This window comes from Herbaspirillum sp. YR522 (genome assembly GCF_000282575.1).
In the GTDB taxonomy this organism is placed as follows: Bacteria; Pseudomonadota; Gammaproteobacteria; order Burkholderiales; family Burkholderiaceae_D; genus Herbaspirillum.
Window position 1 is genome coordinate 1 of sequence record NZ_AKJA01000015.1, and the last position, 113,756, is coordinate 113,756.

The window sequence follows — 113,756 nt, forward strand, 5'->3', positions numbered from 1 at the left end:
GGCTGCCGCCGGCCGCGCCCGATACCTTCTATGGCGCGGCCGGTCGCGACTTCGTGCGCGACACGACCCTCAACCTGCGCTCGACCTTTGCGCACCGGCTCGATGCGCATTGGCAGGTGCGCCATACGATGAGCCTGCTCGATCTCGACAGCAGCTTCGACAACACCTTTGTCACCCAGCCCTTCTTGTCGACCCCGCGCGACTTCAATCGCGTCCAGCGCGCCCGTTTCGTGCAGGACATGCAGCAGCGCAACCTGCAGACCAACCTCGAACTGCTGGGCCAGCTCAGTAGTGGCGCGGTCGGCCACGACCTGTTGCTGGGAGCGGAATACAGCTGGCAGAAGCGCCAACCCAGGTTGTGGTCGGGGGTGGCCGCGCCGGTGGCCTTCCATGGTCCCGATACCCGCGCCGGCACCGGGGTGGCCAACACGCCCTTTGCCCACAACAGCCACCGCGCCAGCGGCCAGGCGTTGTATGTGCAGGACCAGCTGAGCCTGGGCCAGCAATGGAAGCTGCTGGCGGGCCTGCGCTGGGACCGGTTCGAGATCGATTCGACCAACCGGCTGCGCGGCCTGCGCTCGCAACGTTCATCCTCGGCCCTCAGTCCGCGCGTCGGCGTGGTGTGGGAAGCGCTTGCCGGGCACAGCCTGTACGCGTCCTACAGCAAGAATTTCGCGCCGGTCGGCGGCGACACCATCGGTATCACGCCGGACGCCCGGGGCAACGCCAACGATCTCGGACCGCAATATTCGCGGCAGCTGGAAACCGGGATCAAGAGCGATTGGCTGGCAGGCCGCCTGAGTTCGACCCTGTCGTTGTTCCAGCTGGACCTGTACAACCGGGCGGTGGCCGATCCGGTGGTGCCGGCCATGTTCTACCTGACCGGCCTGGAACGCAATCGCGGGGTGGAACTGAGTGTGAAGGGCGAATTGGCGCGCCACTGGTTCATCCGTGGTGGGGTCACACGCCAGAACGCGCGCGTGGTCGACGCCGAGCCGCGCTTTGCCGGCAAGCGCTCGGCCGGGGTATCGGGCAGCGGCGGCAGCCTGTTCATCGCCTATGCGCCGCCCTTGGGGCTGTTCGCCGAGAGCGGGCTGGTGCACGAAGGGGCGCGCTATGCCGACCGCGACAACATGCTGGAGCTGCCAGGCTATGTGCGCTGGGATGGCAAGATCGGTTATCGCCTGCGCCAGGCCGAGATCACGCTGGCCGCGCTCAACCTTGCCAACCGGGGCTACCATGCCAGCGCCACCGGACTGGGGCAGGTGATGCCGGGCACGCCGCGCAGCTTCACGCTGACGGTGGCCTACCGGTTCTAGGGCTCAATAGAGGGTTTGCGACGACTCGTGCACCAGTTGCGCATACAACTGGTGTCGCATGGGCGCGATCTCGCCCGTCCTGACCGCCGCCAGCACCGCGCAATCGGGTTCGGTGAGGTGGTGGCAGTTATAGAAGCGGCAATGGCCCAGATGTGGGCGAAAGTCGCGGAAGGCGCGCTCCAGCATGCCTTCGCTCAACTGGTACAGGCCGAACTCCTGGAAGCCGGGCGAATCGATGATGCTGGCGCCTTGCTCCATCTGGTACAGCCGGGTGAAGGTGGTGGTGTGCTTGCCGGTGTCGAGGGCGGCCGAGATCTCGCGCACGGCGATGTCGGCATCGGGGATGATCAAGTTGATGATCGACGACTTGCCCATGCCGGATTGACCGATCAGGATGGTGCTCTGGCCGGCCAGCAAGGGCATGAACAAGGCCCGCGTGTCCTGCGGCGCGGCGGTGGCCGAGACCTCGTGTACCGGGTAGCCCAGCCGCGAATACACCTGCAGCCGCTCGCGGGTGCGCGGCAGGGCTTCGGTGATGTCGGTCTTGTTGAGGATCAGGTGGGCGTCCACCCCGGCCGATTCGGCCGCCACCAGCGACCTTGACACCAGGTCGTCGGTGAAGCTGGGTTCGGTCGCCACCACGATGAACAATTGCGTCACGTTGGCCGCCAGCAGCTTGGACTTGTATTGGTCCGAGCGGTACAGCAAGGTGCTGCGTTCGTCGATCGACTCGACCACGCCCTGGTTGGGCGAGGTGCGGGCAAAGCGGATACGGTCGCCGACCGACACGTCGCTCCTCTTGCCGCGCGTGACGCATTGCAGTTTCTGGTCGCCGGCCTGCACCAGGTAATGCCGTCCGTGGGCGGCGATGACCACGCCTGCCTCGAGTTCGGCCGCCTGGCGTGCCGCTTGGGGTCGTCTGGAAGCCATCAGTGGGCGCGCTGGGCGAACAGGGCGTCGATCTTGGCGGCGCAGATGAAGTCGTTGATCGACAGGCCGCCGCGCCCCTGGTTGACACTGTGGGTGTCGAACTTCACGCTGCAGCGGTTATAGCTCACTACCAGCTCCGGATGATGGTCTTCGGCGTGGATCACCCAGGCGATGGCGTTGACGAAGGCCAGCGTCTGGTAATAATCCTTGAAGTCGAAACGGCGCGCCAGCTTGCCATCGTCAAGTTGCCATCCGGCCAGCAGCGCCAGGTGCGACGCGATGTCGGCATCGCTCATGGCGTCGGTCTGGTGGCTGCAGTGGGCAGCGGCGAGTTCGGAAATAGAGAGGCTCATGGTGTTGTTCATTGGGCCGCGGGGCGCGGCGCCTGGTTCAAATGGGTGATGCGCAACGAGGCCGGCGGATGCGAATCGTAGAAAGCCGAATGCAGCGGATCCGGGGTGAGGGTAGAGGCGTTGTCTTCGTACAGCTTGACCAGCGCCGACACCAGGTCCTGCGCATCGGTGTGGCGGGCGGCGAAGGCGTCGGCCTCGAATTCGTGCTTGCGCGAACTGAGCGACGACAGCGGCGAGAGCAGGAAGGTGAAGATCGGCAGCACCAGCATGAACAGGATCAGCGCCATGGCGTCGTTGCTGCCGAACAGCAGCGGGTTCACGCCCAGGCCGGTATAGAACCATACCTGGCCCTTCAGGTAGCCCAGCAGTGCCAGAAATCCCAGCGAAACGGCAAACATGACCACGATGCGCTTGGTGATGTGCTTGAGCTTGAAGTGGCCCAGTTCGTGCGCCAGCACCGCTTCGATCTCGTGTGGTGCCAGGCGCGCCAGCAGGGTGTCGAAGAAGACGATGCGCTTGCCGGCGCCGAAGCCCGAGAAATACGCATTGCCATGCGCGCTGCGCTTGGAGCCATCCATCACGAACAAGCCCTTGGACGCGAAACCGACACGTTGCATCAACGACTCGATACGCTGGCGCAGTCCGTCATCGTCGAGTGCGGTGAACTTGTTGAACAGTGGCGCGATCACGCTCGGGTACAGCACCAGCATCAACAACTGGAAGGCGCACAGCACCAGCCAGGTATAGAACCACCACAGCGCGCCGGCCCGTTCCATCAGGGCCAGCACCACCCACAGCAGCGGCAGGCCCAGCGCCATGCCCAGCACGGTCTGCTTGGCCAGGTCACCGAAGAACAGGGCGCGCGTCATCTTGTTGAAGCCGAAGCGGGTCTCGAGCTTGAACTGGCGGTAGTAATCGAAGGGCAGGTCGACCAGCCCCGAGATGCATCCGAACACCGCCACCAGCCCCACCTGGTACCACATGTCCGGGCCGCCGGTCCAACCCAGCAGCAGGCTCGACAGCCATTGCAGGCCACCCAGCAGCGTAAAGGCGATCAATACCGCGGCATTGACCAGCAAGGTCACCAGGCCGAACTTGGTGCGCGCGACCGTGTAGTCGGCCGCCTTCTGGTGGGCCGCCAGCGGAATCTTTTCGGAAAATTCGGCAGGAACTGCAGCACGGTGGGCCAGCACATGGCGGATGTGGCGCGACGCCAGCCAGAAACGCACCACCAGGCTCAGGCCTAGAAACGCGACGAACAAAACCGAAAACGTAAGTGAAGACATGCTTTCCCTGTGCGAAAATGGCGGAAGTTCGGTGCCCTTGCGGATACCTGGATGCGCGCCACGAACAACCGAATAACCTGGAACAACCTGAAAGTGGCGACATCTGCCGCTTTCATCGATAAGGAAGAATTATGTCACAAGCCGACAACGCAACCGGCGCGCCCGTCAACGCCGTGCCGGCCCGTCCGAACGAGCTGAACCTTGTCTGGGTCGACATGGAAATGACCGGGCTCGACCCCGATCATGATCGCATCATCGAAGTGGCGGTGGTGGTCACCGACTCCCAGCTCAACGTGATCGGCCAGGGGCCGGTGATCGTGGTGCACCAGAGCGACGAGTTGCTCGACGGCATGGATGCCTGGAACAAGGGCACTCACGGCCGCTCCGGCCTGATCGACCGGGTCAAGGCGTCGACCGTGACCGAAGCCGAGGCCGAAGCGGTGCTGGTCGAGTTCCTGCGCAAGTACGTGCCGGCCGGCAAGTCGCCGATGTGCGGCAATTCGATCTGCCAGGACCGTCGCTTCATGGTGCGCGGCATGCCCAAGCTGGAAGAGTTCTTCCACTACCGCAACCTCGACGTGTCCACCCTCAAGGAGCTGTGCAAGCGCTGGAAGCCGGAACTGGCCAGCGGTTTCAAGAAGCGCCAGATGCATACCGCGCTGGCCGACATCCTGGAATCGATCGAAGAGCTGAAGTACTACCGCGAGCACTTCATCAAGGAGTGACCGCGGCTGCGGGCCGCAACTGCCATACCCGGGACGCGCCGCTTGGCGCGTTTTGCTTTTGCAGGCCCCGCTAGCCCAGTCGCGCCTGGCTTGGCGGGTGGCCGATGATGCGCTTGAAGGCGCGGCTGAACGAGGCTTCCGAATCGTAGCCCAGGCGGTTGGCCACCACTGCCACCCGCAGGCCTTCGCGGGCAATCCACTGGCGTGCCTGGAACATCTTGACCCGTGCCACGTATCGGGCCGGTGTCTCACCCACCGCGGCGGTGAATTTTTCGATGAAGCGCGAGCGCGACGCGCCCATCACCTCGGCCAGCTCGGCCACGTTCCAGTCGCGCTCGGGCTGGCGGTGTACCGCCGCCAGCACGCGTCCGATCTGGGGGCAGCGCACGGCGGCGATCCAGCCGCTGGCATCGCTGCAGGCGCACTCGACCCAGGCCCGGATGATGGTCGCGGCGAGCACGTCGGCCAGGCGCGCCATGATGCCGCAGGCGCCGATGCGGTCCATCGTCACCTCGCGTTCCATGGCCTCGATCAGGGTCGGCACGGCCGGGTCGCGTTGCGCCAGGTCGCAGGCGCGCATGACGTCGGGCATCATCATCAACAGCGGATGCAGCGGGTCCAGGTTGAAGCGCATGCTGCCGCAGAACATCACATGCGAGGGCGCGGCCAGGGCGCCATCGTGGGCGCTGGCGGCATCGCCATCGTCCTTGACCAGGTACAGGTTGTCCGCCAGCCGCCGCCGTGCCAGGGCGTCGATCTCGACCGCCGGCACCTCGGGCGAACTGGCCAGTTCATGGTAGGTGCCGCGCGGCATGAGCAGTGCATCGCCGGCATTGAGCCGTTCCCAGTCGGTGTCGTCGGTACGCATCCAGCAGGTGCCCTGGGCGATAAAGTGAAACCGCGCCTCGTGACTGGGACCGAACGCCAGCGCCCACGGCTCATGCATCTCGCAACGGCCGTATTCGACGCCGTCCAGGCGCAACCCGAGCAGGATCTCGGTCAAGGTATCTGGAGTGTCCACTGCAGCGCGGACTTGCGGGCAGGCATCGAGCGACATGGCTGTTCCTTGAACTTGGGACGAAAAGGCATGAATTAAGATTTTACCGGCATTGAAAGTCCGATCCCGCAATCATACACTGCCGGCTTGACTTCCGTTCCAAGGGTTTGCATGCACAACGCTCCTTCTGTTGAAAGCCACGGCTTTCCGTCCCCCGACCGCGCCAACTGGCTCGGCATTGCCAGCCTGGCGCTGGGGGTGTTCGGCCTGGTGACGGCCGAATTCCTGCCAGCCAGCCTGTTGACCGCCATGGCCATCGACCTCGGCGTCTCCGACGGCGCCGCCGGCCAGGCAGTAACCGCCACGGCCATCGTCGGCGCCATTGCCGCGCCTACCATCCCCGTGCTCACCCGCAACTTCGACCGCAAGCAGGTCATCCTGGCCCTGACCCTGCTGCTGGTGTTGTCCAACGTATTGGCCGTGAGCGCGGCCAACCTGCCGGTGCTGCTGGTGTCGCGCGTGATGCTGGGCGTGGCGCTGGGTGGCTTCTGGTCGATGGCTGCGGCCCTGGCCATGCGCCTGGTGCCCGAAAAGCTGTTTGCGCGTGCCATGTCGGCGATCCTGACCGGGGTCTCGGTGGCCACCGTATGCGCTGCGCCCATCGGCGCCTACATGGGCAACCTGTGGGGCTGGCGCAGCGCCTTCATCGCCGCCGGCGTGCTGAGCGTGGTGACGCTGGCGGTGCAGGTGCTGGCCATTCCCAGGTTGCCGCCGCGCGACCATCCCAACCTCAAGGTGCTGTTCGAACTGCTGGGCCGGGGTGACGTGCGGGTGGCGTTGCTGGCGGTGCTGCTGGTGATTTCGGGCCACTTCGCCGGCTTCACCTATATCCGTCCCCTGATGGAAAACATCACCCATCTGTCGGTCAATACCATCTCGGCGATCCTGCTGGGGTATGGCGTCGGTGGTTTCCTCGGTAATTTCGCCGGCGGGTTCATCGCCGAACGCAGCGAGCGCTATGCCGTCGTGTGCGGTGGCGCGATGATCGCCGTGCTCGCGGCTGCGCTGTGGGTGGCGGGCAGCTCGGCGGTGGTGGCGGCCGTGGCCATTACCCTGTGGGGCTTTGCCTTCGGCGCGTTTCCGGTCGGTTTCCAGACCTGGATCGTGCGTGCCGCGCCGGACCATGCAGAGGGCGCAGGTGGCCTGATGGTGGCGGCGTTCCAGGTCGCCATCGCCAGTGGTGCCATCGGCGGCGGCGTGATGGTGGACCATGTCGGCGCCCTCGGTGGACCGATCTTCGCGACCATTGCCTTGACGCTGGGCACCTTGCTGACCTTGCGCTACGGGCCACGCGCGGTGCGCGGCCAAGCGCGCTGACAGGCACCAGGAAAACGGCCCTGAAGATCGCTTCAGGGCCGTTTTTTCATGTCTACCGGTGCCGCTGCCTTATTCTTCGCCGTCGGCGCCGCAGCACTTCTTGTATTTCTTGCCGCTGCCGCACGGGCAGGGATCGTTGCGGCCGGTCTTGGGCGCGTCGCGCTGCACCTGTTGCACCGCCGACTTGCGCTTGGGTGCCCAGTAGCGCTGGATGTGCGGGATCGCCGATTCGATCTCGATGGCCAGCTTGTGGGTCTTGAGCGGATCATCGATGAGCCGGGTCTCTTCTTCTTCGAGTTCGTCCGACCCCAGCAGGTAGATCGGGCGCATCAGCTCGGCCAGGTCCGAATGGAAGATCTCGTCCCACTGGGCCGCACGCAGTTGGATACCTTCCCAGAAGCCCCAGGCCCAGGCCTCGGCGTCGAGCAGCGGCTTGCCTTCGTGCTCGCGCTCGCAGAACAGCGGTTCGTATTCCTTGGGGGCGACCTCGAAGGTGATGGCGATCTCGTTCATGCTGCGTGCGATGAGGCTGGTGATGCGCTCGGCTTCCTTGCCCGACTTGAACTTGGGCGTGTCCTCGGCACGGCTGCCCCATACGCGCGGTAGCCATTCAGCCATCAGGACCTCCTGCGGGCCGATCACCAGTGCGGTCAGGTAACCGTTGAGGGTGTCCATGGTCATGACGTCGTCGGCACAACGGTCGGACAGCAGGAAATCGTCGAGTTCTTCGAATTCCTGCTCGGAAAGGGGCTGGTCGAGTTGCATGGCGGTGTTCTTTGCAAAAGCTGTCAATTGGAGGCCAAGTTTACTCCATTCGGCGGCAGCGCTAGCGTGTTTCACCTGCACTGGCAGCACGCTAGGCCAGTACAATAGCGGCCATGGATCAAACTGCAGCTGCCGGCGCCGAGGCCGGACTTACTTCCTTTGCAACCCTGTCGCCGGACCTGGTGCTGGATGCCCTCGACAGCGTCGAGCTGCGCGGCGACGGCCGGCTGCTGGCGCTCAACAGCTACGAAAACCGGGTCTACCAGGTGGGCATGGAAGAAGGTCCGCCGGTGGTGGTCAAGTTCTACCGGCCGCTGCGCTGGACCGACGCGCAGATCCTGGAGGAACACCTGTTCGCGCAACAGTTGGCCGATGCCGAGATCCCGGTGGTGCCGGCGCTGGCGCTGGCCGATGGCAGGACCTTGCAACACCACGCCGGGTTTCGCTTTGCCGTGTTTCGCCGCCATGGCGGACGGGCGCCCGAGCTGGATGACCCCGATACGCTGGAATGGATGGGGCGCTTCATCGGCCGCATCCATGCCATCGGCGCGCAACAGCCGTACCACCTGCGCCCGGCGCTCGACCTGGCCAGCTTCGGCCAGGAGCCGCGCGACTGGTTGCTGGCCCACGAATTCATCCCGCCGGACCTGCAGGCATCCTGGAGCACCACCGTGCAGCACGCGCTCGATGGCGTGCGGCGCAGCTTCGACCGCGCCGGTGAGCTGTGCCAGTTGCGCCTGCACGGCGATTGCCATGTCGGCAATGTACTGTGGACCGACGCCGGGCCGCACTTCGTCGACTTCGACGACAGCCGCAGCGGTCCCGCCGTGCAAGACCTGTGGATGCTGCTGTCGGGCGAGCGCGGCGACATGGTGCGGCAATTGTCGGACCTGCTGGCCGGCTACGAAAGCTTTTGCGATTTCGAGCCGCGCCAGTTATACCTGATCGAGGCGCTGCGTACGCTGCGCCTGATCCATTATTCCGCCTGGCTGGCCCGGCGCTGGGACGACCCCGCGTTTCCGGTGGCCTTCCCCTGGTTCAACACCCAGCGCTACTGGCAGGATCGCATCCTCGAGCTGCGCGAGCAGATCGCGCTGATGGACGAGCCGCCGCTGTGGCCGGCGTGACACTAGTGACAAGGAACAATATGACGACACGCTGCGGTTGGGTCAACCTCAACAATGCGCTGTATGTGCAGTACCACGACGACGAATGGGGCGTACCATGCCACGACGAGACGCGCCTGTTCGAAATGCTCAACCTGGAAGGCGCACAGGCCGGGCTGTCATGGGAAACCGTGCTCAACAAGCGCGAGAACTATCGCGCCGCCTTCGATAACTGGGACCCCGAGAAGATCGCCCAGTACGACGAGCGCAAGGTGGCCAGGCTGCTGGCCGACCCGGGCATCGTGCGCAATCGTCTCAAGGTGGCCGCCACCATAGGCAACGCCCGTGCCTACCTGAAGCTGCGCGAGGAAGTGGGCGGGCTCGACCCCTACCTGTGGGGTTTCGTCGACGGCGAGCCGATCCGCAATCGATGGCAGGCGCTGATCGATTGTCCGGCCAAGACCCCGTTGTCGGACGCCATCTCCAAGGACCTGTCCCGGCGCGGATTCAAGTTCGTCGGTTCCACCATCATCTATGCCTACCTGCAGGGCATCGGCGTGATCGACGACCATGTGCTCGACTGCCACCGCCATGGTCGGCAGCACATCGGTGGCTGAATCGTGAGGGACGCTTCAATGAACGGTGCAACAGCATGATTTTCATCAAATGGTTTGGCTGGTCGGTGTTGTGGATACTGCCGCTGCTGCTGCGCGTGGCAGTGTCGCTGCTGACGCGCAGGCCGATCCTCGGTGGCCGCGGCGCGATCCGTGTCTGGCTCGGTACCCTGATGCTGCTGCTGGGCAGCTGCGCCATCGAGTCGCTGCTGCGGGCCCAGTTCGGCACCGGCGACGATGGCCAACGCGGCGACCTGCTGGGGTTTGCGCTGATGGAAGGCCTGACCGGCAAGATCAACAAGGGCGTGGCCGTGATCCTGCTGCTGGTGCTGGCCGGCTTTGGCCTGAAATGGCTATTGGGCGCCATGCTGGGCGCCTCGCGCGACGGCGGCCTGGAGCACTCGCCCGAACTGGAGCCGACCTCGATGCTGCCGCGGCGCGGCAGCATCGAAAGCGAACGCAATCGTCTGGCCCAGCAACGCAATGCCGCCAGCGCCGTCGGGCCCGAACGGGCCGAGCGGCGCATGCCGCGCCCGGCCGCAACCCCCGCTGCCGGCGCCCAGCGCCCGGTGGCGCGCACTACCGACGCGCCCCCGCGTGAAGACTGGCAAGTACGGCTGTCGTCGCTGCAGCGCGGCAGTGCGCGTCACGCCGCCCCCGCAGAGGGGCCCGCGCGGGTCAGCAAATGGCCGGCCATCAAGCCATCGGCCGAAGCGGTCAAGGCCCGTCCGGAGTCGGAATGGGCGGCTTTCGAATCGTTGCGTCCGACCGATGCCATGCTGGCGCGCGCCACCGCCAGCAGCGCCATCAGCGCCGCCAGTGCCGCCGCCAACGCCAGCCTGTCGCGAGCGGCGCCGCCGGCGGCGCCACAGCAGCATATTCCACCCTCGATCGCACGCGGCATGCGCATCAGCAGCGTAGGCCGCAATCCTCGCCAGGCCTCGCCGCCTGTCGACGGGGCCCGCGCCGAAGTGGTGCCGACCCGCCTGATGCGCTCGCTGCAGGAAGCGATGCGCGCGCCAGGCGCCGACCCGCAAGTCACGCCGGAAGTCGCCGTGCCAGCGTCGCCGCCGACAGCGCAGCCACGCATCGAGCCGATCGATACGTCGCATATCGAGCCCCTCATCGAGCCCATCATCGAGCCGACCATCGAACCCGCACCGGTGGTCGTGCCGCCATTCCGGCCGGTGGCCGTGTCGCCCTGGGACGATATCCCGGCGCCTGTCCCGCAGCCGCCCGCTGCAGCCGCGCACGAAGAGCACGCACCCTACGCGCCGTTCGAGCCCGATGGCGCCTTGCACCAGGACCTCGAGCCGCTGACGCCGTTCGAATTGTTCCCGCCACCGCCGTCGGTGCCACCGGCAAGCGTGCCGCCGGCCGCTTTTGCGGTCCAGGCCGCCACGCCTGCGGCGCCGACCCGGATGATCGTCGACGATATCGACGACGGCCCGCGGGTCGACATTCCGTTGCCGGCGCTGGAGTTGCTCGACGTGCGCCAGGACGCCGCCATCGAAGTCGATGCCGAGCAACTGGCCGAGACGGGCCGCCTGATCGAACAGCGGCTCAAGGAATTCAAGGTGCCCGTGACGGTGCTGGGAGCAGAAGCCGGCCCGGTGATCACCCGCTTCGAGGTCGAACCGGCGCAGGGCGTGCGCGGCGCCCAGGTGGTCAACCTGGTCAAGGATCTTTCACGCGCGCTGGGGCTGACATCGATCCGGGTGGTCGAGACCATCCCCGGCAAGACCTGCATGGGGCTGGAGTTGCCCAATGCCAAGCGGCAGATGATCAAGCTCTCCGAGATCGTGCGCTCCGAACCCTACCGCAAGTCGTCGTCGCTGTTGACCTTGGCCATGGGCAAGGACATCACCGGCATCCCGGTGGTGACCGACCTGGCGCGCGCGCCGCACATGCTGGTGGCCGGCACCACCGGCTCGGGCAAGTCGGTGGCGATCAACGCCATGATCCTGTCCTTGCTCTACAAGGCCACGCCCGACGAAGTGCGGCTGATCATGATCGATCCCAAGATGCTGGAACTGTCGATCTACGAAGGTATCCCGCATCTGCTGGCGCCGGTGGTGACCGACATGCGCGAGGCCGCGCATGCGCTGAACTGGGCGGTCGAGGAAATGGAACGGCGCTACAAGAAGATGTCGCGCCTGGGCGTGCGCAACCTGGCCGGCTACAACCAGAAGATCGAGGACGCCGCCGCCCGTGGCGAGAAGATCGCCAATCCCTTCAGCCTCACGCCGGACGCGCCCGAGCCGCTCGACAAGCTGCCCACCATCGTCATCGTCATCGACGAGCTGGCCGACCTGATGATGGTGGTCGGCAAGAAGGTCGAAGAGCTGATCGCCCGCCTGGCACAGAAGGCGCGGGCCGCCGGCGTGCACCTGATCCTGGCCACCCAGCGGCCGTCGGTGGATGTGATCACCGGACTGATCAAGGCCAACATCCCGACCCGGGTGGCGTTCCAGGTGTCCTCCAAGATCGATTCGCGCACGGTGCTCGACCAGATGGGGGCCGAGTCCCTGCTGGGGCACGGCGACATGCTGTTCCTGCCGCCGGGTTCGGGTTACCCGCAACGCGTGCACGGCGCATTCGTCTCGGACGAAGAGGTGCATCGGGTGGTCGAATACCTCAAGTCGTTCGGCCCGCCGCAATACATCGAAGAAATCCTGGCGCCGCCTATCCCCGAGGACGCCAGCCAGGGTGACATGTTCGGCGGCGAGTCGGCCGATCCCGAAGCCGATCCGCTGTACGACGAAGCGGTGGCGTTCGTGCTCAAGTCGCGCCGTGCCTCGATCTCATCGGTGCAGCGGCAATTGCGCATCGGCTATAACCGCGCCGCGCGGCTGGTGGAGCAGATGGAAACGGCAGGCGTGTTGTCGGCCATGTCGCGCAATGGCAGCCGGGACATCCTGGTGCCGCCGTCGGGGGACGACTAGGCGCGCCGTAGCGGTAGCCGGTCGCGCGTCGAACGCCGCACCGTCGCCACAGGCATGAAAAAAAACGGCGAACCGATGACCGGTTCGCCGTTTTTCATTCGATCACCCAGGCGTTCACACGTCCAGCTGCGACACGAACTTGGTGTTGACGTAGGCTTCGATCGCCTCGGTGCCGCCTTCCGAACCGTAGCCCGAATCCTTGATGCCGCCGAACGGCACTTCCGGAATCGCCAGGCCCAGGTGGTTGATGGTCAGCATGCCGCTTTCCACGCGCGAGGCCAGCGCATGCTTGACCTGGGACGACTTGGCAAAGGCATATGCGGCCAGGCCGAACGGCAGGCGGTTGGCTTCGGTGATGGCTTCTTCCAGCGTGTCGAAGGAGTTGATCAGCGCCAGCGGGCCGAACGGTTCCTCGTTCATGGCACGCGCCGTCAGCGGCAGGTTGGTCAGTACCGTAGGCTGGAAGAAGTAACCCTTGTCACCGATGCGCTTGCCACCGGTGCGCAGCTGCGCACCTTGCGCCACGGCGTCCTCGATCAGTGCCTCCAGCGCCGGGATGCGGCGCTTGTTGGCCACCGGGCCCATGGTGGTGCCGGCGTCGATGCCGTTGCCGACCTTCAGTTGCTCGGCATAGGTGACGAACTTGTCGACGAAGGCATTGAACACGTTCTTCTGCACCAGGAAGCGGGTCGGCGCCACGCACACCTGGCCGGCATTGCGGAACTTGGCGCCGGCCAGGTTCTTGACGGCAGCGTCGATGTCGGCGTCGTCGAACACGATGGCCGGGGCGTGACCGCCCAGTTCCATGGTGGCGCGTTTCATGTGCTGGCCGGCCAGCGCCGCCAGTTGCTTGCCGATCGGCGTGGAGCCGGTAAAGGAGATCTTCTTGATCACCGGGTGCGGGATCAGGTATTCGGAAATCTCGGCCGGCACGCCATAGACCAGGTTGATCACGCCTGCGGGCACACCGGCGTCGGCGTAGGCACGAATCAATTCGGCCGGTGAGGCAGGGGTCTCTTCGGGCGCCTTGACGATGATCGAACAGCCCGCGGCCAGGGCGGCCGACAGCTTGCGCACGACCTGGTTGATCGGGAAGTTCCAGGGGGTGAAGGCGGCCACCGGGCCGACCGGTTCCTTGATCACCATCTGGTAGGCGCCCGGCACGCGCGAGGGCACCAGGCGGCCGTAGGTACGGCGTGCTTCCTCGGCGAACCAGTCGATGGTGTCGGCCGAACCCAGGGTTTCCATCTTGGCCTCGGCCAATGGCTTGCCCTGTTCGATGGTCATCAGGCGGGCGATCTCGTCGGCGCGCTCGCGCAGCAGGTTGGCGGCGCGGCGCATGATCTTGGAGCGTTCGAAGGCCGAGGTATTGCGCCAGACCTCGAAGCCCTTCTGGGCGGCGTCCAGCGCACGGTCCAGGTCTTCGCGGCCGGCGTGGGCGATCTTGCCGACCACTTCCTCGGTGGCGGGGTTGATCACGTCGATGGTGCGGCCCGAAACGCTGGCGGTCCATTCACCGTTGATGAAAAGCTGTACGTCCTTATACATGTGCGGTCCTTGTAGGAGGGGTGTCGAAAAGCTGCCGGGCCACTTGCGCGGCGACAGCCACTGTGGGGGTCGAAGAACTGGGGCGTGCGTCTCGCGATCGGTTGATCTGGTTGTTGGCGTGCTGGCAACGACCATGCCGATGGCCAGGCGTGCAGCGGACGATATTTATACCATGCATCGCAACATCGCGCCCGCGGCGGCAATGCTGACAGGGTAGCTGCGTGCTGCGCTGTCAGCGGCCACGGAAGTGGCGGCATTAGTGCACGCATGTGCCAGGGCCGCCGGAACAATCCCCGTGGCGCTGGGTCACAAAGTGAGCTTCCATTGGCGGAGGCATTGCGCGAGATCGATGATGAGCAGCCAACCCTATGATTTTCTGCACGGCCGGCGTGAAGCCGCGCCCGATGCCCAAGCGCTCCCGGCCAAGCCCGATGCGCCGCACGACAACCCGAGCGTCGGCGGCTTGGTGGCCGGTTCGGTGCTGAGTGCCGGGCTGGGTATCTGGCTGGCGCGCCGACGCCATCGCGCGGTCCCCGGCAAGCCGGTCCGGGCGGCCAAGCCCGTCGAGGTCACGCCGCCGGCGTCGGGCGTCAAGCCGGTGCGCTACAGCCGGCTGCAGGATGACGGCAAGCCACACGGCATCGAACGTGCCATTCGCCTGGCCACCTTGTTGCTGCCGCTGGTGGCGGCCTATCGCAAGAGCAATACGCCCCGCGCCCAGCTCGACGATGAGGTCCAGCAAGCCAGGCGCGTGCATGCCGCCAGTACGCGCATGGGCATCATCAAGGCCGACATCGAACCGTCGCCCGCCGACTACCTCGACCCTGCGGCCGAGGTCAAGATGCTCAAGGGCGGCACCCGCCTGCAGCAGGGCTGGCAAATGACGGTCGCCGCCGTCAATGCCTGGCTCGATGATTTCGCCCCCAGCATGGGCGCGGCGATCGCCTACTACACCATCTTCTCGATTGCGCCGATGCTGGTGATCGCCATTGCCGTGGCCGGCATGGTATTCGGCCACGACGCCGCGCAAGGGGCGATCGTCAACCAGATCCGCGACATCGTCGGCACCGAAGGCGCGATCGCCATTCAGGGGCTGGTCAAGTCGGCCAGCGAGCCGCGCGAAGGCATGATTGCGGCAGCCATCAGCCTGGTCACGCTGGCGGTGGGTGCGACGGCGGTGTTTTCCGAACTGCAAAGCGCGCTCGACCGCATCTGGCGCATCCCGGCGGTCGCCCGCAAGAGCGGTATATGGCAATTGCTGCGTACGCGCCTGCTATCGTTCGGCTTGATCCTGGGACTGGGTTTCATGCTGATCATTTCGCTGGTCGTCAGCGCCGGGTTGGCGGCGCTCGGGCGCTGGTGGGGCGGCTGGTTCGAGGGGTGGCAACTGGTATTGCAGGCGCTCAACTTCGCGTTGTCGTTCGTGGTGTTCTCGACGCTGTTCTCGGTGATCTACAAGTTCATGCCGCGCGTGACGCTGTCATGGCGCGATGTCTGGATCGGCGCGGTGGCGACCACCATCCTGTTCATCATCGGCAAGTACCTGATCGGCCTGTATCTCGGCAGCACCGGCATGACCTCGGGCTTCGGCGCGGCCGGGTCGTTCGCGCTGCTGCTGGTGTGGATCTATTATTCGGCGCAGATCTTCCTGCTGGGCGCCGAATTCACCTGGATCTACGCCAACAACTTCGGTTCGCGCGCCGTGCGCCAGAAACTGGTCAGTGCGCTGCACGACAACCAGGGCAACCTGGCGCAGGCGCAGGACGCGGTGCAGCAGGTGCAGGGCAGCGGCCACTGATTCATCAACCTAGGAAGGGAAACATCATGAAGCTCAAGGCAATCCAGATGCTGGGTCTGACACTGGGCGTACTGGCCGCCTGGAAAGTACGCAAGACCCTGCGTGCAGGTGGCACGCCGACCTTAGGCGATCTCGGCAACTCGCTGGTCAAGGGCTGGTCGCCGAAGCTGCATTCGGCCACCGGCGTGCCGACATATGAAAGTCCCGAAGCCGATCCGCCGAAGAACCGCATGCCGTCGGTGGGTGATCTGCCGCCATGATCGAGGCGATGCAGAAGTAACGAAGATATGGAGATATGAAGAAATGAACGCCGCTATGCGGCGTTCATTGTCTTGGGGCAGCCGTTTGTCCATTTCCATCTCCCGGCCGGGGTGAGTAGCTGCCCGGGCGGCGTATCGGAGGCGCTGGTGCCGGTGTGGTGGCGGTCGTCGATAGCCCTGCGGAACTGCCCGGTCCGAACGGGTTTTCAATGACCGATCAGGCTATCAGGCCCAGGCGCGCAGGGTATCGCCGAAACCGCCCGGTGCCTTGCTTGCCATGCGCGCACTGGTGGTCACGCGCGGCTGGGCGCTCCAGGCGATCTGCAGCCCCGACGCCATCAGCGCCTCGACCATCGCCACGTCCTCGTGACAAGCGAGCGGACTGAAACCGCCCACCTGCTCGTAGGCCTTGGCAGAAATGCCGAAGTTGGCGCCGTGGATATGCCGGTGGCCATCGCGATCCTGATAGGTCTGGGCAAAGTGTGCCGCTACCTTCGGTGTATGCGCGCCCCAGTCGTGTACCGCCACGGTGCCGCAGACGGCGTCGGCACCCAGCATCAGTTGCGCCGCCAGCCAGTCCGGCCATACGGTGCTGTCGGCGTCGGTAAAGGCCAGCCAGCGCGCACCTTCGTTAAGCAGCATGCGTGCCCCATGCGCACGCGCCATGCCGACATTGCGCGCCTGCAGGTGGGTGACGGCCGCGCCGTGGTGCTGCGCTACGCGGCCCGATGCATCGGTGCAGGCATCCAGTGCCACCACGATGCGCACCGGTTCGGCGTCCAGTCGTGGATGCGACGCGGCCACCCGTGCTGCGCACAGGCAGGCGGCCAGGTACTGTTCTTCGTTATGTGCGGGAATCACGATGCCGATCATGGCGGGTCTCCTTGCCGTTCTTAGTGTTTTTCCCACAGGTCGAGCAGGAAATCGTCGTCTTCGTAGCAGGCCTTGTGGCGCAGCCGGCCATTGCGGTCCAACAGCCGATGCATCGAGCGCGTCGGCTGCAGGCGGTCATCGAATTCCTTTTTCCAGTGGCAAGCCAGCAGGTGGCCGCCTGGCGCCAGGCTGGCCACGGCCAGCGCCGATATCTCCACCAGTTGCATGGCATCGAAGTAATAGCAAAGCTCCGATAGTAGTACCAGGTCGAACGCCGGCGAAGTCGACGACAACGCCGGCCATTGCTCTGGCAAGCTCTCGCGCCGTACGCTGACGTGTGGCAGATCACGCGTGCGCTCGCGTGCGATATCGACTGCCTGCTGGCAGAAATCCGATGCCATCAAGCGGTCGCAGCGGGGCGCCAGGGCCAATGTCAGTTCGCCGTTGCCGCAGCCGGGTTCGTAGACCGCCTTGAAGCGCGGGTTTGGCAGGATCCCCAACAAGATGGCGCGCTTACGCTGCTCGTACCAGCTGTCGCCGTAGTGCCAGGGATCATTGCTGGCGGCATACAACTGGTCGAAATGGCTGGCCGGGCCGGCCACGCCAGCGACCTGCAGCGACAGCGGCGGATCTTCGGCGTTCATACGAACAACACCTCATAGGGACGCACGAAGTGCGCCAGTACGGCAGCCGGCAGGACCTCGGCGCGCTCGCCGTCGGGTGCGACCTGGCTGCGGTAGCAGCGCAGCGCACGTCGCTTCTTCCATTCGCTGGCAGGATCGAGGGCCAGCTTGCGGGCGCGCCCCCAGGGGATGGAGCGTCCCTGCGGATCGGCCCAATGCCAACCCCAGATCGGTACTTCGATCAGCTTGCAACCCAGTTCATGCTCCAGTTCGGCGGCGACGTTGCCCACCGCTTCATGGTCGGGATGGCCATCCAGGCGCCATGGGGCGAACACGATATCGGTGGGCAGCAGGCGCGCCTTGAGCCAGGCCTTGAACTGTTCGCGATCGCGTTGCACGCGGCCATCGGCGATGCCGGCGCGCAGCACTTCGGCCTGTCCCGCTCCCAGGCAGCGCAGCGCATCCTGGCGTTCTGCCGCGCGCAGCCGTGGCAGTTGGGGCGCCAGCGGGGAGGAGGTCGGGTGACTGCCTTCGCCGTCGCTCACGGCAATGACGGTAATGTTGCGCATCATCGTGGCCAGTCGGGCCATCAGCCCGCCGCAGCCCAGCGTCTCGTCGTCCGGGTGCGGTGCCAGTATCACGGCGCGCGAACGGGGTGGTACCAGGTGGCACAGCTCCAGCTCGGGCAGCGCCTGCAGCGCGGGGCAGGCTTGCCATTCGTGTTCGGCGGTGCCGCCGACGATATCGATGAAACGTGCTGCGGTCGGTAGATTCAGAGTTGCCATGGGGTTTGCTCCGTGTCGAGACAGGTCGTACCAAGCTGGGCCAGGTCACGCCCGGCGTGACTCTGGCGCAGGAACACCGGCAGGTCGGCCAGCAGCCGGGCGCTGCGACGCTCGGCGCAATACGGACGCGGACCCAATGCCGCGCCGATGTCGTCGATGGTCTGCCGGGCGGCGGCTTCCACCGTCAGGCGTGCACGCAGCGTCATGCGCATGGCGTCGGCGGTGGGGTTGCTGTCGATCCAGCGCGCGGCCGTGCGCAGGCATTGCGCCGCAGCGTGCAAGGTGCATTCGGTGTTACCCAGGCGCGCCAGCGCATGCTCGTCATGGCGCTGGACAAGCTGGCCGCGCAGATGGTCGGCCAGCGCTGCGGCGGCACCGAACCAACAGGCGGCAATGCCGGCACCGCCTTGCCAGAAGCCGGGGCGCCGCAGGTAGAAATCGGGTGTGCCCACCGGGCGCGCGGATGCATTCTTCAGGCGCAGGCGGGCCGTGCGGGTGGCCGCCATGCCCACGGCCAGCCAGTCGTCATCGATGATCTCCACCCCAGCCTGGTCCAGGTCCAGCGCGGCCAGGCACGAGCGTCCCTGTTCATCGCGATAGCTGAGCAGGCCATGGCTGACGACGTGGGCACCGGAGCACCAGTGCTTTTCGCCATTGAGCAGCAATCGGTTTTCATTGGGCAGGGCCTGCACCTTGAGCATGGCCTGGGGCGATTCCGCGCACCATACCCCCCATACCGCCAGATGCGGCAGGTCGTCTTCACCTGCCTGGGCGAGGATGGACAGGGCATCGGTATGGGCTTCGAACAACTTGGCCAGCGACAGGTCCAGCCCGGACACCGCCGCCAGCACCCGCCAGCGGTGCAGGGTGTCGCCTTCGCCGGGTAGCGGCAAGGCATCCAGGCCGTCGTCGACCAGCTGGCACAGCAGTTCGCCCACCAGGTCGGGCAAATCGGATTGGCTGCACTGCGCCAGCGGCGCCGTGACGCGCTGCGCGATGCTGGCGGGCAGGCCCAGGTGGTGGTGATTGGCGTGGCTGTTCATGCTGCTCCCGGCGAATGGGGTTGTTGTTGGTTTGGTCGCGATGTCGCCAGGGGCGGATCGCCGGACATGGGCAGTATGCGGGCCCGCCCGGCGGTTGGATGTCGGCGCGGCCCGGCGTTTGACGTAGGACTTTGACGCGCCGCACGAGTGGCCAAGCTCATCAAGAAAGTGGCGCCCGAAGGTGGGAAAGCACCGACAGCCGGCTGAGGTCGAGGCTGATCGCATGCCTGGCCGGCGCCGCCTATGATCGGGCATGCCCATCCGTGATGTCGCATTCCATTGTCGTGTCCATTTTCCAGAATAGAGGCAGCCATGCAATCGTCCGATCGCCACCTTGATGCTCCCGTCGTCTATGACCCCGCCTTCGAAACCATGGAGCCCGATGAACCGCAGACCGAAGCCGGCCTGATCGATGCCCTGACCAAGATTTCCGAGACGGTCTTCCGTCATTCCGAACATGCACAGCGCGCGGTCCACGCCAAGAGCCATGGCTTGCTGCGCGGCGAGATCGAAGTGCTGCCCGGCTTGCCGACGGCGCTGGCGCAGGGTGTCTTCGCCCGGCCCGCGCGTTATCCGGTATTGATGCGGCTGTCGACTTCGCCCGGCGATGTGCTGGACGACAAGGTGTCGACGCCGCGCGGCATGGCCATCAAGATCGTCGGCGTCGAGGGTGCCCGCCTGCCCGGCAGCGAAGGCGCCGTCACGCAGGACCTGGTGCTGATCAACGGCCCTTCGTTCTCGGTGTCGGGGGCGAAGAAGTTCCTGGGCAACCTGAAGCTGCTGGCCGCCACCACCGACAAGGCGCCGGAACTCAAGAAGGTCCTGTCGGCCGTGCTGCGGGGTGCCGAGAGCATGCTGGAGTCGGCCGGTATCGAGAGCAGCAAGTTGATCGCGCTGGGCGGGCACCCGATCACCCACCCGCTGGGCGAGACCTACTACAGCCAGGTGCCGGTGCTGTTCGGACCCTACATGGCCAAGATCTCGGTGGCACCGGTGTCGCCAGAGCTGCAGGCGCTCGACGGCAGCCCGGTCGATCTCAAGGACAACCCGGATGGCTTGCGCGATGCCGTCATCGGGTTCTTTGGCGCGTGCGAGGCGCAATGGGAGGTACGGGTGCAACTGTGCACCGATCTGCAGAAGATGCCGATCGAGGATGCCGCCGTCGTCTGGCCCGAGGACGTCAGTCCCTTCCTGCCGGTGGCACGCATTACCGTGCCACGCCAGGTGGCCTGGAGCGGTCCGCGCTCGTACGCGGTCGACGACGGCATGTCGTTCAGCCCCTGGCACGGCATTGCCGAACATCGTCCATTGGGTTCCGTGATGCGGGTACGGCGGGCCGCCTACGAGGTGTCCAAGCGCTTGCGCGCGGCCCATAACGGCCGCAGCATCGACGAGCCCGCCAGCCTGGACGACTTGCCCGATTGAACCGCTACACCTTCAGACCAACCGAGCAGGAACATCGCAAATGAAAACCAAGGACATCCCGGAAGAAGCCACCTTCCACAGCTATAACAATTCGGCCGGTGGCTGGGGCTCGGTCAAGGCGCTGGCGTCGAGCCTGATGCACGAACATGTGGTGGGCAGCGGCACGCGGGTGTTGATGAAGCAGAACAAGCCCGATGGCTTCGCCTGCGTCAGTTGCTCCTGGGCCAAGCCGTCCGATCCGCACCTGTTCGAATTCTGCGAGAACGGCGCCCGGGCCACCGCCTGGGAAATCACCGATCGCCGCGCCACGCCCGAGCTGTTCGCCCAGCACACCGTATCGGACATGCTGTCCTGGAACGACCTCGAACTGGAGGCCACGGGACGTCTCACGCATCCGATGCGCTACGACGCCGGTAGCGACCGCTACGTACCGGTGTCGTGGCAGGAAGCCTTCGACGATATCGGCGCCAGGTTGCGCGACATGGACCCCAAGCGGGTGGTGTTCTATGCCTCGGGCCGGGCGTCGCTGGAGACGTCCTACATGTACCAGTTGATGGCGCGCATGTTCGGCACCAACAACTTGCCTGACAGTTCCAACATGTGCCACGAGTCGACCTCGGTGGCCTTGCCCAAGAGCATCGGCGTACCGGTCGGCACGGTCGGGCTGGAAGACTTCGAGAAGACCGACTGTATCCTCTTCTTCGGTCACAACACCGGCACCAATGCGCCGCGCATGTTGCATCCGCTGGAAGAGGTACGCAAGCGCGGGGTGCCGGTGATCACCTTCAATCCACTGCGCGAGCGCGGCCTGGTCAGTTTCGTCAATCCGCAGTCGGCGCTGGAGATGCTGACCCCGGCGCGCACCGCGATCAGCTCGCAATACGTACAGATCAAGATCGGCGGCGACACCGCCGCGGTCATCGGCATGGCCAAGCACCTGCTGGCGCTGGACGATGCGGCGCAGGCTGCGCGGCGCCCGCGCATCCTCGACGTCGATTTCATCAAGCAGCACACCGCCGGCTTTCCCCAGTTCGAAGCGGTCGTGCGCAGCACCGGATGGGACGACATCGAATTGCACAGCGGCGTCACCCGCGCCGAGCTCGAAGCGGCAGCCGCTACCTATGCCGGCGCCAACGCCGCCATGCTGATGTACGGCATGGGCGTGACACAGCATCGCGAGGCGGTGCGCACCATCGGCATGTTGGCCAACCTGCTGCTCATGCGCGGCAATATCGGCAAGCCCGGTGCCGGCATCTGCCCCATTCGCGGCCACTCCAACGTGCAGGGCCAGCGCACCGTGGGCATTACCGAAAAGCCTGAATTGGTGCCCAATGACCGGCTGCGCGAGCTCTACCATTTCGAGCCGCCGATGGACAAGGGGCTCAATACCGTGGAGGTCTGCGAGCAGGTCCAGCAGGGCAACATCTCGGCCTTCTTCATGCTGGGTGGTAACTTCGTACGCGCCATTCCCGACCATGACCAGGTCGAGCCGGCCTGGCGCGAGATACCGTTGACAGTGCAGGTGGTGACCAAGCTCAACCGCAGCGTGATCGTGCACGGAAAATGCTCCTACCTGTTGCCTTGCCTGGGGCGCATCGAGATCGACCGGCAAGCCAGCGGAGCGCAGGCGGTATCGATCGAGGACAGCACCGGCTGCATGCACGGTTCGCGCGGCATGGTCGATCCGGCTTCGGAGCACCTGTTGTCGGAGGCGGCCATCGTGGCCGAGGTAGCCAAGCGCATCCTGCCACCCAATCCCCAGGTCGACTGGGACGCCTGGGTGGCCGACTATGGGCGCGTGCGCGACGCCATCGAGGCCACCTGGCCGGACATCTTTCGTGACTTCAACCGACGCATGTGGAAACCGGGCGGCTTTTCGCGGCCGCTGGCCGCGCGTGAACGCAAGTGGAAGACGCCCAACCAGCTGGCCAACTTCATCGTGCCCGCAGGGCTCGATCCCGATCCCGACATGCCGGCCGATGCGCCAGGCGTGCTGCGCCTGATGACGGTGCGCGGGGACAGCCAGTTCAACACCACCGTCTACGGTCTCGACGACCGCTTCCGCGGCGTGTTCGGTACCCGTCGCGTGTTGCTGATGAACCGTGCCGACATGGACACGCTGGGATTGGTCCCGGGCACCATGGCGGCCGCCGAGACGGTGTCCGACGATGGCGTGCAGCGGCGAGTGGCGCGCCTGCGGCTGGAACCGTTCGATATCCCGGTCGGCTGCGTGATGGGGTACTTTCCCGAGCTCAATCCGCTGGTGCCGCTGTTTCATCACGCCAAGGAGAGCAAGGTGCCTGCCGCCAAGTCGATACCGGTGCGCATCGTGGCCGAAGCCGTCGTGGTTTGAACCCGCAATTGTCCGATCCTGCCGACGTCGTCGGTGGTCGATTCCCACTTGCGAACAGGTGCCGCACCGACTGCCGCCCGGGGCTCGCCTTTCCTAGACTGGATGGGTCGGGATGACAGTAAGTGCGTCACCCCGCATCCCATTCATCTCGAGGAGGAGAAAACATGAAACACGGCACAATGAAGAAATCTGCAACCCTGCTGGCAGCAACCCTGCTGAGCCTGTCGGCGGTGGCACAGACCGGCGGCGTGGGCGGCAGCTCCAACGGAACCGGAGCCGGCGGCTATAACGCCGGCAATGGCACCGCAACCGGTACCATGGGTGCGACCGGCACTACGGGGTCGGGAACCACCGGCACCGGTGCGACCGGCACTGGCACCACCGGGACCGGCACTAACGGGACAGGCACTGCGGGGACCGGAACTGCCGGCACCAGTGGCAGCACGGCCGTTCCTACCGGATCGAGCACCGGTGGTACAGGCACCGGGACAGGGTCGACCGGCACCGGTGGTACCGGTAGCGCAGGATCGATCGGTGGCGCCTCTGGCGGTACCTCCGGTGGCGCAACGGGTTCTGGCGGGTTCGGCGCGGGCGCAGGTGGGTCCAGTGGCGGTGGCGCAACCGGCGGTGCCGGCGGTGCCGCAGGGGGTGCGGGTGCCGGAGGTGGGGCCGGTGGTGGCGCCGGCGGCGGTGGCGGTGGACGCTGATACGGCATAGCGTCCGGGTCTCAATGCACGTGTTGCGCGATATCCAGTTCGGCCAGGATCATCTCGACCTGAAGGCACTGCAGTTTGAGGTCTTTCACCGCCTTACGGTACTGGCGCACGGTCTTGAGCGTCGGTACCGAATTCTCGTTGCGCACCGCGCGCACCGCTTCCATCATCAACCCCGACAGCAGCACCGACGCCGCGTCGTGGGTTCTCTTGAGTTCGGTGATGCTGGTAAGCAAGCTGAGTTTCTTGTCCATGGTGATCTCCTGACCGTTAGCCTGCTCTGACCGGGGCGACCGTGCATCGTTCCGGCCAAGCACGAACTCGCGCTGCGGCGCACTGCAGGTCGCGCGCCGTGTTCCGGATAGTGTCGCAGATAGTGGCGTCCCGTGCTGCTGGACGACACTATCGCGCTATTGCACCGTTGCAACGCTGACGGGCTTGGCTCGTCGGCGGCTCGCGCGGCGGTGCATCATCCTGCCTTCGACCTGATCAGTATTTCCACATGATCTGTTGCAGTTGCTTGCTGTCGTTGGTGCGTGTCAATGCCAGCTCGGCCAGGATGCGCGCCTTCTGTGCGTTCTGGTCGTCCGTCACCACCCAGTCATACTTGTCATCGGGCTGCTCGCCGTTGCGAATGACCACGCCGCTGCCGGTGCGACTGGCGCGGATGACCTGTATGCCCTTGCTGCGCACTTCCTGCAGCACCGGCACGATCTGCTCGGCCACGCTACCGTTGCCGGTACCATCATGGATGATCGCGCGGGCGCCGGCGTTGACGAACGCATCGTAGGCGGCGCGACTGACGTTGCCGTAGTTATAGGCGATGTCCACCCGCGGCAGGGTGTCGATCTTGTCGATATCGAATTCGGTCTGCGTGGTGTGCGGGCGAGCCGGCAGGCGATAGAAGCTCAGCTTGTTCTCGACCACGTAGCCCAGCGGGCCATAGGGCGAGCGGAAGGTCTCGACCTTGAAGCTGTTGCTCTTGGTGACGTCGCGTCCCGAATGGATCTCGTCGTTCATCACCACCAGCGTACCCTTGCCGGCCGCCTCCTTGCTGCCCGCCACCAGCACCGCGTCATACAGGTTCAATGCGCCGTCCGCGCCCAGCGCGGTGCCGGGGCGCATCGAGCCCACCACCACCACCGGCTTGGCGCTCTTGAGCACCAGGTTGAGGAAGTAGGCGGTCTCTTCGATGGTGTCGGTGCCATGGGTGATCACGATGCCGTCCACGTCATCCTGCTTGAGCAACTGCGACACCCGCTTGCCCAGCGTCAGCAGGCGCTGGTCGTTGAAGCTCTCGCTGCCGATCTGGAAGATCTGCTCGCCGCGCACATTGGCGATCTTGCTCACTTCGGGTACCGCCGCGATGATCTTGTCCACCGGTACCACCGCCGATTGGTAGGCGGCGGTGTTGACGCTGGAGGCGCCCGCGCCGGCAATGGTGCCGCCGGTGCCGATGACGACCACGTTGGGTTTTTTGTCCTGGGCCTGGACGCCGGCCGCGAACGCTGCCGACAGCACCATTACCATGCCCAATTGCTTGAATGTTGCGTGTTGCATCTTGAAGGTCTCCGGTGACACGAGCAAGCGGGCGCCAGCGGTGCCCGTCGTCGTTGTTTGATTATTGGTTGGGTTGACGGCCATAGGATACGGTTCGCATCGTATGAGAGACATCAACGGCGACGATCATACGAAACGCGCGGCACCCTGTCTCATGCTTTTACGACATGGGCGAATGCGGCAAACGCATGAGCTTGGATCGCATATAACCCTATCGCTGTAGGCGACAACTTTATCGCGGGAGATGAAATCGATGCCGGCAAGGGCGGCAAGGGCGGCAAGGGCGGCAAGGGCGGCAAGGGCGGGCAGGCGCGGTGCGCCCGCCCGGTCAGAAGAACTCGACCGTGTCGTTGGTCGTGATGCCGGAGGTCAGGACGCCCGAATCGACCAGTTCTTCATAGAAGCAGATGCGGTTGCGGCCGCTTTTCTTGGCGTGATAGAGCGCCTGGTCGGCGTGGCCCAGGATCACCACCGGGGTTTCGCGGGAGATGCCCACGAAGCCCAGGCTGACCGTGACCTTGCCGACCTGCGGGAAGTCGTACTCCTGCACGTTCTGGCGGAAGCGGTCGAAGATCTTGCGGGCGTCGGTCAGCGTGGTGGCGCGCAGCAGGATCACGAATTCCTCGCCGCCAAAACGGAAGATGCGGTCGTGGCTGCGAAACGACGCGCGCAGGATATTGGCCATCAGGATCAGCACTTCATCGCCATACAGATGGCCGTAGCGATCGTTGACCTGCTTGAAATGGTCGATGTCGACCACCGCCAGCCAGTGGCCCTTGGGTTCGTCGATGACCTCGCCGTCGTGGCGGCGATCATCCTTGTCCAGCGCATGCGATTCGGCCGGTGCGATGGCGAAGGCATAACGGGTGAACTGCTCGTCGAAGGTCTTGCGGTTGAACAGCCCCGTGAGCGCGTCACGCTCGCTGTAGTCGAGCAGGCTCTGGTAGTTGCAGTAGACGTGGAAGATGCCGTGGATGACGTCCATTATCTGCTGCTCGAACGGACGGTCGCTGCGGATCTCGACGCACGAATTCATCTTGCCATGCAGCCAGACCGGTAGCCATAGCACGTGCGAGCCGTCGTCGGCGGTCTCGAGGTATTCGTTGAGGTGGTTGCGGATGCACGCCATCATGGCCGGAAAGCTGGCCAGCGGCTCCTTCAGGTCTTCGCTGGTGTGGTCATCGATGGTATGCACGGCGCCATCGCGGATGACCATTTTTTCCTGCACATAGTGCTCGTCGCGCATGGTGAAGATTTCCAGCATGCGGATGGCCTGGACATTGGTCAGCTGATAGAGCGCCGAGATGACGGAAACTGCCAGGCGGGAGTGTTCCCGGTGGGCGGTGATTTCTACCAGATGCTTGAGCAGCGGTTTTTTCATCTCGTCGTCGATGTCCTGCATGAGCCCATTGTTCTATGTATGGTCGGTACTCGGAGTCGGCTTCACCATTCACGCAATGTATCAGCACCATGCAAGAATCACGCCATCAAGCAAGCCAGGAAGCGAGATGATTTTACACGTTCGCACGCACTAGGATGAAGCAGTTTCTTTACTTTGAAACCGAAAGTTCCGTTTCCATTTCCGTGCAGAAATGTTGTCGCAGCGCGTGCAGCGGTTACGTTGCGATGGTGAGTCCTGCCCCTCTTTCTAAATGCATCTGGCGCATGGGAAGTTCCATCTGGCGCAGCGCGAGCCGTGAAAAAAAACCGCCCGGCGGGCGGCGGGCGGATTTTTTCAGAGGGGAGGGCGGTACGCCCGCTCGTTGTCAGGCGTAGATGATCAGCAGGGCCACCGCGATGATGAGACCGAACTTGGTGATGCGATAGGCGGTCTTGTTCCAGTTCTTGAAGCGGCGGCGATATTGCCCGGCCAGCCAGACGAAGCGGAACAGCTTGTTGACGCGCCCGGTCTGGTCGCCCGTTTCATTGGGCGACGCCGCCGCCGTCATCATGGTGCGACCGAGCCATTGATTGATGGCCTCGGCCCAGCGATAACGCAGCGGGCGCTCGACGTCGCAGAACAGGATGATACGGTTCGTCTCGGCGCCATTCTGGGCCCAGTGGATGAAGGTCTCGTCGAACACCACGCTCTTGCCGTCGCGCCAGCTGTAGCGCTGGCCGTCGACCTCGATGAAGCAGCGGTCGTCGTTGGGCGTCACCAGGCCCAGGTGATAGCGCAGCGAGCCGGCATACGGATCGCGGTGCGGATTGAGGGTGCCGCCCGGGGCCAGCTCGGCAAACATGGCGGCCTTGACGCTGGGAATGCGGCGCAGGATCTCGACCGTGCGCGGGCAGAATTTCTCGGCCGAGGGGTGGCTGGCGTTGTACCACTTCAGGTAGAAGCGTTTCCAGCCGGCCTTGAAGAATGAATTGAAGCCGGCATCGTCGTTCTTCTCGGCGGCCTTGATCTTGGCCAGGTTCTGCAGCGCCACGGCTTCGTCACGGATGATTTCCCAGTTGGCGTCGATGAGGGCCAGGTCGTCGAACTGCCTGACCGACGGGTAGGGCACCGGCGGCACGCGCGAGAAGGCGTACATGAACAGGTTGATCGGCGACATGATCGACGAATGATCGAAGAACTGGCGCAGGAACGGCAGCCGCACGCGCCCGCGGAAGTGGATGAAGAGAATGGAAAACAGGTAGATGAATACGATCGCCCACTTCATTGCATGGTCCTCTTGATGGTGCAGGCCGCAGGCCGGCGTGGCCTGCGGCATTGGCATGGATGCCATATGGTCTCGGATAGGGGGAGATCAAGTGCAGAACGCCGCCGTAGGGCGAAAGATACGCGCTGATGAGTTAGGCTCGCTCCCCTTTGTGCCGGCGCCAGGCGCTGGGCAAGCCAAGGATTCTACACCAACGCCGTGCAAGCAAATGTCAACGCAGCCGGCCCGCCCCGGCTTTGCGCTGCTGCCCTGCGCCATATCAAGGGTCGGATGGAAAAACGGACCGGGCGCAGGCGCCCGGTCCGTCGTCGATGTTGCGGCAAGGGTCGCTTCAGGCCGCCTGCTGGATGATGTGCGGACCCCGGTTCCAGCGCGGCAGGCCGGTGAAGGCGAAGTCGATCTCGGGCACCCGGCCGGCCACGATCTCGGCAATGGCGCGGCCCGAGCCGCAGCCCATGGTCCAGCCCAGGGTGCCGTGGCCGGTATTGAGGAACAGGTTGTCGATGCGGGTCTTGCCGACATAGGGCACGTTGGATGGCGTGAGCGGGCGCAGGCCGGTCCAGTAGGTCGGGTTTTCATAGTCGCAGCCCTCGGGGAACAGCTCGCGGGTGCGGCGCGTGATGGCTTCGCAGCGGGTGGTGTTGAGCTCGCGGCCGTAGCCGTTCAATTCGCAGGTGCCGGCCACCCGCAGCCGGTCGCCCAGGCGCGACACCACCAGCTTGTAGCCGTCGTCGGTGAGCGATACGGTGGGAGCGGCATCGGGATTGGTGACCCGGTAGGTGGCCGAGTAGCCCTTGCCCGGGTACAGCAGCAGGTCGATACCCAATGGCTTGACCAGCTGCTGTGAAAAACTGCCCATGGCGACGACGAAGATATCGGCCGTCAACACCTCATGGCGGCCGTCCGGATTGATCACCTCGACCCCCGTGACGCGGGCGGCGGCGCCGGTGCCGGTGGTGATCAGGCGGGTGACCGAGGTCGAATAGCGAAACGCGACGCCGGCCTCGGCGCTCCTGGCAGCCAGGCCGGTGGTGAGCTTGTAGACGTCGCCCGATTCGTCGGTGGCGGTGAAGTCGCCGCCGACGATCTTGTTGCGAATCGACGCCAGTGCCGGCTCGATGCGCACCACTTCGTCGGCGCTGATCGATTCGCGCGGGCAGCCGAGGTCGCGCATCAGCTTGGCCGCCGGCAGCGACTCTTCGAATTCCTTTTCCTCGGTATAGAAATGCAGGATGCCACGCGTGAGATGGTCGTAACCGATGCCGGTCTCGGCCCGCACGGCCTGCAGGGTCTGGCGGCTGTATTCACACAGCGCGACGATGTTGCGGATGTTCCGGTCGGTGCGGGCGGCGGTGCATTCGCGCAGGAAGCTCACGGCCCATTTCCACTGCAGCCATTCGGGGCGGAAGCGGTACAGCAGAGGCGCGTCTTCCTTGCCCAGCCATTTCAATACCTTCATCGGGGCCGCCGGGTTGGCCCAGGGTTCGGCATGCGAGACCGAGATCTGGCAACCGTTGGCAAAGCTGGTCTCCTGCGCGGCGCCCGGTTGGCGTTCGATGACGGTGACGTCGTACCCTTGCTTGCTGAGGAACCAGGCGGAAGCGGTCCCGATAATGCCTGCGCCCAATACGATCACTTTCATCTCACTCTCCCGGTCTCTGCGTGAACTGGATCACGGCGGCGCCGTGTTGCCAGAATGCTTGTGTTCATTCCATCGTCATCGATGGAAATGCGTGCAGGTATTGTAAGAATATCCGGATTGTCGATGTCGCCAATTCCGGCCAGTGTATTTTGAATATATTAAGCGCAGTGGCAGATTTTATTTAAAAATGAAAGAAAAAGGCAGTCAGCTTTGGTTTTTTGAAGAAGTGAATCGGGCCATTTCTTCCGCCACCGCGCGGGTGACGGTTTCGGCCAGCGCCTGGCGCAGGCCTTCCTTGATGCGCTGCGTCAGTATGTCGCCCAGGTTGTCCATCGTCAGCGCCAGTTGGTCACGCAAGTGCTGCTGCACCACGGTATCGGCTTGCGCCAGCAGGTTCTGCAGCACGTTTTCGCGAATTTCCTGTTCCCAGTTGCGATATTGCTCGGCCACCGGGCTGAACGGCTCGGGCGCGAACGATTGTGCCGGCGGCTGGTAATTGGCGCTTTCCGGCGCCTGCCAGAAAGCACCGGGCTGGGGGGCAGAGGCGTAATCGGGGGCGCCGGCGTCGGCTTGCGCCACATAGGCCGGGGGCATCGGTATCGACTGCTGCGGCAGCACCTGGGGCGCCACCGGGATGATCTCGGTCAGCAGCGGAATGTTGTGGTCGTCGTGGTTCATGGCGGGTTCAACTGGCCACGAAGTGATTGAGCGGATAGCCGCGTTCTTTATAGAAGCGGTAGCGCTCGCGCCCGGCGCTGCGGTCGGCTTCCTGGTCGGCCACGATCTCGAGCATGCGTTCGAAGCGGGCGAAGTTCGACGGCGTCTGCGCCGACAGGTTGATCAGCACCTGGTGGTGCGGCAATTCGAGATCGTCGCGGGCGGTCAGGATGATCGGGGTTTGCGCTGCAAGCGCATCGCCGGCGCCGACGTGGGGCAGGAAGTCCTGCTCGGAAAAGGTCCACAGGGCCTGGTCCAGTTGCTGCAGCTCTTGCGCATCGGTCGCGCGCAGCACGATCTTGCTGCCGGCGGCATGGGCCTTGCGCACCAGGCGGCAGACATAGGCGATCTTCTGCGGGACGTTGCTATGGAAGTCGATACGGGTCATGGCGGAAGTATAAAGCCACTGCCGCCGCCGTGGGGTGCGGCGATGAAGTTCGGCGCCCCGGATCGGGGAGGCGCCAAGACCGGGCGCCTCCCCGCGTGCCGCAGCCGGTCAGGCAGCCATGCCGCTGTGGCGCAGCAACGCATCGATGCTGGGCTCGCGCCCACGGAAGGCCTTGAACGACTCGATTGCCGGGCGCGAGCCGCCGACCGCCAGGATCTCTTGCTGGAAGCGGCGCCCGGTTTCCAGCGACACCACGTTGCCACTCTCGGCCGCGGCCTCCTCGAAGGCACCATAGGCGTCGGCAGACAGCACCTCGGCCCACTTGTAGCTGTAGTAACCGGCCGCGTAGCCGCCGGCGAAGATGTGCGAGAACGAATGCTGGAAGCGGTTGAATTCGGGCGGCCGGATCACGGCAATGCGCTCGCGCACGGCATCGAGCAGTTGCTGCACGGTCTGGCCGCCACCGACTTCATATTCGTGGTGGATCAGCATGTCGAACAGCGAGAACTCGACCTGGCGCAGTGTCTGCAGCCCGGACTGGAAGTTCTTGGCGGCAATCATCTTGTCGTACAGCGTGCGCGGCAGCTGGGCGCCGGTCTCGGCGTGCGAGGTCAGCTGCTGCAGCACGTCCCACTCCCAGCAGAAGTTTTCCATGAACTGCGAGGGCAACTCGACCGCGTCCCATTCGACGCCCGAAATGCCCGAAACCCCCACTTCGTCAACCTGGGTCAGCATGTGATGCAGGCCATGTCCGAACTCATGGAACAGGGTAATGACTTCGTCGTGGGTAAACAGCGCCGCACGCGCCACTCCATCTACCACGACCGGTTCGGTGAAGTTGCACACCAGATAGGCGATCGGGGTCTGTACACCGCTGGCCGTCAGGCGCCGGGCCCGGGCGTCGTCCATCCAGGCGCCGCCGCGCTTGCCGCTGCGCGCATACAGGTCGAGATAGAACTGGCCGACCAGTTGGCCGTCGCGTTCGATGCGATAGAACTTGACGTCCTTGTGCCATACCGGCGCCGTATCGGCCTTGATGCTCACGCCGAACAACTGTTGCGCCACCTGGAACAGGCCGCCCACCACGCGTGGTTCGGGGAAGTACTGCTTCAGTTCCTGCTCGGAGAAGGCATAGCGCTGCTCACGCAGCTTTTCGGATGCATAGGTGCTGTCCCAGGCCTGCAGCGTGTCCAGTCCCAGCTTTTCGCGGGCGAAGTCCTTGAGCTCCTGGTAGTCCTTTTCGCCGAACGGACGGGCGCGCTGGCCCAGGTCTTCCAGGAACGCGATCACCTCGGCCGGCGACTGCGCCATCTTCGGCACCAGCGAGACCTCGGCGAAGTTGGCATAGCCCAGCAGCTGTGCTTCTTCCTTGCGCAGGCGCAGGATGTCGTCGATGTTGGCGCTGTTGTCCCAGTCGGGCTTGCCGCCCAGTTCGGACGCCTTGGTCGCATTGGCGCGGTAGATCTTCTCGCGCAGCGCCCGGTTGTCTGCATATTGCAGTACCGGGAAGTACGAAGGGAAATGCAGCGTGAACTTGAAGCCCGGCTTGCCGTCCTTCTCGGCCCCCGCGCGCGCGGCCTGCCTGACGTCGTCGGGCAAGCCGGCCAGTTCGGCCTCGTCGTCCACGAACAGGGCGAAATCATTGGTGGCGTCGAGCACGTTTTCGGAGAAACGGGTGGTCAGCGCAGCGTGCTGCTCCTGGATCTCGGCAAAGCGTTCCTTCTGCTCGGCCGGCAATTCGGCACCGGACAGGCGGAAGTCGCGCACGGCGTTGTCGACCACCCGGCGCCGCGCCGGCGATAGCCGGGCAAAGGCCGGGCTGGCCTGCAGCGCCTTGTACTTGTCGAACAGCGCCAGGTTCTGGCCGAGATCGGTCCAGAATTCCACCAGGCGCGGCTGGTTCTCGTTGTAGGTCGCACGCAGCTCGGGCGTGTCCATCACCGAGTTCAGGTGCCCGACCACGCTCCAGGCGCGTCCCAGTTTTTCGGTGGCCGATTCCAGCGGCTCGACGAAGTTGTCCCAGGTGACCTCGGCCATCGGTGCCTCCAGTTCGGTCACCAGCCGGGCAGCGTCGGCCAGCAGCTTGTCCACGGCCGGGGTGACGTGCTCGGGCTTGATGGCCTCGAACTGGGCATAGCCCGAGAAATCGAGCAGGGGGTTGGCGGCGATGTCGTTGGGTGTGGTCATGGGCTCTCGATTCGTTGGGTACGCCCCGCACCATGCGGGGCGTCATTCATTACATCAGGACCGTTCGGCGGCTTCGATCGTGTTGACCAGCAGCATGGTGATGGTCATGGGACCGACGCCACCCGGCACCGGAGTGATCCAGCCGGCCACTTCGCGTGCGTTGGCGAAGTCGACGTCGCCGCACAGCTTGCCGTTGTCGTCGCGGTTCATGCCGACGTCGATCACCACCGCACCCGGCTTGACCATGTCGGCGGTGACGATATTGCGCCGGCCGGTGGCCACCACCAGGATGTCGGCGCCACGCGTATGGTGGCCCAGGTCGCGGGTCTTGGAGTTACAGATAGTGACGGTGGCACCGGCTTGCAAGAGCAACATCGCCTGCGGCTTGCCCACGATGTTGGACGCGCCCACCACCACCGCATTGGCGCCGCGCACGGGATAGTCGATCGATTCGAGCATCTTCATGACGCCGTAGGGGGTGCACGGACGGAACAACGGCTGGCCGGTCATCAGCAGGCCGGCATTGCTGATATGAAAGCCGTCGACGTCCTTCTCGGGGGCGATCGCCTCGATCACCTTGTGCGAGTCGATATGCGCCGGCAGCGGCAGTTGCACCAGGATGCCGTTGATCTTGGGGTCGTGGTTGAGTGCGTCGATACGTGCCAGCAGGTCGGCCTCGGTCAGCGTGGCGTCGTATTTCTCGAACACCGAATGCAGGCCGTTGTCTTCGCAGGCCTTGACCTTGTTGCGCACATAGACTTGCGAAGCCGGGCTGTCGCCCACCAGGATCACCGCCAGTCCGGGCTGCTTGCCCTGTGCGGTCAGGGCAGCGGCGCGGCGGGCGACATCGGCGCGCAGTTGTTGGGAGAGCAGGTTTCCATCGATCAGTTGAGCTGGCATGGCAGATATAGAGGCAAAGAGGCTGAAAGGAGAGGGCGGCAGCCTCACATGGGGCCGGCTGCGCGCGGCGCAACCTGGAATTATAAAGCGTGCCGCGCCCGCGCAGGCAGCGCCAGCCCGTTCGACGTTGTCGGGAAGATAACAAAACCGTCCACCGCCACCGGCGTGGTCGGTTTTTCGGGACCAACGGCGACAATTGGCGTTTTCGGTTATGCTCCCGCAACCAAATCGCGAGCCCCCGTAGCAGGGCTTGTGCTGAATCGCCATTTTCAAGGACCACCGCATGACCGATCTGCTGACCCGCCGCCTGCAACTGCTTGCCAGCGAGCAACACCTGGGCTTGCTCGGTGGCGGCTTGCGCGGCGTGGAGCGCGAGACCCTGCGCGTGGACCGGGCCGGCCAGCTGGCGCATACGCCGCATCCCGCCGCGCTCGGTTCGGCCCTCACCAATGAATTGATCACCACCGATTATTCGGAGTCGCTGGTCGAATTCATCACCCCGGCCGAGCCCGACATTGCCATCGCCCTGCAACGGCTCGACGAGATCCATCGCTTTGCCTATCCGCGCCTGGGCGGCGAGGTGTTGTGGAACGCCTCGATGCCGTGCGAGCTGCCGCCCGAGGACGAGATCCCGCTGGCCTGGTATGGCAGTTCCCACATCGGCATGCTCAAGCATGTATACAGGCGCGGCCTGGCGCTGCGCTACGGCCGCACCATGCAGTGCATCGCCGGCATCCACTACAATTTCTCGCTCGACGAGGGCCTGTGGGAGGCGCTGCGGGCTGGCGACGAGAGCGACGAGCGGGTCGACGTCTCGGTCTCGCGCCGTGATTACCAGTCGGAACGCTATATCGCGCTGATCCGCAATTTCCGTCGCTACAGTTGGCTGTTGATGTATCTGTTCGGTGCCTCGCCGGCGGTGGCCACCAATTTCCTGCGCGGCCGCCCGCACCAGCTCGAGACACTCTCGGCCGATACCCTGTACCTGCCCTACGGCACCAGCCTGCGCATGAGCGACCTGGGTTACCAGAACAATGCCCAGGCCAATATCACGCCGCACTACAACAACCTGCCGGCCTATATTCGCAGCCTCTCGCATGCGGTCAGCGAACCCTATCCGCCGTACGAGGCGATCGGCACCAAGCGCGACGGCGAGTGGGTGCAGATCAATACCAATATCCTGCAGATCGAGAACGAGTTCTACTCGGCGATCCGTCCCAAGCGCGTGATCTACAGCGGCGAGCGCCCGGTGCAGGCGCTGTCGGCACGTGGCGTGCAGTACGTCGAGGTGCGCTGCATGGACATCGATCCCTTCGATCCGCTGGGCATCAACCTGCAGACGGCGCGTTTCCTGGATGTGTTCCTGCACTTCCTGGCGCTGGAGCAGAGCTGCCTGACCTCCGACGCCGAAGGCGCCGAGAATCGCGCCAATTTCATGGCGACCGTCAAGCAAGGGCGCCAGCCCGGATTGCAATTGCAGTTCAAGGGGCAAGCCATCGGCCTGAGCCAGTGGGGCGGGCAACTGCTCGATCGCATGCAGGCGGTGGCCGAGTTGCTCGACCTGCATGCCGGCGGCAGCCAACACGGCGATGCCCTGGCGGCACAACGCATCAAGCTGGCCGATCCGGACGCCACGCCGTCGGCCCGCGTATTGCGCGAGATCGGTGCCGCCGGCAATTCGTTTGCCGCCTTCGCGCTGCAAAACAGCACCCGCCAGGCCGAGCAGATGCTGGCGCGACCGCTCGATGCGGCCCGTACGGCCGAGTTCGAGGCCATGGTGCGTGCGTCGCTGCAAGCCCAGGACGATATCGAACGGACCCAGATCGGGGACTTCGATACCTTCGTCGCCGCCTACCGCGCCAGCACGCTGGGCAATATCAGCGTCTAGCGGCAGCTTCCCCGGCTTGACCCGATGGCCATCGCTGCGGTGGCGGCCGCCGGCCGCCTGTTAGTTTTGCGCACTGCAAACCGCCCTCGGAGGCCTGCGATTCGATCCGCGCCTCGAAAATCATCGCCCGCAACGCCCCTGTTCATGCCGCTTTGCAGCAAATTTTCATATTATGAAATCACTTATCGTAATTTGAAAATCAAAAATTCCCTGTTAGAATTCGTCGTCCTCAAGGCTGGAAGACCTTACATTAGCTGTTGAATCAGCTGTTGATATGGTCTTGCCGACATAGCCGGCGGCAACAGACAACGAACGCATTGAACGACCCGACCGACCCGCTGAGTCCATCAGACCGGCAGGAGCCTTCAACAAACAGGAGACATGACATGTCAGCCCAAATCGACCAAGTCCTGGCGCAGGCCGCCAACGATCCCGACGTGATGGAAACCCAGGAGTGGCTGGACGCCCTCGAAGCCGTGATCGAAAAGGAAGGCCCGGACCGCGCCCACTACCTGATGGAACGCATGGTCGACCTGGCTCGCCGTCGCGGCGCCCACATTCCCTTCTCCAGCAACACGGCCTACGTCAACACCATTCCCGCCGACCAGGGCGAGCATTGCCCCGGCAACCTCGAGTATGAAGAGCGCCTGCGTTCGTGGATGCGCTGGAACGCCATGGCCATGGTGGTCAAGGCCAACCGCGTCGATGGCGACCTGGGTGGCCACCTGTCCTCGTTTGCCTCGCTGGCCAACATGCTGGGCATCGGTTTCAACCATTTCTGGCACGCCCCGAGCGAAGACCACGGCGGCGACCTGCTGTATATCCAGGGCCACTCCTCGCCCGGCATCTACGCGCGTGCTTTCCTCGAAGGCCGCCTGACCGAGGACCAGCTGGTCCATTTCCGTCGCGAAGCCGATGGCAAGGGCCTGTCTTCGTATCCACACCCCAAGCTGATGCCCGAGTTCTGGCAGTTCCCGACGGTCTCGATGGGTCTGGGACCGTTGATGGCCATCTACCAGGCGCGCTTCCTGAAGTACCTGCACGCACGTGGCATCGCCAAGACCGACAACCGCAAGGTGTGGGCCTTCTGTGGCGACGGCGAGATGGACGAGCCGGAATCGATGGGCGCCATCGGCATGGCCGGTCGCGAACGCCTCAACAACCTGGTGATCGTGGTCAACTGCAACCTGCAACGCCTGGATGGCCCGGTGCGCGGCAATAGCAAGATCATCCAGGAACTCGAATCCGACTTCCGTGGCGCCGGCTGGAACGTGGTCAAGGTCATCTGGGGCAGCGGCTGGGACGAGCTGCTGGCGCGCGACAAGGATGGCATCCTGCAGAAGGTGATGATGGAAACCGTCGACGGTGAATATCAGAACTACAAGGCCAAGGACGGCGCCTTCGTGCGCAAGCACTTCTTCGGCAAGCACCCCAAGCTGCTGGAACTGGTCAGCAAGATGTCGGACGACGACATCTGGCGCCTGACCCGTGGCGGCCACGACCCGCACAAGATCTACGCCGCCTTCAAGGTCGCGCAGGACAGCCGCGACCAACCGACCGTGATCCTGGCCAAGTCGATCAAGGGCTATGGTTTCGGCAAGGCCGGCGAGGCGCGCAACACCGCGCACAACACCAAGAAACTGGACGACGAAGCCATCCGCGCCATGCGCGACCGCTTCCAGCTGCCGATCTCGGACGCCGATCTGCCCAATATCCCGTTCTTCAAGCCATCCGACGACACGCCCGAGATGCAGTACCTGCACGAGCGCCGCAAGGCCCTGGGCGGTTACCTGCCGCAGCGCCGTCCGCAAGCCGACGAAAAGCTGCCGGTGCCCGAGCTGTCGGCGTTCCAGGCGATGCTCGAACCGACCGCCGAAGGCCGCGAAATCTCGACCACGGCCGCCTATTCGCGCGTGCTGACCGCACTGCTGCGCGACCCCAACCTGGGCCAGCGCGTGGTGCCGATCATGGTCGACGAATCGCGAACCTTCGGTATGGAAGGCCTGTTCCGCCAGATCGGCATCTTCAGCCAGGTCGGCCAGCTGTACGAACCGGTCGACAAGGACCAGGTGATGTACTACCGCGAAGACAAGGCCGGCCAGATCCTGCAGGAGGGCATCAACGAAGCCGGCGGCATGAGCTCGTGGATCGCCGCGGCGACCTCGTACTCGACCAACAACCGGGTGATGATCCCGTTCTATACCTACTACTCGATGTTCGGCCTGCAGCGCATCGGCGACCTGGCATGGGCAGCGGGCGACATGCGTGCGCGCGGCTTCCTGATCGGCGGCACCGCCGGTCGTACCACCTTGAACGGTGAAGGCCTGCAGCATGAAGACGGCCACAGCCATGTGTTCGCCTCGGCGATCCCGAACTGCGTACCTTACGACCCGACCTTCGCCCACGAAGTCGCGGTGATCATCCATGACGGCCTGCGCCGCATGGTGGCCAACCAGGAAGACGTGTTCTACTACATCACCGTGATGAACGAGAACTACGGTCATCCAGGCATCAAGCCGGGCCAGGAAGAGGGCATCCTCAAGGGCCTGTACCTGCTCAACGAAAGCGAGAAGAAGAACAAGCTGCGCGTGCAGCTGCTGGGTTCGGGCACCATCCTGCGCGAGGTCATCGCCGCGGCCGACCTGCTGCGCGAGGACTGGAAGGTCGATGCCGATGTCTGGTCGGCGCCGTCCTTCACGCTGCTGGCCCGCGATGGCCAGGACGTGGAACGCTGGAACATGCTGCATCCGGCCGATGCCCCGAAGAAGAGCTACTTCGAGCAATCGCTGGAAGGCAGCGAAGGCCCGATCGTGGTGTCCACCGACTACATGCGCACCTATGCCGAGCAGGTCCGCGCGTTCGTGCCGAAGGGCCGTTCGTACAAGGTGCTGGGCACCGACGGCTATGGTCGCTCCGACACCCGCGCCAAGCTGCGCGAGTTCTTCGAGGTGAACCGTTACTTCGTGGCCGTGGCGGCATTGAAGTCGCTGGCCGACGAAGGCAAGATCAAGGGTTCCGTGGTGGCCGAGGCGATCGCCAAGTATGGCATCGACCCCAACAAGCCCAACCCGGTGACCGTATAAGTCTGCGCAGGCCAGGACCATCCCCGCTTCAGTCGAACTGACCGCGGGGATGTGTCTTGTGCGAGACCTCCCGAAAGCAGGAGGCCGGCGCCAGTCATGCCATACTCTGGCTGCGGCAGCAGGACCTTCATAACGCGACACAGCAGTCCCCGGCCCATGGCGGGACCACAGAACAATGGAGCGCAACAGATGAGTCAAGTCGAAGTAAAAGTCCCGGACATCGGCGATTTCAAGGAAGTCGAAGTCATCGAGGTGATGGTCAAGGTGGGCGACACGGTCAAGGTCGACCAGTCGCTGGTGACGGTCGAGTCCGACAAGGCCAGCATGGAAATCCCGTCCAGCCAGGCGGGCGTGATCAAGGAAATCAAGGTCAAGGTCGGTGACAAGATCGCCGAGGGTTCGCTGCTGGTGATCGTCGAGGCCGATGGCGCCGGCGCCGCCCCGGCACCCCAGGCCGCAGCGGCGGCCCCGGCTGCAGCCGAGGCTTCGGCACCTGCACCTGCGGCGACGGCAGCTGCGGCGCCCGCACCAGCCGCAGCCGGTGGCGTGGTCGAGATCGAAGTGCCGGACATCGGCGACTTCAAGGAAGTCGAAGTCATCGAGGTGATGGTCAAGGTGGGCGACACGGTCAAGGCCGAGCAGTCGTTGCTGACCGTCGAATCCGACAAGGCCAGCATGGAGATTCCATCCAGCCATGCCGGCGTCATCAAGGAACTGAAGATCAAGCTGGGCGACAAGGTCGCCAAGGGCAGCATCATCGCCACGCTGGAAACCACCGGCGGTGCGCCTGCGGCGGCGCCGGCCGCGCAGGCTGCCGCCGCGCCGGCGGCAGCGCAGGCCTCGGCACCCGCACCTGCCGCGGCACCGGCCGCCGCCCCGGCTGCTCCGGTCATCGCCAGTGCATCGGCCGTCAACACCGGCGGCAAGGCGCACGCGTCGCCATCGGTGCGCAAGTTCGCGCGCGAACTGGGAGTGGACCTGGGCCGCGTGCCGGCGACCGGCCCCAAGGGCCGTATCCTGCAGATCGACGTGCAGAACTTCGTCAAGGGCGTCATGGCCGGCAGCACGCAAGTCGCTGGCGCACCGGGCAAGAACGGCAGTGGCGCCGGCATGGACCTGTTGCCGTGGCCGTCGCTGGACTTCAGCAAGTTCGGCAACACCGAGCTGCTGCCGCTGTCGCGCATCAAGAAGATCAGCGGTCCCAACCTGCACCGCAACTGGGTGATGATCCCGCACGTGACGCAATTCGACGAAGCCGATGTCACCGAGCTCGAAGAATTCCGCAAGACCTCCAACGACGCCTATGCCAAGGCCAAGTCGCCGGTCAAGCTGACCATGCTGGCGTTCGTCATCAAGGCCAGTGTCGCGGCCCTGAAGAAATTCCCGGCCTTCAATTCGTCGCTGGATGCCAAGGGCGAAAACCTGATCCTGAAGCAGTACTACAACATCGGCTTCGCGGCCGACACGCCGCAAGGCCTGGTGGTGCCGGTGATCAAGAACGCCGACCAGAAGAGCATCGGCCAGATCGCCCAGGAGATGGGCGAGCTGTCGGCGCAGGCGCGTGACGGCAAGCTCAAGCCGGCCGACATGCAGGGCGCGACGTTCACCATCTCGTCCCTGGGTGGCATTGGCGGCACCGCCTTCACGCCCATCATCAACGCCCCCGAAGTGGCGATCCTGGGCTTGTCCAAGTCGACCATCAAGCCGGTGTGGGACGGCAAGCAATTCGCGCCGCGCCTGATCCTGCCGACTTCGTTGTCCTACGACCACCGGGTGGTGGACGGCGCCATGGGCGCCCGCTTCTCGGCCTACCTGGCCGAAGTGCTGGGCGACCTGCGCAAGTCGCTGCTGTAAGCGGTGCCAGGCGTGCCGGCCAGTGCCGGCACGCGCATGGACAACAGAACATAACGGAGTCAAGACAATGAGTCTCTCGGAAGTCAAGGTCCCCGATATCGGCGACTTCAAGGAAGTGGAAGTAATCGAACTGCTGGTCAAGGTGGGCGACACGATCAAGGTCGACCAGTCGCTGGTCACGGTCGAGTCCGACAAGGCCAGCATGGAAATCCCGTCGGCGGGTGCCGGCGTGGTCAAGGAACTGAAGGTCAAGGTCGGCGACAAGGTCGCCGAAGGCTCCATCCTGCTGCTGGTGGAAGCCAGCGGTGACGCGCCGGCTGCGGCCGCCCCCGCGGCGGCCCCGGCTGCGGCGCCGGCACCGGCTGCGACGCCTGCCGCGGCACCGGCTGCCACCGCACCGGTTGCCGCCAGCTTTGGTGGCAATGCCGATGTCGAATGCGACCTGATGGTGCTGGGCGGCGGTCCAGGCGGTTATTCGGCGGCGTTTCGTGGCGCCGATCTCGGCCTCAACACCGTCATCGTCGAGCGCGACGCCACGCTGGGCGGCGTTTGCCTCAACGTCGGCTGCATCCCGTCCAAGGCCTTGCTGCACGTGACCTCGGTGATCGACGAGACCGCCAACATGGCATCGCACGGCGTGACCTTCGGCAAGCCCGAGATCGACATCGACAAGTTGCGCGGCTACAAGGACAAGGTAATCGGCACCATGACCGGCGGCCTGGCCGGCATGGCCCGCGCCCGCAAGGTCGCCGTGGTGCGCGGCAATGGCCAGTTCGCCGGACCCAACCATATCGAAGTCACAGCGGAAGACGGCAGCAAGCAGGTGGTCAAGTTCAAGCAGGCCATCATCGCCGCCGGCTCGTCGGTGGTGAACCTGCCGTTCGTGCCGCAAGACCCGCGCATCGTCGACTCGACCGGTGCGCTGGAGTTGCGCCAGGTGCCCAAGCGCATGCTGGTCATCGGTGGTGGCATCATCGGCCTGGAGATGGCGACCGTCTATTCGACCCTCGGTGCGCGCATCGACGTGGTCGAAATGCTCGACGGCCTGATGCAGGGCGCCGACCGCGACATGGTCAAGGTGTGGCAGAAGTTCAACGAGAAGCGCTTCGACAACGTCATGGTCAAGACCAAGACGGTGGCCGTGGAAGCGCTGCCGGAAGGCATCAAGGTCACCTTCGAGGCGGCCGAGGCCGGTGCCAAGGCGCCCGAGCCGCAACTGTACGACCTGGTGCTGGTGGCCGTCGGTCGCAGCCCCAACGGCAAGAAGCTGGCGGCCGACAAGGCCGGCGTGATCGTCGGCGATCGCGGTTTCATCCCGGTCGACAGCCAGATGCGCACCAACGTGCCCAACATCTTCGCCATCGGCGACCTGGTGGGACAGCCGATGCTGGCCCACAAGGCGGTGCATGAAGGCCACGTGGCGGCCGAAGCCGCCGCCGGCCAGAAGAGCCATTTCGATGCCAGCGTGATTCCGTCGGTGGCCTACACCGATCCGGAAGTGGCGTGGGTCGGCGTGACCGAGGACGAAGCCCGCGCGCGTGGCATCAAGTTCGAGAAGGGTCACTTCCCGTGGGCCGCCTCGGGCCGGGCCGTGGCCAATGGCCGTGCCGAAGGCTTCACCAAGCTGCTGTTCGACGCCGAGACCCATCGCATCATCGGTGGCGGCATCGTCGGCACCCATGCCGGCGACATGATCGGCGAAGTGGCCCTGGCCATCGAGATGGGCGCCGACGCGGTCGACATCGGCAAGACCATCCACCCGCACCCGACGCTGGGCGAATCGCTCGGCATGGCCGCCGAAGTGGCAGAAGGCTCTTGTACCGACCTGCCACCGGTACGCAAGAAGTAGGCATCAGGATCCGGCCTGCCGGAAATGCCGCCCAGTCGTTGGCTGGGCGGCATTTTTTTCGACTATCATCCAGCTCGGCACGTCGGCTGCGGTGCGTGCGCCAAGGCGACGGGCGCCGGCCTACGATATTACGTTTGCCTACGACCGGGACAATAGGTGCTTGCGCCAGCACTGGATGTCGGTCAACGGAAAATTCTCCGCGGTGACGGCAAGGGATGTCAGGCATGTCGCGCACCACTATGGACTGCTCGGGCTGGTCAACGAAGCCGTCGAGCAAGCGACCCATGCGTTGGCCTCGTGGACTGAACTGGCAAGGATGCGGGCGTGCCGCAAGCGCAGAGCGGGCACATTGGACGCACGATCGACGATCTGCGACTGGCCTTCTAACCGGCCCAGGCACGTCTGAACAGGCCAGCCTCGCGCCAGCGCTTCGACAGGCCAGCCATTTCAGTTGTGATACCTGACCCAGACCCTCACACCAGCTTGCCTGGATTCATGATCAGGTTGGGATCGAAGGCCTGCTTGATGCGCATCATCAATTCCATCTCCAGCGGCTGCTTGTAGTGCTTCAGTTCGTCGCGCCGCAGTTGCCCCACGCCGTGTTCGGCGCTGATACTGCCGTTCAGGCGCGCGACCAGGTCATGCACCAGCCGGTTCAGCACCAGCGTGGCGTGCCTGAGCTCATCATAGGTCGACGACAGCGCGATCATCACATTGAAGTGCAGGTTGCCATCGCCCAGGTGGCCGAAGTTGATGATCTCGCAGCCGCCCAGGCCGGAACCGGCGATTGCCTCTTCGGCCGCATGCGTGAACGGCGCCAGCGACGAGATCGGCAGTGCGATGTCGTGCTTGATCACCTTGCCGGCGCGTACCTGCGCCTGCGAAATGCCTTCGCGCAGTTTCCATAGCGCCGCGCTCTGGGCCTGGCTGGCGCAGAACATGGCATCGGCGATCAGCCCGTCTTCCAGCGCCTGTCCCAGTACGTCTTCCAGCATCCGCTGCAGGCCGCTGTCCTCGGTGTCGGCCAGTTCGACCAGGGCATTGAATACGGTCGGTTGCGCCAGCGGCGCGCGGGTCTGGTCTACCTGCGCCAGTACCAGCGCCAGCGATGCGGCCGACATCATCTCGAACGCCACCAGGCGCTCGCCGCAGCGCGCCCGGGTGCGGGCCAGCAGCTCGACCAGTTGTTCCAGCGAATCGGCGCCGACCCAGGCGGTGGCGCGCGCATGAGACTGCGCGAACAGCTTGAGCACGGCGCCGGTGATGATGCCCAGCGTGCCTTCGGAACCGATGAACAGATCGCGCAGGTCGTAGCCGGTGTTGTCCTTGCGCAGCGCACGCAGTCCATTCCAGATCCGGCCATCGGGCAACACCACCTCCAGTCCCAGCGCCAGCTCGCGCATGTTGCCAAAGCGCAGCACGGCGATGCCGCCGGCGTTGGTGGCGAGGTTGCCGCCCACCGTACAACTGCCTTCGGCGCCCAGGCTCAACGGAAAATAGCGGCCCACCTCCTGCGCCGCCTGCTGCGCATTGGCCAGGATCACGCCGGCGTCGACCGTCATCGTGTTGTTGATCGGATCGACCTCGCGGATGCGGTTCATGCGGGTGGTCGACAGGATCACCTGGGCGCCGCTGTCGTCGGGCGTGGCGCCGCCGCTCATGCCGGTGTTGCCCCCTTGCGTGACGATCGGGGTGTGGGTCACATGGCACAGCCGCACCACCTCGGCGGTCTCGGCGGTATTGGCCGGACGCACCACGGCGGCGACGCGCCCCTGCCATTTGCCCAGCCAATCCTTGAGGTAGGGCGCTTGCGCATCGAGGTCGGTGACCAGGCCGGCGTCACCGACGATGGCGCGCAGCTGTGTCAGCAGTTGTTCGGTATCGTGGCTCATCTCAGGCTCCATGCCAGTTCATCCTTACCCGCCCGATGGCCATGGCGACGGCGGCCTGGCTGGGCTCGACCACCGGCACGCCCAGCGCCTGTTGCAGCGCCTGGCGATATTGCGCCATGCCGGCGCAACCCATGACGATCACATCGGCGCCGTGTTCGTCGCGCAGGCGGTGGCCGACCTCGATCATGCGTGCCAGCGTGCGCTCGGCCTGCGACAGTTCGGTCACGTTCAGGCCTATCGCCAGCTCTGCCGCCACCCGCGCCTGCAGCCCCATGGCGCCGTAGGCGCGCAGGTGGCGCGGGATGGAGCGCTCGAGGATGGCGATCACGCCCACCCGCTGGCCTAGGGTCAAGGCGGTGAGCAGGCCGCTCTCCATGATGCCCAGCACAGGCACCTCGACCGCTTCGCGCAGCACGTGCAGGCCGGGGTCGGAAAAGCAGGCGACGACGAAGGCCGCCGCACGCGCCTGCAGCGAGCGCGCCAGCGCCACCAGCGGCAGGGCTACCGCTTCGACATCGTGTTGGCTCTGGATGCCAGCCGGCCCGCTGGGCAGCGACAGGCATTCGATGTCGGGGCCGCCGGCCATGCGCAGCGGCGCCATGGCAGCGTCGATGCCGTCGGTGACGCCCTGGGTGCTGTTGGGATTGATGACGAAGATGGTCTGGCGCGCGGACGAAGGATTGGACATGGTCAGTGGGCGGGAAGCGGAAGGCCAAGGGATACGACCACTGTACCCCACGCCGCCGGGCATGCTCCTTGCTCATTTGTCGGTTCCCCTTAACATCCGGTTATGCATGGTGGAGACTCATGGCATTGAACCTGCGTCAGATCGAAATCTTCCGCGCGGTGATGATCACCGGCTCCATCAGTGGCGCGTCGCAGTTGCTGTTCGTCTCGCAGCCGGCCGTCAGCCGCCTGTTGTCGCATACCGAACAGCGGGTCGGCTTTGCCCTGTTCGAGCGCATCAAGGGGCGGCTGTACGCCACGCCCGAAGCCAAGAAACTGTTCCATGAGGTCGAGAGCGTCTACCAGGCCGTGCAGCGGGTCAACGAACTGGCCACCGACCTGGCCGAGAACCGCAGCGGCATCCTCAACATCGTCTCCAGCCCCAGCATCGGGCAGATGCTCATTCCACAGGCCCTGACGCTGTTTCGCCATCGTCATCCCGAGGTCAAGCTGAGCTTCCATTGCCTCAGCTACGGCTACCTCAAGGAGCGCCTGCTCAATCGCCAGGCCGACCTGGGCATCATCATTCTGCCCATGGAACACCCCAACCTGGACGTCACGCCGCTGTGCAGCAACCGCCTGGTCTGCGTGCTGCCCTACAACCATGAGCTGACCCGGCGCGGCACCCTGGCGCTGGCCGACCTGCGGCCTTTCCCGCTGATTTCCTACGACCGCGATTCGCCTTTTGGCGGTATCGTCGGGCGTTTCTACCAGGCCGAGGAAGAACCCCTGCGGCCCTTCATGGAAGTGGGCTCGCCCCAGAACGCCTGTTCGCTGGTGCAGATGGGCGCCGGGGTGGCGCTGGTGGACGAATTCTCGGTGCGCAGCTGGGCCGGCAGCAGCCAGATGGTGGTGCGTCCGGTGGCGCGCGCGCCGATCCTGCAAGCCAATTTGGTGCATATGCGACTGGAGCCGTTGTCGCAACTGACCCAGGCCTTCATCGGCGAACTGCGCCAATTGGTGCAGGCGCAGGGCTATGGCTTGCCGTTGCCCGAGAAGCCGGCCGGGCATTAACAGCAGGTTAAGGATTGCGCACAAAAAGGAAAGCGACAGGACCCCGGGCCTCCACCACAATGAATTTCAACCTGACCGCTCGCCGGTTCATCTTGTCATCGTCATTACGGAAACTTCATGTCCCAGTCCAACGCATCGCTGTCCACCGCGCGTGGCGTCTATACCATCTGCCCCACGCCCTTCCTTGCCGACGGTTCGCTCGACCTCGGCAGCATCGCCACGCTGGTCGACTTCCAGATCGAGGCTGGGGTGTCGGGCCTGGCCATCCTGGGTTTCCTGGGCGAGGCGCACAAGTTGTCCAATGCCGAACGGCGTGCGGTGGCCGAGACCTTCGTGCGCTGCGCCGGCGATCGCGTGCCGGTGTGGGTCGGCGTGCGCGCCCTGGGCCTGGCCGGCGCCATCGAACAGGCGCAGGAGGCGGCCCAGGCCGGCGCGGCAGCGGTATTTGCCGCACCGCTCGACAACGCCTCGGATGCGGTGCAGTTCGACTATTACAAGGCGCTCGCCGCCGCCCTCGACATTCCGGTGGTGATCCACGACTTTCCCGATTCGTTCGGCACCGAGATCAAGGCCGAAGTCATTGCCCGCCTGGGCCGCGAGGGCGGCGTCAATTTCATCAAGATGGAAGAGCCGCCGGTGGGCCAGAAGATCAGCCGCATCCGCGACCTGGCCGGCGGCTCCATGCGCATCTTCGGCGGCCTGGGTGGGGTGTACTTCCTGGAAGAACTGCAGCGGGGCGCGGTAGGCACCATGACCGGCTTTGCGTTTCCGGAGATACTGGTGCGCATCCACCAGAAATTCGCCGCCGGTGACCTCGAAGGCGCCGCCGCCACGTTCGACAGGTATTGTCCGCTGATCCGCTATGAGTTCCAGCCCAAGATCGGCCTGTCGCTGCGCAAGTATGTCTACCGCAAGCGCGGCGTCATCTCCAGCGACGCGATCCGCTCGCCCGGCATGCGCATCGATCCCGAGACCGAGCGCGAACTGGAAGCCGTCATCGCCCGCGTGGGCCTGTCGCTGGACCAGCGCGGCGCGCTGGTGATCGAATAAGGAGCCGGCATGGACCTCGGTATCGCAGGACGCACCGCACTGGTGTGCGCATCGAGCAAGGGCCTGGGCCTGGCCTGTGCCACCGCGCTGGCGCGCGAAGGCGTGGCCGTGACCATGACCGCACGGGGCGGCGAGCTGCTGGAAGCGGCCGCGCGAGCCATTGGCGAACAGACCGGGGCCACCATCCGGACCGTGGTCGGTGACATCACCACCGTCGAAGGTCGCGCACTGGCACTGGCGGCTTGCCCGCAGCCCGACATCCTGGTCACCAATGCCGGCGGACCCAAGCCGGGCGACTTTCGCGAATGGTCGCGCGAGGACTGGATTGCCGCCATCGACGCCAACATGCTCACCCCCATCGCGCTGATCAAGGCCACCGTCGACGGCATGATGGCGCGCGGCTTCGGGCGTATCGTCAATATCACCTCGGGTGCGGTCAAGGCGCCCATCGATATCCTGGGCCTGTCCAACGGCGCACGCTCCGGACTGACCGGATTCGTGGCCGGGCTGGCGCGCACCACGGTGGCACGCAACGTCACCATCAACAACCTGCTGCCGGGACCGTTCGAGACCGAGCGCCTGCTCACCACTGCCGCCGCCAGCGCCCGCGCCAGCGGCAAGAGCGTCGACCAGATCCTGGCTGAGCGGCGCGCGGCCAATCCGGCCGGGCGCTTCGGCCATCCCGACGAATTCGGCGCGGCCTGTGCCTGGCTGTGCAGCGCCCACGCAGGCTTCGTCACCGGCCAGAACCTGCTGATGGATGGCGGCGCCTATCCCGGTACCTTCTGAGGAATGTCGATGGACTTTGACCTGACCATTCGTGGTGGCCGCATCTCGACCGACCGCGATACCTTCATGGCCGACATCGGCGTCAAGGATGGCGTGATCGTCAAGATCGCGCGCGACTTGCCGCCGGCCCGCCAGGACATCGACGCTACCGGCCGCTGGGTGCTGCCGGGCGGCATCGACAGCCACTGCCACATCGAGCAGTTGTCCGGCATGGGCATGATGTGCGCCGACGATTTCTATTCGGGCACCGTCTCGGCGGCCTTTGGCGGCACCACCACCATCATTCCGTTTGCCGCCCAGCATCGCGGCAACCGGATCCCCGACGTCATCTCGGATTACGCCCGGCGCGCCCGCGAAAAGGCCGTGATCGACTACGGCTTTCACCTGATCCTGGCCGATCCCGACCAGCAGGCGCTGCAGCATGACCTGCCGCAGGCGATCCGTGACGGCATCACCTCGCTCAAGGTCTACATGACCTATAACGCCTTGAAGCTGGATGACTACCAGTTGCTGGACGTAATGGCGCTGGCCGGCAGGGAAGGCGCGCTGGTGATGATCCATGCCGAGAACCACGACATGATCCGCTGGCTGGCCTCGCGCCTGCTGGACCAGGGCCACACCGCACCGAAGTTCCACGCCGTGGCGCACGACGCGCTGGCCGAGGCCGAGGCCAGCCACCGCGCCATTGCCCTGTCGCGCCTGATCGGGGTGCCGGTGCTGATCGTGCACGTGGCCGGGGCCGAGACGGTGCAGACAATTCGCGCCGCCAAGCTGCTGGGCGCGCAGATCTTTGCCGAGAGCTGCCCGCAGTACCTGTTTTTGACCGCCGAGGACATCGACCTGCCCGGGGTGGAGGGCGCCAAGTACTGCTGCAGCCCGCCGCCGCGCGACGCCAATGCGCAGGAAGCGGTATGGGCCGGACTCAAGGATGGCACGCTGGGCATGTATTCGTCGGACCATGCGCCGTATCGCTTCGATGAAAGCGGCAAGCTGCCGCGCGGCGAGGACACCACCTTCAAGGAAATGGCCAATGGCGTGCCCGGCATCGAGTTGCGCCTGCCGCTGCTGTTTTCCGAAGGCGTCCTGGGCGGGCGCATCAGCATCAACGAATTCGTGCAACTGAGCGCCACCAACCACGCGCACATGTACGGCCTGTCGCACTGCAAGGGCAACCTGGCCGAAGGGCTGGACGCCGACATCGTCCTGTGGGACCCCGAACGCCGGCAGACCGTCAGCGCGACCATGCTGCACGACAACGTCGGCTACACGCCGTACGAGGGGCGCCAGATCACCGGCTGGCCTGAGCTTGTGCTCAGTCGCGGGCGCGTGGTGGTGCGCGACAACCAGCTGCAGGCCGAGCGCGGCTCGGGCCGCTACATCGCCCGCCAGTGTCCGGAGCCGGCCAGTATCGCGCGCAAGCCGGTGCGCAGTCATCTGCCGGGCTTGCTCGGCCTCAAGGGAAAAGCATGGGACGCCAATTGAACAGCAACGCAAGCAAAGAACGCTTCGGCCTGGCCGTGGCGCAGATGGGCCCGGTCGACCTGGCCGACGATCGCCGCCGCGTGGTGGCGCGCCTGATCGAGATGATGCGCGAGGCCGCCGCGCGCGGCGCACGCATGGTGGTGTTTCCCGAGCTGGCATTGACCACCTTCTTCCCGCGCTACTGGATGGAGGACCAGGCCGAGGTCGATGCGCGCTTCTTCGAAGCCGAGATGCCCGGGCCCGACACCCGTGTCCTGTTCGAACTGGCCGCGCAACTGAAGGTGGGTTTCTACCTGGGCTATGGCGAACTGACGCCCGACGGCCACCGTTACAACAGCTCGATCCTGGTCGACGAGAATGCGCGGATCGTGGCGCGCTACCGCAAGATCCACTTGCCAGGCCACAGCGATCACAAGCCCGATGCCCCGTTCCAGCACCTGGAGAAGAAGTACTTCGAGGTTGGCAACGACGGCTTCGGCGTGGCCGACATGCTGGGCACCCGCATCGGCCAATGCCTGTGCAACGACCGCCGCTGGCCCGAGACCTATCGCGTCATGAGCCTGCAGAGCGCACGCCTGGTGGTGCTGGGCTACAACACGCCATCCTGGAATATCCACTGGAGCGAGCCGCCGCACCTGCGCATGTTCCACCACCTGCTGTCGCTGCAGGCCAACGCCTACCAGAACGGCCTGTGGGTGGCGGCCGCCGCCAAGTGCGGTTCGGAGGACGGCTTCCACATGATCGGCGGCTCGGCCATCGTCGCCCCCACCGGCGAGATCGTGGCCCAGGCCCAGGGCGAACAGGACGAAGTGATCTTTGCCAACTGCGACCTCGGCCTGGGCGAGACCTTCCTCGAACACGTCTTCAATTTTGCCAAGCATCGCCGTCCCGAGCATTACCGCCTGATCGTCGAGCGCACCGGCGCCGGCGCACCGCTAACCCCGTCCGATCTGTCCACCCAGGAGAAGAAATGATTTCGTCCAAGTTGTCGCTGAAGTGCTCGCAACTGATGGCCGCGGCCGTCGTGTCGCTGGTTGCCACCTGTGCCATGGCGCAGTCGGGCCCGCTCAAGACCGGCGTCGACGCCACCTTCGCACCGCACGCCATGGTCAAGCTGGGCGGTGGGCTGCAGGGCTTCAATATCGACCTGGGCGAAGAACTGGCGCGACGCCTGGGCCGCAAGATCGAGATCGAAGGTACCGAGTTCTCGGGACTGGTGCCGGGGCTCAATGCCAAGAAATACGACTTCGTGCTGGCCCCGGTCACGGCCACCCCGGAGCGCGCCAGGAGCATGTTGTTTACCGAAGGCTATCTCGATACCGACTACACCTTCGTCATCAAGAAGGGCGCCACGCCGATCCATGCGCTGGAAGACCTCAAGGGCAAGACGATCTCGGTCAACAAGGGCTCGGCCTACGAGCTGTGGGCCCGGGACAATGCCGGCAAGTATGGCTTCAAGTACGACGTCTATGGCAACAATGCCGATGCGGTGCAGGCGGTGCAGTCGGGGCGTGCCGAGGCCAACCTGGCCGGCAGCACCGTGGCTGCCTGGGCCGCCAAGCAGAACCCGGCGGTGCAGACCACCCTCACCATCAAGACCGGCCTGGTGTGGGCGTTGGCGTTTCGCCTCGACGACCGGGCCGGGCGTGACGCCGCCGGCAATGCGCTCAAGTGCATGAAGCAGGATGGCACGCTGGGCAAGATCGCACAGAAGTGGTTCGGCTATACGCCGGCAGCCGACGCCACCGTGGTCAAGGTCGGGGTGGGGCAGGGCGTGCCCGGGCTGGACGGCTACGACCCGACCCCGGTCACCCCCAAGTGCAGCTGAGTGCAACGATGAACGCCTCGCCCATGCTCGAAATCGTCGGCCTGCATAAATCCTATGACGGCAACCCGGTGCTGCGCGGCATCGACCTGCGCGTGCGCGCAGGCCAGCTGGTGTGCGTGATCGGCCCATCGGGCTCGGGCAAGAGCACCATGCTGCGCTGTTGCAACCGGCTCGAACAGCCTGGCGCCGGGCAGATCGTGGTGGACGGGGTCGATATCATGCACGCCCGCACCGACCTGAACCGGGTGCGCCAGAAGATCGGCATGGTGTTCCAGCAATTCAACCTGTATCCGCACCTGACGGTGCTGGGCAATGTGATGCTGGCGCTCAGGAAGGTGCAGCGCCACCCGCACGCCGAGGCGCTGGCGCGGGCGCGCCGCGCCTTGCAGCAGGTGGACATGCTGGAGAAGGCCGACGCCTATCCGGGCCAGTTGTCGGGCGGGCAGCAGCAGCGCGTGGGCATCGCGCGCGGCATTGCGCTCGAACCCAAGGTGATGTTGTTCGACGAACCCACCAGCGCGCTCGATCCGGAACTGGTGGGCAGCGTATTGCAGGTCATGCGCCAACTGCGCGATGCCGGCATGACCATGCTGGTGGTGACCCACGAGATGGCCTTTGCCCGTGCCGCCGCCGACCGGGTGGTGTTCATGGACGGTGGGGTGATCGTCGAGGAGGGCGCGCCGGAACAGGTCTTCGGCGATCCGCAGCAGGCCCGCACCAAGGCCTTCGTGTCGCGTTACGCGGCCACCCACTAGGCGTGGCGCAGCATGCAGCAATTCATCTTCACCTTCTTCAATGCCGAGGTCGCCGGCCGCTACTGGCCCGACATCCTGCGCGGCATGGGCGTGACCGTGGTGCTGAGCCTGGCCGTGATCGCCGCCGGCCTGCTGCTGGGGTTGCTGCTGGCGGTGTTGCGCGCCAGCGGGCAACGCGCGCTGGGCCTGGCGGTGGTCGCCTTTGCCGATATCCTGCGCTCGCTGCCGCCGCTGATCCTGATCATCGTGCTGTTCTTTGCGTTTCCGTACATCGACCTGTCGATGTCGTCCTTCACCGCCACCTGGCTGGCGCTGTCGCTGGTGCTGGCGGCGTATGCCGAGGAAAGCATCTGGGCCGGCATCCTGGCGCTGCCGCCCGGGCAGCGCGAAGCGGCCCGCTCGACCGGGCTTTCGTGGGGCCAGACCATGCTCTGGGTGGTGTTGCCGCAAGCCTTGCGCATGGCGGTGCCGCCGCTGACCAACCGGGTCATCTCGATTACCAAGAACACCGCATTGGGTTCGGTAGTGGCGCTGTCCGAGATCCTCAACACGGCGCAGGCAGCCAGCAGCAATGCCGGCAACCCGACCCCGCTGATGCTGGGCGCGGCCGCCTACCTGGCGATCTTCGTGCCGGTAGTCCTGTTTGCGCGCTGGGTGGAAACACGTTGGCGCTGGAAGCGCTAGGGGAAACCGATGCAAGCCTTGCTACAGAATTTCTTCAACCTGCAGGTCTACCGCGAGGTATTGCCGTTCCTGCTGGGCGGGTTGTGGACCACCGTATGGCTGTCGCTGCTGGTGATCCCGATCGGCGTGCTGTCGGGACTGGCGCTGGCTTTGCTGGCCTCGCAGGTCGGTTCGCGCGCGGTGCGCGTGGCGGTGGCGGTGTACGTCGATTTCTTCCGCTCCTTTCCGCCGCTGGTGTTGCTGATCCTGATCTACTTCGGCGCGCCGTTCCTGGGTGTGGACCTGCCCAAGCTGGCGGCGGTCGCCATCGGCTTCATGTTCAACAACTCCAGCTACTTCGCCGAGGTCTTTCGCGCCGGTATCGAAAGCATCCCGCGTGGGCAGATGGAGGCGGCACGCTCGACCGGCCTGTCGCGGCTGCAGGCGCTGGCCTACGTGGTGGTGCCGCAGGCCACCCGCAACGCCCTGCCGGACCTGCTGGGCAATTGCATCGAGGTCATCAAGCTGACCACCATCGCCAGCGTGGTGGCGTTGCCGGAGCTGCTGCGGGTGGCGCGTGACGCCCAGTCGCTGGTGTACAACCCGTCGCCGATCGTGTTGGCCGCGCTGCTGTACCTGATGCTGCTGTGGCCGCTGGTACGCTGGCTGTCACGCCTGGAGCATCGCAACCGCACCGTGCACTGAAGCGCTCAGAGATTGAGCATCTTCATGCTGGCCGCGGTATAGCGCTCGCCGGCCACCGCGCCCGGGGCAAACACCTCGGCCAGTTGCGTCAGGTCGGCGGGGTCGAGCGTGACACTGGCGGCGCCGGCGTTTTCTTCCAGGTAGCGCCGGCGCTTGGTACCGGGAATGGGCACGATATGCGGGTCCTGCGCCAATACCCAGGCCAGCGCCAGCTGGGCCGGCGTACATTGCTTGCGCTGCGCCAGTTGCCGGACCTGTTCCACCAGCGCCATGTTGCGCTCGAAGTTGTCGGCGGCAAAGCGTGGATTGCTGCGCCGGAAGTCGTCGGCGGCCAGCTCGTCGGGCTTGCCGATGGCCCCGGTCAGGAAGCCTCGTCCCAGCGGACTGTAGGCGACGAAGCCGATGCCCAGGCGGCGGCAGGCGGCCAGCGTGTCCTGCTCGGGGTCGCGCGTCCACAGCGAGTACTCGCTCTGCAACGCCGTGATCGGATGCACCCGGTGCGCGCGCTCGATGGTCTCCACCGATGCCTCCGACAGGCCGATATGACGGATCTTGCCTGCCTTGACCAGGTCCGACAGGATCCCCACCGTGATCTCGATGGGGGTGTTGGGATCGACACGGTGCTGGTAGTACAGGTCGATGGTCTCGATGCCAAGACGCTTCAGGCTGCCTTCGACTGCGCGGCGGATATAGGAGGGGCTGCCGTCGACGCCGCGCGCGGCGCCATCCTCGGGGGTGCGTATGATGCCGAACTTGGTGGCGATGAAGAACTTGTCGCGGCGGCCCTTGATGGCTCGTCCCACCAGCTCTTCATTGGTGTACGGACCATACATGTCGGCCGTATCGAGCAGGGTCACGCCCAGCTCCAGCGCGCGATCGATGGTGGCCAGCGATTCGGTATCGTCGCGATTGGCATAGAAGTCGCTCATGCCCATGCAGCCCAGGCCGATGGCCGATACCAGCGGGCCGTTGTCGCCCAGGCGACGTGAACCGACCGGGGAGTCGGGTTGCAATTGATCAGGTGGGATGGGTTGTGGCATTTGGCGTCCTGTCGTGTTCGTCATTGGGGGGCAGTGTGTGCCATGTACTGGTCGACAGCGGCCTGTCGTTCCAGTTCGCCGTAGAGCGCGATCTTTTGCTGCAATACCAGCAGGTTGCCCTGCAGTTCGGTCAACGTTGCCTGCACCGCAAGCGTGTGCGCCTGCAACAGCGCCCGGCGCTGGCCGAGACTGTCGATGCCGTTGCCCTGGCGGCGTAGCCGGGCGTAGTGCAGCATGGCCCGCAGCGGCAGGCCGGTCGACTTGAGCTTTTGCAGGAAGGCGATCCAGTTCAGGTCCTCCTGGCAAAAGCGGCGGTGCCGGTTGGCGCCGCGGCCGACCGGGTCGAGCAGGCCGATGCGCTCGTAATAGCGCAGCGTATGCACCGTCAGGCCGGTCGCTTCGGCCGCCTGGGCAATGGTCATGGAAGTCGTCATGGGATGGAGTCTATGGGTTGGAGTGCACTCTAGGTCAAGCACGATCGGCGGCGCGCCCATCGAGGATCGCTATTGCCCGCATGGCATCATCGTGCGAGACCCTGCCGCTGGCCATTACAATGACCGTCATCATACTCACGAGCCTACACCCATGTCCGTGCATATCGCCTCTGCCGCGCGCCTGTTGAGCGACGCCCGTATCACCAACAGCACCGTCGACTGGCGCCATTTCTCGCTGCCCGACAGCACCGCGGCCTATGCGGTGCAGGACGCCGGCCTGCGCCAGTGGGGGCCGGTGGGTGGCTGGAAGGTGGGGCGTGGCACCGATGGCCTGCCCTGCTGTGCGCCGCTGCCGCAGGCCGGGGTGCTGCCCTCGGGCGTGGTGCTGGGCGGGCCGCAGTGGCGCATCCGCGGGTTGGAGGCGGAACTGGCGCTGCGCGTGGGCCGCGACTTCGATCCGGGCCCGGAACAACCCGCCAGGCACACCATGCTGACAGTGTTCGATGCCATGCTGCCGGTCATCGAGGTGGTCGAGACGCGGCTGGCCAACCCGCCTTGCGGCAACCCGCTGGTGGGCCTGGCCGACCTGCTCAGCCATGGCGCATTGGTGCTGGGGCCGGCGGTGGCGTTCGACGAGGCCGCCACCGATGTGCGGCGCATCACCGCCAGCGTCGCCATCGACGGCCAGCAGGTGGCGCACATGACCGGCGCCAATCCGGCTGGCGATATCTGGCCGCTGCTGTCTTGGCTGGCGCACCACAGTGCAGCGCGGGGCCTGCCCTGGAAGAAGGGACAGATCATCACCACCGGTTCCTGTAGCGGCGTGCAACACGCGCGGCCCGGTGCGCGGGTGCAGGCAAGCCTGTCGGGGCTGGGCGATGTCAGCCTGGCTTTCGCCGGCTGAGACGGTTGTCGCCGGATCGATGTGCGCCTTGTTGCGATGGTCGTGAACATATGTTCAGCCCCGGGGTGCGCCAGGCGTGGTGCAAAGGCCACGTATTGCCGTGAAGTATCGTAAAGAAACGGATCCCGGGTCGCTTGTCAGAAAAAACCCGATAGACGCCTGCGCCGTCCTCCCCTAGAATTAATTGTATAAACAATTTCATCGGCGGCGCTGCCCAGGCAGTCACGTTCAATCGCAACAAATGGGGGTAGGTCATGCAATATCTCACCATGCTTTATCGCAAGTTGGTCGATTACCTGAACGATTCGAGTGACCTGCCGACCGGTTCGCATCGCGGCCAGCCGCCCAGCAGCAGCTGGTATTCGGGCCTGTCGCAGGGCGGTTCGGACCAGCATCGCCCCTGACCGGGGCCACATAGCTCGCACAGCGGCGCCCTTGTGGCGCCGTTTTCGATGGCGCCATAAAAAAGGCCGCACAAGCAGTGCGGCCAAAGATACTACGGACTTACCAGAGATGGCAGGGCGTTGCGCGTTCAGTCAGGGATCACCGCCGTCGCGTCGACTTCGACCAGGTATTCGGGACGGGCAAAGGCGGTCACCACGATGCCGGTCGACACCGGAAACACACCCTTCAACCATTTGCCCACGACCTGGTAGACGTCTTCGCGGTAACGCGGGTCCGAGATGTAGATGGTGACCTTGCAGATGTGTTCCAGCTTGCTGCCGGCTTCCTTGAGCAGCATGTCGATGTTGTGCATCGCCTGTTCGGTCTGGCCGCGCGCGTCGCCGATGCAGACACTCTCGGACGTGTCGAGGTTCTGGCCGATCTGGCCGCGCAGGAACACCATGGTGCCACGCGCCACCACCGCCTGGCACAGGTCGTTGTCGATGGTCTGTTCGGGGTAGGTTGCGCGCGTATTGAATTTGCGAATGCGGGTGTGGGCCATGTTGTCTTCCAGTCAGTGAGAGAGGGGTTTACTTCTTGTCGAAATAGCCGGCGCGGATGGTGGCGCCGATGAGATTGACGATCAGGCGGCCGGCGGTGACGCAACTGATCATGCTGGCATTGTCCTTGGCCGGCTGGATCTCGACGATGTCCATGCCGACCACGCGTCCCTTCCTGACCAGGCCATGGATCAGCTTGCGTGCCTGCAGGAAGGTCACGCCACCCGGGGCCGGGCCATCGACGGCCGGCATCATGGCGCAATCGAGGCCATCGGCGTCGATGGTCAGATAGTAATTGCCGCCGTCGGGAATGCGCGCCAGCACCGCGTCCATGCCGATGTCATGCAGCTCATAGGCGGTGACCAGGTCGGCACCCCATTGCCGGGCCGCCTGGTAGTCGGCAGGGCGGCCACTGCCCTGGGCGCGCAGGCCGATCTGCACGATGTGCTTGATGAAAGGCAGTTCGGAGGCGCGACGGATCACGCTGGACAAGCCGTCGCGCACGCCGTTGACTTCGTCGCGCCAGTCCAGGTGGGCATCGATATGCACCAGCGTGACCGGACCGACTTCGTCGAAACCGCGCAGCACCGGGTTGGTGATGCCATGGTCGCCGCCCAGCACGATGGGCATGCCGCCGCCGCGCACGATCTGGCGCACCGCGATCTCGGCACGTCGCTTGTGATCGTCGGGGCGGCTGAGGTCGGGCATGATGTCGCCGCAATCGACGAAGCGGATGTCATCGCGCTCCTGCAGCAAGGGACCATCGATGTCGAAGTCGTAGTGCGTCGGATGACGCACCATGCGGTCCGACAGGTCGCGCAGCGCCTGCGGCGCATTGGTCTGGTCGTTGCTGTATTGCCGCGCACTGTAGGCCGCACCGAAGGGCATGCCAAGCACGGCGATGTCGGCCTTGAGGTCGGTCATGTCGGTGACCAGCTCCGAATAGAGCAGGGTCTTGTGGCCGGTGCGTGGCGGGATGGTGAGCGCTTCCATGGCGAGGGTCCTTGGGTTCGATGCGAGAGGAGTGGCGGGCAGTCGGTAGCGCCGCCGTTGCAATGCACTGTAGCCAGTCGACCCCGGAATGGAAAATGATTCTTTTGGAGGTATAGTCTTGTTTTTCAAGACTTTGCCCGCTGGCCACGGAAAGGACCATCATGGTGCGACTTGACCTCGACGAGCGCGACCTGCGCTCGCTGCGGGTGTTTTGCAATGTGGCCCAGGCCGGTGGCTTTGCCGCTGCCGAACGCCTGCTGCACATGTCCAAGGCATCGATCAGCCGCCATGTGCGCGAGGTCGAGCAGCGGCTGGGGGTAAGGCTGTGCGAGCGTGGTCCGGCCGGTTTCGGCTTGACCCCCGAAGGCGAGGTGGCGCTCAAGCTGGCAACGGCGGCGTTGCGTTCGCTGGAACGCATCCGGCCCGAGATCGACGCCGTGCATGGCGTGCTGTCGGGGCCGCTGGCAGTGGGGGTGGTCGAGCACGCGCTGGGCCATCCCGACTGCAGGCTGCCCCAGGCGCTGGCCATGCTCAAGCGTCGCGCCCCCAATGTGCAACCGCGTATCGAGGTGCTGGCGTTCCCCGACTTGAACCAGGCGTTGCGCGAGCAACGGGTCGACATCGCCATCCGCGGGCGCTACCCGGGCGACGACGAATTCGACTACCTGCCGCTGTTTGCCGAGACCCATCGCATCTACGGCGCGGTGCGACGCGAGGCCTCCGCCGGCGGTGAGGCGCGCAGTCGCCGCCTGCCGCTGGTGTACCGGCCGCATCCCTATGTCGATACGGTCCTGGCCGAGGGCGCCTACGAGCGCGGACCAGAGGCCGGCGGCCTGGAAGCCATCGCATTGCTGGTCGCCACCGGCGACTACGTGGGCCTGTTGCCCAGTCACTACGTGCAACTGATCGGCAAGCGCTATGAGCTGCGCGTGCGTCGCGGCAGCCCCAGTTTTTCCCATTCCATCTGCGCCGTGACCGACCCGTCGCGCCCGTCCACCCATCGCGCCGACCTGTTTCTCGGCCTGCTCGACGAATTCCATCAGCGGCGCGCCACCTAGCCCGCCCGAAAAAGGGGCGCGCCGGGCCGGCAACGGGCCGTGATGGGGCATGGCATTACCCCACGGCATTGCCGGGCAGCGACCCCGCCGACGCAGGCGCGGATCGCCGGTGGGCCGTTTTCGTATCGTTTGTTTCGATCGTGCCGATCCCTTCCCCATGGGGCGGGGCCGCAGGGGAAGGCGGCGGCACGCCCGTGATCACCCCTGGAATGATTCATCTGTATCGTTTTGCCATGCGATTGGCACATATGTTGCTGGAGAGGGGAGGTCATCCTCGCCAGTGAAGCCATCGTGAACCAGCCCCAGTTGACCGCCCTGATCAAGCAACGCTTTGACAGCCTGCCGCGCCAGGTGCGCCTGGCGGCTGCCTTCGTGCTGGACAATCCGCACGAGGTGGCGGTGCTGTCGATGCGCGAGCAGGCGCGCCTGATCGCAGTGCCGGCATCGACCCTGACGCGCTTTGCCAAGGCGCTCGGCCTGCCCGGCTACGACAGCATTCGCGACATCTTCAAGAGCGGCCTGCGCGAACGCGGCAATGGGTTCGGCTCGCGCGCGCAAGACCTGGTGGAGCTGAACCAGCGCATCGGCGAAGAGGCGCTGGCAATGGAACTGGCCAGCAACGCCAGCGCCCAGATCCAGTCCTTGTGCAGCGTCGATACCATGGCCCCGGTGGTACGCGCGGCGCGCCTGCTGTCGGGCGCCCGCGAGATCTATTGCCTGGGCCTGCGCGGATCGTTTCCGGTGGCGTTCCAGTTTGCCCATGTCAGCGAATACTTCGCGCGCAACGTCACCCTCATCGATGGCGCCGGCGAAAGCGGCATCATGAAGATCATGCACCAGCCTTCCTCGCGCGACGTGCTGCTGATCTGCAGCATGTCGCCCCACTCGCGGCGGGCCATGTCGATTGCCACCCATTTGCAGCAGGCCGGCGTACGCCTGGTGGTGATCACCGATAGCGCCAGCTCGCCCCTGGCGCGCCTGGCCGCCGAAACCATCCTGGTGCCCAACAAGGGCGCCTCGTTCTTCGACACCATGGTGCCGGCGTTCCTGATTGCCGAGATCCTGCTGGCGCTGACGGCGGCCACCTCGAAGATCAACATCAGGTCGCACATCGCCGACACCGAAAAGAAGATGTGGGGCGTGGGCGAGTGGTGGGGCATGCAGAGCGAACAGCCGCCCGCGCTCGAGCCGCGCGCGGCGGCGCCGGGCAAGGCGCGCCGCAGGCGCTGAATCGCCATCGACACAAGTATTACCGGAGCGGCGCATGCCCGAGACATGCGACTGAACAAGCGCAAAGCGCACCTTATCTCGATGTTTGCCATCTTTCATAAAGGAACCTTCCATGCAACGCCGCCCGTTCATCGCATTGATCACCCTCGCCACCGCCCTGGCCGCGATCCCGGCCGCCCATGCCGACGACCTGTACGGCACCATCATGGCGCGCAAGTCGATCCGCGTGGCGGTACCGACCGATTACCCGCCCTATGGCTCGGTCGGCACCGACATGCAGCCACGCGGTCTGGACATCGACATGGCGACGCTGATCGGCAAGAAGCTCGGCGTCAAGGTCGAACTGATCCCGGTCACCGCGCCCAACCGCATCGCCTACCTGCAGACCAACAAGGCCGACATCACCATCTCGTCGCTGGGCAAGACCGCCGAGCGGGCCAAGGTGGTCGATTTCAGCATTGCCTATGCGCCGTTCTTCGATGCCGTGTTCGGTACCAAGAAGGTCAAGGTCAGCGGTTTCGACGACCTGAAGGGCAAGACCATCTCGGTCACCCGCGGCTCGATGCAAGACCAGGAACTCGAGCAGATGGCGCCGGGCGCCAACGTCAAGCGCTTCGAGGACAACAATTCGACCCTGTCGGCGTTCCTGGCCGGCCAGACCCAGATGTTCGCCACCGGCACCACCGTGGCGGCGGCATTGCAGAAGATGAACCCGTCCCTGGACATGGAGCTCAAGGTGATCCTGGCCAACGCGCCGTGCTACATCGCCATGCCCAAGGGCGAATCGACCTTGCTGGCCAAGATCAACATGATCGTGCGCGAGGCGCGCACCGACGGCACCATCGACAAGCTGTCGCAGACCTGGCTGGGCGCCCCGGCCGGTACGCTGCCGGAGTAAGGGCTTGCACACGCTGTCGAACGGCGCCATCGAGCGGATGGCGCGCTGGATCGCCGGCCTTGGCGCCGGGGCGGTGCCAGCGGCGGTCAAGGATATCGCCCGCAATTGCCTCATCGATACGGTGGGCGTGATGGCCGCCGGCGCGCGCACGCCGGTGGCCGCGCATGCGCTGGCGCTGGCGCAGCTGCCGGGCACCGCTGGCCCGTGCCGGGCGATCGGGCAGGCGGCCTGGCTCGATGTGCGCCATGCCTGTTTCGTCAACGGCGTGGCGGCCCATGCGCTGGACTTCGATGACAACTGCTACGCCGGCTTCGTGCATGGCTCGGCCGTGATCGCGCCGGCGGCATTGGCCGTGGCACAGCATCTCGACGCCAGCGGCGCTGACCTGCTGACGGCGTTCGTCGTCGGCGCCGAGTGCGAATATGCGCTGGGCGTGGCCAGCGCCAACGTGCTCTACGAGCGGGGTTGGTGGACCACCGGCGTGCTGGGTCCGGTGGGCAGCTGTGCCGCGGCGGCCTGGCTGCTGCGCCTGGATTGGCGAAGTAGCGCCAACGCGCTGGGCCTGGCGGTGGCGGGCGCGGCTGGCCTCAAGGCCTGCTTCGGCAGCGACGCCAAGCCTTTCCTGGCCGGGCGGGCGGCCGAGGCCGGCGTCACCGCGGCCCTCATGGCCCAGCTCGGTGCCAGCGGCCCGCATGACGCCTGCGAGCACCGCAACGGGTTTGTCCCGCTGTTCAATGGTGGCCGGTTCGACGCGGCGGCATTCGATGCGCTGGGCCAGCGCTGGTCGTTGCAGCAGCCCGGTATCGATGTCAAGCGCATTCCCGTGTGCCTGTCGTCGCATGCCGCGGTCGACGCGGTCATGCAATTGCAGCAACGGCATGACATTGCCGCCGACGACATCGTGTCCATCGTGTGTGATGTGCCGCCCATCGTGATGGCCAACCTGGTGCATGACGCGCCCGTGACACCGCAGCAGGCCCAGTTCAGCATGCCATTTGCGATTGCCGCCTCGCTGTTGCATGGCGACCTGGCGTTGCATCACTTGAGTGTGGCGACCTTGGCGCAGGTACGCCTGCGGCGCCTGATGCAACGCATCAGCATGACCAGCAGCGTCGTGTGGGACGACCCCCGGCGCCTGGCCGCCGCCCCCGAGGGGGCATGGGTGCGCATGACGCTGGTCGACGGATCGACGCTGGAGTGCGTGCGGGACCACGCGCGGGGCGCCGCGCGCGAACCGCTGGCCGATGACGAGATCGACCGCAAGTTCGTGGCTTGCCTGGCGGCGGCCGGCCTGGCGTCGTCGGCGCCGGCATGGCTGGCGCAGTGGCGCGGGCTCGACGGCCAGGCGTCGTCCCGGGCGCTGCCGGGTTGAGCTGTCGTCAGCGCCGGCCGAGGATGTGGGCGATGCGTTGCTCGTTGGAAGGATGGCTCGACAGATAGGGCGCCGGTTGCGGCTTGCCGGCACTGGCGCGGTCGAGTTTCTCGAACACGCTGGCCAGCTTCTGGCGCGGCAAGCCGTTGGCGCCGAACATGGCGATGGCATAGTCGTCGGCCTCGCGTTCGAAGTCGCGTGAATACTTCATGTCCACCAGCAGCGCCGGTGCGCTGGCCAGCACCGCCGATACATCACCGAACAACACGGTGGCTACCGCGCCGACGGCCGAGCCCTGCAGCAGCCTTCGCATCAGATGGCGCTGGTGGATGTGCCCCAGTTCGTGCGCCAGCACGCCCATGAGCGCCTCGTCGTCATCGATCAGGCCGACCAGTTCGTCGCTGATGACGATGGTGCCGGAGGGCAGGGCGAAGGCATTGGGTCCCAGGCGGCTCTTGCGAAACACGATGTCGTAGGGCGGGGCATCGGCCAGCGGCGTGGCCAGCGCCGCGAAGCGGTCGACGATGGCTTGCCGCCGGGTAGCCGTCAGGGCGCTGGGCGCCAGCACATGCTGGTCGAGAAATGCCAGCGTGCCCTGGCCGACCTGGCGATCGACCGCTACCGGCAAGGCCCGGGCCGCCAGGCCGGCGGCCAGCGGCAACAGGTACAGGTAGCTCAGCGCCACCAGCACCACCAGCGCCGCCGCCGCCATCAGCGTGGACCGCCAGCTCTGCTGGATGCGCACTACGCTGCCATCGTGATGGCCGGTGGCCCGTAACAGCGCGGCGAAGCCGGCGCCGTCCCGTATCTCCAGGTAGGCGCCATCGGCGAAGGTGACCTTGCGCGCGGCCCGGCGCAGGCGCTCCGAGACGCGCAACTGATCGATGGGGCAACTGCGTTCGGCCTCGCCGGTCACCAACGCCATGCCGTCGCGCACATCCAGCGTGACGGCGTGGCGGCGCGAACTGCGGCCGTCGAAATACCAGGCGGCAATCGGCGGCTGGCTCATAGGGACAGGTCGAAATCAAACAGGTCGGTGACGCCTTCGCCGGTGGCTGAGCCGGCAGGCTCGGCGCTGGTGACGAATTGGTCCAGATCGCCCGCCGGCAGCAGGCTCATCGATTCGATCCGGTAGCGCATGGCGCGGATCTTGGCGAACGGGGTGTACAGGCCGAGCGTGCAGACGATGCCGATCACGTTGGTGAGCATGATGAAGAACATGCGACCCCAGCGCATGTTGCTGGTGAAGCGGTGCGGGCCGAGGCGGGTGTGGTTCCAGATCAGGTTCTGCAGCAGCGTCAAGAACAGCGGCAGCGCCAGGAACGACCAGACGTAGAGCACCAGCACCAGCAGTCCCATCGACGCCACGGCCAGGCCGTCGCGCTCGTGGGTGGCTCCGAACAGGGCGAACAGGCTGCCCCAGAAGGTAAGCATGATCAGCATCATTCCGGCCACCCAGACGCCGATGCCCAGCAGATAGGTCTTGTAGAAACCGCCGACGGTGGCGTGGAAGGAGAAGTGCGTGGCGCCGAAGCGCGATTCGTTGTGCTGGAAGCGCTTGATGCGCTGGTGTACCAGCGGCCACAGCAGGCCCGAGGTGAGGAAGGCGGTCAGCGGCAGCAGCAGGTAGTTGAAGTAGGCGCCGCCGGCGCTGCCGCGCAGGCCGAAACGGATGCCCCGGTAGCTGGAGTTGTACAGCTTGAATTGCAGGCTGCGCCAGATCAGCCACGGGGCGACCAGCGCCACGACCAGCATGCCGGCCAGGCCGATGAGCGGGCTGATCTTGAAGGCGCCGTTATAGAGTGCGAACAACAGCAGTGCCATGGCGCGTCCCTTGAGGATGGCCAGCGGCTTGCCGTGGTAGTCGAAGCTGGTGCCGGCCACCGTGGTGTTGTCGTAGAAGTAACGCAGGCGACGCACCTTGGCCCAGGCCGAGTAGATGCCCAGCGTGACCACCGACAGCAGCAGGTTGACGATCCAGATGCGGAAGTATTCGGACCCGCTGCCGCTGAAGACGAAGCGCTCGCTGGCAGGTGGGGTGGAGACGGCGGCGGCGTCCGGCGAGGACGGCCCAGCCGGCGCTGGAGGATGGTTCGAATCGGGGATGGGTGGCATGCGAAGGCTTCACGGAAAACGTGTTGGTCGAATTTTCTTGCCGGACAGGTGAGCGCAAGAATCGATTGCTCGCAGTAAAAAGTCAAGTCAAGCTCAGCTGTGAAGGGTGTTGTACGGATTACGTAGGGATTTGGGTCGTATTTCGATGAGATGCGGCCAGGCGCTCTCCTGCAGAGATGCACGGTTTGTGCGAACATGCTGCCCCAAGTGCAGGAGCTTTGCGTCGCTTGCACCTGCCGCGCCAATCAAGAAATCCAATAATTCCCGACGTGATCGATGGCTTTGCCGCCGTGGTCACCCTCATCCAAGGAGCCCACATGTCCCATCCATGGAACGCCGCTGCGATCGCCGACAAGCTCGGCATCGCCGCCGCCGATCTGGCCATCGAAACCATCGTCCACAGCCTCGACGGTATCGAATACGAGAACGTGCTGCTGTTCGATCGCAGCAAGCCGCCGGTGTCGGGCGTGCTGTCGGTTCCTAATTATTTTGGCATTCGCCAGCAGGCACTGGAGATCGCGGCCACCACCATCGGTAACGAACACGCCATCTTCGTGGCCGATGTGTTCGGCAAGACCGTGCGTCCCGCCAATGGTGACGAGGCGATGGCGGCCATCACTCCGTTGAAGGCCGATCGCGCCGAACTGCGCCGCCGCATGCGCGCCGCGTTGGACGCGTTTGCCGCGCAGCAGGCCCTGCCACTCGATGCGGCCAATGTCGGCGCCTGCGGGTTCTGCTTCGGCGGCACCGCCGCCCTGGAACTGGCGCGCGACGGCGCCGCCCTGCGCGGCGTGGTGTCGCTGCATGGCGCGCTCGATACGCCGGCGCCCGCCGCCAGCAGTTTCAAGGGGGCCGTGTTGGTGTTGCACGGCGTGCAAGACCCATCGGTGCCGCGCGAGCAGGTCAACGACTTCATCGACGAGGTCAGCGCCGCGGGCATCGACTGGCAACTGATCAATTATGGCCAGGCGGGGCATTCGTTTACCGACCCCGATGCCAACAACCCCGGGTTCTTCTATCACCGCCAGACCGCCGAGCGCGCCGCATTGGCGCTGCAGGATTTCTTCGGTGAAGTAATGCATTGACGCATGGGGAGCGGGCCGAAGAATCGCTTGATCCGGTCTTCTCGTTATTATTCGATGTAAATCTAGCCATTATTGTTGGGAACGGAGCGGATTCCGGGTAACCGGTATCTTGCCGCTGGCAATTAGCATTTCCCGCTTCGCGGCCACGCCTGATGACGTCGCAGCGGGGCGGTTACAAGAGGCATGCGTAGCGAACGGTGGCCGACCATGCGGCGGCCGGTTTGCCCAGTGCCCGTGCAGTACCCTCAACCACAGTCCAAAGGAAAGTCCATGTCACAAGACAAAGAGCCGAGGCGGCGCTTCTTGCGCCAGGTATTGGCGATCGTCCCAGCCGCGTCAACGCTAGGTGGAGCCAGTGCAGTCGCAGTCAGCCAGCCGGCAATCGCCGATTCGTCCGAACCCGGCAAGCCGCGCGCCTATACCCCCACCTTCTTCACCGCGGCCGAATGGGCCTTCATCAATGCCGCAGTCGATCCCCTGATTCCCTCCGACCAGTACGGTGCCGGCGCGCTCGAGACCGGCGTGCCCGAGTTCATCGATCGCCAGATGGAAACCCCGTACGGGGCCGGCAAGCTCTGGTACATGCAGGGGCCTTTCCATACCGACCGCGTGCCCGAACTGGGCTACCAGCTGTCGCTGGTGCCACGCGATATCTATCGCCAGGGTATCGCCGCGGTCAACTCGTGGTGCCAGAAGACCCATGGCAAGGTGTTCGCCGAGCTCGACAAGAAGACCCAGATCGAGGTGCTCAAGCAGCTCGAGGGCGGCAAGATCGAACTCGACGCACTGCCGGCCAAGACGTTCTTCAACTTCATGCTGGGTAATGTCAAGGAAGGCTATTTTGCCGATCCGATGTACGGCGGCAACCAGAAGATGGGGGGCTGGAAGATGGTCGGCTTCCCGGGCGCGCGCGCCGACTTTGCTGACTGGGTCGACCAGTACAACGTGAAATATCCATACGGCCCTGTGTCGATTCTGGGAGAGAAGGGCTGATCATGGCGATTAAAAAAGACAAAGTGGATGTAGTGATGGTGGGCCTGGGCTGGACCGGCTCGATCATGGGCATGGAACTGACCGAAGCCGGCCTGAACGTGCTGGCACTGGAACGCGGCGACATGCGCGACACCAACGCCGACACGCCCTATCCCAAGGCGGTCGACGAGCTCAAGTACTCGGTGCGCGGCGCGCTGTTCCAGGACCTGTCGCGCGAGACCGTGACGATCCGCTACGGCGTGGCCGATGTCGCCGTGCCGTACCGCCAGCACGGGTCGTTCCTGCTGGGCGATGGCGTCGGCGGCGCCGGCTTCCACTGGAACGGCATGATGTACCGCAACCTGCCCGAAGAGCTCGAGATGCGCTCGCACCACGAGCAGCGCTACGGCAAGAAGTTCATCCCCGAAGACATGACCATCCAGGACCACGGGGTGACCTATGCCGAACTGGAACCGTTCTACGATTTCTCGGAGAAGGTGATGGCGGTGTCGGGCAAGGCCGGTAACCTCAATGGCAAGATCGTCGCCGGCGGCAATCCGCTGGAAGGCGCGCGCACCAGCGAATTCCCGACCCCTCCGCTGCAATACCAGTACAGCGCCTCGCTGGTCGAGAAGGCCATGCGCGAAGTCGGCTACCACCCGTACCCGGCGCCCGCGGCCAATGCCTCGGCGCCGTTCACCAACCCCTATGGCGTGCGCATCGGCCCTTGCAACTACTGCGGCTTCTGCGAAAACTACGGCTGCTACATGTATTCCAAGGCGTCGCCGCAGACCACCATCCTGCCGGTGCTGCTCAAGCGCAAGAATTTCGAAGTGCGTACCAAGGCGCAGGTGATCAAGGTGAACCTGGACGCGTCCGGCAAGCGGGCCACCGGCGTGACCTATATCGACGCCCAGGGGCGCGAGGTCGAGCAACCGGCCGACCTGGTGCTGCTGACCGCATTCCAGACGCACAACGTGCGCCTGCTGCTGCTGTCGGGCATCGGCAAGCCGTATGACCCGGTCAGCGGCGAAGGCGTGGTGGGCAAGAACTTCGCCTACCAGTACAACGGTGGCATCAACGTGGTCATGCCCAAGGGCACTCAGTTCAATCCCTTCATCGGCACCGGCGCCGGTGGCGTGGGCATGGACGACCTCAACGCCGACCAGTTCGACCACGGACCGCTGGGCTTCATCGGCGGCGCCTCGATCCGTCACGTCCGTTACGGCGGTCGCCCGATCAAGCAGGCCGGCACCATGCCGGGCGAGAAAGTGCCCAACTGGGGCACGGAATGGAAGGGCAGCGTGCAGGACGCCTACCAGCGCACCCTGACCATCGGCATGTCCGGTTCGGTCATGGCCTACCGCGATTGCTACCTGTCGCTCGACCCGACCTACAAGGACGCCAACGGCCAGCCGCTGCTGCGCATGACGCTGAACTGGAAGGAAAACGAAGGCAAGATGCTGACCTACATCGGCGACCAGATGGAAAAGGTCGGCCACGCGATGAATCCCGAGAAGGTGGTCAAGGCGGTGCGCAAGACCGGTTCTTCCTGGGATACCCGGGTGTACCAGTCGACTCACCTGACCGGTGGCGCCATCATGGGCACCACGCCCAAGAACAGCGTGGTCAATCGCTACCTGCAAAGCTGGGATGTACCCAACGTGTTCGTCTACGGCGCCTCGGCGTTCCCGCAGAACATGGGCTACAACCCCACCGGCCTGGTCACGGCGCTGGCTTATTTCTCGGCCAAGGCGATCCGCGAGCAGTATCTGAAGAACCCAGGCCCGTTGGTCCAGGCATAAGGATAAGAACATGATCAAGCACTATTTCATCGCCGCCTGCGCGGCAGTCATGACCCTGTCCGCCGCCGTGGCATCGGCCCAGAACGTCGACGCCCAGCTCGTCAAGCGTGGCGAATACCTGGCCCGTGCAGGCGACTGCGTGGCCTGCCACACCGCCCGTGGCGGCAAGCCCTTCGCCGGCGGCTTGCCGATCGCCACCCCGATCGGCACCGTGTATTCGTCCAACATCACGCCCGACAAGCAACACGGGCTGGGCAACTACAGCGAGGCAGACTTCGACCAGGCATTGCGTCACGGCATCCGCAAGGATGGCGCTTCGCTGTACCCGGCCATGCCTTATCCATCGTATGCCAAGGTCAAGCCGGCCGACGTGAAAGCGCTGTATGCTTACTTCATGAACGGCGTGCAGGCCGACCCGACGCCCAATCGCAATGTCGATATCGTCTGGCCGCTGTCGATGCGCTGGCCGCTGTCGATCTGGCGCAAGGTGTTCGCGCCGGGCGTGGCGGTCGATGGCGCCGACGACAACAGCCCGATCGTGCGTGGACGCTACCTGGTGGAAGGCCTGGGCCATTGCGGCGCTTGCCATACGCCGCGTGGCGTGGGCATGCAGGAGAAGGCATTGAGCGACGACAGCACGCAGTTCCTGTCGGGCGGCGTGATCGACGGCTACCTGGCCAACAACCTGCGCAGCGATCCGCGTGATGGCCTGGGCAACTGGAGCGAGGGCGACATCGTGGCCTTCCTCAAGACCGGTCGCAACAGCCATTCCGCAGCCTTCGGCGGCATGGCCGATGTGGTCGCCAACAGCACCCAGCACCTCACCGACGAGGACCTGTCGGCCATCGCCAAGTACCTCAAGTCGCTGGCGCCGGTCAAGCCCGGCATGGCACCGCTGGCGTACGACGACAAGACCCACCAGGCCTTGCGTCGCGGCAGCGACCAGAGCAACGGCGCGATGACCTTCCTCAACAACTGCGCGGCTTGCCATCGTACCAGCGGCAGGGGTTATGAAGAGACCTTCCCGGTACTGGCCTTGTCGCCCACGGTCAATGCCGAGGATCCTGCTTCGTTGATCCGCATCGTGCTCGAAGGCGCCGAGATGCCGTGGACCAAGACCGCACCGACGCAGTTCGCGATGCCGGCCTTCGGTGCACGCCTGTCGGACCAGGAAGTGGCCGATGTCGTGACCTTCATCCGCAGCAGCTGGGGCAATAGCGCACCGGCCGTGGACGCGGGTGCGGTGGCCAAGGTCCGCAAGACCCTGCCGCCGCGAAACAGCGTGGAAATCGGTAGCGCACCGGTGGCCAAGCAGTAATCTCGCAGCACGGACGTAGCCGGATGCGGCCACCCGATGCGGGTGGCCGCATTTTTTTTGGCGGCGTGCATCGGTGATCGCCTGCTGCGGACGCGGCCTGGCGCGGCCCGGCCTGGTGGCGGCCGATGCACGGTCGCATCAACGGATCTGCCAGTTGGCAGAACAGGGTGCGGCAAGCCGCGAGACACGACGTGCCAGTTATCGGATTCGGCATAAAAGCCTGGTGGCGAACATAAAGATAATTCGATAGTTCGAACATCGACGATGCCTTGGATCTGCGATGTCTCCTAAAGTGATCGTGCCGTCTGGTGTGGTACCGGATCGGTCTACTTCACCTAGGAGAACTCCCATGAATGCCGGCCGGCTCAACTTCAACATGTTGTGCGACTACGCCACGCCCGAGAAGAATTCGGCGCTCGAATTTCACATGGAACTTCCGGTGCCGCACCAGGACCTGCGCCAGATCGGCGAATGGCTGGAGATGCGCGATTGGGCGGAGGTCGAGCGTTACCTGGGCGACATGTATCCGCGTCACCGGGTGCTGATCGGCACTTGGCTGCGCGGCAGCCGCCTGCGCAGCGAGGACGTCTCGCCGCGTATCAACCTGCTCAGCTGAGCGTTGGCCGGGATCCCGGCTGGCGTTTTTTCTACATTGCCCGGCAGCTGACCCGGATTTTCGCGGCACATCTGCTGTGCTGCCTACCCTCTGGCTGCGCAACCGATGCGGCTTTTCATCGTAGCGCGGACAACCACCGTTGTCCGCGCTTTTTTTTTCCAGGCCGCTTCGGGCGATGCGCGTTCGATGGCAGCGCCATGGCGCTGCCGATGCACTCACAGCACTGCGGAGCAATGGCCATGATCACATCCCATACCGACCTTTCGACCCACCCCCACACCGGCGCTGCCGCCGATGCCCCGGTGACCACCGGCACCGACCGTGACGACCTGATGCTGGGCGGCCCCGAGCACGACCTGATGGCTGGCGTCGGCGGTGACGATACGCTTTATGGTGGCCAGGGCAACGACGAGCTTGACGGCGGTGTCGGCCACGACCAGCTTTATGGACAGGACGGCGACGACGTCCTCTCCGGCGGCCCCGGGATGGATTTCCTGGTCGGCGGCCAGGGGCACAACCTGCTGCGCGGCGGTACCGATGCCGACATCTACCTGGTCGGCAGCCCGGGCAGCCGGGACGTGATCGACAATGCGGCCGCTGGTGCGCAGGTGGGCGAGGTCGACGTGATCCTGTTTTCCAGGGAGGTGTCCTGGCGCCAGGCAGTGCCGGCGCGCCAGGACGACGACCTGGTGGTCGAGCTGCCGCTGGCCGGCAGTTCGGTGCGGGTCATCGACTACTTCCTCGACGATGGCGCCACCGCGCACGCGGTCCCCCAGTTGCGCTTCGATGACGGCACGCTGTGGGACGTGGCGGCAGTCAAGGCGCTGGTGCTGCGTGGCCTGGCGCACGGCGACCACCTGGTCGGCTACGCCACCGCGGACCGGATCGAGGGCAAGGGCGGTGACGATGTCATCGAAGGCCGCGGCGGGCGCGACTGGCTGGCCGGTGACGACGGCGACGACTGGCTCGACGGTGGCGACGGCGCCGACGTGCTCATCGGTGGCAGCGGCAATGATCGGCTCATCGGTGGCGCGGGCAGCGACCATTATTGCTTTGAGGCCGGCTTCGGCCGGGACCTCGTCGTCAGCGATGGCAATGCCGCCGGCGACGCCGACCGGGTCCACCTGGGCGAACAGGTCGACGCGCGCCGGGTATGGTTCCGGCGCGCCGGTGACGACCTCGATATCGCCATCGTCGGCACCGATGATGGGCTCGCCATCAAGGACTGGTTCAAGGGGGCCGCGAGCGGATTTGCCGGCATCGACCTGGCCGATGGGCGCTCGATCGTGCCGCGGCAGGTCGATGCCCTGGTCGCAGCCATGTCCGCCATGACGATGCCGGCATCGATCGACGGCCTGCCGGCGCTGCGCCGGGACGGGCCACTGGATGCGTTGATCGCCGCCAGCTGGAGCGGCATGCAGGAGCTCGCATGAGTACCATCAGTCCGCCATCGCTGCCGAAAAAGACCAGCCCGGTGCTGGACCGGCGCCTGCCCTCGTCGTCCGGCGCACCGATGGAGCCCGACCAGCTGGCACCATGCCGCTCGGGCCGGCCCGGCAAGAGACTGGTAGCCACTGGCCATGGCCAGACCGTGTCCGGCACCCGGCGCAACGACCTGATCATCGGCCGCGCCGGTGCCGACCGCCTGCAGGGCGATTGCGGCAACGACATCCTCAAGGGCGGCGGGGGAGACGACACGTTGCTGGGCGGCCCCGGCGACGATTTCCTGTATGGCGGGCCGGGACGCGATACCCTGCGCGGCGGCAACGGGCGTGACCAGGTCATGGGCGGCAGCGGCAACGACCTGTTGTTCGGCGGGCGCGGCGCCGACCGCCTGTACGGCGAGAAGGGGGACGACATCCTCGACGGCGGCCCCGGCGACGACCTGCTCGACGGCGGCGGCGGCGCTGACGTCTATATCTTCGGCAAGGGCGATGGCCAGGACGCCGTGCTCAACGGCGGCGGCCGTGCATGTGGGCGCGATCGTGTGCTGCTGCGCCAGGGCGTACGGCGTGAAGATGTCTGGTTCAGGCGCAGCGGCAGCGACCTCCAGCTGATCCTGCTGGGCAGCGGCGACAGCATGACCATGCGTGGCTGGTATGACGGTGCGTCGCGTCGCCTGGACCGATTCGAACTGTCTACCGGCAGGAGCCTGGCAGCCGACCGGGTCGATCCCCTGGTCGCGGCCATGGCGTGCTTCGATCCCCGCGGCAGCAGCGCACTGCTGTCGTCGCCGGCGTTACTGGCGAGGCTGGCGGTGCTGCAGCCATTGATCGTACAAAGCTGGCAATGACCGGTCGCCGGGCCGAGGGCAAACCCTGGAACGCCCGCTGCAGACCGGGCCGGCCAGGACGATTCCATGGCCGCCATCGGAGGTGCGCCTGCCAGTTTTTCGAAGTTGGCTTTCATCACTGGCGCAGTATTGCGGCAACCCGGGATCTTCTACCTATGATCCTTGCGCGGCGTCGACACTTCGTCGCATCCATGCGCTGACCTTGTGATCAAGGTCCGGGCTTCCTCCATCCAATCACTCGAAGGATTGAACCATGTCTGATGAAAAGCAAGCATCCCATTCGTATTTTCCCGATGAGCGTGGCGCAGGCCACGCCGGTCATCCCGGCGCAGCATGGATCGATGTCGACGATCAGGCAGACGATACCGATGAATTCATGCTGCAGCCGGGCGATCCAGCCGATTCCCATACGGCCTTCCACCGGGTCGCGATGTCCGAGGCGACGCATTTCGGCCTGCACGAGGTGTTTGCCGAGAACGGCAAGGACAACATGCTGGTCGGGGCCGGCGAGGCCGATCAGCTCAATGGTGGCAATGGCGATGATGTGCTCATCGGCAAGGCCGGCGACGACCGCGAATTCGGCGAAGAGGGCGAGGATATTCTCTATGGTGACCGCGGGCGCGACTATCTCTACGGTGGCAAGGGGCGCGACATCCTGCTGGGCGGGGATGACGATGACGAGCTGGAAGGGGGCCCCGGTCCCGACGTATTGAACGGCGGACCAGGTGCCGACGTATTGGCCGGCGGCATGGGCGACGACGTTCTCAAGGGCGGCAGCGGCAATGATCTTCTTCGCGGCGAAGGCGGCAGCGATACCTACGAATTCGACCGTGGCGACGGCGCCGACATCATTTCCAACTACGACCGGCACATGCCCGACGGCTACGCCGGCGGCGACCGCGACCAGGTGCTCTATGGCGCCGGGATCACCAGCGACCAGCTGTGGTGGCAGCGCGCCGGTACCGATCTCACGGTGACCAACCTCGATACCGGCGATAGCCAGACCATCACCGGCTGGTATCAGTCTCCGGCATTTCGTATCGACACATTCATCCTGGCCAATGGCAGCCAGCTGTCGGCCGACGGCGCCGAGGCGCTGGTATCGGCAATGGCCACGATGGCCATGCCGCCCGTGGGAGCCGGCCCGATACCGGCGGCATTGCACCACGCGCTGCAACCGGTGCTGGCCCACAGCTGGCAATAGATGCGCGCTGCCGCACCCGCATGCGCTGCGGGCGCGTCAACGCCATTTCACAGGCACGCCGGCACCATCGGTGGCGTGCCGCAAGGCCCCGGCCGGCGCTCGATGCGCTGGCTGCATTTATCATCAACACGAAAGGATAGATCATGTCCAGAAAGAAACGCCCATCCGATGCAGTGACCGTGGCGGACGAACCTGCATCGACGTCGCCTGCCCATGCCGAGCCGGGCAAGCGGCTCGATGGCACGCGAAACGCCGACCGCCTGGTCGGTGGCCGCCAGGACGATACGCTGCATGGCAAGGCCGGTAACGATGTGCTGCTGGGAGGCGCCGGCGACGACCAGCTCGATGGCGGCACCGGCAACGACCGTCTCGACGGCGGGGCCGGCAACGACATGCTCGACGGCGGTAGCGGCAACGACCGGCTCGCCGGTGGCGCCGGCAACGATACCCTGCACGGCGGCAAGGGCGATGACCGGCTGCTCGGGGGTGCCGGCGACGATGTGCTGCATGGAGGGGCCGGCCGCGATCATCTCAATGGCGGGGCGGGCAACGACACCTACCTGTTCGGCCGCGGCGACGGACACGACGTGATCGTCAACCACGACAAGCACAACACCGACCGTGATCGCGTGCTGCTGGGCGAAGGCATCGCGGCCGACCAGGTCTGGCTGCAGCGTGCCGGCAAGAATCTCAAGCTCACCTTGCTGGAGTCGGGCGACACCCTGACCGTGCGCGGCTGGTACAGCAATCCGGCCCGCCGCCTGGACCAACTCGAACTGGCCGGTGGCCAGCGCCTGGTCGAGGGGCGGGTCGAGTCGCTGGTGCAGGCCATGTCGGCGTTCGAGCCACCGGCGCCAGGCACGGCGGGCCTGCCGGCCGAACTGCAGACGGTCCTCAAGCCGGTACTGGCCGCCAGCTGGCAGTAGGCATCGCGTAACGGCCCGCGCGCCGGCGGCATGCGCGCGCGGGCTTGTCTCATCTCGTTGAACAAGGAATTCCCATGTCAAATGCAAACACTTCACAACTTGCGGTGCCCCTGCTCGAAGAGCGCGACGGCGACCTGCTGGTACGACTGGCCGACGGCAGCCAGGGGTGGCAGGTTCCCGGGTATTTTGCCGGCGTCGATGCCGACCTGGCCAGCGACATGCTCGCCCATCTCAATGTTCACACCGTGCTGGAGCGCCATCCGCGTTCCGATGGCGAATTATGGGGACTGGGCACCGATGGACCGGATGTGATGGTGGGTGGCGACTTCGATGTCAGCATTGCCGCCGGTGATGGCAAGGATGTGGTCATTACCGGCAATGGCGACGACTATCTGGGCGGCGACGATGGCGACGACTGGCTGTACGGGCAGGGCGGCAACGATGAAATCAAGGGCGGCAACGGCGACGATCATCTCTTCGGCGGCGCCGGCAGCGACCTGCTCGGCGGCGGCCGGGGCGACGACCGGTTGTTCGGCGGGGCCGGCGACGATCGCCTGTATGGTGCCGCAGGTAACGACCGGCTCAAAGGAGGCAGCGGCAACGACCTCTATTATTTCGGCAAGGGCGACGGTCACGACATCATCTTCAATCACGACGCCGCCGGCGACGACCGGGTCCAGTTCCGGGCCGGTATCGCGCCCGGGCAATTGTGGTTCCGACGCGCGGGGGACTCCCTGGAGGTCAGCTTGCTGGAAACCGGCGACACCTTGCGGCTGAACTGGTGGTTCGACGGCGATGAACATCGGGTCGACCGCTTCCAGTTATCCAACGATGGCTTCCATCCCAACGGCCAGCATCTCGACAAGCACAACGTCGATGCGCTGGTGCAGGCCATGGCCGGCCTGGCGATGCCACCCATCGGCACGACCGCCTTGCCGCAGGATTACCGGCAGGTGCTGGATCCGGTGCTGGCCGCGAGCTGGACATGAATCCACCACAGGTGCGCTCGCCTGCGTGCCGTCGGCGCTTCGTGCCGCCGGCATCGAACCCTACCGCTGCCGACACGGTAGCGTGCGTTAGAAAGGAATTGCCATGAGCAATGCAACCCCGCCGCAACTGCTGCAGCCGCTGCTGCAAGCCTATCGCGGCGATCTGCTGGTACGGCTCAGCGAGGGCGGCCCGGGCTGGTATGTCCGGGACCACGTCGTGAGCCATTACTTCGATGCCGACGACGATCCGGCCGAGATCGCCGAAATGATCGCCGCCATCAATACCGATATCGTGCTGCGACATCATCCCGAGCCGGACGGGCCGCTTTGGGCGTTGGGTACCACCGGCAACGATGTGGTCGTCAGCGATGACCATGATGTCAGCGTCAGCGTCGACGACGGCAAGGACGTGGTCATCACCGGTGCCGGCGACGACTACCTCAGCGGAGACGGTGGCGACGACTGGTTGTATGGTGGCGCCGGCGACGACAACTTGCTGGGTGGAGCAGGCAACGACCGCCTGGTCGGCGAGCTGGGCGACGACATGCTCAATGGTGGCAGTGGCGACGATCGCCTCTTCGGTGGTGACGGCAACGACCGGCTGCACGGCGATGGCGGCAACGACCGACTCAACGGTGGTGCGGGCGACGACATCTATTTCTTCGGCAAGACCGACGGCGCCGACCGCATCTTCAACAACGATGCCGACGGCGACGACAGGGTGCAGTTCCGCAACGGCATCGATCCCGGGCAATTGTGGTTGCGCCGCCTGGGCAGCAACCTCGAAGTGATGTTGACCGAGACCGGTGACACGCTCACGCTGTATCACTGGTTTGCCGGCGAACAGTACCGCGTCGACCGGTTCCAGTTGTCCAGCGATGGCATGGCTCCCAATTGCAGCTACCTGTCTTCGGACAAGGTCGAGGTGCTGGTGGCGGCAATGTCGGCACTGCCACCGCCTCAGGTAGGAACCACGGTGTTGCCGCCGCACTACCAGGTGGCGCTCAACGCGGTGCTGGCCGCGAGCTGGACCTAGCACCCGGCGCGGTGGGGCCGGCGGCGCCGAACCCGACGGCGCACGGGTCTTGCATCACGTCGAAAAAAAGGTCCTGGACAGCATTGTCCAGGACCTTTTTCACGTCCTGCCGCGGCATCGGGCGGCATCCCGGATACCGTGCCGGGGGCACGCCGCTCGTGGGCCGCGCCGCTACTCCTTGACCGCGCCCGTCATCCCCGAGACGTAGTACTCGACGAAGAACGAATACACCACGGCCACCGGCAGCGAGCCCAGCAAGGCCCCGGCCATCAACGCGCCCCAGTGATAGACGTCGCCGTCGACCAGTTCGGTGACGATGCCCACCGGCACCGTCTTGACCTCGGACGACGAGATGAAGGTCAGCGCATAGATGAACTCGTTCCACGACAGCGTGAAGGCGAAGATGCCGGCCGAGATCAGGCCCGGCACCGCCAGGGGCAGGATGATCTTGACCAGGATCTCCCAGCGCGTGGCGCCATCGATCAACGCGCATTCTTCCAGCTCATACGGAATCGAGCGGAAGTAACCCATCAGCAGCCAGGTGCAGAACGGGATCAGGAAGGTCGGATAGGTCAGGATCAGGGCCCAGCGGGTATCGAACAGTCCCAGCTTGAACACGATCGCTGCCAGCGGGATGAACAGGATCGACGGCGGGATCAGGTAGGCCAGGAAGATCCCCAAGCCGACCTGCTTGGATCCCTGGAAGCGCAGCCGCTCGATCGCATAGGCGGCAAACACGCTGGCGGCCAGCGACACGAAGGTCGAGACCACCGACACGATCACGGTGTTGAGCAGCCAGGCCGGATACTGCGTATCGAACAGCAGCTTCTTGAAGTGCGCCAGGGTCGGTGCGATCACCCAGAACGGGTTGCCGCTTTGCGACAGCAGCTCGTTGTCGGGCTTGAAGGCCGTGATCACCATCCAGTAGAACGGGAACAGCAGCACGAACAGGAAGATCAACAACGGGATATAGATCGTCACCCAGCGGCGGGGGGTGGACTGCAGGTAGTCCATGCCCTGGTTCTCGATTGCATCATCTTTGGTCTTGGCCATTATTTGTCACCTCCTTGTTGCCAGCCGCGACGTTGCAGGCCGAAATACGAGAACATGATTGCCGCCAGCAGGAACGGGATCATGTAGGTTGCCATTGCCGCGCCTTCGCCCAGGGCGCCACCGGGGATGGCGCGCTGGAACGACAGCGTCGCCATCAGGTGCGTGGCATTGAGCGGGCCGCCGCGTGTGAGCACATAGATCAGCTGGAAGTCGGTGAACGTAAACAGCACCGAGAACGTCATCACCACGGCGATGATCGGCGTCAGCAGCGGCAGCGTCACGTAGCGGAACTGCTGCCACGGCTTGGCGCCATCGATGGCGGCCGCCTCGTACAACGACGGCGAGATGGTCTGCAGGCCCGCCAGCAGCGAGATCGCCACGAACGGGATGCCGCGCCAGACGTTGGCAAACACGGTCGACCAGCGCGCGTTCCATGGATCGCCCAGGAAGTCGATGTAGTGGTCGATCAGGCCCATTTTGGTCAGCGCCCAGCTGATGACCGAGAACTGGGCGTCATACAGCCACCAGAACGCCAGCGCCGACAACGCGGTAGGGACGATCCAGGGCAGCAGCACGATGGCGCGGAAGAAGGTCTTCAGCGGCACGTTCTTGTTGAGCAGGATCGCCAGCCACAGGCCCAGCGCAAACTTCAGGATGCTGGCGCTGATGGTGTAGAACAGCGTATTGAACAACGACAGCTGGGCCAGCGAGTCGCCCAGCAGGTACGAATAGTTGTCCAGGCCCACGAAGTTGCCTTCGCCACCGATCTTGGTGTCGGTGAAGCCGAGCCAGACGCCGAGCCCCAGCGGGTAGGTCAGGAAGACCACCAGCAGGATCACGGCCGGGGCCATGAACAGCATGCCCAGTACGTTACGGTTATTCAGGAAACGGGATAGCATGATTAGCCTCTGTTTGATGCCGCCATGCGACATGGCGGCGGATGCCTTTTTCATTTCTTCCTGCAATGCATCGCATGCACCGGCCGGCCCTGACAACCGGCCCGATTCGCCCCGCAGGGAATGCATGACGCGCGTTGCGCGGCCGGTGTGCATCGAGCGCCACCGGCCGCGGCGACTGCTGCATCAGGACCGCATCAGGTCTTGTAGTAACGCTTGGCGCGATCGGCGGCACGGTCGATGGCCTGCTGCACCGTCTTCGAGCCGCTGGCCGCTTCGGCCACCATGTCGACCACCACGTAGTCGGCCATGCAGGCCGCCGAGGCCTGGCCCAGCGGGCCTTCGTGACCGTGGTCGACCATGATCGAGGCCGAGTCGCGATACACGGTGGCCTTCGGGTCCTCGGTCCAGATCGGGTTCTTCTCGTAGGCCTTGAGCGGCTGGCTGACGTAGCCGATGGACGCCTTCATCCATGGGTTGTACTGGTCCGGCTCGTACATGAATTGCACGAAGGCCTTGGCGGCGTTGGGGAACTTGGTGTGCTTGAAGACCATCATCTGCGTGATCTGCATCAGCTCGGTGGGCTTGCCGGCCGGCCCGATCGGGAAGTGCGCGTGCTGCGTGTCCTTGCCGATTTCCTGCATCTTCGGATCGGGCGAGTTCTTGGCCGCGTAGTACACCGAGATGCCGTTGGCGGTCATGCTGATCTGGCCGTCCAGGTAGGCCTTGTTGTTGGACGGATCCTGCCACGACAGCGTGCCGGGCACGAAGGTCGCATACAGCTGCTTGGCGTATTCGAGGGCAGCCTTGGTCTCGGGTGAATTGATGGCCACCACGCCCTTCTTGTCGACCAGCTTGCCGCCGTGCGACCACAGCAGCCAGTGCGCCCAGTTGTTGGCGTCGCCGACGGCCTTGCCCAGCGCGAATCCGACCGGGGTATTCTTGGCCTTGAGCGCCTGGCACAGCTTGAGGAAGCCGGCCGTGTCCTTGGGAATGGCTTCGAAGCCGGCGGCCTTGATCTGGCTCTCGCGGTACACCAGCGCGTTGCCGATCACACCCAGCGGCATGGCTATCCACTTGTTGTCCTTGGTGCCGTACTTGCGGCAGACGTCGTACCAGCCGCCGTAGCGCTTGCCCAGCGAGTCGGCCAGGTCGGTCAGGTCCAGCAGCTTGGTGGGATATTGCTGCGGGTCGTCGAACCAGCCCAGCACGATATCGGGGCCGCTGCCGACGTTGGCCGCCACCGCCGCCTTGGGACGCACGTCTTCCCAGCCCTCGCTGTCGGTGCGCACGGCCACGCCGGTCAGTTCGGTGAACTTCTTGACGTTGGCATTCCACAGGTCTTCGTCGCCCTGCACGAAACGCTTCCAGCGCAGCACGCGCAAGGTCGCACCCTGTTCGATGGGGTACTTGATACTGTCGGCGGCGGCCGCTCCCGCCGGTGCGGCGAAGGCGTTCATCCCCATGCTCGATGCGGCGGCAGCGGCTGCGCTGCTCACCAGGAAGTCGCGTCTTGTCAGCTTGTTCATGTCTCCTACTCCTTCGGTTGAAAGTCGAATGGACCGCTATGTTGCGGGTTTGCTTTTCTTGTTGTTGCTGCAGGTGCTGCAGGTGCTGCAAGTACTACATGACACCGGCCAGGTCAGCGGCGTACCAGTGTCTGGCCGGATTCGGTATCGAACAGGTGGGTGCGGGCATGGTCCGGCACCAGGTGGATCGTGTCGCCCGCGCCGAAGCCATGCCGTTCGCGGAAGATCGAAGTCAGGCTGGCGCCGTTGAAGCGGCTGAACACTTCGGTATCGGCACCGGTGGGCTCGACCACGATCACCTTGGTGGCAATGCCGTCGCCGGCGGCGCCGATGGACAGGTGCTCGGGCCGCACGCCATAGGTCACGCGCTGGCCGTCGTTGCCCAGCAGGTGCTGGCCATAGGGAGCGGGCAGGCGGGTGCCGTCGGCAAATTCCACCTCGGCGCGCTCGCCATTGCGGCGCAGGGTGCCGGGGACGAAGTTCATCGACGGCGAGCCGATGAAGCCGGCCACGAAGATATTGGACGGGTAGTCGTACAGGTCCAGCGGACGGCCGCGCTGCTCCACCAGGCCATCGCGCATGACCACGATCTGGTCGGCCATGGTCATGGCCTCGATCTGGTCATGGGTGACGTAGACCGAGGTGGTCTTCAGGCGCTGGTGCAGTTCCTTGATCTCGGTGCGCATCTGCACCCGCAGCTTGGCGTCCAGGTTCGACAGCGGCTCGTCGAACAGGAACACCTGGGGATCGCGCACGATGGCGCGGCCCATCGCCACCCGCTGCCGCTGGCCACCCGAGAGCTGGCGTGGAAAGCGTTCCAGCAGCTGGGTCAAGCCCAGGATGTCGGCTGCCTTCTTGACCCGTTCCTCGATGAAGGCCTTGTCCTTCTTGGCCAGCATCAGCGAAAAGGCCATGTTGTCCTTGACCGTCATGTGCGGGTACAGCGCATAGTTCTGGAACACCATGGCGATGTCGCGATCCTTGGGCTGCACATTGTTGACCACGGTGCCGCCGATGACGATCTCGCCGTCGCTGATTTCCTCCAGCCCGGCCAGCATGCGCAGCAGGGTCGACTTGCCGCACCCGGAGGGACCCACCAGGACGGCGAATTCGCCGTCGGCGATGTCGATGTCAACCCCGCGAATGACCTGGGTGCTGCCGAATTGCTTCTTGACTGCGCGAATCTGTACTGATGCCATGCAAATGCTCCTCGTGTGTATCCTCGTCTGATACCGCGCGCCAGTCCCGATCAGGGGCCGGCGCGGGCTCTTTTTTTTAGAACGCGTCTCACGCCTATTGGCGAAATGAGTTCCAGTTTGTGGATGCGGGGATCTCGGGCGTCCCCTCTACACCTGGTGTTGCTGCCGGGCGGCGTGGCCGCCGGCGGTGTCGGATTGCCCTCGTGTCAGGGGCTGGCCTGTGCTGTCAGTTATTTTTCTTGCCCTCGACCACCACGTAGGAGGGGCGTCCGGTGCGGTCCCAGTCAATCAGGTTCTGGGCCGCCTTGCGGCGCAGTTCCTGCGCTGCGATGTCGGAGTAGAAGGCTGCGTGGGGCGACAATAGCACACGCTTGTGCTGCACGATAGCCGATGCGGTCTCGGGTGGTTCGACCGGCAATACATCCAGCGCGGCGCCCTTGAGCCGGTTCGATTCCAGCGCCGCCAGCAGGTCGTCGATGTCGACCAGGCCGCCGCGCGCCGAGTTGACCAGGTAGCTGTTGGGCTTGAGCAGCTTGAGCAGCGAGGCGTCGACCATGTTGCGGGTGTCGTCGTTGAGCGGCGTATGCAGCGACACCACATCGGCCTGGCCGAACAGCTCTTCGCGGCCGACCCGCTCGACGTAGGCGGGGAAGTCGCCGTCGATGATATAGGGGTCGTAGGCGATGACGCGCTTGAACACATTGCGGCTGATGTGCGCCATGCGCTTGCCGATGCGGCCCAGGCCGACCAGGCCGAGCGTCATCTCCGAGGCACGCGGGATGATGCCGGCGGTGGTGTAGTGCCACTGGCCGGCCTTTACCGCGCGGTCGTAGACGGTGATGTTGCGAATCAGGTCCAGCGCCATGGCCAAGGCGTGGGTCGACACCTCGCCCACCCCATAGTCGGGCGAATTGCCGACCCACACGCCGTACTTGGCGGCGTCATCGGTATTGATGGTGTCGAAGCCGGCCCCGTAGCGGCTGGCGATGCGAATCTCGGGGCGTGCCGCGAACACCTTGGCGTTGACCGGCGCGTATTGCACCAGCAGGCCCTGGCAGCCTGCCGAGGCGGCGATGACCTCGTCCTCGGTGCGGCATTGCGCCGTCACCACCTCCACGCCAGCGGCTTTGTAAAGCGCCAGTTCCAGGTCGACGTCGGGAAAATCGTAATCGGTAATCAGTACTTTCATTGCCTGTCTCCATGATGGGGGTCTGGTTTGCACCCTGCGCGGCCGGCTTTTCTGTGGCCGGTCCGCGCACTTCAGTACGACTGCTGCCGCATTGGCTCAGTGATTGTCCTTCGGTACGTAGGCGCCGCTCTTGCCGACCAGGAAGTCCAGGTCGGCGCCCAGGTTGGCCTGCTGCACGTGGTCGACGTAGAGCTTGATCCAGCCGCGCGTGGCGGGCGCCTGCGGGGGCTGCCAGGCGGCGCGGCGGCGGGCCAGTTCGTCCTCGCCCACATCCAGGTGCAAGCGCCGCGCGTCGACATCGAGTTCGATGAAGTCGCCGTCCTGCACCAGCGCCAGCGGGCCTGCGGCGGCGGCCTCCGGCGCCACGTGCAACACCACGGTGCCATAGGCGGTACCGCTCATGCGCGCGTCCGACACCCGGACCATGTCGGTGATGCCTTTTCGCAGCACCTTGGGCGGCAACGGCATGTTGCCCGCCTCGCCCATGCCGGGGTAACCCTTGGGGCCGCAGTTCTTCAATACCAGCACGCAGGTCTCGTCGACGTCCAGGTCTTCGTCGTCGATGCGCCGATGCAGGTCGTCGCTGTTTTCGAACACCACCGCGCGTCCCCGGTGCTTGAGCAGGGCCGGGGTGGCGGCCGAGGGCTTGATGACGGCGCCGTCGGGCGCCAGGTTGCCCTTGAGGATGGCGATGCCGGCGGCTTGCTTGAACGGGGCGTCGAAGGGATGGATCACATCGGCGTTCCAGTTGGGCGCATCCTTGCAGTTATCCCACAAGGTATTGCCGTTGGCGGTGAGCGCGGTCTTGTCGATCACGCTTTCCATCTGCCGGATCACCGCCGGCAATCCACCGGCGTAGTAGAAGTCTTCCATCAGGTACTTGCCCGACGGTTGCAGGTCGACCAGGCAGGGCAGTTGCTGGCCGATATGGTCCCAGTCCTTCAGGTCCAGCTTGACCCCGATGCGACCGGCGATGGCCAGCAGGTGGATCACCGCATTGGTCGAGCCGCCGATGGCGGCATTGACGCGGATGGCGTTCTCGAAGGCCTGGCGGGTCAGGATCCTGGACAGCACCAGGTCTTCCTTGACCATGTCGACGATGCGGCGCCCGGCGCTGCGCGCCAGCACGTTACGCCGCGCGTCCACGGCCGGGATGGCGGCATTGTGCGGCAAGCCCACGCCCAGCGCCTCGACCATGCTGGCCATGGTCGAGGCGGTGCCCATGGTCATGCAGTGGCCGTGCGAGCGGTGCATGCAGCTCTCGGCCTCGAAGAATTCTTCCTGGGTCATCCTGCCGCCGCGCACGTCTTCCGACATCTGCCACACCCCGGTGCCGGAGCCGATCTCGCGTCCACGGTATTTGCCCGACAGCATCGGCCCGCCCGACACGCCGATGGTGGGCACGTCGACCGAAGCCGCGCCCATCAGCAGCGCAGGGGTGGTCTTGTCGCATCCCATGAGCAGCACCACGCCGTCCAGCGGATTGGCGCGGATCGATTCCTCCACGTCCATGCTGGCCAGGTTGCGATACAGCATGGCGGTAGGGCGCAGCAGGGTCTCGCCCAGCGACATCACCGGAAACTCCAGCGGAAAGCCGCCGGCTTCCCAGATGCCGATCTTGACCTGTTCGGCCAGCGCGCGGAAGTGTGAGTTGCAGGGCGTCAGCTCGGAGTACGTATTGCAGATGCCGACGACCGGACGGCCATCGAACTGGTCGTGCGGGATGCCGCGGTTCTTGACCCAGGAGCGGTAGATGAAACCATCGCGGTCCTGGCGGCCGAACCAGGCCTGGCTGCGACGGGTGTTTTTCTTCGTTGCGTCTGTCATTTGGGATTGCCTCGATGACGGGTGCGAGCGCGCCCACCGGCGCGATCTGGTGCACATCAATATGCCGTTCGCCGCGCTAAACGGGCTAAACGGTGCTGTCGTTGGTTACCGGGCGTGCGTACGGCAGCCCCAGGGCTCGGGATGGCCTGTTGCCCTGGTCAAAGAAATAACGGGAAAAGTCGATCAGCATGAACGCCAGCAACGAACCGAAGCAACAGGCACGGTGCAAGGCCCGACGTGCGCGCGTGGTCGTCGGCAAGGCCGTCACGACAGCGTGGGTCGAGCTGCGATGCGACCACGAATGCGAGGTCATTGCTGCAGTTGCCAAGATTGTCTCCATGCCTGATGCCGGTGGCTTGCGCACCCGGCTGGGTCGTGGTGCCGTCTGTTCTGGCGTCGCTCGTTGCGGGGCGCCAGACAGGACTTTGTTCGATTGGCAGCGAGTCTATTGCAGGCTTTCCGGTTTGGTCAAGTGGTAATACCAAAACCGATGGGCGGGCTTGAAATGCCCTGGAGACTCGCATTTATTATTGCGTCGATGCAGCATCGTTTCCCATCATGTCTCGTCATTCGGCGTGTGTCGGGAAAGCCTGTATGGCGGGACTTTTGTGCGATGCAATTTGTTGCGTCGCGGTATCGATGAAACTTGCCGCAGGTTTTTTTCATCCTTGACACTCGCTATCGGATGTGAAATTCTCAATGCGCTGGTCTGACCACATGACCGCCATTGTTCCACCGTGGCGTCCGGCATCATGACGGCGGTTGCATGCCGGGTCCGGGCACTGGCCGGCATCGCGGGAAACATGAGAAAGCACTACCGAGACAAGCACAACAACAAGCTGCAAGGCACCGGAAACCTGCGCAATACCGATATCACAATCCACGCAGGTCACAGCTGCAGAAAGCGCAAAGTCCTACGCCAAGGCCTTTCTGCCCCCTGACACCGGAGGAGACACGATGTTTGCACGCAGAACGCTGATCAAGACAATGGTGGCGATGGCCGCCGGCTGTGCCCTGGGCGCAGCATTGCCGGCCCATGCCGCCTGGCCGGAGCGGCCCGTCACGCTGGTGGTGCCATGGGGTGCCGGCGGCGGCACCGATGCCACCGCACGCATCATCGGCGCCTTGCTCGAGAAAGACCTGGGGCAACCGGTCAACGTGGTCAACCGCACCGGCGGCAATGGCGTGGTGGGCCACCAGGCGATCGCCGGCGCGGCGCCCGACGGCTACACCATCGGCATGGCCACGGTGGAGATCGCGATGATGCATCACCAGGGCCTGACCAAGCTCAACCCGCGCGACTTCACCCCGCTGGCGCTGATGAATTTCGACCCGGCCGCGCTGACGGTGGCGGCCGATTCGCCCTACAAGAGCTTCGATGACCTGTTCAAGGCGATCCAGGCCAACAAGGGCAAGCTCAAGGCTTCCGGTACCGGCCTGGGCGGCATCTGGCACCTCGGATTGTCGGGCATGTTGAAGGACCTGAAGCAGGATCCCAAGGATGTACGCTTCGTGCCTTCCAACGGCGCCGCGCCGGCCATGGTCGACCTGGCCGCCGGCGGGGTCGATATCGTGGCGGCCTCGTTGCCCGAGGCGCGTTCGCTGATCGATGCCGGCCGTGCGCGTGCCCTGGTGGTGATGGCCAACGAACCGGCCGCGCTGTATCCCAAGGTGCCGACCCTCAAGAGCCTGACCGGCAGCAATTGGACCAACGGTGCCTGGCGCGGCATCGTCGGGCCCAAGGGCCTGCCGGCCGAGGTCCAGGCCAGGCTCTCGGCCAGCCTCAGGAAAATCTATGACAGCCGCGAGTACAAGGACTTCATGAACGGGCGCGGTTTTGGCGTGACCTACGCTGATTCGGCCGAGTTCGGCAAGTTCATGGACAAGAGCGACGCCGACATGGGCGCCATCCTCAAGACCCTGGGCATGGCGAAGTAAGCGGCCAGCGCATGCGCGATGCCCTGGCATGGCAAGTCGGGGCGTCGTCGCTTGCTGCGCCCGTTGCCAATGCCCGTTCCTATCGAATCCTTGGACCCTCGCCACCATGAAAATCAACGATGCCCTATCGGGATTGCTGGTCGCCTTGTTTGCCGTCGCGATCTACGTCCATGCCGACACGCTGCCCGCCATGGGCCAGCAGATCGGTCCCAATGTCTTTCCCCAGGCGTTGGCCGCCGGCTTCATGATCTGCGCCGCGCTGCTGGTGCTGCGTGGCCTGCGCAGCCTGCGCCGCGGCGCGGCCAATACCTCGCATGGCACGCGCATTGCGACCGTCGGTCACGACCAGGACGAGGGCGACACACGCTGGTTTTCGCTGCCGCCGTGGATCGGCAGCAAGCGCGCGGTATTTGCCTTCCTGCTGGTCCCGCTGTCGCTGGTGTTCTACATCCTGGTCTCCGAACCGCTGGGCTTCCTGCCGACCGCCTTCATCGTGCTCACGGTGTTGTTTCTGACCTTTCGCATCCGCGTGGCGGTGGCCTTGCCGGTGGCGGCGCTGAGTGCGCTGGTGATCCACGCCCTGTTCTACAAGTTGCTCAAGGTGCCGCTGCCCTGGGGCATCCTGCAACCGCTGGCCTGGTAAGGAGAATCGCATGCTTGCCAATATCCATGCCGCCTTCGCCATCGTGTTCGATCCGTATGTGCTGGCGGTGATCCTGGGCGCCTCGATCTTCGGGCTGTTCATGGGCGCCATTCCGGGCCTGTCGGCCACCATGGCCGTGGCGCTGCTGGTGCCGGTGACCTTTTTCATGCCGCCGGTGCCGGCCATCGCGACCATGGTCTCGGCCACCGCCATGGCCATCTTCTCGGGCGACATCCCGGGTTGCCTGCTGCGCATACCTGGCACCCCGTCGTCGGCGGCCTACACCGACGAAGCCTATGCCATGACCATGAAGGGGCAGGGCGAGATCGCGCTCGGCGCCAGCCTGGTGTTCTCGGTCATCGGTGGCCTGTTCGGCACCATCGTGCTGATCCTGGCGGCCCCGGCGCTGGCCGAACTGGCGCTCAAGTTCTCGTCCTTCGAGTACTTCTGGCTGGTGCTGCTGGGCTTGACCTGCGCTATCTTCATCGCCTCCGACAATCCGCTCAAGGGCTTCGTCTCGCTGTTCCTGGGCATGTTCATCGCCTCGGTCGGCATGGGCAACCCGGCCGGCGTGCCGCGCTTCACCTTCGATCAACCCGACCTGCTGGGCGGGGTCTCGCTGGTGCCGCTGATGGTGGGCATGTTCGCGCTGTCCGAGGTGCTGCGCTTCGCCGTATCGAAGGACTTCAAGGCCAGGATCGTCGATGGCCAGGTGGGCAATGTGTTCAAGGGCATGTGGGCGCTATGCCTGAAATACCCGCGCTCGGTCTGGCGCGGCAGCGTGCTGGGTACGTTGGTGGGGGTGCTGCCGGGGGCCGGCGCCGACATCGCGGCCTGGATGTCGTATGCGATGAGCAAGAAGTTTTCCAGGGAACCCGAGAAGTTCGGCACCGGCCATCCCGAGGGCATCGTCGAATCAGGCGCGGCCAACAACTCGGCGCTGGCCGGGGCCTGGATCCCGGCGCTGGTGTTCGGCATCCCCGGCGATTCGATCACCGCCATCGTCATCGGCGTGCTGTACATGAAGAACCTCAATCCGGGCCCCATGATCTTCATCGAGAACCCGGTCTCGATGTATGCCATCTTCATCGTCTTCGTGCTGGCCAACCTGCTGATGCTGCCGCTGGGCTACTGGTGCATCAAGGTGTCCAAGCGCATCCTGACCATCCCGCGCGGTGTGCTCATGCCGCTGATCCTGCTGTTCTGCGTGGTCGGCTCCTACGCCGCCAACAACAGCGTGACCGATGTGGCGATCATGCTGGCCTTCGGCATGCTGGCCTACTTCATGGAAGAAAACGGTTTCCCGGTGGCCCCGACGGTGCTGGGCGTGGTGCTGGGCGGCATGCTCGAAGAGCATTTCGTCACCTCGATGATCAAGGCCGACGGCGAACTGCTGGCCTTCTTCAGTCGCCCCATTGCTGGTACGCTGGGCGTCATCACCATCGTCGCCTGGCTGCTGCCGTTGGCGCTGAAGACCTGGCGCCGGCGCCTGGCGACACCGGTCTAGTCCCCGATTCACCTCAATGAAAGGATGGTTGTCTGCATGGCTTCACCTGAACGTTTTTCCGCCGATGAACTGACCCGCTTCGCCAGCACCCTGCTGCAAAAGGCGGGGCTGGACGCGCCCAAGGCCGACAGCGTGGCCTCGACCCTGGTCGACGGCGACCTGCTGGGGCACGATACGCATGGCCTGGCCTTGCTGGCGCCGTATGTGAAGGAACTCGAAAAGGGCAGCATGACCAAGACCGGGGCGCCGCAGGTGCTGTCCGAACGGGCCGCCGTGCTGGCCTGGGACGGACGCCGCCTGCCCGGCCCCTGGCTGGTGCACCAGGGCATCGATGCGCTGATCCCCAAGGCGCGCGACTACGGCACGGCTTCGCTGACCATTCACCACAGCCATCACATCGCCTGCCTGGCGGCGTACCTGTTGCGTGCCACGCAGGAAGGCTTCGTGATGATCCTGGCCAGCTCCGACCCGGCAGTACAGAGCGTGGCGCCGTTCGGCGGCACCCGTGCGGTATTCACGCCAAATCCGATCGCCGCCGGCATCCCCACCTCGGGCACGCCTTTCCTGATCGATATCTCGGCCTCGGTCACCACCAATGGCATGAGCAACCGCCTGCACAAGGCAGGCCGCCAGTTCGACGAGCAGTGGCTCATCGATGGCCACGGCAATCCCAGTCGCGATCCCGCCGTGCTGGCCCAGGACCCGCCCGGCACCATCCTGCCACTGGGGGGACTGGCCGCAGGCCACAAGGGTTTCGGGCTGGCGGTGCTGATCGAGGCGCTGACCGGCGGTCTTTCGGGGTATGGTCGGGCCGATCCGCCGTCGGGCTGGGGCGCCACCGTGTTCATGTCGCTCTACGATCCGTCGGCCTTCGGCGGCACCCGGGATTTCCTGCGCCAGATGGACTTCGTGGCCGACGCCTGCCGCACCAATCCGCCGCGTCCGGGCGTGGAGCAGGTGCGCATGCCGGGCGACCGCGGCATGCAACGCCGGGCGCAGCAATTGGCGCAGGGGGTGGCCTTGCATCCGACCATCGCCCCGGCGCTGCGCGAGGCGGGGGCGTCGTACGACCTGGATTTCCCCGGCGCGCTGCCGACGTGACGGGCAGGGCCGGGCTGCGCAGTCCGGTCCTGCAAGACGAACTATTTTGGAATGGACCTTTCATGCCCATCGAAGCGATCGAGCCGCAGCGCCTGTACCGCCAGATCAGCGACCAGCTGCGCAAGCTGATCGTCGACGGCGAATTCCAGGTCGGCTCGCGCCTGCCTTCCGAACGCGACCTGGCGGTGCAGCTGGGGGTGTCGCGGCCATCGCTGCGCGAGGCCCTCATCGCGCTCGAGGTCGAGGGCCATATCGAGGTTCACATGGGGTCGGGCATCTATGTGCGACGCCCCTCGCCGCCGGGCGAGGGCGAGATCGACCTGTCCACCGAGGAGGGCCCGCTGGAGCTGATCCGTGCGCGCGAGATGATCGAAGGCGAAGTCGCCCAGGCCGCCGCCATCAACGCCAGCGAGGCCCAGATCGCGGCCATCGAGCAAGCGTTCCAGGCGATGATCGACGACACCGAGGGCGGCATCAATCCGCTGCAGGCCGACCGCCTGTTTCACATCCGGGTCGCCGAGGCGACCGGCAACAGCGTCCTGGTGGGATTGGTGACGCAATTGTTCGATGCACGCCTGGGTCCGCTGTTCAAGCGCCTGCACAGCCACTTCGACAGCAAGGTGGTGTGGCTGGAGGCCATCGACGAGCATGCCCTGGTGATGCAGGCCTTGCGCGCGCGGGACCCGGCGGCGGCACGGGCGGCGATGCGGCGTCACATGGATATCTCGTTCCAGCGCTACTCGGCCAACCTGACCCTGCGCGAGGCGGTGCGCGAGACCGGGCAAGCCGCGCCTACCGGCCGGGCGCGCAAGGCGCCGCGCGCGCGCAAGCCATCGGTGGCCTCGGCCAAGGCGGGGGCGGCCAAGCTGCTGGCCAAGAACAAGGCGACGCTGGCGGCCAAGCCGGCCATCAAGGCCGGGATCCGCCGCGTGCGCTAGTGCGGTTAGTTGAAATAGCTGCGCGCCATTTCGAAGCGGCGCGAAAAGTAGGGGTTGTCCATGCGCGTGATGTGCACCCGGCCGTTGGTCGAGGGCGCATGCACGAAGCGCCCGTCGCCCAGGTAGATGCCGACGTGCGAGAAGGGCTTGTTCATCGTATTGAAGAACACCAGGTCGCCGGCCCGCAGTTGCGTCGGATCGATCTGGCGCCCGCGGCGGGCGATATCGGCGGCACTGCCGCTGATGCGGTAATTGGCGGCCTGCCCGAAGATGTACGCGACCATGCCGCTGCAATCGAGCCCGGCCGACGGGTTCTTGCCGCCGAAGCGATAGCCGGTATCGATCAGCGACAGGGCATAGATGGCCACCTCGTTGCCGGCGTCGCTGGCGGGCAATGCCGGCTGGCTGGACGGCGCGGCGCCGGGCAGGCGCTCGATGGGGGGCGCCACGGGATTGCTGCCGCAGGCGGCCAGCAGCAATGCCGCGCACCAGGCGGCGATGCTGCCGGCGCCATGCCGGCGCGCCGACGATACTGCGTCGTACACCGGCATATGCTTAGTGGCCCAGCTTGACCAGCACGTCCGACAGCATGGCGAACATCTGGTCGATCTCGTCGTTGCTCACGTTCAGCGCCGGCATGAAGCGCAGCAGGTTGGGGCGGGGCGAGTTGAGCAGCAAGCCGACCGGTTCCATGTTGCGCGCGGCCTCGACGATCTGGGGGCCGATGTCGCGACCCAGTTGCAGCGCGCGCAGCAGGCCTTCGCCGCGCTCGCCCTCGAACCCGTGCTTTTCGGACAGCTTGAGCGAACCGGCACGCAGGTACGCGGCACGATCGCGCACGCCCTGCATGAAGCCCGGCTTGAGCAGCTCCTTGATCACCGCCACGCCGACGGCGGTCATCAGGGGATTGCCGTTGTAGGTGCCACCCTGGTCGCCCGGCTCGAAACAGGCGATCTCTTCGCGCGCCAGCAGGGCCGCCAGCGGCACGCCGCCGCCGATGCCCTTGCCCAGGGTCATGATGTCGGGTTCGACATCCGACAGCTGGTAGGCGAACAATTCACCGGTGCGCCCCATGCCGCTTTGCACTTCGTCCACGATCAGCAGCAGGCCGGCCTGCTTGGTGAGGCGACGCAGGCCCTGCATGAACTCACGGGTGGCGGGGATCACGCCGCCTTCGCCTTGCACCGGTTCCAGCATCACGGCCACGGTGTGCTTGGTGATGAGCGCCTCGACGCTGGCCAGGTCGTTGAGCGTGGCCTTGGGGAAGCCCGGCACCTGCGGCGCGAACATGGTATCCCAGCCGTCCTTGCCGCTGGCCGACATGGTGGCCAGGGTACGGCCATGGAAGCTGTGCTTGAAGGTGATGATCTCGAAGCGGGCGTCGCCATTGGAGGCCGGGTTCTTCTTGCCCCACTTGCGGGCCAGCTTGATGGCACCTTCGTTGGCCTCGGCGCCGCTGTTGGCAAAGAACACGCGATCGAATACCGAGTTGGACGTGAGCAGGTTGGCCAGTTCGATCGAGGGCGCATTGTAGAAAGCCGGCGACGGGTTGAGCAACTTGCCGCCTTGCGCGGCCAGCGCCTCGCTGATGCACTTGGGCGAATGGCCCAGGGCATTGACCGCCCAGCCTTGCAGGTAGTCCAGGTAGCGCTTGCCCTTGTAATCGGTCAGCCACATGCCCTGGCCTTCGGTGAAGACCAGTTCGGGGCGGTTGGTGACGTACATCAGCTTGTTGGCGTCGAACTCTTGGTATTGCATCGAAGGCTCCTGGGGCAAATAAGGTTGAGGGGAAGGTGCTCGGCAGCGACGGATCAGCTACGCAAAAGGCACGGCAATCCCGATGGCGAATAAAAAAAAGCCACAGGGTTCGCCTGTGGCTTCGCGATTCGTTTCACTTCACGCGCACAGCGGCAAACCTGGTTGAGGGTGGCTGCGACGTCGTAAAAATGTGGCGTTGGCGATCATGCGGTCAATATTAGGACGTTTTACAACTAGCGTCAAAAAGATTCGACCCGATTTTGCCCTAAATAGCGTCGCCTTGCATTTCGCCGCCACCCTGGCGGTCATCATGGCAGCTCGCGATGACCGCCGGATGACCGCCGGATGACCGCCGGCGTGGGCTCACACGGCGCTGGTGACGGTCGTGGCCAGGTCGGCTTCGGAGGTGAACGAGTCGGCATAGAACTCGTCGGCCGGCAACTGGCACTGGGCGACGAAGTCGCGTTGCGCCGATTCGACCACGATCGGGGCGCCGCAGGCGTAGACCTGGTGGCCCGACAGATCGGGGAAATCGGCCATCACCGCCTGGTGCACGAAGCCGGTGCGGCCGCTCCAGTTATCCTCGGCCGCGGCGTTCGACACCACCGGCACATAGGTGAAGGCGGGCAGGCTGGCTGCCCATTGCTCGCACAGCTGGCTCATGTACAGGTCCTGCGGACGGCGCCCGCCCCAGTACAGCGTGACCGGACGGGTCGAGCCGGCATGTTCGAGCTGCTCGACGATCGCCTTGATGGGCGCAAAGCCGGTGCCGGAGGCCAGGAGCACGATAGGCTTGTCGGAATCCTCACGCAGGAAGAAGGTGCCCAGCGGCCCTTCGATGCGCAGGATGTCGCGCTGCTTCATGGTGCCGAAGACCTGGTCGGTAAACAAGCCGCCCGGCAGGTGGCGGATGTGCAGCGTCATGGGGCCGTCCACATGCGGCGCGCTGGCCATGCTGTAGCTGCGACGCTTGCCATCGCGCAGCATGAACTCGACATATTGCCCGGCCTTGTACTGCAGGCGGTCATTGGCCGGCAATTGCAGCGACAGCACGATCACGTCGTCGGCCTTCTTCTCGAGTGCGGCCACCCGCACCGGCAGCTTGCGCACCGGGAAGTCGCCCACGCCGGCCACTTCGCGGGCCTCGATCACCACGTCCGAGCTTGGCTTGGCACAGCAAAACAACGAGAATCCGAGCTTTTCTTCGTTGGCGGGGAGGGCGCGCTCCTGATGCGGGCCATGCTCCACCTCGCCGGAGATCAGCTTGCCTTTGCACGAGCTGCAGGCGCCGTTCTTGCAGCCGTAGGGCAGGCCGACACCGGCCCGGATGGCGGCGGTGAGGATGGTTTCGCCTTCATCGCAGGAAAACTGGCGACCGCTGGGCTGGACTGTGACTTGGAAACTCATACAATTCGTGAACTGAACTAGGGTGATTGGAAAACCATGAAAAAACTGGGCTTGCCGCGGGTACTGGTGATTGGCTGTGGCGACGTCGGCATGCGCCTGTTGCCGCTGCTGACCCCGCGCTACCGGGTGCTGGCCGTGACCAGCAATCCGCAACGTCGCGCCGAACTGCGTGCCGCCGGCGCCGTGCCGATCGTGGCCGACCTCGACCGTCCGCTCTCGCTGGGCCGCCTGGGGCCGCTGGCCGAACGCGTCATCCATCTCGCACCACCGCCGTCGGACGGCCCACTGGACCGCCGCACCCGCAATGTGGCCGCCATTTTACCCGAGGGCGCGCGCGTGGTTTATATCAGTACCACCGGTGTGTATGGCGATTGCGACGGCGCCTTCTTCGACGAGACCCGCACCGTGCGTCCGCGCACGGCCCGCGCCGTGCGCCGGGTCGATGCCGAAAGCGTGCTGCGGGCCTGGGCGCGGCGCCGCGGTGGCCGGCTGGCGATCCTGCGCGTGCCCGGCATCTATGCCGCCGACCGCCTGCCCGCCGAGCGCCTGCGCCAGGGCACGCCGGCGCTGGCCGTGGCCGACGACGTCTATACCAATCACATCCATGCCGACGACCTGGCACAGGCGACCTTGGCGGCCCTGTGGCATGGCGCGCCCGGTCGCATCTACCATGCCGTGGACGATACCGACCTGCGCACCGGCGACTTCCTCGATGCAGTGGCCGACGCCCTCGGCTTGCCGCGCCCGCCGCGGATGCCGCGCGCCGAGATCGGCGCCAGCGTGTCGCCGATGATGTTGTCGTTCATGTCCGAATCGCGCCGGCTCGACAACCGCCGCCTGCGCGAGGAGCTGGGCGTACGGCTGCAATGGCCGGATGTGCAGTCGCTATTGGCCGCGTTACCGGAATGATGCCGCCGTGCAAGTTTATTCTTATGCAATTTTCCGATGTTCTATATTCGGAATTTGAATAAGCATAAGAATTTAAAGTCGTTGTCTTGCCTGGGCGGCAACAGTAAAGTCCATCCTGACAAAATGTAAGGGGGAGGCGGGGAGCCTCTCCCTTCTTGCTTGCATCGACTCTTTTGCACTTCCACCAACGCGGTCTGGGCCGCAGGACGACATGAAGTTATCTTTTAAGAACGTCGCCAAGCATTTCGGCGGCCTGCAGGTGATCGGGGATTTTTCACGCGATATCGAATCCGGTGAACTGGTGGCGCTGGTCGGTCCGTCCGGCTGCGGCAAGTCGACCTTGCTGCATATCGCCGCCGGCCTAGAGCGCGCCAGTTCCGGCGTGGTCACCGGCGACGGCGTCGACATCCGCGGCCCACATCCCGAACGCACCCTGATGTTCCAGGAAAACGCCCTGTATCCCTGGCTGACGCTGGAGCAGAACGTGGCGCTGGCACTCGAATTCCAGAAGATCGACAAGAAGCAAGCCGCCGTACGCGCCCGCGAATGGCTGGCCAAGGTCAAGCTCAAGGGTTTCGAAGCGTACTATCCGCACCAGGTCTCGGGCGGCATGCGCCAGCGCGCGGCCCTGGCGCGCGCCTTCATCTCGCAGCCTCGCGCGCTGCTGCTGGACGAACCCTTCGGCGCGCTCGATGCCCTCACGCGCATGACCTTGCAGGATGCGTTGCGCGAGCTGATCCGCCAGCAGGGGCCGACCGTATTGCTGGTCACGCACGACGTGGACGAGGCCTTGTTCCTGGCCGACCGCATCTTCGTGTTCAGTCCGCGCCCGGCCACGGTGCTCAAGGAATTCAATCTCGTGCATCACGAAAAGACGCACGATCTGTCCGAATTCGCGGCCATTCGCCGCGAGATCCTGTGCCTGCTCGGTATCCATGCCGAACAGGACGAGTTAGCTAAAACATTGGAAGGGGTGGGAGTATGAAGCTCAAACTGGCACGTATCGTGTTTCCGGCGCTCGTTGCGCTGGCATTTGCCAATCACGCATTCGCACTGGAAAAATTCAAGATCGGCTACCTGCGCGTGATGGACGACGCCCAGGCCATGGCAGCCTACGAGGCCGGCCTGTACAAGAAGTACGGCCTGGACGTGGAACTGATCGAATTCAAGTCCGGCACCGACCTGGTCAAGGCCATCGTCGGCGGCCAACTCGACAGTGGCGTGTTCGGCTTTTCCAATGCCGTGGCATGGGCTTCCAAGGGCGCCGACCTGAAGGTGGTGGGCGGTGCGCAGCTGGGCTACCACGCGCTGGTGGCGCGTGAAGACTCCGGCATCAACAAGGTGGCCGACCTCAAGGGCAAGACCCTGGCCTCGCAGGCCGAGGGCAGCACCGCCGACACCGTGCTCAAGGGCGTGGTGTTGAAGGACGCCGGCATCAAGCCCGACGACGTCAACGTCATGGGCGTGTCGCCCCAGGTGGCGGTGCAGTCGCTGGTGGGCAAGCGGGTCGACGCGGCCTTCCTGTTCGAGCCGCAGGCACGCATTGCGCAACTGATCGCCCCGGTCAAGCAGATCTATGAAATCGGCGAAGTCTGGCCTTTCCCTTGCATGGTGGTGATTACCTCCGGTGAAACGCTCAAGAAGCGTCGCGACGCCGTCTGGAAGTCGCTCGATGCCCAGCGTGACGCCATCGCGCTGCTGCAGAAGAAGCCCGCCGAGGCCTCCAGGCTGATCGCCGGCTATTTCATCGCCGAGCCGACCCTGAAGACCTTGAAGCAGGGCGAACTGCTGCGCGAAGACGTGATCCGCGACGCCATCAAGAGCCAGACCTTCACCCCCAAGATTTCCAGGAAGGAGCAGGATCGCATGCAGGAAATCTCCAACATCCTGCAAGAACAGGGTGCGTTGAAGACCAAGGACGGCAAGCCTTTCGACGTCAATTCGATCACCGACCTGTCGTGGCAGAACGCCCGCAAGTTGTAATCGGTGGTCGTAAAGCGGTGCGAGCAGCCCAATCACGCCTCTGCGATGCTCGCCGTACATCCGTACGGCTGCGCTTCTCGAGACGAGCTTGAGCCGCTCGCTCCACTTCCCAACTCACCGCACAAAGTGATCTGAGCGCCTTTCGTAGCATCGCGTTGCTCGCTACGTTGTGTCGGTATGGTTGCTGGTTGTAGCATCGCTTTGCTCGCTACGTGGTTTCCTTCATTCCTGGCCGGTTTCCGGCTTATGTCATTTATAAGCAAGTCATGAGCTCCCAGCGTCGCGTTACCGGTATTCGCAAGAAGCTCGCCATGGTCATGGCGATCGCATTCATCCTGTTGATGTGGCAGATCGCCGCGTGGTCGTTGCCATCGTTTTTGATGCCGGGCGTGCCATCGGTGGTGGTGCGGCTGTGGGAAGAAGTGCAATCCAACAACTTCCGGCTGGCGCTGTTCGGCAGCCTGTATCGATTGGGTCTGGGCTATGGCTCGGCGCTGCTGTTCGGGATCGGCTTCGGCCTGATCGGCGCGGTGCTGTTCTTCTTCCGCGAGGTGCTCAAATCGGCCATCGTGATCCTGCAGTCGATTCCGTCGATTGCCTGGGTGCCGTTGTTCCTGATCCTGATGGGCTTCGGCAACCTGCCCATGATCGTGGTGGTGGCCATCGCCGCCTTCTTCCCGGCCGCGCTGTCGGTGATGAACGCCACCGAGAGCGTGCAGCAGGTGCATGTGTCGGCCGCCCGCGTGATGGGGGCCTCGCGCATGGGCCTGCTGCGCCGGGTCTACCTGCCGGCAGTGATGCCTGAATTGATCACGGGCGCCCAACTGGCCTTCGGCAATGCCTGGCGGGCACTGATCTCGGCCGAGATGCTGGTCGGTTTCGGCAAGGGACTGGGGCGCACGCTGGCTTATTCGGGCGAGACCGCCGACATGGTGGGCGTGATGACCAACATCCTCACTATTGCCATCCTGGCGGCGTTGATCGACCAGGTGATCCTGGAAAAACTGAGGCAGCGGCTGCTGCGCTATCAATACGTCTGAACTCCGTGAGCCGAACCATGCGCTTGCCCGCGCTGATCCCGCTGTTGCTGATGTGCGCCGCCACCGCCGGCGCCGGCGTGCTCGATGACGCGCGTCAGGCGGGCGCACTGCGGGTGGGCCTGGACTACGTCCCCCCGGTGTACAAGGGCGGCATGAAGTTTCGTACCCCCGAACGTATCGACACGGTGCTGGCCGAGGACCTGGCCGGGCAATTCAAGCTCAAGCCCGACCTGGTCGGTAATGGCCCTGACGCGGCGCGGTCGTTCAGGGGCGCTCGGGCCGATGTGGTGCTCACGCTGGCCGGGGACGGTGAGGCGCCCACTGCCGACACGGTGGTGATACCGACCGGTTATAGCGCCGGCGGCATGGCCATCATGCGTACCGACACCACCATCAAGAAATGGGAAGACCTCAAGGGGCGCACCGTGTGCATGTCCGAAGGTGGACCTTATGTCGGCTCGCTGGCATCCCGCTACGGCGCCGTCGAAAAAGTCATGCGAGCCCCGGCCGATGCGTTGCTGGCAGTAAGGGTGGGAGAATGCGACGCGGCGGTGCATGACGACGCCATGATGAAGACCTTGTTGAAGCTACCCGAGTGGAAGAAGTTTTCTGCGCAACTGGCGCCCACCGGTCGCCGGCAACTGGTATTGAAAGTGCGCGGCGCCGATGCGGCCGACCTGGCGGCCCTACGCCAGGCTGCTGCCCGCTGGAGCGATGACTACTGGGCCGGCGTGAAGAAGAAATGGGCCAACGATGTCGCCTTCGAGGTCTATCTCGACCAGAACGTCCCGGATTGCCATTGATTGCCAGCGATTCAACTAAGTTGTCGATTGAAGAATGCCGGCTTGAATTTAGTTGTCAATATAAAAACAAAACTGTCGTCAAACGCCAAATTTAGTGAAATTCCTGAATCGCAGAGTTCAACCGCTGGCGTAAGATGGCATCTGTATGCAGCGGGGGATCTGCTGCATCGCCTGTATCAAAACACCAACACCGCCGTCATCGCAACAGGAGTCCATCGTGCCCGTCGATATTGCCAGCGCAGTCAGCGCAGTCGTTCCCACACCCACCGATAGCAGCACGCCCTATGGCGCGCCCAATGCCGACCAGGTCCGCAAGGCCGACGAAGCGCGTGCCCAGCAATTGGCCGAACAGCGTCGCCTGGAAGAAATCCAGGCCGACCAGCAACGCGCCGATACCGCCCGCCAGCAACGCGACGAGCGCGCCCAGATTTCGCGCAATTCCGACGGCGAGATGATTGGTACCATCGTCAGCACCAGCGCTTGATGTGATCGGGCCGTCGTCGAGACGGCGTTGGCTGGCTGCAGGCGTGCGAGAGGCGCATGCCTGGGCTGGCTTGGGTGTCAACGCCAGTTGGCGCCGGCCACTGCTGCCAGGGTGAGTTTCTGGTCGGCAGAGAGGTCGCTCACGCGGCTTCCTGGCTGCAGTAGGGTCGCAATTGAGCCGACCATGCTTTCTACCTGATTGGCTCGTAATTGTTTGCCGTTTTGTAGTTGGAAGGCGTCTATTTGATAAGCGCTCCCGAGATACCAGTTACGGACGGTGAGCTTGTCGTCGGTCTCCAATAGACGTAATTCGAGGTCGTAGCCTGCGCGCTTTAGCCAGATGTGGTCTTCTGATATGTCGTCGCCGAACAGGACGGTATCGAATTCATCTGCACCGTAGCGGTTATGCGAGATGACATCGGCATTGCTGTCTCGGCTGAAAATATAAGTGTCGTTGCCTGTTCCTCCGTTCAAGAAGTCGTTTCCGCTTCCCCCATCGAGCAGGTCATCGCCCGAATCCCCATAGAGTGAATCGCTTCCCTCGCCACCGTACAGTTGGTCATTGCCGGCACCGCCGACCAGATTATCGCGACCGCTGCCGCCGTCCAGAGTGTCGTTGCCGCCCGCACCGCTTAGTCGATCATTGCCTGCGTTTCCGCGTCATCGGTAATAGCGATTCGTAGATGTCGCTCTTGAATCGCTCGTAAGCCATCACGATATTTTCTGTCTGGCGAGCTGAAAAAGATATGATCAGATTCCTTTCTTCATCCCTTATGTTTTCTGTGCTGATCTGCCCGCGTCCACTTCTATAAGTGAATCCCATGAATCGTTCGACGACGCCTAGCTTTTTCAAAAAAACACCAAATTCGTTCGTATCGTCTTGGATCCCGTCGAAGCGGTATTGCAGGGTAGTCCCATGCGCTGCATGTTCGCTGGCCTGCATACGCAGCGATTTCATCTCGGATGTTGCTGCCCAGCTCTCGATGAATTCATCCAGAGAATCGATCTGCTCCTGGCGCCCAGACAGTGCGACATACCTTTTCACGATCTTGGCAAGGTCCGGCGACAGACTGATGGCCTCTGCCAGATCCCGTACGCGTCCCGAGCCCCGCAGCTCGGGAAGAAAAGCTGCATCATTCGATCGAGCAATTGGCATGGTGAAGACGCGTTGAAAAACGTCGGTAGCAAGCTCAAGATTGCTTACCGTACCTTCGGAACCATCTAATCGAAAAAAACTGGCGCTGGCGCTCAAGCTGTTTCCGTCGCCCAGCCACTGGGTTGGGCTGACCGCTTGAACCTGAATGGCCTTGATCTTCAGCGCAGCTAGGGACATCAGTTCGTTGGCCTGCGATATTGCATCCTGGTTGAGATCGCGCCAGACCAGAAGCCGCGTGAAGACAGCATCATTGGCATCGATCTGATGGTCGTTGTTGGTGTCGAAATCTGCTAATGCATCAAAGCCGTCGCGTGCCAGAAATCCATTTTTCTTCACAGTATTGACACCGAACAGTTCGCTTCCCGAATCGATGGTGCCGTTGCCATCTCGATCCAGCACCAGCCAGCCGTCATCGGGCTTCAACCAGCCTGTGCCCGTCTTTATGGCGTCACCGTTATGGTCGAAAAGCGGCGCTGCCTGGCTGCCTTCGGTTTCAATGCCGTCGCCATCCAAATCCATGGCAAGAGGATCGAGAGTTTCGTTCCGGATTGCCGCACGCGCTCTTTCTGCTCCCGCGTTGCCGATTCCCGGTCCACCTCGCTTGTGCCTGATAGCCGTAGCGGTTCCTGTTCCCACGAATGGCCAAGGTAGACCGGTGATCGGGTCCACCTGCCACATGGGCACGCCCTGGACCGGGCCGCGGCCGATGGCCTCCACATTGTCCTTGTTGTGCCATGGCCAGAGATCGCTTCGAAGTTGGTCGGATTGATGCCAGCTGCATGCAGCGCGGCCCAGACGAAGTCGATGCAACTGTTGGTGAAGGCGTTGTAGTTCTTACTGAATCCGGCGGCTTCGGGGTCTTCGCTGAATGTGGCGACGGCTGCGTATTGATCCTGAGTCAGTGCGATCGTCCTTGAATAATCTGGATTCTTGTACTTTTCTCCATCGGTATTATAAAAATATCCTGGGGTAAATAGTTTCCTGAACCCGCTGGCATCCTCAGGGACAATATTTATATTCTGATAAAAACTGAAATGCTTTTTTTCTCCTTTTCCGTTATCTAGCGAATACCACATGTGTCCTACCGTGGCAGGTTCTCCATTTGTTCTTTCAGTACCGCGGTCGGCGATGTATATCGTGATGGACGGCATGCGTTACTCCTTTCGTTAGGTGAAAAAAAGGACATGCCAGACCAGATTTTCAAGACGTCATCTCTTGAGATTGATCTATAGGTAGTCCGAATGAATTTAGATCCACAGGGCTATTTAGGAGGTAATGTGTTATAGAAAGAAATCACACCCTTAAGAGGAAAGAGAGCGCAAATTCCCTCCAGATAGCTGATACGTACCACGTATGTGCCGGGGGGCAATTCATGTTGCACCAGTTGGGCCGTTCGGCCCTTGAAAGTGCCATTGGTGGATTGTCGGGTAAGCACGCGATCAAATAACTGGTGGTTGTCCGAGTCTCGGATCAGTTGAACTCTGAACGTCGCAGGCATGCCTATGTCTGTCCACTCGCGGGTAAGTGGATCGAATCGTGATCCCATCATTTTGAATAGATGGGCAGATTCTGCTGGCGTCGTATCCTTATCAAGGAAATGAGAGTATTCATTCAAGTGTCGGGTGTAGAAGGTCACACTGACTGCGTACATCCCCGGTTTCTTCACGTCTACCTGAAACTCATAATCCGCCCCCACATCCGCCAAATCGAACTTCATCCGATAGGGAAGTTGATGCGCTCCAGCGTTTGTCTGCGATTCGCAGCCGGCCAAGAACGTGGTTCCAGCAAGGACGAGAAGCAAGGAAATAACTGTGTTCATGGCCGTTCTCCGGCATCGCTTGATCGCCAACGGCTTCCGGGATCTGGTAATGCGCAAAAGTAGAATCGAGCCGATGCCTGGTAAAGCCTGGACGGGTACGGCGGTACAGCGAGCGCAAGAAAAAGCTGCTGTCGAGAGGGCAATGTAAGCGCGCAGCGGCGCCCATAAAAAAAGCAGGGACGCTAATCCCTGCTTTTCAAAAAATTATTTAGTCTTTGAATCCGGGGCTATCGTGGTGACCCTTGCAATGCCACGGACGCCACCTGCTGATCGCCCAGCGCGCTTTCGTCCACGTCCCGCATCGCCCGCGCGGCCATCCCCGCCACCAGCGCAAACACGGTGATGAGCAGGGCCACCATCCACGGGCTGCCGCCGCTGCGCGCCAGCAACAGCGACGACAGTACCGGCGTGACGCCACCCCCCACCAAGGCGCCGATCTGGTGCGCGATGCCGACCCCGCTGTACCGCACGCGGGTGCCGAACAGTCCGGCAAACAATGCGCCCTGCGGTCCATACATCATCGGGTGGATCACGCCCAGTGCAATGGCCACGGCGGCGGCCACCAGCAGTGGCTGGGCGGTGTTGATCATCATGAAGTAAGGCCATACCCCGCCGGCGGCGCACAGCGTGCCGATGATGTACATGCGGCGATGGCCGATGCGGTCCGACAGGGCGGCGAACAAGGTGTTGCCGAAGATCGAGATACAGGCGCCCAGCAGGATCGCATTGAGAAACATCGGCTTGGCCATGTGCAGCTGCGTGACCGCGTAGGAGGTGGTAAACACCAGCACATTGATCGGCCAGGCAATCTCGCCGGCACGCGCCAGCGCCGCCAGCACGATCTGTTTCTTGTGATGCGCCATCAGCGTCGACAGCGGCGTCTTGCTGACGGTGCCGGCGCGCTTGGCCTGTTCGAATTCGGCCGACTCGGGCAAACGCAACCGCGAGACCACGCCGATGATCACCAGCACGATGCTCAACAGGAACGGCAAGCGCCATCCCCACGACAAGAAGTCCGCCTCGGGCAACTTGGCCGTGAGCGACAGGGCCAGCGTCGACAGCACCAGCCCGGCCATGCCGCCGGACGAACTCCAGCTGCCGAACAGGCCGCGCCGCCGGGCCGGCGCGTTCTCGACCGCGATCAGGATGGCGCCACCCTGTTCGCCGCCCAGGGCCACGCCCTGGATCAGACGCAGTGCGCACAGCATCAACGGCGCCCAGACGCCGGCGGTGGCATAGGTGGGCAACAGCCCGATCAGCGTCGAGGCCAAGCCCATGACGATCAGCGTGGCCAGCAGCACCGACTTGCGCCCATAGCGGTCGCCCAGGTAGCCGCACAGGATGCTGCCCAGCGGACGCCCGACATAGCCGGTGGCATAGGTGGCGATGGCCGCCAGGGCGCCGGTCAAGGGATCGAGCGTGGGAAAGAACAGCTTGTTGAAGACCAGCGCGGCAGCGGTGCCGTATAACAGGAAATCGTATTGTTCCAGCGCGGTACCCATGAAACTGGAAAAGAACACCACCAGGCGATGCGGTTTCCTGGGCGCGGATGGATCGAGAGTGGGGGTGGCAGACATGGCCGGCTCCGGTTGAGCAGTTCGAGGAAGGAAGAGATCAGCGCTGGCGGTGGCGCAGCACGCGGCGGGCAAACATGGCAAAGCTGGCACGCACCACGCTGGAGGACAGCAGGAAGTCGTGCGATTCCCTGGCCAGTGCCGGGTCGAGCACCTTCAGCGTTCCATAGGAAGCCATGGCCTGCAGCTGGTTGCGCGCGGCGCGTTCGATCAGTACCGACAGGTACAGGGTTTCCTCGACACTGGCCGTGGCCGCCAGGAAGCCATGGTTGACCAGCAGGATGCTGCGCTTGCCGCCCAGCGCATCGGAGATGATCTGGCCTTCATCGTCGGCAATTGGCAGGCCCGGCCATTCGGCCAGGAAGGCGCAGTCGTCGTGGAACGGGGTGGCGTCCATGTGCGCCACCTGCAGCGGCTGCCCCGTCATCGACAGGGTCGATACGAACGGCGGATGGGTGTGGATGATGCAGTTGACGTCCGGGCGGCGCCGGTACACCCACAGGTGGAAGCGGATCGCCGGATTGGGTACGCCGCGACCTTCGAGCACCTGCAGCTGGTCATCGATGCGAATGACGTCATCGGCATCGAGTTCGTCGAAGCCGCGCGCCAGCGGCGTGGTGAGGAAAGTGCCATCGTCCTGGCGCACCGTGATCTGCCCGGCCAGCGTCTCGGAGTGGCCCTCGGCGGCCAGGATGTTGCAAGACAGGGCGATCTTTTCCTTGATCGTCCAGTTGCCGTAATCGAGTCCGGCCGACATGCGCTGCAATGCCTGGCTGGACAGTTCTTCCTTGGCTAAGGTCATGGGGGTTCCCGGTGAGTGAAGGTGGGAACCAGATTAACGGCGTCGTCAGCTTGGCGATGTCACCTGCGTGCCTGACGTGATGACTGTGCACGCCGCTGCGCGCGCCCGCTGCAACGCAATCAGCTGTCGCCGGTCTGCCGCAGCGCAGAAGGGGACACGCCATAGCGCCGGCGGAAGGCGCGGCTGAAATGGCTGGCATTGTTGAAGCCGGTGCGATAGGCGATATCGGCCACCGCCAGGCGGGCGTGGCGCGGGTCGCCCAGGTCGGCATGGGCGCGCGCCAGGCGGCGCTCCAGCAGGTAGCTGCCGTAGCGCAGTCCGCGCCGCGCGAACAGTCGGTGCAGCAGGCGTGGCGAGATGCCGACCGTGCGGGCCACCTGGGCCACCGTCAGGTCAGGCTCGCACAGCAGGGCGTCGAAGGTCGCCACGATGCTGCTCCAGCGGGCGTCGTCACGATCCGGCAAGACCGGTTGCGCCGGCGCCTGCTGCGATTCGGCATAGGCCGCCGAGAGCATCGACACGAAGGCTTGCTCGGCGTGATAGGCGGTGTCGGCCGATTGGCCCGCCAGCTGCGGCAGTGAAGGCAACACCTGCTGCGCGTAATGCCAGACCGCCTGGCGCAGCGCCGAGTCGCGGCGCGCCATGGTCGGCACGAAATGCTGGAAGCGGCTGGTGTGGGCGCCGTGAAAGCGGCCGAATGAAAAGCGCAGCAGCAGGAAGCGGCACGCGCTGTCGTTACGCACCGTGGAAGGGATGCGTGCCTTGCGATAGAACACGTCGCCGCTGCCGAACTGCAATGCGACCCCGTTCTGCTCGACGCGGCCGCTGCCTTCGAGCACGATGCTGGCCAGTACGTCGTCGGACTCCAGCTGCGCCACATGCTGCCATTCGTGGCGCACCACGGTGCCGCGTGGCAACTCGGCCATCAGCATCACGCCGCCACCCATCAGGCGGCACGCCGACAGGCTGCCGGGAAAATTCTGTTCCTGGCACAGTTCGCCCGGGCCTACCAGGTCGTCCAGCACGTATTTCAGGTGGTGCAGCGACAGCGCATCGACCGGCTGCAGGGCCGGCATGTAGGGCAGGGCGGCAAGGAGCGAGGTCGGCATGGCTGGTCCTCCTGGAATACGGGCGGTGGTCGGAGCCATGATACAAGCAATTAGCGTGCTTGCCTGTGCGCGCCCGCCCCCCTGTACCCGGCGCGCACAGGGTTCAGTCGGACGCGTTGAGCGAACCCAGCAGCCAGGTCTCGGCCATGTCGATCTGGTTGATCAACATCAGGAAGGTCTCGTCGTTGATGCGTTGCTCTGCCCGCAGGTAATGCACTTCCAGCCGTTCGGCCCGGATCGCCTCCAGTCGCAGTTCACGCTCGAACTGCTTGAAGCGGTTGGCTGCGCGCTGGGTTTCCTCGGAGTCGCTTTCGGCATTCATGCGCATGCGGTAGGTGGCCAGCAGGCTGCCGCTGACTTCGGTCAGCAGTGCCAGGTCGCCTTCGTCGAGCTTGGCGCCCATGCGTTCCTGGGCGCTTTCGATGGTGCGCACGGCGGCCTCGGATAGCCGGGTGCGGGCGCTCATCTCTTCGGCGCGGCGGCGCTTGACCTCGGCGTCGAGTTGCAGGTCCTTGAGCATCCAGGGCAGCAGGAAACTGCCGAACAGCAGCGAACAGACGATCACCCCGGTGGCCAGGAAGATCAGCAGGTCGCGTGCGGGGAAGGGCGTGTGTTCCTTCAGCAGCAGCGGGATCGACATCACGCCGGCCAGCGTGATGGCGCCACGCACCCCGGACAGCGCGGCGATGCTGATGAGGCGCAGGTCGAACTTGCGCTGGCGGCCGGTCTGGCCGCGCACCGCCTTGGCGAAGCGACGCATGCGCAGGTTGATCCAGACCCAGATGAAACGCAGCACGACCAGCGCCACCGTGATGGCCAGGATGTACATGAACAGGTGCCATACCGGCACGTTGCCGGCGGTCTTGGCATCGGCGTGGGCCAGGCTGACGATGTCGGGCAGTTGCAGCCCCAGCAGCAGGAACGACATACCGTTGAAGATGAATTCCATCATCGTCATGATGCTGCGGCCCTGCATGCGGGTAGCGGCCGATTCGCCGCCGGCGGTCTCGATGTAGGGCATCAGCATGCCGGCGGCGACCGCCGAGAGGATGCCGGACAGGCCGAAATGTTCGGCAAAGATATACGCCGTAAACGGGATCAGGATCAGCAGCACCACCTGGATACCCGGCTCGTCGCCAGCCCATTCGATGACCTTGCGCCGGATCAGGCCGAAGCCCCAGGCCACGATCAGTCCCACCGCAATCCCGCCCACGGCGATGAGCACGAAGCTGAGGCTGGCGTCGAGCAGCGAGAAGGTGCCGGTCACCACGGCGGCGATGGCGAACTTGAAAGCCACCAGGCCGGTGGCATCGTTCATCAGGGCTTCGCCTTCGAGCACATGCTGCATCGAGGCCGGCAGGCGCCCCTTGCCGACGATCGACGATACCGCCACGGCGTCGGTGGGCGAGAGCACGGCGGCCAGCGCGAAGGCGGCCGGCAGCGAGATGACCGGCACCATCCAGTGGATGAAGTAACCGACCCCGACCACGGTAAACAGCACCAGCCCGAGCGCCAGCGCCAGGATAGGCTGGGCCAGGCGGAAGAATTCGCGCTTGGGCATGCGCCAGCCATCGGTAAAGAGCAGCGGCGGGATGAACAGCAGCAGGAACAGTTCGGGGTCGAAGCTGATGTTCAAGCCGAAGATGGGCAAGGCCAGCAGTGCGCCCAGGCCGATCTGGAACAGCGGCAACGGCAACTTGAACCGCGCCAGGCGGGCCACCACGCCGGAGACGGCAACGGCAAGCAGCAGGATGAGTACGGTGAAGACGATTTCCATTGGGGGGCGGCGGTGAGGTTCTTGGTGTTGTTGGCAGGCCATGAGTGACTATGGGCGCGGCCCTAAGTTGCAAGTATAGAAGACGCAGGCCCACAGCAGATATTGCGGCGCAGGAATAAAATCGTGGTTGGTCACGATCTGCCCACATCCCTGGAGGTATACCCCATGCAACAACGCAAGCTTGGCAAGTCCGATATTTCGGTGGCACCGCTGGCCTTTGGCGGCAACGTCTTCGGCTGGAGCATCGACGAGCAGGCCTCGTTTTCCATCCTCGACGCTTTCGTCGACGCCGGACTGAACCTGGTCGACACGGCCGACGTGTATTCGCGCTGGGTGCCGGGCAACCGGGGAGGGGAATCGGAAACCATCATCGGCAAATGGCTGGCCCAGGGCGGCCGGCGTGACAAGGTGGTCATCGCCACCAAGGTCGGCAAGGACATGGGCGATGGCAAGGTGGGCTTGAAGAAAGCCTATATCCAGCGCGCCGTGGAAGATTCGCTGCGTCGCCTGCAGACCGATTACATCGACCTGTACCAGTCGCACGACGACGACCGTGGCACCCCGTTGGAAGAAACGCTGGAAGCCTACGGCGCCCTGATCAAGGCTGGCAAGGTGCGCATCATCGGCGCGTCCAACTACGACGTCAAGCGCCTGGCGCAAGCGCGGGAAGTGGGCCAGCAGCTGGGCCTGCCGCTGTACCAGACCCTGCAACCCGAATACAGCCTGATCGAACGCGGCGCCTTCGAGCGCGAGCTGGAGCCCTACTGCCTGCAGCATGGGGTGGGTGTGATCGGCTTCTATTCGCTGGCCAGCGGCTTCTTGAGCGGCAAGTATCGCAGCCAGGCGGACCTGGGCAAGAGTGCCGCCCGCGGCAGCCGGGTCAAGGGGTATCTGAACGAGCGGGGCCTGAAGATACTGGATGCGCTCGATACGGTATCCCAGCGCCAATCCAGCACGCCCGCCTCGGTGGCGCTGGCCTGGCTGATCGCGCGCCCGAGCGTGACCGCGCCGATTGCCAGCGCCACGTCGCTGCAGCAGCTCGAGGCATTGGTGGCGGCGACGCGGTTGAGTTTGTCGACGGCCGACGTGGGCCTGCTCGATGCGGCCAGCGCCTATTGACGCCTGGCCGCCGTGGCGCCACGGCAAGCCGCCCGCTGGCGGCTTGCATGGGCTCCCGGCGGCTTCGGGCGGTTATTTCGGTGCCAGCCGTTTCAGATAGCTCGCGCGCCAGGGCTTGAGCACCATCAGTGCCAGCAACGCCGCCAGGATATCGAGCGTGATGGCGGTGCCGAACACCGGATGCCAACTGCCGGTTTTCTCGTGCATCATGGCTGCCAGCGGGCCGCCGAAGATCGAGCCGATGCCTTGCGAGATATACAGCCAGCCGTAGTTGGCGGTGGCGTGGCGGGTGCCGAAGGTATCGGTCAGGGTAGAGGGAAACAACGAGAAGATCTCGCCCCAGCCAAAGAACACCACTCCCGACAGCAGCACGAACAGCACCGCATTTTCGCGCGTGGCCAGCCATAGCGCCATGGCCACGCCTTCCAGCGCAAAGGCGATGAACATGGTGTTCTCGCGCCCGAAGCGGTCCGACACCCAGCCGAAGAACGGCCGCGTCAGGCCATTGGTGAGGCGGTCGATGGTCAGTGCCAGGGGCAACGCGGCCAGGCCGAACACCATCACATTGGCCACGCCGAAGTCGCGCGCGAAGGTTGCCATCTGCGAGGTGACCATCAAGCCCGAGGTCGACATCATGGTCATCATCACGAACATCAACCAGAACAGTGGCGTGCGCAGCATCTGGCGCGGTGCCAGGTCGTGCGTGCCGGCGGCAATGACCGGCGCCGGCAAGGCCGCGCTTTGCGCCGGGTCGGGCGAGCGCAGCGCCTGCGAGGCAATCACGCCGATCACGGCAAATACCAGGCCGAATTGCCAGAGCGTGGTCTCCAGCCCGGCCGTGGCCAGCGACGACGAGATCGGGAAGGTGGTCAGGATCGCGCCCATGCCATAACCGGCCGCCACCATGCCTACCGCAAAGCCGCGCCGGTCGGGAAACCAGCGCACCATCTGGCCGACCACGCCGACATAGACGATGCCTGTGCCCAGGCCGCCGACCAGGCCATAGGCCAGGTAGAACATGCCGATGCTCGAGGCTTGCGCGGCCAGTACCCACGACAGGCCGGACATGAAGGTGCCGATGGCGATCAGGCGGCGGGCGCCGTAGCGTTCGATCAGGCTACCCTGGAACGGCGAGAAGAAGGTCTGCAGCACGATCAGCATCGAAAAGGTGATCTGCAGTTCGGACAGCGGCACGCCCAACTTGGCCGTGAGCGGCTTGGTCAACAGGGTCCAGACATACTGCGGGCTCGAGATGGCCATCATGCAGATCAGGCCGATCAACAACTGGAACCAGCGGTTGCGCAATAAACCCGGCGCGGCGGCCGGGGCGGTGTGGGTGAGGGCGGTCATGCGTTTCTCCTGTACTTGTGTGCCATGGGGGACGCCGCGACATGGGTCGGGCGGGGACAGCGACGTGACTCGGAAATACCAGGCATGGACGACCGGTGATGAAGGGTCGCCGGGATTTATGCATACATAAATCTCGACTACTAAAAGCAGGTTCCATGCCATTGGCATGGCGAGCCCACAGCCAGAGGGACGTGACGGCGCTTGCAGCGCCATGCGCAGCAAGCGTGCACCAGATGCGGGAGATCAGCCGAAGCGCTTGCGCCGTGACTGTGCCGACGCGCCGGCCTGCACCACACTGGTGGCGGCGCGTACCTGTTCAAGCCGTTCGATGGTGATGCGTTCGACCGCGGCATGGCTGTCTTCGATATGGCGTGCGACCAGGCGCGCGGCCAGGGCGGCGTCGGATTGCCGCACGGCATCGAGAATGGCGACGTGCTCGTCGTAGGTGTCGCCGATGCAGTCGCCATAGGCAAAGTCGAGCCGGCGCATGATGCGCAACTGCTGCGTCACCTGGCCATAGACGGCATCGGTCTCGGGGTTGCCGGCCGCGTGGACCAGCGCCCAGTGGAACTGCTCGTCGCGGGCGGCCACCCGCAGCCCGTCGCGCAGGCGCCGCGACGGGCCGACCCGCCAGAAGCGCCCCAGCTCCCTGACCAGCGACAGGCGGCTGGCATCGGGCACGCGGCTCGAGCACAGCTTGCCGATGGCATGCAACTCGATCATCGCGCGCAGTTCGTACAGCCAGGCAAAGCGCGCCAGGTCGATCGGCACCACTTCCCAGCCATTGCGGAAGTAGCCGCGCACCAGGCCCTCGCTTTGCAGCCGCATCAATGCCTCGCGCACCGGTGTGCGCGACACCTGGAGTCGCTCGGCGATGTCGTTCTCGGCAAAGCGGTCGCCGGGCAGCATGCGAAAGGCGTAGATATCGTCGCGCAGGCTGTCGTAGACGGTATCGGTCAGTTTGCCGGTGGGGCGGGTGTCGAGCTCGGCAGGCAGGGAACTGGGCTTCATGGGGGCGATGGCTGGGGCCGGAAGGCGACAACGGCAATGTTAGCGCATCTGGCGATGGCTCCCTGCTGCGCGCGTTTTTGAGGCAGCGCAACATCATGTCAATGAAACCGCGCGTACCGGCTGCGTTTTGTCGGCGAAGGCGATATGCTGCATGGCACAGTTTCCCGTGGCTTGACACTTGGGCGGGGGATACCTATCCTCCACAGCCATTGGTCTTACCATTGCCGTCGCTGCAAGCCGGGCGTCGACAGGGGAGGGCTCCGATCCAGTCTCTCCGCAGGCACTCAAGACGACGCCATGTCATTTGATCCCATTGTCCAGAAATCGATTTCCGAGCAGGTGGCGCAACGCCTGCTGACCATGATCCGCAGCGGGCTGCTCAAGCCCGACCAGCAATTGCCCCCCGAGCGCGAACTGGCGGCGATGCTGGGCGTGGGGCGGCCGGCGGTACGCGAGGCGATCCGCGGGCTGGCCTTGCTGGGGCTGCTGCGCATCCGCCAGGGCGAGGGCACGTTCGTCGGTTCGCTGGAAACCCGCGAATTGCTGGAGCCGCTGGAAATGATCATCGACCTCAACCCCGGTACGCTGGAGGCGCTGTTCGATGCGCGCCTGATCATCGAGACCGGGGTGGCCGCGCTGGCCGCGACCCACATGGACGACAGCGAACTGCAGCGGCTGGTGCGCAATGTCGATGACGAGGCGCGCCTGCTGTCGGACCCGGTGGCGTTCGCCGCGGCCGACGTCGAGTTCCACGAAGCCATCATCGAGGCCTGCGCCAATCCTTTCCTGCAGAGCATCGCCGGCAGCCTCTACATGCTGGGCAAGAAGAGCCGCAGCATCACCTCGCGCATCCCGGCCACGCTCGAGCGCAGCCTGCAGGACCACCGCGAGATCCTCGACGCGCTGCAGGCGCGCGACCCGCAACGGGCCTCGCAGGCCATGCGCAGCCACCTGCAACATGTACGCGCCGCCTATCGCGGCGCCGCACCCAACAAGGACGAGTCGGTCCACGACTGACACGGCCAGCCATCGAACCACGCATCCAACGACAAACAGGAGAACACCATGCTTGATCTGGCCGGAAAAGTTGTCTTCATCAGTGGCGCAAGTACCGGCATCGGGGCGGCCGCGGCGCGTGCCTTCGGTGCCAAGGGGGCGCACGTGGTCGTGCACTACAACAGCTCGGCCAAGGAGGCCGAGCTGGTGGCAGCCGACGTGCGTGAAACCGGCAGCCGCGCCATCACCATCGGCGCCGACGTGCGCGACAGCGGTGCGATCGATCGGGCCGTGGCCAGCGCCGTGGAGCAACTGGGCCGGATCGACATCCTGATCAACAACGCCGGCAGCCTGGTCAAGCGCGAGGCGCTGGAAAAAGTCAGCGACGAACTGTTCGACGAGATCGTGCAGATCAACGCCCGTTCGGTGGTCGCCTTCACCCGCGCGGTGATCCCGGTCATGCGCGGCCAGGGCGGCGGCAACATCATCAACGTCACTTCGGTGGCGGCGCGTCATGGCGGTGGACCCGGCGCCCTGATCTATGCCGCCTCGAAGGGCTTCGTCAGCACGATCACGCGCGGCATGGCCAAGGAGCTGCTGGCCGACAAGATCCGCGTCAACGCGGTGGCGCCGGGCGTGATCATGACACCGTTCCAGGAACGCTTCACCACGCCGGAACAGCTCGAGGCGTTTCGCAAGACCATTCCCATGGGCCGCATCGGCGACCCGGACGAATGCAGCGGCGCCTTCCTGTACCTGGCATCGGAACAGTTGTCGGGGTATGTGACGGGGCAGATCATCGAGGTCAATGGCGGCCAGTACATGCCTTGAGGCCGGGCGCGGATAGCCGCCACGCCGGCGCCGGGTGATGTCGGCCGGCGCCGGCAGGGCTCACCGCCTGCGCGCCGGTCGGTCGGGCCGTGCGGCCAGCAGGGCGGGGCAGTCCACCCGGTAACCGTCCTGCCTGAGGATCGCCTTGAGTTCGGTGGCGAAATGGCGATGGCGCTGCTCGGCATCGTGCCCGTATTTCATGAAACAACGGGTCATCGCATGGCCCACCTGCGCCGCCCTGTGCGAGCCCAGGCTGCGCTTGGGCTGCCCCTCTGGACGTAGCTCTTCACCATATTTGCCGATGTCATCGATGTTGAGTTGCCCCGGTGCGGCATTGCGCCATCGGGCGTTTGGCAGGTTGTGCTGCAGAAAGCCTAGCAGGGCGCGCGCCAGGGCCTGATCCTTGTCGTCTAGTCCATGCAGATAGAACCGGGCGCTCTCCGAGCGGAGATGCTGGGAAGCCGGTGCGGTGACCTTGGCCTCGTCCAGCACCGTGCCGAATCGCCTGAAGATCTCAGGCATCAGGTCGATCAGGCGGGGAAGGTCGGCCGGCGCTAGCGCTACCGAGATGGTGCCCCTGGCGTTGGGCCTTGGCCTGGCCGGCCGGGCCAGCCCGCCACCTTGCGCTGCTTCGATATGGTAATTGGTCGCGCTTCGGCGCGCTGACATTTGCTCCTGAACAGATCTCGCCGTGCCTGGATGAAACAGATTCCGGACCTTCTCTTGTTGCCGGCGCCGCCAGGACATCACTGGCATGGGCTGGGCCTGGGCCGATGGGTCCTGGGGGCGGGCCGTCAATCCCTGGGTGTTCAATGCGTCCAGTGCCGCGAGCATGGCTTGACGCTGGCTCCTGGTCACCTCCGCCAGCGCTGGCGCCTTATATTCGGCGTAGCCGTTGTAGCATTCCTGGGCCAGTGACTTGTCGACAAAGGCATGCATGGCGATTTGTCGATCAACTTCGTGCAACCGGGGGTTGTCGGCCAAGCCGAGGCAATAGGCGATATTCTCCGGGGTGGCCAGGCGGTCCATCATGGCACATCCGTACTCCTCCAGCTCCTTGAAGCATTGTGCGCCTTGCTCACGGGTTATCCGTGGTCCCGGCGCATCCACCTGGCAAGCCCCTTGTAGTTGGGTCTGTATGACGTTGCCGCGCGCCCGCATGGCTGCGCAATTGCCAGAGCGCTCGCCGTAACGCCCGGCGGCAGTGGCCGATCTCGTGGTGTCGGGCTGCCCCGGGTCCCGAATGCCGACGTCTTCAGCGGGAAAAGGAACATGCGCTATCGTTGGCGGATATTGGTTCC

At 64.7% G+C, this 113,756-nt stretch carries 103 protein-coding genes; 55 read left to right on the top strand and 48 right to left on the bottom strand.

The features are described 5' to 3' along the window. Window positions 1-1,319: TonB-dependent siderophore receptor (locus PMI40_RS02325; RefSeq protein WP_040501571.1), on the top strand; the 1,319-nt coding region annotated here is incomplete at its 5' end. A 3-nt stretch (window positions 1,320-1,322) separates the two neighbouring features. On the opposite strand, the gene rsgA is transcribed toward PMI40_RS02325, so the two are convergent. From rsgA to PMI40_RS02340, 3 genes are read right to left on the bottom strand one after another with little or no spacing between them, the layout of a single operon-like run. Beyond that, window positions 1,323-2,249 carry a ribosome small subunit-dependent GTPase A gene (gene rsgA, locus PMI40_RS02330; RefSeq protein ID WP_008111727.1) on the bottom strand — a complete coding sequence of 309 codons (927 nt, stop codon included), beginning with the start codon at window positions 2,247-2,249 and terminating at the stop codon, window positions 1,323-1,325. Next, the gene (locus PMI40_RS02335) at window positions 2,249-2,602 is read right to left on the bottom strand and encodes a 4a-hydroxytetrahydrobiopterin dehydratase (RefSeq protein ID WP_040501583.1); all 354 of its coding nucleotides are present in this window, start codon (window positions 2,600-2,602) and stop codon (window positions 2,249-2,251) included. Before PMI40_RS02335 ends, rsgA begins: the two co-directional genes overlap by 1 nt. Window positions 2,603-2,610: 8 nt before the next feature. Beyond that, the gene (locus PMI40_RS02340) at window positions 2,611-3,888 is read right to left on the bottom strand and encodes a M48 family metallopeptidase (protein WP_008111730.1); all 1,278 of its coding nucleotides are present in this window, start codon (window positions 3,886-3,888) and stop codon (window positions 2,611-2,613) included. Between the two features lie 131 nt (window positions 3,889-4,019). Here PMI40_RS02340 and orn point away from each other — a divergent pair, with 131 nt between their 5' ends. Next, window positions 4,020-4,613, top strand: a complete 594-nt coding sequence (gene orn / locus PMI40_RS02345) for an oligoribonuclease (protein ID WP_008111732.1) — start codon at window positions 4,020-4,022, stop codon at window positions 4,611-4,613. Between the two features lie 70 nt (window positions 4,614-4,683). Here orn and PMI40_RS02350 read toward each other — a convergent pair whose 3' ends face one another. Next, a complete protein-coding gene (locus PMI40_RS02350; RefSeq protein WP_008111734.1) occupies window positions 4,684-5,670 on the bottom strand; it encodes an AraC family transcriptional regulator in 987 nt (328 codons plus the stop codon). A 111-nt stretch (window positions 5,671-5,781) separates the two neighbouring features. Between PMI40_RS02350 and PMI40_RS02355 the strand changes: the two genes are divergently transcribed. Further along, window positions 5,782-6,987, top strand: coding sequence for an MFS transporter (locus tag PMI40_RS02355; protein ID WP_008111735.1), 1,206 nt, complete (start codon window positions 5,782-5,784; stop codon window positions 6,985-6,987). A gap of 69 nt (window positions 6,988-7,056) precedes the next feature. On the opposite strand, the gene PMI40_RS02360 is transcribed toward PMI40_RS02355, so the two are convergent. After that, complete coding sequence (locus PMI40_RS02360) at window positions 7,057-7,752, bottom strand: UPF0149 family protein (protein WP_008111736.1); 696 nt, start codon at window positions 7,750-7,752, stop codon at window positions 7,057-7,059. 113 nt (window positions 7,753-7,865) lie between these two features. On the opposite strand from PMI40_RS02360, the gene PMI40_RS02365 reads away from it, so the two are divergent. The 3 genes from PMI40_RS02365 to PMI40_RS02375 are packed head-to-tail and all read left to right on the top strand — an operon-like array spanning window position 7,866 to window position 12,417. Next, a complete protein-coding gene (locus tag PMI40_RS02365; protein WP_008111737.1) occupies window positions 7,866-8,879 on the top strand; it encodes a serine/threonine protein kinase in 1,014 nt (337 codons plus the stop codon). Window positions 8,880-8,899: 20 nt separating this feature from the next. Next, window positions 8,900-9,475, top strand: a complete 576-nt coding sequence (locus PMI40_RS02370; protein WP_008111738.1) for a DNA-3-methyladenine glycosylase I — start codon at window positions 8,900-8,902, stop codon at window positions 9,473-9,475. A gap of 35 nt (window positions 9,476-9,510) precedes the next feature. Beyond that, complete coding sequence (locus PMI40_RS02375; RefSeq protein ID WP_008111739.1) at window positions 9,511-12,417, top strand: DNA translocase FtsK; 2,907 nt, start codon at window positions 9,511-9,513, stop codon at window positions 12,415-12,417. Window positions 12,418-12,531: 114 nt separating this feature from the next. Here the strand turns inward: PMI40_RS02375 and PMI40_RS02380 are convergent, their stop codons facing one another. Continuing rightward, on the bottom strand, window positions 12,532-13,965 hold the full coding sequence (locus tag PMI40_RS02380; protein ID WP_008111740.1) for an NAD-dependent succinate-semialdehyde dehydrogenase: 1,434 nt from the start codon (window positions 13,963-13,965) through the stop codon (window positions 12,532-12,534). 352 nt (window positions 13,966-14,317) lie between these two features. Between PMI40_RS02380 and PMI40_RS02385 the strand changes: the two genes are divergently transcribed. After that, window positions 14,318-15,763 carry a YihY/virulence factor BrkB family protein gene (locus PMI40_RS02385; protein ID WP_008111741.1) on the top strand — a complete coding sequence of 482 codons (1,446 nt, stop codon included), beginning with the start codon at window positions 14,318-14,320 and terminating at the stop codon, window positions 15,761-15,763. A 26-nt stretch (window positions 15,764-15,789) separates the two neighbouring features. After that, window positions 15,790-16,023 (top strand): hypothetical protein, encoded by a 234-nt coding sequence (locus tag PMI40_RS02390; protein WP_008111742.1) that lies wholly within the window; start codon window positions 15,790-15,792, stop codon window positions 16,021-16,023. A 225-nt stretch (window positions 16,024-16,248) separates the two neighbouring features. Here the strand turns inward: PMI40_RS02390 and PMI40_RS02395 are convergent, their stop codons facing one another. The 4 genes from PMI40_RS02395 to PMI40_RS02410 are packed head-to-tail and all read right to left on the bottom strand — an operon-like array spanning window position 16,249 to window position 19,347. Next, window positions 16,249-16,896 (bottom strand): glycosyltransferase family 2 protein, encoded by a 648-nt coding sequence (locus PMI40_RS02395; RefSeq protein ID WP_008111744.1) that lies wholly within the window; start codon window positions 16,894-16,896, stop codon window positions 16,249-16,251. Between the two features lie 20 nt (window positions 16,897-16,916). Next, a complete protein-coding gene (locus PMI40_RS02400; protein ID WP_008111746.1) occupies window positions 16,917-17,540 on the bottom strand; it encodes a class I SAM-dependent methyltransferase in 624 nt (207 codons plus the stop codon). Continuing rightward, entirely contained in the window at window positions 17,537-18,304 is a 768-nt protein-coding gene (locus tag PMI40_RS02405; protein WP_008111748.1) for a PIG-L deacetylase family protein, read from the bottom strand. Before PMI40_RS02405 ends, PMI40_RS02400 begins: the two co-directional genes overlap by 4 nt. Beyond that, complete coding sequence (locus PMI40_RS02410; protein ID WP_008111750.1) at window positions 18,292-19,347, bottom strand: hypothetical protein; 1,056 nt, start codon at window positions 19,345-19,347, stop codon at window positions 18,292-18,294. Before PMI40_RS02410 ends, PMI40_RS02405 begins: the two co-directional genes overlap by 13 nt. Before the next feature lie 312 nt (window positions 19,348-19,659). On the opposite strand from PMI40_RS02410, the gene PMI40_RS02415 reads away from it, so the two are divergent. From PMI40_RS02415 to PMI40_RS23655, 3 genes are all read left to right on the top strand, one after another. Further along, window positions 19,660-20,772, top strand: coding sequence for a catalase family protein (locus PMI40_RS02415; RefSeq protein WP_008111752.1), 1,113 nt, complete (start codon window positions 19,660-19,662; stop codon window positions 20,770-20,772). Window positions 20,773-20,812: 40 nt separating this feature from the next. Then, window positions 20,813-23,125, top strand: coding sequence for an FdhF/YdeP family oxidoreductase (locus tag PMI40_RS02420; RefSeq protein ID WP_008111754.1), 2,313 nt, complete (start codon window positions 20,813-20,815; stop codon window positions 23,123-23,125). Between the two features lie 164 nt (window positions 23,126-23,289). Continuing rightward, window positions 23,290-23,832 (top strand): hypothetical protein, encoded by a 543-nt coding sequence (locus PMI40_RS23655; protein WP_008111757.1) that lies wholly within the window; start codon window positions 23,290-23,292, stop codon window positions 23,830-23,832. Between the two features lie 20 nt (window positions 23,833-23,852). Here the strand turns inward: PMI40_RS23655 and PMI40_RS02430 are convergent, their stop codons facing one another. The 9 genes from PMI40_RS02430 to folD all read right to left on the bottom strand — a co-directional run bounded on the left by PMI40_RS02430 (window position 23,853) and on the right by folD (window position 33,898). Continuing rightward, the gene (locus tag PMI40_RS02430; protein WP_008111759.1) at window positions 23,853-24,092 is read right to left on the bottom strand and encodes a hypothetical protein; all 240 of its coding nucleotides are present in this window, start codon (window positions 24,090-24,092) and stop codon (window positions 23,853-23,855) included. Window positions 24,093-24,327: 235 nt separating this feature from the next. After that, window positions 24,328-25,398 (bottom strand): asparaginase, encoded by a 1,071-nt coding sequence (locus tag PMI40_RS02435; protein ID WP_008111761.1) that lies wholly within the window; start codon window positions 25,396-25,398, stop codon window positions 24,328-24,330. A 328-nt stretch (window positions 25,399-25,726) separates the two neighbouring features. Continuing rightward, complete coding sequence (locus PMI40_RS02440; RefSeq protein WP_008111764.1) at window positions 25,727-26,800, bottom strand: GGDEF domain-containing protein; 1,074 nt, start codon at window positions 26,798-26,800, stop codon at window positions 25,727-25,729. 364 nt (window positions 26,801-27,164) lie between these two features. Next, window positions 27,165-28,064 (bottom strand): lipid A hydroxylase LpxO, encoded by a 900-nt coding sequence (gene lpxO / locus PMI40_RS02445; RefSeq protein ID WP_008111766.1) that lies wholly within the window; start codon window positions 28,062-28,064, stop codon window positions 27,165-27,167. Window positions 28,065-28,395: 331 nt separating this feature from the next. Next, a complete protein-coding gene (locus PMI40_RS02450) occupies window positions 28,396-29,706 on the bottom strand; it encodes a D-amino acid dehydrogenase (RefSeq protein WP_008111768.1) in 1,311 nt (436 codons plus the stop codon). A gap of 204 nt (window positions 29,707-29,910) precedes the next feature. Beyond that, entirely contained in the window at window positions 29,911-30,384 is a 474-nt protein-coding gene (locus PMI40_RS02455) for a hypothetical protein (protein WP_008111770.1), read from the bottom strand. A gap of 7 nt (window positions 30,385-30,391) precedes the next feature. Then, window positions 30,392-30,811: a DNA polymerase III subunit chi gene (locus PMI40_RS02460; RefSeq protein WP_008111772.1), complete on the bottom strand. Its 420-nt coding sequence runs from the start codon at window positions 30,809-30,811 to the stop codon at window positions 30,392-30,394. 108 nt (window positions 30,812-30,919) lie between these two features. Further along, window positions 30,920-32,998, bottom strand: a complete 2,079-nt coding sequence (locus tag PMI40_RS02465; protein ID WP_008111773.1) for a M3 family metallopeptidase — start codon at window positions 32,996-32,998, stop codon at window positions 30,920-30,922. A gap of 54 nt (window positions 32,999-33,052) precedes the next feature. Further along, window positions 33,053-33,898 carry a bifunctional methylenetetrahydrofolate dehydrogenase/methenyltetrahydrofolate cyclohydrolase FolD gene (folD, locus tag PMI40_RS02470; RefSeq protein WP_008111775.1) on the bottom strand — a complete coding sequence of 282 codons (846 nt, stop codon included), beginning with the start codon at window positions 33,896-33,898 and terminating at the stop codon, window positions 33,053-33,055. A 283-nt stretch (window positions 33,899-34,181) separates the two neighbouring features. On the opposite strand from folD, the gene gshA reads away from it, so the two are divergent. The 4 genes from gshA to lpdA all read left to right on the top strand — a co-directional run bounded on the left by gshA (window position 34,182) and on the right by lpdA (window position 42,572). Further along, the gene (gene gshA / locus PMI40_RS02475) at window positions 34,182-35,786 is read left to right on the top strand and encodes a glutamate--cysteine ligase (protein ID WP_008111778.1); all 1,605 of its coding nucleotides are present in this window, start codon (window positions 34,182-34,184) and stop codon (window positions 35,784-35,786) included. A gap of 386 nt (window positions 35,787-36,172) precedes the next feature. Continuing rightward, window positions 36,173-38,869 (top strand): pyruvate dehydrogenase (acetyl-transferring), homodimeric type, encoded by a 2,697-nt coding sequence (gene aceE, locus PMI40_RS02480; RefSeq protein ID WP_008111780.1) that lies wholly within the window; start codon window positions 36,173-36,175, stop codon window positions 38,867-38,869. Window positions 38,870-39,058: 189 nt separating this feature from the next. Continuing rightward, entirely contained in the window at window positions 39,059-40,723 is a 1,665-nt protein-coding gene (gene aceF, locus PMI40_RS02485) for a dihydrolipoyllysine-residue acetyltransferase (protein WP_008111782.1), read from the top strand. Window positions 40,724-40,790: 67 nt separating this feature from the next. Further along, window positions 40,791-42,572, top strand: a complete 1,782-nt coding sequence (lpdA, locus tag PMI40_RS02490; protein ID WP_008111784.1) for a dihydrolipoyl dehydrogenase — start codon at window positions 40,791-40,793, stop codon at window positions 42,570-42,572. A gap of 473 nt (window positions 42,573-43,045) precedes the next feature. Here the strand turns inward: lpdA and PMI40_RS02495 are convergent, their stop codons facing one another. Both PMI40_RS02495 and PMI40_RS02500 read right to left on the bottom strand, forming a co-directional pair. Continuing rightward, complete coding sequence (locus PMI40_RS02495) at window positions 43,046-44,464, bottom strand: FAD-binding oxidoreductase (protein WP_008111785.1); 1,419 nt, start codon at window positions 44,462-44,464, stop codon at window positions 43,046-43,048. A 1-nt stretch (window position 44,465) separates the two neighbouring features. Then, a complete protein-coding gene (locus PMI40_RS02500) occupies window positions 44,466-45,152 on the bottom strand; it encodes an aspartate/glutamate racemase family protein (protein ID WP_008111788.1) in 687 nt (228 codons plus the stop codon). Between the two features lie 119 nt (window positions 45,153-45,271). Here PMI40_RS02500 and PMI40_RS02505 point away from each other — a divergent pair, with 119 nt between their 5' ends. From PMI40_RS02505 to PMI40_RS02545, 9 genes are all read left to right on the top strand, one after another. Then, entirely contained in the window at window positions 45,272-46,204 is a 933-nt protein-coding gene (locus tag PMI40_RS02505; protein ID WP_008111790.1) for a LysR family transcriptional regulator, read from the top strand. 117 nt (window positions 46,205-46,321) lie between these two features. After that, window positions 46,322-47,254: a dihydrodipicolinate synthase family protein gene (locus PMI40_RS02510; protein ID WP_008111792.1), complete on the top strand. Its 933-nt coding sequence runs from the start codon at window positions 46,322-46,324 to the stop codon at window positions 47,252-47,254. 9 nt (window positions 47,255-47,263) lie between these two features. Next, window positions 47,264-48,043, top strand: coding sequence for an SDR family oxidoreductase (locus PMI40_RS02515; protein ID WP_008111793.1), 780 nt, complete (start codon window positions 47,264-47,266; stop codon window positions 48,041-48,043). Window positions 48,044-48,052: 9 nt separating this feature from the next. Further along, the gene (hydA, locus tag PMI40_RS02520; RefSeq protein WP_008111795.1) at window positions 48,053-49,525 is read left to right on the top strand and encodes a dihydropyrimidinase; all 1,473 of its coding nucleotides are present in this window, start codon (window positions 48,053-48,055) and stop codon (window positions 49,523-49,525) included. After that, window positions 49,510-50,499, top strand: coding sequence for an N-carbamoyl-D-amino-acid hydrolase (locus PMI40_RS02525; RefSeq protein WP_008111797.1), 990 nt, complete (start codon window positions 49,510-49,512; stop codon window positions 50,497-50,499). The genes hydA and PMI40_RS02525 overlap by 16 nt, the downstream gene beginning before the upstream one ends. Beyond that, window positions 50,496-51,353, top strand: coding sequence for a transporter substrate-binding domain-containing protein (locus PMI40_RS02530; RefSeq protein ID WP_008111799.1), 858 nt, complete (start codon window positions 50,496-50,498; stop codon window positions 51,351-51,353). Before PMI40_RS02525 ends, PMI40_RS02530 begins: the two co-directional genes overlap by 4 nt. 8 nt (window positions 51,354-51,361) lie before the next feature. Beyond that, window positions 51,362-52,108, top strand: coding sequence for an amino acid ABC transporter ATP-binding protein (locus PMI40_RS02535; protein ID WP_008111800.1), 747 nt, complete (start codon window positions 51,362-51,364; stop codon window positions 52,106-52,108). A 12-nt stretch (window positions 52,109-52,120) separates the two neighbouring features. Further along, window positions 52,121-52,792 carry an amino acid ABC transporter permease gene (locus tag PMI40_RS02540; RefSeq protein WP_008111803.1) on the top strand — a complete coding sequence of 224 codons (672 nt, stop codon included), beginning with the start codon at window positions 52,121-52,123 and terminating at the stop codon, window positions 52,790-52,792. Window positions 52,793-52,801: 9 nt separating this feature from the next. Further along, window positions 52,802-53,476 carry an amino acid ABC transporter permease gene (locus PMI40_RS02545; protein ID WP_008111805.1) on the top strand — a complete coding sequence of 225 codons (675 nt, stop codon included), beginning with the start codon at window positions 52,802-52,804 and terminating at the stop codon, window positions 53,474-53,476. 5 nt (window positions 53,477-53,481) lie between these two features. Here PMI40_RS02545 and PMI40_RS02550 read toward each other — a convergent pair whose 3' ends face one another. Continuing rightward, complete coding sequence (locus tag PMI40_RS02550) at window positions 53,482-54,516, bottom strand: aldo/keto reductase (protein WP_008111807.1); 1,035 nt, start codon at window positions 54,514-54,516, stop codon at window positions 53,482-53,484. A gap of 20 nt (window positions 54,517-54,536) precedes the next feature. Beyond that, window positions 54,537-54,950, bottom strand: coding sequence for a MerR family transcriptional regulator (locus PMI40_RS02555; RefSeq protein WP_040501574.1), 414 nt, complete (start codon window positions 54,948-54,950; stop codon window positions 54,537-54,539). Between the two features lie 151 nt (window positions 54,951-55,101). Between PMI40_RS02555 and PMI40_RS02560 the strand changes: the two genes are divergently transcribed. Further along, a complete protein-coding gene (locus PMI40_RS02560; protein ID WP_008111811.1) occupies window positions 55,102-55,854 on the top strand; it encodes a 2-keto-4-pentenoate hydratase in 753 nt (250 codons plus the stop codon). Between the two features lie 254 nt (window positions 55,855-56,108). Beyond that, a complete protein-coding gene (locus PMI40_RS24210; RefSeq protein WP_008111814.1) occupies window positions 56,109-56,258 on the top strand; it encodes a hypothetical protein in 150 nt (49 codons plus the stop codon). A 128-nt stretch (window positions 56,259-56,386) separates the two neighbouring features. Here the strand turns inward: PMI40_RS24210 and PMI40_RS02565 are convergent, their stop codons facing one another. Both PMI40_RS02565 and PMI40_RS02570 read right to left on the bottom strand, forming a co-directional pair. Next, a complete protein-coding gene (locus PMI40_RS02565; RefSeq protein WP_008111817.1) occupies window positions 56,387-56,800 on the bottom strand; it encodes a RidA family protein in 414 nt (137 codons plus the stop codon). Between the two features lie 28 nt (window positions 56,801-56,828). Further along, window positions 56,829-57,791, bottom strand: a complete 963-nt coding sequence (locus PMI40_RS02570; RefSeq protein WP_008111819.1) for an agmatinase — start codon at window positions 57,789-57,791, stop codon at window positions 56,829-56,831. Window positions 57,792-57,952: 161 nt separating this feature from the next. Here PMI40_RS02570 and PMI40_RS02575 point away from each other — a divergent pair, with 161 nt between their 5' ends. From PMI40_RS02575 to PMI40_RS02590, 4 genes are all read left to right on the top strand, one after another. Further along, the gene (locus PMI40_RS02575; RefSeq protein ID WP_008111821.1) at window positions 57,953-58,849 is read left to right on the top strand and encodes a LysR family transcriptional regulator; all 897 of its coding nucleotides are present in this window, start codon (window positions 57,953-57,955) and stop codon (window positions 58,847-58,849) included. 291 nt (window positions 58,850-59,140) lie between these two features. Next, window positions 59,141-60,079, top strand: a complete 939-nt coding sequence (locus PMI40_RS02580; protein ID WP_008111823.1) for a MurR/RpiR family transcriptional regulator — start codon at window positions 59,141-59,143, stop codon at window positions 60,077-60,079. Window positions 60,080-60,191: 112 nt separating this feature from the next. Beyond that, window positions 60,192-60,977, top strand: a complete 786-nt coding sequence (locus PMI40_RS02585; RefSeq protein ID WP_008111824.1) for a transporter substrate-binding domain-containing protein — start codon at window positions 60,192-60,194, stop codon at window positions 60,975-60,977. A 4-nt stretch (window positions 60,978-60,981) separates the two neighbouring features. Further along, window positions 60,982-62,349: an MmgE/PrpD family protein gene (locus tag PMI40_RS02590; RefSeq protein ID WP_008111825.1), complete on the top strand. Its 1,368-nt coding sequence runs from the start codon at window positions 60,982-60,984 to the stop codon at window positions 62,347-62,349. Between the two features lie 7 nt (window positions 62,350-62,356). On the opposite strand, the gene PMI40_RS02595 is transcribed toward PMI40_RS02590, so the two are convergent. Both PMI40_RS02595 and PMI40_RS02600 read right to left on the bottom strand, forming a co-directional pair. After that, window positions 62,357-63,358, bottom strand: coding sequence for a M48 family metallopeptidase (locus PMI40_RS02595; RefSeq protein WP_008111826.1), 1,002 nt, complete (start codon window positions 63,356-63,358; stop codon window positions 62,357-62,359). After that, window positions 63,355-64,464 (bottom strand): YjgN family protein, encoded by a 1,110-nt coding sequence (locus PMI40_RS02600; RefSeq protein WP_008111827.1) that lies wholly within the window; start codon window positions 64,462-64,464, stop codon window positions 63,355-63,357. Before PMI40_RS02600 ends, PMI40_RS02595 begins: the two co-directional genes overlap by 4 nt. A 317-nt stretch (window positions 64,465-64,781) precedes the next feature. On the opposite strand from PMI40_RS02600, the gene PMI40_RS02605 reads away from it, so the two are divergent. The 11 genes from PMI40_RS02605 to PMI40_RS02655 all read left to right on the top strand — a co-directional run bounded on the left by PMI40_RS02605 (window position 64,782) and on the right by PMI40_RS02655 (window position 76,708). Beyond that, entirely contained in the window at window positions 64,782-65,549 is a 768-nt protein-coding gene (locus PMI40_RS02605; protein WP_008111828.1) for a dienelactone hydrolase family protein, read from the top strand. Window positions 65,550-65,819: 270 nt separating this feature from the next. Further along, window positions 65,820-66,542 carry a gluconate 2-dehydrogenase subunit 3 family protein gene (locus tag PMI40_RS02610; RefSeq protein ID WP_008111829.1) on the top strand — a complete coding sequence of 241 codons (723 nt, stop codon included), beginning with the start codon at window positions 65,820-65,822 and terminating at the stop codon, window positions 66,540-66,542. A gap of 2 nt (window positions 66,543-66,544) precedes the next feature. After that, window positions 66,545-68,326 carry a GMC family oxidoreductase gene (locus PMI40_RS02615; protein ID WP_008111830.1) on the top strand — a complete coding sequence of 594 codons (1,782 nt, stop codon included), beginning with the start codon at window positions 66,545-66,547 and terminating at the stop codon, window positions 68,324-68,326. Window positions 68,327-68,336: 10 nt separating this feature from the next. Then, on the top strand, window positions 68,337-69,644 hold the full coding sequence (locus tag PMI40_RS02620) for a cytochrome c (protein WP_008111831.1): 1,308 nt from the start codon (window positions 68,337-68,339) through the stop codon (window positions 69,642-69,644). A 349-nt stretch (window positions 69,645-69,993) separates the two neighbouring features. After that, window positions 69,994-70,260 carry a hypothetical protein gene (locus tag PMI40_RS02625; protein ID WP_008111834.1) on the top strand — a complete coding sequence of 89 codons (267 nt, stop codon included), beginning with the start codon at window positions 69,994-69,996 and terminating at the stop codon, window positions 70,258-70,260. A 239-nt stretch (window positions 70,261-70,499) separates the two neighbouring features. After that, window positions 70,500-71,693, top strand: coding sequence for a calcium-binding protein (locus tag PMI40_RS02630; RefSeq protein ID WP_008111836.1), 1,194 nt, complete (start codon window positions 70,500-70,502; stop codon window positions 71,691-71,693). Next, window positions 71,690-72,553, top strand: a complete 864-nt coding sequence (locus PMI40_RS22830; protein ID WP_008111837.1) for a calcium-binding protein — start codon at window positions 71,690-71,692, stop codon at window positions 72,551-72,553. The genes PMI40_RS02630 and PMI40_RS22830 overlap by 4 nt, the downstream gene beginning before the upstream one ends. A 253-nt stretch (window positions 72,554-72,806) precedes the next feature. After that, window positions 72,807-73,757 carry a calcium-binding protein gene (locus tag PMI40_RS23660; RefSeq protein WP_008111838.1) on the top strand — a complete coding sequence of 317 codons (951 nt, stop codon included), beginning with the start codon at window positions 72,807-72,809 and terminating at the stop codon, window positions 73,755-73,757. A 143-nt stretch (window positions 73,758-73,900) separates the two neighbouring features. Continuing rightward, the gene (locus PMI40_RS23515) at window positions 73,901-74,683 is read left to right on the top strand and encodes a calcium-binding protein (protein WP_008111839.1); all 783 of its coding nucleotides are present in this window, start codon (window positions 73,901-73,903) and stop codon (window positions 74,681-74,683) included. A 74-nt stretch (window positions 74,684-74,757) separates the two neighbouring features. After that, a complete protein-coding gene (locus tag PMI40_RS02650) occupies window positions 74,758-75,672 on the top strand; it encodes a calcium-binding protein (RefSeq protein WP_008111840.1) in 915 nt (304 codons plus the stop codon). A gap of 103 nt (window positions 75,673-75,775) precedes the next feature. Next, window positions 75,776-76,708: a calcium-binding protein gene (locus PMI40_RS02655; protein ID WP_008111841.1), complete on the top strand. Its 933-nt coding sequence runs from the start codon at window positions 75,776-75,778 to the stop codon at window positions 76,706-76,708. A gap of 171 nt (window positions 76,709-76,879) precedes the next feature. Here PMI40_RS02655 and PMI40_RS02660 read toward each other — a convergent pair whose 3' ends face one another. From PMI40_RS02660 to PMI40_RS02690, 7 genes are all read right to left on the bottom strand, one after another. After that, window positions 76,880-77,761, bottom strand: a complete 882-nt coding sequence (locus PMI40_RS02660) for a carbohydrate ABC transporter permease (protein WP_008111842.1) — start codon at window positions 77,759-77,761, stop codon at window positions 76,880-76,882. Beyond that, complete coding sequence (locus PMI40_RS02665; RefSeq protein WP_008111844.1) at window positions 77,761-78,660, bottom strand: carbohydrate ABC transporter permease; 900 nt, start codon at window positions 78,658-78,660, stop codon at window positions 77,761-77,763. The genes PMI40_RS02660 and PMI40_RS02665 overlap by 1 nt, the downstream gene beginning before the upstream one ends. 194 nt (window positions 78,661-78,854) lie before the next feature. Further along, complete coding sequence (locus PMI40_RS02670; RefSeq protein WP_008111846.1) at window positions 78,855-80,186, bottom strand: ABC transporter substrate-binding protein; 1,332 nt, start codon at window positions 80,184-80,186, stop codon at window positions 78,855-78,857. Between the two features lie 113 nt (window positions 80,187-80,299). Beyond that, complete coding sequence (locus tag PMI40_RS02675; RefSeq protein WP_008111848.1) at window positions 80,300-81,385, bottom strand: ABC transporter ATP-binding protein; 1,086 nt, start codon at window positions 81,383-81,385, stop codon at window positions 80,300-80,302. Window positions 81,386-81,611: 226 nt separating this feature from the next. Next, window positions 81,612-82,574: a C-terminal binding protein gene (locus PMI40_RS02680; RefSeq protein ID WP_008111850.1), complete on the bottom strand. Its 963-nt coding sequence runs from the start codon at window positions 82,572-82,574 to the stop codon at window positions 81,612-81,614. Window positions 82,575-82,670: 96 nt separating this feature from the next. Next, the gene (locus tag PMI40_RS02685; protein ID WP_008111852.1) at window positions 82,671-84,401 is read right to left on the bottom strand and encodes an IlvD/Edd family dehydratase; all 1,731 of its coding nucleotides are present in this window, start codon (window positions 84,399-84,401) and stop codon (window positions 82,671-82,673) included. Window positions 84,402-84,486: 85 nt separating this feature from the next. Then, the gene (locus PMI40_RS02690; protein WP_157221431.1) at window positions 84,487-84,729 is read right to left on the bottom strand and encodes a hypothetical protein; all 243 of its coding nucleotides are present in this window, start codon (window positions 84,727-84,729) and stop codon (window positions 84,487-84,489) included. A 629-nt stretch (window positions 84,730-85,358) separates the two neighbouring features. Between PMI40_RS02690 and PMI40_RS02695 the strand changes: the two genes are divergently transcribed. From PMI40_RS02695 to PMI40_RS02715, 5 genes are all read left to right on the top strand, one after another. Next, a complete protein-coding gene (locus PMI40_RS02695; RefSeq protein ID WP_008111857.1) occupies window positions 85,359-86,339 on the top strand; it encodes a tripartite tricarboxylate transporter substrate binding protein in 981 nt (326 codons plus the stop codon). Window positions 86,340-86,445: 106 nt separating this feature from the next. After that, entirely contained in the window at window positions 86,446-86,982 is a 537-nt protein-coding gene (locus tag PMI40_RS02700; RefSeq protein ID WP_008111858.1) for a tripartite tricarboxylate transporter TctB family protein, read from the top strand. 10 nt (window positions 86,983-86,992) lie between these two features. Beyond that, window positions 86,993-88,489 carry a tripartite tricarboxylate transporter permease gene (locus PMI40_RS02705; RefSeq protein WP_008111860.1) on the top strand — a complete coding sequence of 499 codons (1,497 nt, stop codon included), beginning with the start codon at window positions 86,993-86,995 and terminating at the stop codon, window positions 88,487-88,489. Between the two features lie 36 nt (window positions 88,490-88,525). Continuing rightward, a complete protein-coding gene (locus PMI40_RS02710; protein WP_008111862.1) occupies window positions 88,526-89,590 on the top strand; it encodes an Ldh family oxidoreductase in 1,065 nt (354 codons plus the stop codon). A gap of 62 nt (window positions 89,591-89,652) precedes the next feature. Then, entirely contained in the window at window positions 89,653-90,528 is an 876-nt protein-coding gene (locus PMI40_RS02715; protein WP_008111863.1) for a FadR/GntR family transcriptional regulator, read from the top strand. A 5-nt stretch (window positions 90,529-90,533) separates the two neighbouring features. Here the strand turns inward: PMI40_RS02715 and PMI40_RS02720 are convergent, their stop codons facing one another. The 3 genes from PMI40_RS02720 to PMI40_RS02730 all read right to left on the bottom strand — a co-directional run bounded on the left by PMI40_RS02720 (window position 90,534) and on the right by PMI40_RS02730 (window position 93,693). After that, window positions 90,534-91,079 (bottom strand): C40 family peptidase, encoded by a 546-nt coding sequence (locus tag PMI40_RS02720; RefSeq protein ID WP_008111865.1) that lies wholly within the window; start codon window positions 91,077-91,079, stop codon window positions 90,534-90,536. Window positions 91,080-91,083: 4 nt separating this feature from the next. Then, a complete protein-coding gene (locus PMI40_RS02725) occupies window positions 91,084-92,286 on the bottom strand; it encodes an acetylornithine transaminase (protein ID WP_008111868.1) in 1,203 nt (400 codons plus the stop codon). 363 nt (window positions 92,287-92,649) lie between these two features. After that, on the bottom strand, window positions 92,650-93,693 hold the full coding sequence (locus tag PMI40_RS02730) for a CDP-6-deoxy-delta-3,4-glucoseen reductase (RefSeq protein ID WP_008111869.1): 1,044 nt from the start codon (window positions 93,691-93,693) through the stop codon (window positions 92,650-92,652). A 36-nt stretch (window positions 93,694-93,729) separates the two neighbouring features. Here PMI40_RS02730 and PMI40_RS02735 point away from each other — a divergent pair, with 36 nt between their 5' ends. From PMI40_RS02735 to PMI40_RS02760, 6 genes are all read left to right on the top strand, one after another. After that, window positions 93,730-94,602 (top strand): SDR family oxidoreductase, encoded by an 873-nt coding sequence (locus PMI40_RS02735; RefSeq protein WP_008111870.1) that lies wholly within the window; start codon window positions 93,730-93,732, stop codon window positions 94,600-94,602. Window positions 94,603-94,813: 211 nt separating this feature from the next. Beyond that, on the top strand, window positions 94,814-95,587 hold the full coding sequence (locus PMI40_RS02740; protein WP_008111871.1) for an ABC transporter ATP-binding protein: 774 nt from the start codon (window positions 94,814-94,816) through the stop codon (window positions 95,585-95,587). Then, window positions 95,584-96,585, top strand: a complete 1,002-nt coding sequence (locus PMI40_RS02745; RefSeq protein WP_008111872.1) for an ABC transporter substrate-binding protein — start codon at window positions 95,584-95,586, stop codon at window positions 96,583-96,585. The genes PMI40_RS02740 and PMI40_RS02745 overlap by 4 nt, the downstream gene beginning before the upstream one ends. Window positions 96,586-96,851: 266 nt before the next feature. Further along, on the top strand, window positions 96,852-97,625 hold the full coding sequence (locus PMI40_RS02750) for an ABC transporter permease (protein WP_008111874.1): 774 nt from the start codon (window positions 96,852-96,854) through the stop codon (window positions 97,623-97,625). Between the two features lie 17 nt (window positions 97,626-97,642). Continuing rightward, window positions 97,643-98,428 (top strand): transporter substrate-binding domain-containing protein, encoded by a 786-nt coding sequence (locus tag PMI40_RS02755; RefSeq protein ID WP_008111876.1) that lies wholly within the window; start codon window positions 97,643-97,645, stop codon window positions 98,426-98,428. Window positions 98,429-98,645: 217 nt separating this feature from the next. Beyond that, entirely contained in the window at window positions 98,646-98,912 is a 267-nt protein-coding gene (locus PMI40_RS02760) for a hypothetical protein (protein ID WP_008111879.1), read from the top strand. A gap of 77 nt (window positions 98,913-98,989) precedes the next feature. Here PMI40_RS02760 and PMI40_RS24500 read toward each other — a convergent pair whose 3' ends face one another. From PMI40_RS24500 to PMI40_RS02790, 8 genes are all read right to left on the bottom strand, one after another. Then, complete coding sequence (locus PMI40_RS24500; RefSeq protein WP_081496393.1) at window positions 98,990-99,520, bottom strand: calcium-binding protein; 531 nt, start codon at window positions 99,518-99,520, stop codon at window positions 98,990-98,992. 31 nt (window positions 99,521-99,551) lie between these two features. Then, entirely contained in the window at window positions 99,552-100,586 is a 1,035-nt protein-coding gene (locus PMI40_RS02765; RefSeq protein WP_051001744.1) for a hypothetical protein, read from the bottom strand. Beyond that, window positions 100,508-101,218 (bottom strand): hypothetical protein, encoded by a 711-nt coding sequence (locus PMI40_RS23670; RefSeq protein ID WP_008111885.1) that lies wholly within the window; start codon window positions 101,216-101,218, stop codon window positions 100,508-100,510. Before PMI40_RS23670 ends, PMI40_RS02765 begins: the two co-directional genes overlap by 79 nt. 110 nt (window positions 101,219-101,328) lie before the next feature. Further along, window positions 101,329-101,886, bottom strand: coding sequence for a DUF5625 family protein (locus tag PMI40_RS02770; RefSeq protein WP_157221432.1), 558 nt, complete (start codon window positions 101,884-101,886; stop codon window positions 101,329-101,331). Between the two features lie 227 nt (window positions 101,887-102,113). Then, window positions 102,114-103,463, bottom strand: coding sequence for an MFS transporter (locus PMI40_RS02775; protein WP_008111887.1), 1,350 nt, complete (start codon window positions 103,461-103,463; stop codon window positions 102,114-102,116). Between the two features lie 37 nt (window positions 103,464-103,500). Then, window positions 103,501-104,262, bottom strand: coding sequence for an aldolase (locus PMI40_RS02780; RefSeq protein WP_008111890.1), 762 nt, complete (start codon window positions 104,260-104,262; stop codon window positions 103,501-103,503). A gap of 119 nt (window positions 104,263-104,381) precedes the next feature. Next, window positions 104,382-105,371 carry an AraC family transcriptional regulator gene (locus PMI40_RS22845; protein ID WP_008111892.1) on the bottom strand — a complete coding sequence of 330 codons (990 nt, stop codon included), beginning with the start codon at window positions 105,369-105,371 and terminating at the stop codon, window positions 104,382-104,384. A 103-nt stretch (window positions 105,372-105,474) separates the two neighbouring features. Then, a complete protein-coding gene (locus tag PMI40_RS02790) occupies window positions 105,475-107,148 on the bottom strand; it encodes a Na+/H+ antiporter (RefSeq protein WP_008111894.1) in 1,674 nt (557 codons plus the stop codon). A gap of 165 nt (window positions 107,149-107,313) precedes the next feature. Here PMI40_RS02790 and PMI40_RS02795 point away from each other — a divergent pair, with 165 nt between their 5' ends. Next, the gene (locus PMI40_RS02795; RefSeq protein ID WP_008111896.1) at window positions 107,314-108,267 is read left to right on the top strand and encodes an aldo/keto reductase; all 954 of its coding nucleotides are present in this window, start codon (window positions 107,314-107,316) and stop codon (window positions 108,265-108,267) included. A gap of 72 nt (window positions 108,268-108,339) precedes the next feature. Here PMI40_RS02795 and oxlT read toward each other — a convergent pair whose 3' ends face one another. Next, the gene (gene oxlT / locus PMI40_RS02800; RefSeq protein ID WP_008111897.1) at window positions 108,340-109,617 is read right to left on the bottom strand and encodes an oxalate/formate MFS antiporter; all 1,278 of its coding nucleotides are present in this window, start codon (window positions 109,615-109,617) and stop codon (window positions 108,340-108,342) included. A 243-nt stretch (window positions 109,618-109,860) separates the two neighbouring features. Continuing rightward, a complete protein-coding gene (locus PMI40_RS02805) occupies window positions 109,861-110,628 on the bottom strand; it encodes a GntR family transcriptional regulator (protein ID WP_008111898.1) in 768 nt (255 codons plus the stop codon). Window positions 110,629-110,925: 297 nt separating this feature from the next. Between PMI40_RS02805 and PMI40_RS02810 the strand changes: the two genes are divergently transcribed. Both PMI40_RS02810 and PMI40_RS02815 read left to right on the top strand, forming a co-directional pair. Next, the gene (locus tag PMI40_RS02810; protein ID WP_008111900.1) at window positions 110,926-111,645 is read left to right on the top strand and encodes a FadR/GntR family transcriptional regulator; all 720 of its coding nucleotides are present in this window, start codon (window positions 110,926-110,928) and stop codon (window positions 111,643-111,645) included. A gap of 48 nt (window positions 111,646-111,693) precedes the next feature. After that, window positions 111,694-112,455, top strand: a complete 762-nt coding sequence (locus PMI40_RS02815) for an SDR family NAD(P)-dependent oxidoreductase (RefSeq protein WP_008111903.1) — start codon at window positions 111,694-111,696, stop codon at window positions 112,453-112,455. Between the two features lie 60 nt (window positions 112,456-112,515). Here the strand turns inward: PMI40_RS02815 and PMI40_RS02820 are convergent, their stop codons facing one another. Continuing rightward, on the bottom strand, window positions 112,516-113,487 hold the full coding sequence (locus tag PMI40_RS02820) for a hypothetical protein (RefSeq protein WP_008111905.1): 972 nt from the start codon (window positions 113,485-113,487) through the stop codon (window positions 112,516-112,518). Window positions 113,488-113,756: the final 269 nt, after the last annotated feature.

What these genes read in the sequence shown, in the direction of transcription:
- rsgA (WP_008111727.1), bottom strand. Translation starts at nt 2,249, where the DNA reads ATGGCTTCCAGACGACCCCAAGCGGCACGCCAGGCGGCCGAACTCGAG.
- PMI40_RS02335 (WP_040501583.1), bottom strand. Translation starts at nt 2,602, where the DNA reads ATGAGCCTCTCTATTTCCGAACTCGCCGCTGCCCACTGCAGCCACCAG.
- PMI40_RS02340 (WP_008111730.1), bottom strand. Translation starts at nt 3,888, where the DNA reads ATGTCTTCACTTACGTTTTCGGTTTTGTTCGTCGCGTTTCTAGGCCTG.
- orn (WP_008111732.1), top strand. Translation starts at nt 4,020, where the DNA reads ATGTCACAAGCCGACAACGCAACCGGCGCGCCCGTCAACGCCGTGCCG.
- PMI40_RS02350 (WP_008111734.1), bottom strand. Translation starts at nt 5,670, where the DNA reads ATGTCGCTCGATGCCTGCCCGCAAGTCCGCGCTGCAGTGGACACTCCA.
- PMI40_RS02355 (WP_008111735.1), top strand. Translation starts at nt 5,782, where the DNA reads ATGCACAACGCTCCTTCTGTTGAAAGCCACGGCTTTCCGTCCCCCGAC.
- PMI40_RS02360 (WP_008111736.1), bottom strand. Translation starts at nt 7,752, where the DNA reads ATGCAACTCGACCAGCCCCTTTCCGAGCAGGAATTCGAAGAACTCGAC.
- PMI40_RS02365 (WP_008111737.1), top strand. Translation starts at nt 7,866, where the DNA reads ATGGATCAAACTGCAGCTGCCGGCGCCGAGGCCGGACTTACTTCCTTT.
- PMI40_RS02370 (WP_008111738.1), top strand. Translation starts at nt 8,900, where the DNA reads ATGACGACACGCTGCGGTTGGGTCAACCTCAACAATGCGCTGTATGTG.
- PMI40_RS02375 (WP_008111739.1), top strand. Translation starts at nt 9,511, where the DNA reads ATGATTTTCATCAAATGGTTTGGCTGGTCGGTGTTGTGGATACTGCCG.
- PMI40_RS02380 (WP_008111740.1), bottom strand. Translation starts at nt 13,965, where the DNA reads ATGTATAAGGACGTACAGCTTTTCATCAACGGTGAATGGACCGCCAGC.
- PMI40_RS02385 (WP_008111741.1), top strand. Translation starts at nt 14,318, where the DNA reads ATGAGCAGCCAACCCTATGATTTTCTGCACGGCCGGCGTGAAGCCGCG.
- PMI40_RS02390 (WP_008111742.1), top strand. Translation starts at nt 15,790, where the DNA reads ATGAAGCTCAAGGCAATCCAGATGCTGGGTCTGACACTGGGCGTACTG.
- PMI40_RS02395 (WP_008111744.1), bottom strand. Translation starts at nt 16,896, where the DNA reads ATGATCGGCATCGTGATTCCCGCACATAACGAAGAACAGTACCTGGCC.
- PMI40_RS02400 (WP_008111746.1), bottom strand. Translation starts at nt 17,540, where the DNA reads ATGAACGCCGAAGATCCGCCGCTGTCGCTGCAGGTCGCTGGCGTGGCC.
- PMI40_RS02405 (WP_008111748.1), bottom strand. Translation starts at nt 18,304, where the DNA reads ATGGCAACTCTGAATCTACCGACCGCAGCACGTTTCATCGATATCGTC.
- PMI40_RS02410 (WP_008111750.1), bottom strand. Translation starts at nt 19,347, where the DNA reads ATGAACAGCCACGCCAATCACCACCACCTGGGCCTGCCCGCCAGCATC.
- PMI40_RS02415 (WP_008111752.1), top strand. Translation starts at nt 19,660, where the DNA reads ATGCAATCGTCCGATCGCCACCTTGATGCTCCCGTCGTCTATGACCCC.
- PMI40_RS02420 (WP_008111754.1), top strand. Translation starts at nt 20,813, where the DNA reads ATGAAAACCAAGGACATCCCGGAAGAAGCCACCTTCCACAGCTATAAC.
- PMI40_RS23655 (WP_008111757.1), top strand. Translation starts at nt 23,290, where the DNA reads ATGAAACACGGCACAATGAAGAAATCTGCAACCCTGCTGGCAGCAACC.
- PMI40_RS02430 (WP_008111759.1), bottom strand. Translation starts at nt 24,092, where the DNA reads ATGGACAAGAAACTCAGCTTGCTTACCAGCATCACCGAACTCAAGAGA.
- PMI40_RS02435 (WP_008111761.1), bottom strand. Translation starts at nt 25,398, where the DNA reads ATGCAACACGCAACATTCAAGCAATTGGGCATGGTAATGGTGCTGTCG.
- PMI40_RS02440 (WP_008111764.1), bottom strand. Translation starts at nt 26,800, where the DNA reads ATGCAGGACATCGACGACGAGATGAAAAAACCGCTGCTCAAGCATCTG.
- lpxO (WP_008111766.1), bottom strand. Translation starts at nt 28,064, where the DNA reads ATGAAGTGGGCGATCGTATTCATCTACCTGTTTTCCATTCTCTTCATC.
- PMI40_RS02450 (WP_008111768.1), bottom strand. Translation starts at nt 29,706, where the DNA reads ATGAAAGTGATCGTATTGGGCGCAGGCATTATCGGGACCGCTTCCGCC.
- PMI40_RS02455 (WP_008111770.1), bottom strand. Translation starts at nt 30,384, where the DNA reads ATGAACCACGACGACCACAACATTCCGCTGCTGACCGAGATCATCCCG.
- PMI40_RS02460 (WP_008111772.1), bottom strand. Translation starts at nt 30,811, where the DNA reads ATGACCCGTATCGACTTCCATAGCAACGTCCCGCAGAAGATCGCCTAT.
- PMI40_RS02465 (WP_008111773.1), bottom strand. Translation starts at nt 32,998, where the DNA reads ATGACCACACCCAACGACATCGCCGCCAACCCCCTGCTCGATTTCTCG.
- folD (WP_008111775.1), bottom strand. Translation starts at nt 33,898, where the DNA reads ATGCCAGCTCAACTGATCGATGGAAACCTGCTCTCCCAACAACTGCGC.
- gshA (WP_008111778.1), top strand. Translation starts at nt 34,182, where the DNA reads ATGACCGATCTGCTGACCCGCCGCCTGCAACTGCTTGCCAGCGAGCAA.
- aceE (WP_008111780.1), top strand. Translation starts at nt 36,173, where the DNA reads ATGTCAGCCCAAATCGACCAAGTCCTGGCGCAGGCCGCCAACGATCCC.
- aceF (WP_008111782.1), top strand. Translation starts at nt 39,059, where the DNA reads ATGAGTCAAGTCGAAGTAAAAGTCCCGGACATCGGCGATTTCAAGGAA.
- lpdA (WP_008111784.1), top strand. Translation starts at nt 40,791, where the DNA reads ATGAGTCTCTCGGAAGTCAAGGTCCCCGATATCGGCGACTTCAAGGAA.
- PMI40_RS02495 (WP_008111785.1), bottom strand. Translation starts at nt 44,464, where the DNA reads ATGAGCCACGATACCGAACAACTGCTGACACAGCTGCGCGCCATCGTC.
- PMI40_RS02500 (WP_008111788.1), bottom strand. Translation starts at nt 45,152, where the DNA reads ATGTCCAATCCTTCGTCCGCGCGCCAGACCATCTTCGTCATCAATCCC.
- PMI40_RS02505 (WP_008111790.1), top strand. Translation starts at nt 45,272, where the DNA reads ATGGCATTGAACCTGCGTCAGATCGAAATCTTCCGCGCGGTGATGATC.
- PMI40_RS02510 (WP_008111792.1), top strand. Translation starts at nt 46,322, where the DNA reads ATGTCCCAGTCCAACGCATCGCTGTCCACCGCGCGTGGCGTCTATACC.
- PMI40_RS02515 (WP_008111793.1), top strand. Translation starts at nt 47,264, where the DNA reads ATGGACCTCGGTATCGCAGGACGCACCGCACTGGTGTGCGCATCGAGC.
- hydA (WP_008111795.1), top strand. Translation starts at nt 48,053, where the DNA reads ATGGACTTTGACCTGACCATTCGTGGTGGCCGCATCTCGACCGACCGC.
- PMI40_RS02525 (WP_008111797.1), top strand. Translation starts at nt 49,510, where the DNA reads ATGGGACGCCAATTGAACAGCAACGCAAGCAAAGAACGCTTCGGCCTG.
- PMI40_RS02530 (WP_008111799.1), top strand. Translation starts at nt 50,496, where the DNA reads ATGATTTCGTCCAAGTTGTCGCTGAAGTGCTCGCAACTGATGGCCGCG.
- PMI40_RS02535 (WP_008111800.1), top strand. Translation starts at nt 51,362, where the DNA reads ATGAACGCCTCGCCCATGCTCGAAATCGTCGGCCTGCATAAATCCTAT.
- PMI40_RS02540 (WP_008111803.1), top strand. Translation starts at nt 52,121, where the DNA reads ATGCAGCAATTCATCTTCACCTTCTTCAATGCCGAGGTCGCCGGCCGC.
- PMI40_RS02545 (WP_008111805.1), top strand. Translation starts at nt 52,802, where the DNA reads ATGCAAGCCTTGCTACAGAATTTCTTCAACCTGCAGGTCTACCGCGAG.
- PMI40_RS02550 (WP_008111807.1), bottom strand. Translation starts at nt 54,516, where the DNA reads ATGCCACAACCCATCCCACCTGATCAATTGCAACCCGACTCCCCGGTC.
- PMI40_RS02555 (WP_040501574.1), bottom strand. Translation starts at nt 54,950, where the DNA reads ATGACGACTTCCATGACCATTGCCCAGGCGGCCGAAGCGACCGGCCTG.
- PMI40_RS02560 (WP_008111811.1), top strand. Translation starts at nt 55,102, where the DNA reads ATGTCCGTGCATATCGCCTCTGCCGCGCGCCTGTTGAGCGACGCCCGT.
- PMI40_RS24210 (WP_008111814.1), top strand. Translation starts at nt 56,109, where the DNA reads ATGCAATATCTCACCATGCTTTATCGCAAGTTGGTCGATTACCTGAAC.
- PMI40_RS02565 (WP_008111817.1), bottom strand. Translation starts at nt 56,800, where the DNA reads ATGGCCCACACCCGCATTCGCAAATTCAATACGCGCGCAACCTACCCC.
- PMI40_RS02570 (WP_008111819.1), bottom strand. Translation starts at nt 57,791, where the DNA reads ATGGAAGCGCTCACCATCCCGCCACGCACCGGCCACAAGACCCTGCTC.
- PMI40_RS02575 (WP_008111821.1), top strand. Translation starts at nt 57,953, where the DNA reads ATGGTGCGACTTGACCTCGACGAGCGCGACCTGCGCTCGCTGCGGGTG.
- PMI40_RS02585 (WP_008111824.1), top strand. Translation starts at nt 60,192, where the DNA reads ATGCAACGCCGCCCGTTCATCGCATTGATCACCCTCGCCACCGCCCTG.
- PMI40_RS02595 (WP_008111826.1), bottom strand. Translation starts at nt 63,358, where the DNA reads ATGAGCCAGCCGCCGATTGCCGCCTGGTATTTCGACGGCCGCAGTTCG.
- PMI40_RS02600 (WP_008111827.1), bottom strand. Translation starts at nt 64,464, where the DNA reads ATGCCACCCATCCCCGATTCGAACCATCCTCCAGCGCCGGCTGGGCCG.
- PMI40_RS02605 (WP_008111828.1), top strand. Translation starts at nt 64,782, where the DNA reads ATGTCCCATCCATGGAACGCCGCTGCGATCGCCGACAAGCTCGGCATC.
- PMI40_RS02610 (WP_008111829.1), top strand. Translation starts at nt 65,820, where the DNA reads ATGTCACAAGACAAAGAGCCGAGGCGGCGCTTCTTGCGCCAGGTATTG.
- PMI40_RS02615 (WP_008111830.1), top strand. Translation starts at nt 66,545, where the DNA reads ATGGCGATTAAAAAAGACAAAGTGGATGTAGTGATGGTGGGCCTGGGC.
- PMI40_RS02620 (WP_008111831.1), top strand. Translation starts at nt 68,337, where the DNA reads ATGATCAAGCACTATTTCATCGCCGCCTGCGCGGCAGTCATGACCCTG.
- PMI40_RS02625 (WP_008111834.1), top strand. Translation starts at nt 69,994, where the DNA reads ATGAATGCCGGCCGGCTCAACTTCAACATGTTGTGCGACTACGCCACG.
- PMI40_RS02630 (WP_008111836.1), top strand. Translation starts at nt 70,500, where the DNA reads ATGATCACATCCCATACCGACCTTTCGACCCACCCCCACACCGGCGCT.
- PMI40_RS22830 (WP_008111837.1), top strand. Translation starts at nt 71,690, where the DNA reads ATGAGTACCATCAGTCCGCCATCGCTGCCGAAAAAGACCAGCCCGGTG.
- PMI40_RS23660 (WP_008111838.1), top strand. Translation starts at nt 72,807, where the DNA reads ATGTCTGATGAAAAGCAAGCATCCCATTCGTATTTTCCCGATGAGCGT.
- PMI40_RS23515 (WP_008111839.1), top strand. Translation starts at nt 73,901, where the DNA reads ATGTCCAGAAAGAAACGCCCATCCGATGCAGTGACCGTGGCGGACGAA.
- PMI40_RS02650 (WP_008111840.1), top strand. Translation starts at nt 74,758, where the DNA reads ATGTCAAATGCAAACACTTCACAACTTGCGGTGCCCCTGCTCGAAGAG.
- PMI40_RS02655 (WP_008111841.1), top strand. Translation starts at nt 75,776, where the DNA reads ATGAGCAATGCAACCCCGCCGCAACTGCTGCAGCCGCTGCTGCAAGCC.
- PMI40_RS02660 (WP_008111842.1), bottom strand. Translation starts at nt 77,761, where the DNA reads ATGGCCAAGACCAAAGATGATGCAATCGAGAACCAGGGCATGGACTAC.
- PMI40_RS02665 (WP_008111844.1), bottom strand. Translation starts at nt 78,660, where the DNA reads ATGCTATCCCGTTTCCTGAATAACCGTAACGTACTGGGCATGCTGTTC.
- PMI40_RS02670 (WP_008111846.1), bottom strand. Translation starts at nt 80,186, where the DNA reads ATGAACAAGCTGACAAGACGCGACTTCCTGGTGAGCAGCGCAGCCGCT.
- PMI40_RS02675 (WP_008111848.1), bottom strand. Translation starts at nt 81,385, where the DNA reads ATGGCATCAGTACAGATTCGCGCAGTCAAGAAGCAATTCGGCAGCACC.
- PMI40_RS02680 (WP_008111850.1), bottom strand. Translation starts at nt 82,574, where the DNA reads ATGAAAGTACTGATTACCGATTACGATTTTCCCGACGTCGACCTGGAA.
- PMI40_RS02685 (WP_008111852.1), bottom strand. Translation starts at nt 84,401, where the DNA reads ATGACAGACGCAACGAAGAAAAACACCCGTCGCAGCCAGGCCTGGTTC.
- PMI40_RS02695 (WP_008111857.1), top strand. Translation starts at nt 85,359, where the DNA reads ATGTTTGCACGCAGAACGCTGATCAAGACAATGGTGGCGATGGCCGCC.
- PMI40_RS02700 (WP_008111858.1), top strand. Translation starts at nt 86,446, where the DNA reads ATGAAAATCAACGATGCCCTATCGGGATTGCTGGTCGCCTTGTTTGCC.
- PMI40_RS02705 (WP_008111860.1), top strand. Translation starts at nt 86,993, where the DNA reads ATGCTTGCCAATATCCATGCCGCCTTCGCCATCGTGTTCGATCCGTAT.
- PMI40_RS02710 (WP_008111862.1), top strand. Translation starts at nt 88,526, where the DNA reads ATGGCTTCACCTGAACGTTTTTCCGCCGATGAACTGACCCGCTTCGCC.
- PMI40_RS02715 (WP_008111863.1), top strand. Translation starts at nt 89,653, where the DNA reads ATGCCCATCGAAGCGATCGAGCCGCAGCGCCTGTACCGCCAGATCAGC.
- PMI40_RS02720 (WP_008111865.1), bottom strand. Translation starts at nt 91,079, where the DNA reads ATGCCGGTGTACGACGCAGTATCGTCGGCGCGCCGGCATGGCGCCGGC.
- PMI40_RS02725 (WP_008111868.1), bottom strand. Translation starts at nt 92,286, where the DNA reads ATGCAATACCAAGAGTTCGACGCCAACAAGCTGATGTACGTCACCAAC.
- PMI40_RS02730 (WP_008111869.1), bottom strand. Translation starts at nt 93,693, where the DNA reads ATGAGTTTCCAAGTCACAGTCCAGCCCAGCGGTCGCCAGTTTTCCTGC.
- PMI40_RS02735 (WP_008111870.1), top strand. Translation starts at nt 93,730, where the DNA reads ATGAAAAAACTGGGCTTGCCGCGGGTACTGGTGATTGGCTGTGGCGAC.
- PMI40_RS02740 (WP_008111871.1), top strand. Translation starts at nt 94,814, where the DNA reads ATGAAGTTATCTTTTAAGAACGTCGCCAAGCATTTCGGCGGCCTGCAG.
- PMI40_RS02745 (WP_008111872.1), top strand. Translation starts at nt 95,584, where the DNA reads ATGAAGCTCAAACTGGCACGTATCGTGTTTCCGGCGCTCGTTGCGCTG.
- PMI40_RS02750 (WP_008111874.1), top strand. Translation starts at nt 96,852, where the DNA reads ATGAGCTCCCAGCGTCGCGTTACCGGTATTCGCAAGAAGCTCGCCATG.
- PMI40_RS02755 (WP_008111876.1), top strand. Translation starts at nt 97,643, where the DNA reads ATGCGCTTGCCCGCGCTGATCCCGCTGTTGCTGATGTGCGCCGCCACC.
- PMI40_RS02765 (WP_051001744.1), bottom strand. Translation starts at nt 100,586, where the DNA reads ATGGATTTGGATGGCGACGGCATTGAAACCGAAGGCAGCCAGGCAGCG.
- PMI40_RS23670 (WP_008111885.1), bottom strand. Translation starts at nt 101,218, where the DNA reads ATGCCGTCCATCACGATATACATCGCCGACCGCGGTACTGAAAGAACA.
- PMI40_RS02770 (WP_157221432.1), bottom strand. Translation starts at nt 101,886, where the DNA reads ATGAACACAGTTATTTCCTTGCTTCTCGTCCTTGCTGGAACCACGTTC.
- PMI40_RS02775 (WP_008111887.1), bottom strand. Translation starts at nt 103,463, where the DNA reads ATGTCTGCCACCCCCACTCTCGATCCATCCGCGCCCAGGAAACCGCAT.
- PMI40_RS02780 (WP_008111890.1), bottom strand. Translation starts at nt 104,262, where the DNA reads ATGACCTTAGCCAAGGAAGAACTGTCCAGCCAGGCATTGCAGCGCATG.
- PMI40_RS22845 (WP_008111892.1), bottom strand. Translation starts at nt 105,371, where the DNA reads ATGCCGACCTCGCTCCTTGCCGCCCTGCCCTACATGCCGGCCCTGCAG.
- PMI40_RS02790 (WP_008111894.1), bottom strand. Translation starts at nt 107,148, where the DNA reads ATGGAAATCGTCTTCACCGTACTCATCCTGCTGCTTGCCGTTGCCGTC.
- PMI40_RS02795 (WP_008111896.1), top strand. Translation starts at nt 107,314, where the DNA reads ATGCAACAACGCAAGCTTGGCAAGTCCGATATTTCGGTGGCACCGCTG.
- oxlT (WP_008111897.1), bottom strand. Translation starts at nt 109,617, where the DNA reads ATGACCGCCCTCACCCACACCGCCCCGGCCGCCGCGCCGGGTTTATTG.
- PMI40_RS02805 (WP_008111898.1), bottom strand. Translation starts at nt 110,628, where the DNA reads ATGAAGCCCAGTTCCCTGCCTGCCGAGCTCGACACCCGCCCCACCGGC.
- PMI40_RS02810 (WP_008111900.1), top strand. Translation starts at nt 110,926, where the DNA reads ATGTCATTTGATCCCATTGTCCAGAAATCGATTTCCGAGCAGGTGGCG.
- PMI40_RS02815 (WP_008111903.1), top strand. Translation starts at nt 111,694, where the DNA reads ATGCTTGATCTGGCCGGAAAAGTTGTCTTCATCAGTGGCGCAAGTACC.
- PMI40_RS02820 (WP_008111905.1), bottom strand. Translation starts at nt 113,487, where the DNA reads ATGATGGACCGCCTGGCCACCCCGGAGAATATCGCCTATTGCCTCGGC.